The sequence below is a fragment of the Coprococcus phoceensis genome (assembly GCF_900104635.1).
GTDB lineage: Bacteria > Bacillota > Clostridia > Lachnospirales > Lachnospiraceae > Faecalimonas > Faecalimonas phoceensis.
On the sequence record NZ_FNWC01000005.1, the window covers coordinates 1 to 115,343 of the forward strand.

The 115,343-nt window shown below is 39.3% G+C and carries 117 protein-coding genes, 1 rRNA gene and 5 pseudogenes (1 of these 123 running past the window's edge); 74 read left to right on the plus strand and 49 right to left on the minus strand.

From position 1 onward, the window contains the following. Positions 1–108 precede the first annotated feature (108 nt). Together BQ5364_RS00130 and BQ5364_RS00135 are read left to right on the plus strand one after the other, a co-directional pair. Positions 109–3,005: ribosomal RNA gene (locus BQ5364_RS00130) — 23S ribosomal RNA — on the plus strand. A gap of 171 nt (positions 3,006–3,176) precedes the next feature. Next, the gene (locus BQ5364_RS00135; RefSeq protein WP_004613609.1) at positions 3,177–4,358 is read left to right on the plus strand and encodes an MFS transporter; all 1,182 of its coding nucleotides are present in this window, start codon (positions 3,177–3,179) and stop codon (positions 4,356–4,358) included. Positions 4,359–4,376: 18 nt separating this feature from the next. Here the strand turns inward: BQ5364_RS00135 and BQ5364_RS00140 are convergent, their stop codons facing one another. Then, positions 4,377–4,934, minus strand: coding sequence for a CD3072 family TudS-related putative desulfidase (locus BQ5364_RS00140; RefSeq protein ID WP_071143406.1), 558 nt, complete (start codon positions 4,932–4,934; stop codon positions 4,377–4,379). Positions 4,935–5,092: 158 nt separating this feature from the next. Between BQ5364_RS00140 and BQ5364_RS00145 the strand changes: the two genes are divergently transcribed. The 4 genes from BQ5364_RS00145 to BQ5364_RS00160 all read left to right on the plus strand — a co-directional run bounded on the left by BQ5364_RS00145 (position 5,093) and on the right by BQ5364_RS00160 (position 10,384). Then, a complete protein-coding gene (locus BQ5364_RS00145; protein ID WP_022249947.1) occupies positions 5,093–5,668 on the plus strand; it encodes a CD3073 family putative ECF transporter S component in 576 nt (191 codons plus the stop codon). Positions 5,669–5,868: 200 nt separating this feature from the next. After that, positions 5,869–6,297, plus strand: a complete 429-nt coding sequence (locus tag BQ5364_RS00150) for a MarR family winged helix-turn-helix transcriptional regulator (protein ID WP_004613612.1) — start codon at positions 5,869–5,871, stop codon at positions 6,295–6,297. Between the two features lie 18 nt (positions 6,298–6,315). After that, positions 6,316–8,553, plus strand: a complete 2,238-nt coding sequence (locus BQ5364_RS00155) for an ABC transporter ATP-binding protein (RefSeq protein WP_004613613.1) — start codon at positions 6,316–6,318, stop codon at positions 8,551–8,553. Further along, positions 8,546–10,384: an ABC transporter ATP-binding protein gene (locus tag BQ5364_RS00160; RefSeq protein ID WP_004613614.1), complete on the plus strand. Its 1,839-nt coding sequence runs from the start codon at positions 8,546–8,548 to the stop codon at positions 10,382–10,384. The genes BQ5364_RS00155 and BQ5364_RS00160 overlap by 8 nt, the downstream gene beginning before the upstream one ends. A gap of 55 nt (positions 10,385–10,439) precedes the next feature. On the opposite strand, the gene BQ5364_RS00165 is transcribed toward BQ5364_RS00160, so the two are convergent. Then, a complete protein-coding gene (locus tag BQ5364_RS00165) occupies positions 10,440–11,918 on the minus strand; it encodes a DUF1846 domain-containing protein (RefSeq protein ID WP_004613615.1) in 1,479 nt (492 codons plus the stop codon). Positions 11,919–12,111: 193 nt separating this feature from the next. Between BQ5364_RS00165 and ftsH the strand changes: the two genes are divergently transcribed. From ftsH to BQ5364_RS00195, 6 genes are all read left to right on the plus strand, one after another. Next, entirely contained in the window at positions 12,112–14,112 is a 2,001-nt protein-coding gene (ftsH, locus tag BQ5364_RS00170; protein ID WP_022249949.1) for an ATP-dependent zinc metalloprotease FtsH, read from the plus strand. 141 nt (positions 14,113–14,253) lie between these two features. Continuing rightward, a complete protein-coding gene (gene yedE, locus BQ5364_RS00175) occupies positions 14,254–15,348 on the plus strand; it encodes a YedE family putative selenium transporter (RefSeq protein WP_071143407.1) in 1,095 nt (364 codons plus the stop codon). A gap of 33 nt (positions 15,349–15,381) precedes the next feature. After that, a complete protein-coding gene (locus BQ5364_RS00180; protein WP_071143408.1) occupies positions 15,382–15,585 on the plus strand; it encodes a sulfurtransferase TusA family protein in 204 nt (67 codons plus the stop codon). 103 nt (positions 15,586–15,688) lie between these two features. Beyond that, complete coding sequence (gene uvrC, locus BQ5364_RS00185) at positions 15,689–17,527, plus strand: excinuclease ABC subunit UvrC (RefSeq protein ID WP_071143409.1); 1,839 nt, start codon at positions 15,689–15,691, stop codon at positions 17,525–17,527. Positions 17,528–17,574: 47 nt separating this feature from the next. Continuing rightward, positions 17,575–18,498 (plus strand): HPr(Ser) kinase/phosphatase, encoded by a 924-nt coding sequence (hprK, locus tag BQ5364_RS00190; protein WP_071143410.1) that lies wholly within the window; start codon positions 17,575–17,577, stop codon positions 18,496–18,498. Between the two features lie 13 nt (positions 18,499–18,511). Next, entirely contained in the window at positions 18,512–19,444 is a 933-nt protein-coding gene (locus BQ5364_RS00195) for an ROK family glucokinase (RefSeq protein WP_071143411.1), read from the plus strand. 43 nt (positions 19,445–19,487) lie between these two features. Here BQ5364_RS00195 and BQ5364_RS00200 read toward each other — a convergent pair whose 3' ends face one another. Continuing rightward, complete coding sequence (locus BQ5364_RS00200) at positions 19,488–22,013, minus strand: transglycosylase domain-containing protein (protein ID WP_004613623.1); 2,526 nt, start codon at positions 22,011–22,013, stop codon at positions 19,488–19,490. A 167-nt stretch (positions 22,014–22,180) separates the two neighbouring features. Between BQ5364_RS00200 and BQ5364_RS00205 the strand changes: the two genes are divergently transcribed. Beyond that, a complete protein-coding gene (locus BQ5364_RS00205; RefSeq protein ID WP_004613624.1) occupies positions 22,181–22,837 on the plus strand; it encodes a YigZ family protein in 657 nt (218 codons plus the stop codon). A gap of 33 nt (positions 22,838–22,870) precedes the next feature. Here BQ5364_RS00205 and hpf read toward each other — a convergent pair whose 3' ends face one another. Continuing rightward, a complete protein-coding gene (hpf, locus tag BQ5364_RS00210; RefSeq protein WP_004613625.1) occupies positions 22,871–23,407 on the minus strand; it encodes a ribosome hibernation-promoting factor, HPF/YfiA family in 537 nt (178 codons plus the stop codon). 140 nt (positions 23,408–23,547) lie between these two features. Further along, positions 23,548–25,371: a translational GTPase TypA gene (gene typA / locus BQ5364_RS00215; protein ID WP_004613626.1), complete on the minus strand. Its 1,824-nt coding sequence runs from the start codon at positions 25,369–25,371 to the stop codon at positions 23,548–23,550. 254 nt (positions 25,372–25,625) lie between these two features. Between typA and BQ5364_RS00220 the strand changes: the two genes are divergently transcribed. The 11 genes from BQ5364_RS00220 to BQ5364_RS00270 all read left to right on the plus strand — a co-directional run bounded on the left by BQ5364_RS00220 (position 25,626) and on the right by BQ5364_RS00270 (position 37,311). Further along, positions 25,626–26,255 carry a single-stranded DNA-binding protein gene (locus BQ5364_RS00220; protein ID WP_004613627.1) on the plus strand — a complete coding sequence of 210 codons (630 nt, stop codon included), beginning with the start codon at positions 25,626–25,628 and terminating at the stop codon, positions 26,253–26,255. Between the two features lie 84 nt (positions 26,256–26,339). Further along, entirely contained in the window at positions 26,340–27,224 is an 885-nt protein-coding gene (dapA, locus tag BQ5364_RS00225) for a 4-hydroxy-tetrahydrodipicolinate synthase (RefSeq protein ID WP_022249953.1), read from the plus strand. Between the two features lie 120 nt (positions 27,225–27,344). Next, a complete protein-coding gene (dapB, locus tag BQ5364_RS00230) occupies positions 27,345–28,103 on the plus strand; it encodes a 4-hydroxy-tetrahydrodipicolinate reductase (RefSeq protein WP_022249954.1) in 759 nt (252 codons plus the stop codon). 123 nt (positions 28,104–28,226) lie between these two features. Then, a complete protein-coding gene (locus BQ5364_RS00235) occupies positions 28,227–28,544 on the plus strand; it encodes a hypothetical protein (protein ID WP_004613630.1) in 318 nt (105 codons plus the stop codon). An 89-nt stretch (positions 28,545–28,633) separates the two neighbouring features. Then, entirely contained in the window at positions 28,634–29,422 is a 789-nt protein-coding gene (hisA, locus tag BQ5364_RS00240) for a phosphoribosylformimino-5-aminoimidazole carboxamide ribotide isomerase (protein WP_071143412.1), read from the plus strand. Between the two features lie 81 nt (positions 29,423–29,503). Next, entirely contained in the window at positions 29,504–32,068 is a 2,565-nt protein-coding gene (gene secA, locus BQ5364_RS00245) for a preprotein translocase subunit SecA (RefSeq protein WP_071143413.1), read from the plus strand. An 18-nt stretch (positions 32,069–32,086) separates the two neighbouring features. Next, positions 32,087–33,197, plus strand: a protein-coding gene (prfB, locus tag BQ5364_RS00250; RefSeq protein WP_408606878.1) for a peptide chain release factor 2 whose coding sequence is annotated in 2 segments (ribosomal slippage) — positions 32,087–32,149 and positions 32,151–33,197 — 1,110 coding nt in all. Because the reading frame shifts where the segments join, the coding sequence is not laid out codon by codon here. Next, positions 33,197–33,640: an ACT domain-containing protein gene (locus BQ5364_RS00255; protein WP_044987663.1), complete on the plus strand. Its 444-nt coding sequence runs from the start codon at positions 33,197–33,199 to the stop codon at positions 33,638–33,640. The genes prfB and BQ5364_RS00255 overlap by 1 nt, the downstream gene beginning before the upstream one ends. Positions 33,641–33,647: 7 nt before the next feature. Beyond that, positions 33,648–34,862, plus strand: coding sequence for a homoserine dehydrogenase (locus tag BQ5364_RS00260; RefSeq protein ID WP_071143414.1), 1,215 nt, complete (start codon positions 33,648–33,650; stop codon positions 34,860–34,862). A 28-nt stretch (positions 34,863–34,890) separates the two neighbouring features. After that, positions 34,891–36,093 carry a cofactor-independent phosphoglycerate mutase gene (locus BQ5364_RS00265; protein ID WP_071143415.1) on the plus strand — a complete coding sequence of 401 codons (1,203 nt, stop codon included), beginning with the start codon at positions 34,891–34,893 and terminating at the stop codon, positions 36,091–36,093. Between the two features lie 9 nt (positions 36,094–36,102). After that, the gene (locus tag BQ5364_RS00270; protein ID WP_071143416.1) at positions 36,103–37,311 is read left to right on the plus strand and encodes an aspartate kinase; all 1,209 of its coding nucleotides are present in this window, start codon (positions 36,103–36,105) and stop codon (positions 37,309–37,311) included. 36 nt (positions 37,312–37,347) lie between these two features. Here the strand turns inward: BQ5364_RS00270 and BQ5364_RS00275 are convergent, their stop codons facing one another. Then, entirely contained in the window at positions 37,348–37,797 is a 450-nt protein-coding gene (locus tag BQ5364_RS00275; RefSeq protein ID WP_004613639.1) for a CYTH domain-containing protein, read from the minus strand. A gap of 116 nt (positions 37,798–37,913) precedes the next feature. On the opposite strand from BQ5364_RS00275, the gene BQ5364_RS00280 reads away from it, so the two are divergent. The 8 genes from BQ5364_RS00280 to ytvI all read left to right on the plus strand — a co-directional run bounded on the left by BQ5364_RS00280 (position 37,914) and on the right by ytvI (position 46,580). Next, a complete protein-coding gene (locus BQ5364_RS00280) occupies positions 37,914–38,471 on the plus strand; it encodes a DJ-1 family glyoxalase III (RefSeq protein WP_004613640.1) in 558 nt (185 codons plus the stop codon). Positions 38,472–38,479: 8 nt separating this feature from the next. Next, positions 38,480–39,157, plus strand: a complete 678-nt coding sequence (locus tag BQ5364_RS00285; protein WP_004613641.1) for a hypothetical protein — start codon at positions 38,480–38,482, stop codon at positions 39,155–39,157. A 90-nt stretch (positions 39,158–39,247) separates the two neighbouring features. Next, positions 39,248–40,534 (plus strand): trigger factor, encoded by a 1,287-nt coding sequence (tig, locus tag BQ5364_RS00290; protein ID WP_004613642.1) that lies wholly within the window; start codon positions 39,248–39,250, stop codon positions 40,532–40,534. 29 nt (positions 40,535–40,563) lie between these two features. Next, positions 40,564–41,145 (plus strand): ATP-dependent Clp endopeptidase proteolytic subunit ClpP, encoded by a 582-nt coding sequence (gene clpP / locus BQ5364_RS00295; protein ID WP_004613643.1) that lies wholly within the window; start codon positions 40,564–40,566, stop codon positions 41,143–41,145. A gap of 75 nt (positions 41,146–41,220) precedes the next feature. Beyond that, a complete protein-coding gene (clpX, locus tag BQ5364_RS00300; RefSeq protein WP_022249961.1) occupies positions 41,221–42,474 on the plus strand; it encodes an ATP-dependent Clp protease ATP-binding subunit ClpX in 1,254 nt (417 codons plus the stop codon). Between the two features lie 58 nt (positions 42,475–42,532). Next, positions 42,533–44,869, plus strand: a complete 2,337-nt coding sequence (lon, locus tag BQ5364_RS00305; RefSeq protein ID WP_071143417.1) for an endopeptidase La — start codon at positions 42,533–42,535, stop codon at positions 44,867–44,869. After that, entirely contained in the window at positions 44,859–45,461 is a 603-nt protein-coding gene (yihA, locus tag BQ5364_RS00310) for a ribosome biogenesis GTP-binding protein YihA/YsxC (protein WP_022249963.1), read from the plus strand. Before lon ends, yihA begins: the two co-directional genes overlap by 11 nt. Further along, on the plus strand, positions 45,462–46,580 hold the full coding sequence (ytvI, locus tag BQ5364_RS00315) for a sporulation integral membrane protein YtvI (protein ID WP_071143418.1): 1,119 nt from the start codon (positions 45,462–45,464) through the stop codon (positions 46,578–46,580). A gap of 66 nt (positions 46,581–46,646) precedes the next feature. Here ytvI and BQ5364_RS00320 read toward each other — a convergent pair whose 3' ends face one another. Continuing rightward, positions 46,647–48,026 (minus strand): aldehyde dehydrogenase, encoded by a 1,380-nt coding sequence (locus tag BQ5364_RS00320; RefSeq protein WP_071143419.1) that lies wholly within the window; start codon positions 48,024–48,026, stop codon positions 46,647–46,649. 189 nt (positions 48,027–48,215) lie between these two features. Here BQ5364_RS00320 and BQ5364_RS00325 point away from each other — a divergent pair, with 189 nt between their 5' ends. Further along, the gene (locus BQ5364_RS00325) at positions 48,216–49,889 is read left to right on the plus strand and encodes a family 20 glycosylhydrolase (protein WP_071143420.1); all 1,674 of its coding nucleotides are present in this window, start codon (positions 48,216–48,218) and stop codon (positions 49,887–49,889) included. Positions 49,890–49,945: 56 nt separating this feature from the next. Here BQ5364_RS00325 and BQ5364_RS00330 read toward each other — a convergent pair whose 3' ends face one another. Continuing rightward, positions 49,946–50,515: a GNAT family N-acetyltransferase gene (locus BQ5364_RS00330; RefSeq protein ID WP_331462993.1), complete on the minus strand. Its 570-nt coding sequence runs from the start codon at positions 50,513–50,515 to the stop codon at positions 49,946–49,948. A 151-nt stretch (positions 50,516–50,666) separates the two neighbouring features. On the opposite strand from BQ5364_RS00330, the gene BQ5364_RS00335 reads away from it, so the two are divergent. From BQ5364_RS00335 to BQ5364_RS00375, 11 genes and pseudogenes are all read left to right on the plus strand, one after another. Further along, complete coding sequence (locus tag BQ5364_RS00335) at positions 50,667–51,500, plus strand: MerR family transcriptional regulator (RefSeq protein ID WP_071143421.1); 834 nt, start codon at positions 50,667–50,669, stop codon at positions 51,498–51,500. A gap of 120 nt (positions 51,501–51,620) precedes the next feature. Then, on the plus strand, positions 51,621–53,675 hold the full coding sequence (locus BQ5364_RS00340; RefSeq protein WP_071143422.1) for a BglG family transcription antiterminator: 2,055 nt from the start codon (positions 51,621–51,623) through the stop codon (positions 53,673–53,675). A 172-nt stretch (positions 53,676–53,847) separates the two neighbouring features. Continuing rightward, a complete protein-coding gene (locus tag BQ5364_RS00345; RefSeq protein WP_071143423.1) occupies positions 53,848–54,300 on the plus strand; it encodes a PTS sugar transporter subunit IIA in 453 nt (150 codons plus the stop codon). 22 nt (positions 54,301–54,322) lie between these two features. Next, positions 54,323–54,616 carry a PTS sugar transporter subunit IIB gene (locus tag BQ5364_RS00350; RefSeq protein ID WP_071143424.1) on the plus strand — a complete coding sequence of 98 codons (294 nt, stop codon included), beginning with the start codon at positions 54,323–54,325 and terminating at the stop codon, positions 54,614–54,616. An 18-nt stretch (positions 54,617–54,634) separates the two neighbouring features. Continuing rightward, a complete protein-coding gene (locus tag BQ5364_RS00355; RefSeq protein WP_071143425.1) occupies positions 54,635–55,927 on the plus strand; it encodes a PTS ascorbate transporter subunit IIC in 1,293 nt (430 codons plus the stop codon). Positions 55,928–55,950: 23 nt separating this feature from the next. Next, complete coding sequence (locus BQ5364_RS00360) at positions 55,951–56,337, plus strand: tetratricopeptide repeat protein (protein ID WP_071143426.1); 387 nt, start codon at positions 55,951–55,953, stop codon at positions 56,335–56,337. A 32-nt stretch (positions 56,338–56,369) separates the two neighbouring features. After that, on the plus strand, positions 56,370–57,215 hold the full coding sequence (locus tag BQ5364_RS00365) for a class II fructose-bisphosphate aldolase (RefSeq protein WP_071143427.1): 846 nt from the start codon (positions 56,370–56,372) through the stop codon (positions 57,213–57,215). 67 nt (positions 57,216–57,282) lie between these two features. After that, complete coding sequence (locus BQ5364_RS00370) at positions 57,283–57,915, plus strand: AAA family ATPase (RefSeq protein WP_071143428.1); 633 nt, start codon at positions 57,283–57,285, stop codon at positions 57,913–57,915. Positions 57,916–58,056: 141 nt separating this feature from the next. Beyond that, on the plus strand, positions 58,057–58,227 hold the full coding sequence (locus BQ5364_RS17860; protein ID WP_159431659.1) for a hypothetical protein: 171 nt from the start codon (positions 58,057–58,059) through the stop codon (positions 58,225–58,227). Further along, positions 58,227–58,343, plus strand: a pseudogene (locus BQ5364_RS17190) (helix-turn-helix transcriptional regulator); the annotation flags it as partial. The gene BQ5364_RS17860 and the pseudogene BQ5364_RS17190, both read left to right, overlap by 1 nt. A 368-nt stretch (positions 58,344–58,711) precedes the next feature. Then, positions 58,712–59,449, plus strand: coding sequence for a hypothetical protein (locus BQ5364_RS00375; RefSeq protein WP_071143429.1), 738 nt, complete (start codon positions 58,712–58,714; stop codon positions 59,447–59,449). Between the two features lie 257 nt (positions 59,450–59,706). Here the strand turns inward: BQ5364_RS00375 and BQ5364_RS00380 are convergent, their stop codons facing one another. From BQ5364_RS00380 to BQ5364_RS00405, 6 genes are all read right to left on the minus strand, one after another. After that, complete coding sequence (locus tag BQ5364_RS00380) at positions 59,707–60,897, minus strand: site-specific integrase (protein WP_004614912.1); 1,191 nt, start codon at positions 60,895–60,897, stop codon at positions 59,707–59,709. 78 nt (positions 60,898–60,975) lie between these two features. Beyond that, positions 60,976–61,179, minus strand: a complete 204-nt coding sequence (locus BQ5364_RS00385; protein WP_002347229.1) for an excisionase — start codon at positions 61,177–61,179, stop codon at positions 60,976–60,978. A gap of 396 nt (positions 61,180–61,575) precedes the next feature. Beyond that, positions 61,576–61,815 carry a helix-turn-helix domain-containing protein gene (locus tag BQ5364_RS00390; RefSeq protein WP_004614914.1) on the minus strand — a complete coding sequence of 80 codons (240 nt, stop codon included), beginning with the start codon at positions 61,813–61,815 and terminating at the stop codon, positions 61,576–61,578. A 4-nt stretch (positions 61,816–61,819) separates the two neighbouring features. Continuing rightward, complete coding sequence (locus tag BQ5364_RS00395) at positions 61,820–62,251, minus strand: RNA polymerase sigma factor (RefSeq protein ID WP_004614915.1); 432 nt, start codon at positions 62,249–62,251, stop codon at positions 61,820–61,822. A gap of 367 nt (positions 62,252–62,618) precedes the next feature. Next, positions 62,619–62,984: a hypothetical protein gene (locus BQ5364_RS00400; protein ID WP_004614916.1), complete on the minus strand. Its 366-nt coding sequence runs from the start codon at positions 62,982–62,984 to the stop codon at positions 62,619–62,621. A 16-nt stretch (positions 62,985–63,000) separates the two neighbouring features. Next, entirely contained in the window at positions 63,001–63,225 is a 225-nt protein-coding gene (locus BQ5364_RS00405; RefSeq protein WP_004614917.1) for a hypothetical protein, read from the minus strand. 158 nt (positions 63,226–63,383) lie between these two features. On the opposite strand from BQ5364_RS00405, the gene BQ5364_RS00410 reads away from it, so the two are divergent. Beyond that, positions 63,384–63,752, plus strand: coding sequence for a helix-turn-helix domain-containing protein (locus tag BQ5364_RS00410; RefSeq protein WP_002347234.1), 369 nt, complete (start codon positions 63,384–63,386; stop codon positions 63,750–63,752). 37 nt (positions 63,753–63,789) lie between these two features. On the opposite strand, the gene BQ5364_RS18500 is transcribed toward BQ5364_RS00410, so the two are convergent. The 10 genes and pseudogenes from BQ5364_RS18500 to BQ5364_RS00460 all read right to left on the minus strand — a co-directional run bounded on the left by BQ5364_RS18500 (position 63,790) and on the right by BQ5364_RS00460 (position 71,666). Next, positions 63,790–64,026 (minus strand): winged helix-turn-helix domain-containing protein, encoded by a 237-nt coding sequence (locus BQ5364_RS18500; RefSeq protein ID WP_025478642.1) that lies wholly within the window; start codon positions 64,024–64,026, stop codon positions 63,790–63,792. Positions 64,027–64,215: 189 nt separating this feature from the next. Further along, positions 64,216–64,848 (minus strand): ATP-binding cassette domain-containing protein, encoded by a 633-nt coding sequence (locus tag BQ5364_RS00420; protein WP_002347235.1) that lies wholly within the window; start codon positions 64,846–64,848, stop codon positions 64,216–64,218. 13 nt (positions 64,849–64,861) lie between these two features. Further along, positions 64,862–66,172 (minus strand): ABC transporter permease, encoded by a 1,311-nt coding sequence (locus tag BQ5364_RS00425; RefSeq protein ID WP_004614920.1) that lies wholly within the window; start codon positions 66,170–66,172, stop codon positions 64,862–64,864. Between the two features lie 12 nt (positions 66,173–66,184). Then, positions 66,185–67,507: an ABC transporter permease gene (locus tag BQ5364_RS00430; protein ID WP_004614921.1), complete on the minus strand. Its 1,323-nt coding sequence runs from the start codon at positions 67,505–67,507 to the stop codon at positions 66,185–66,187. Between the two features lie 73 nt (positions 67,508–67,580). Next, entirely contained in the window at positions 67,581–68,954 is a 1,374-nt protein-coding gene (locus BQ5364_RS00435) for a sensor histidine kinase (RefSeq protein WP_004614922.1), read from the minus strand. Next, a complete protein-coding gene (locus tag BQ5364_RS00440) occupies positions 68,944–69,615 on the minus strand; it encodes a response regulator transcription factor (protein ID WP_004614923.1) in 672 nt (223 codons plus the stop codon). Before BQ5364_RS00440 ends, BQ5364_RS00435 begins: the two co-directional genes overlap by 11 nt. A 119-nt stretch (positions 69,616–69,734) precedes the next feature. Then, the gene (locus BQ5364_RS00445; protein ID WP_025478644.1) at positions 69,735–69,971 is read right to left on the minus strand and encodes a winged helix-turn-helix domain-containing protein; all 237 of its coding nucleotides are present in this window, start codon (positions 69,969–69,971) and stop codon (positions 69,735–69,737) included. A 246-nt stretch (positions 69,972–70,217) separates the two neighbouring features. Beyond that, positions 70,218–70,409, minus strand: a complete 192-nt coding sequence (locus BQ5364_RS00450) for a PspC domain-containing protein (RefSeq protein WP_004614926.1) — start codon at positions 70,407–70,409, stop codon at positions 70,218–70,220. Positions 70,410–70,497: 88 nt separating this feature from the next. Next, positions 70,498–70,998, minus strand: a pseudogene (locus tag BQ5364_RS00455) (conjugal transfer protein); the annotation flags it as partial. Positions 70,999–71,141: 143 nt separating this feature from the next. After that, positions 71,142–71,666 carry a DUF4865 family protein gene (locus BQ5364_RS00460; RefSeq protein WP_004614928.1) on the minus strand — a complete coding sequence of 175 codons (525 nt, stop codon included), beginning with the start codon at positions 71,664–71,666 and terminating at the stop codon, positions 71,142–71,144. A gap of 122 nt (positions 71,667–71,788) precedes the next feature. Between BQ5364_RS00460 and BQ5364_RS00465 the strand changes: the two genes are divergently transcribed. Beyond that, positions 71,789–72,640, plus strand: coding sequence for a LysR family transcriptional regulator (locus BQ5364_RS00465; RefSeq protein WP_044988335.1), 852 nt, complete (start codon positions 71,789–71,791; stop codon positions 72,638–72,640). A gap of 40 nt (positions 72,641–72,680) precedes the next feature. Here the strand turns inward: BQ5364_RS00465 and BQ5364_RS00470 are convergent, their stop codons facing one another. The 22 genes and pseudogenes from BQ5364_RS00470 to BQ5364_RS00565 all read right to left on the minus strand — a co-directional run bounded on the left by BQ5364_RS00470 (position 72,681) and on the right by BQ5364_RS00565 (position 93,521). Beyond that, positions 72,681–73,583: a conjugal transfer protein gene (locus BQ5364_RS00470; protein WP_004614930.1), complete on the minus strand. Its 903-nt coding sequence runs from the start codon at positions 73,581–73,583 to the stop codon at positions 72,681–72,683. A gap of 16 nt (positions 73,584–73,599) precedes the next feature. Then, entirely contained in the window at positions 73,600–74,607 is a 1,008-nt protein-coding gene (locus BQ5364_RS00475) for a bifunctional lytic transglycosylase/C40 family peptidase (protein ID WP_004614931.1), read from the minus strand. Then, positions 74,604–76,787, minus strand: coding sequence for a CD3337/EF1877 family mobilome membrane protein (locus BQ5364_RS00480; protein WP_044988337.1), 2,184 nt, complete (start codon positions 76,785–76,787; stop codon positions 74,604–74,606). Before BQ5364_RS00480 ends, BQ5364_RS00475 begins: the two co-directional genes overlap by 4 nt. Beyond that, on the minus strand, positions 76,787–79,237 hold the full coding sequence (tcpF, locus tag BQ5364_RS00485) for a conjugal transfer ATPase TcpF (protein WP_071143430.1): 2,451 nt from the start codon (positions 79,235–79,237) through the stop codon (positions 76,787–76,789). The genes BQ5364_RS00480 and tcpF overlap by 1 nt, the downstream gene beginning before the upstream one ends. Continuing rightward, positions 79,215–79,613 (minus strand): conjugal transfer protein, encoded by a 399-nt coding sequence (locus tag BQ5364_RS00490; RefSeq protein ID WP_054344574.1) that lies wholly within the window; start codon positions 79,611–79,613, stop codon positions 79,215–79,217. The genes tcpF and BQ5364_RS00490 overlap by 23 nt, the downstream gene beginning before the upstream one ends. A gap of 107 nt (positions 79,614–79,720) precedes the next feature. Then, positions 79,721–80,224: an antirestriction protein ArdA gene (locus BQ5364_RS00495; protein ID WP_058692486.1), complete on the minus strand. Its 504-nt coding sequence runs from the start codon at positions 80,222–80,224 to the stop codon at positions 79,721–79,723. Between the two features lie 17 nt (positions 80,225–80,241). Further along, complete coding sequence (locus BQ5364_RS00500) at positions 80,242–80,745, minus strand: antirestriction protein ArdA (RefSeq protein WP_004615067.1); 504 nt, start codon at positions 80,743–80,745, stop codon at positions 80,242–80,244. Further along, entirely contained in the window at positions 80,664–80,960 is a 297-nt protein-coding gene (locus BQ5364_RS17200) for a hypothetical protein (protein ID WP_004615069.1), read from the minus strand. Before BQ5364_RS17200 ends, BQ5364_RS00500 begins: the two co-directional genes overlap by 82 nt. Before the next feature lie 112 nt (positions 80,961–81,072). Further along, positions 81,073–81,489: a YjdF family protein gene (locus BQ5364_RS00505; RefSeq protein ID WP_054344575.1), complete on the minus strand. Its 417-nt coding sequence runs from the start codon at positions 81,487–81,489 to the stop codon at positions 81,073–81,075. 212 nt (positions 81,490–81,701) lie between these two features. Next, positions 81,702–81,923, minus strand: a complete 222-nt coding sequence (locus BQ5364_RS00510; protein ID WP_002317729.1) for a hypothetical protein — start codon at positions 81,921–81,923, stop codon at positions 81,702–81,704. After that, positions 81,924–82,058 (minus strand): DUF3789 domain-containing protein, encoded by a 135-nt coding sequence (locus BQ5364_RS00515; protein ID WP_004613607.1) that lies wholly within the window; start codon positions 82,056–82,058, stop codon positions 81,924–81,926. A gap of 11 nt (positions 82,059–82,069) precedes the next feature. Further along, a complete protein-coding gene (mobT, locus tag BQ5364_RS00520) occupies positions 82,070–83,266 on the minus strand; it encodes a MobT family relaxase (RefSeq protein ID WP_054344576.1) in 1,197 nt (398 codons plus the stop codon). Positions 83,267–83,449: 183 nt separating this feature from the next. Next, positions 83,450–84,058: pseudogene (locus BQ5364_RS00525) on the minus strand (ATP-binding protein); the annotation flags it as partial. A gap of 115 nt (positions 84,059–84,173) precedes the next feature. Then, positions 84,174–85,994 carry a group II intron reverse transcriptase/maturase gene (gene ltrA, locus BQ5364_RS00530; RefSeq protein WP_071143431.1) on the minus strand — a complete coding sequence of 607 codons (1,821 nt, stop codon included), beginning with the start codon at positions 85,992–85,994 and terminating at the stop codon, positions 84,174–84,176. 732 nt (positions 85,995–86,726) lie between these two features. Then, a pseudogene (locus tag BQ5364_RS00535) lies at positions 86,727–87,512 on the minus strand (ATP-binding protein); the annotation flags it as partial. A gap of 98 nt (positions 87,513–87,610) precedes the next feature. Continuing rightward, positions 87,611–88,375 carry an MBL fold metallo-hydrolase gene (locus BQ5364_RS00540; protein ID WP_071143432.1) on the minus strand — a complete coding sequence of 255 codons (765 nt, stop codon included), beginning with the start codon at positions 88,373–88,375 and terminating at the stop codon, positions 87,611–87,613. A gap of 101 nt (positions 88,376–88,476) precedes the next feature. Next, on the minus strand, positions 88,477–88,860 hold the full coding sequence (locus BQ5364_RS00545) for a YdcP family protein (RefSeq protein ID WP_071143433.1): 384 nt from the start codon (positions 88,858–88,860) through the stop codon (positions 88,477–88,479). A 15-nt stretch (positions 88,861–88,875) separates the two neighbouring features. Beyond that, entirely contained in the window at positions 88,876–89,202 is a 327-nt protein-coding gene (locus BQ5364_RS00550; protein ID WP_032684675.1) for a YdcP family protein, read from the minus strand. Beyond that, positions 89,150–89,428: a hypothetical protein gene (locus BQ5364_RS17215; protein WP_083382593.1), complete on the minus strand. Its 279-nt coding sequence runs from the start codon at positions 89,426–89,428 to the stop codon at positions 89,150–89,152. Before BQ5364_RS17215 ends, BQ5364_RS00550 begins: the two co-directional genes overlap by 53 nt. A 12-nt stretch (positions 89,429–89,440) precedes the next feature. Beyond that, positions 89,441–92,494, minus strand: coding sequence for an SrtB-anchored collagen-binding adhesin (locus BQ5364_RS00555; protein ID WP_071143434.1), 3,054 nt, complete (start codon positions 92,492–92,494; stop codon positions 89,441–89,443). A gap of 300 nt (positions 92,495–92,794) precedes the next feature. Further along, on the minus strand, positions 92,795–93,010 hold the full coding sequence (locus BQ5364_RS18405; RefSeq protein WP_071143435.1) for a hypothetical protein: 216 nt from the start codon (positions 93,008–93,010) through the stop codon (positions 92,795–92,797). A gap of 67 nt (positions 93,011–93,077) precedes the next feature. After that, a complete protein-coding gene (locus BQ5364_RS00565; RefSeq protein ID WP_071143436.1) occupies positions 93,078–93,521 on the minus strand; it encodes an ATP-binding protein in 444 nt (147 codons plus the stop codon). A 148-nt stretch (positions 93,522–93,669) separates the two neighbouring features. Here BQ5364_RS00565 and BQ5364_RS17610 point away from each other — a divergent pair, with 148 nt between their 5' ends. The 7 genes and pseudogenes from BQ5364_RS17610 to BQ5364_RS00595 all read left to right on the plus strand — a co-directional run bounded on the left by BQ5364_RS17610 (position 93,670) and on the right by BQ5364_RS00595 (position 98,428). Next, the gene (locus BQ5364_RS17610) at positions 93,670–93,870 is read left to right on the plus strand and encodes a hypothetical protein (protein WP_136017779.1); all 201 of its coding nucleotides are present in this window, start codon (positions 93,670–93,672) and stop codon (positions 93,868–93,870) included. A 1-nt stretch (position 93,871) separates the two neighbouring features. Then, positions 93,872–94,030: pseudogene (locus BQ5364_RS00570) on the plus strand (helix-turn-helix domain-containing protein); the annotation flags it as partial. 369 nt (positions 94,031–94,399) lie between these two features. Continuing rightward, entirely contained in the window at positions 94,400–95,134 is a 735-nt protein-coding gene (locus BQ5364_RS00575) for a hypothetical protein (protein ID WP_042741426.1), read from the plus strand. A 35-nt stretch (positions 95,135–95,169) separates the two neighbouring features. Further along, entirely contained in the window at positions 95,170–95,478 is a 309-nt protein-coding gene (locus BQ5364_RS00580) for a hypothetical protein (RefSeq protein ID WP_004614026.1), read from the plus strand. A 487-nt stretch (positions 95,479–95,965) separates the two neighbouring features. Next, positions 95,966–96,430 (plus strand): hypothetical protein, encoded by a 465-nt coding sequence (locus BQ5364_RS00585; RefSeq protein WP_004614025.1) that lies wholly within the window; start codon positions 95,966–95,968, stop codon positions 96,428–96,430. Then, positions 96,430–96,921: a hypothetical protein gene (locus tag BQ5364_RS00590; RefSeq protein WP_004614024.1), complete on the plus strand. Its 492-nt coding sequence runs from the start codon at positions 96,430–96,432 to the stop codon at positions 96,919–96,921. Before BQ5364_RS00585 ends, BQ5364_RS00590 begins: the two co-directional genes overlap by 1 nt. Positions 96,922–97,261: 340 nt before the next feature. Next, positions 97,262–98,428, plus strand: coding sequence for an XRE family transcriptional regulator (locus tag BQ5364_RS00595; RefSeq protein WP_071143438.1), 1,167 nt, complete (start codon positions 97,262–97,264; stop codon positions 98,426–98,428). A gap of 336 nt (positions 98,429–98,764) precedes the next feature. Here the strand turns inward: BQ5364_RS00595 and BQ5364_RS00600 are convergent, their stop codons facing one another. Continuing rightward, the gene (locus tag BQ5364_RS00600) at positions 98,765–99,004 is read right to left on the minus strand and encodes a hypothetical protein (RefSeq protein ID WP_071143439.1); all 240 of its coding nucleotides are present in this window, start codon (positions 99,002–99,004) and stop codon (positions 98,765–98,767) included. 77 nt (positions 99,005–99,081) lie between these two features. Here BQ5364_RS00600 and BQ5364_RS00605 point away from each other — a divergent pair, with 77 nt between their 5' ends. The 8 genes from BQ5364_RS00605 (at position 99,082) to BQ5364_RS00640 (ending at position 104,675) form a co-directional block, all read left to right on the plus strand. Then, positions 99,082–99,309, plus strand: a complete 228-nt coding sequence (locus BQ5364_RS00605) for a tRNA wybutosine-synthesizing protein 3-like protein (protein WP_071143440.1) — start codon at positions 99,082–99,084, stop codon at positions 99,307–99,309. Between the two features lie 111 nt (positions 99,310–99,420). Further along, entirely contained in the window at positions 99,421–101,034 is a 1,614-nt protein-coding gene (locus BQ5364_RS00610) for a recombinase family protein (protein WP_071143441.1), read from the plus strand. 58 nt (positions 101,035–101,092) lie between these two features. Beyond that, entirely contained in the window at positions 101,093–101,470 is a 378-nt protein-coding gene (locus tag BQ5364_RS00615; protein WP_331462994.1) for a hypothetical protein, read from the plus strand. Between the two features lie 93 nt (positions 101,471–101,563). After that, positions 101,564–101,926 (plus strand): VOC family protein, encoded by a 363-nt coding sequence (locus BQ5364_RS00620; protein ID WP_071143442.1) that lies wholly within the window; start codon positions 101,564–101,566, stop codon positions 101,924–101,926. 89 nt (positions 101,927–102,015) lie between these two features. After that, positions 102,016–102,729 (plus strand): MurR/RpiR family transcriptional regulator, encoded by a 714-nt coding sequence (locus tag BQ5364_RS00625; protein WP_004613674.1) that lies wholly within the window; start codon positions 102,016–102,018, stop codon positions 102,727–102,729. Positions 102,730–102,793: 64 nt separating this feature from the next. Further along, positions 102,794–103,387, plus strand: coding sequence for a sugar O-acetyltransferase (locus BQ5364_RS00630; RefSeq protein ID WP_117787815.1), 594 nt, complete (start codon positions 102,794–102,796; stop codon positions 103,385–103,387). Beyond that, positions 103,387–104,073, plus strand: coding sequence for an HAD family hydrolase (locus BQ5364_RS00635; protein WP_004613676.1), 687 nt, complete (start codon positions 103,387–103,389; stop codon positions 104,071–104,073). Before BQ5364_RS00630 ends, BQ5364_RS00635 begins: the two co-directional genes overlap by 1 nt. Positions 104,074–104,453: 380 nt before the next feature. Next, on the plus strand, positions 104,454–104,675 hold the full coding sequence (locus BQ5364_RS00640; protein ID WP_004613677.1) for a hypothetical protein: 222 nt from the start codon (positions 104,454–104,456) through the stop codon (positions 104,673–104,675). Positions 104,676–104,715: 40 nt separating this feature from the next. Here the strand turns inward: BQ5364_RS00640 and BQ5364_RS00645 are convergent, their stop codons facing one another. Together BQ5364_RS00645 and BQ5364_RS00650 are read right to left on the minus strand one after the other, a co-directional pair. After that, the gene (locus BQ5364_RS00645; RefSeq protein ID WP_071143443.1) at positions 104,716–105,369 is read right to left on the minus strand and encodes a hypothetical protein; all 654 of its coding nucleotides are present in this window, start codon (positions 105,367–105,369) and stop codon (positions 104,716–104,718) included. A gap of 322 nt (positions 105,370–105,691) precedes the next feature. After that, positions 105,692–106,375 (minus strand): helix-turn-helix domain-containing protein, encoded by a 684-nt coding sequence (locus tag BQ5364_RS00650; RefSeq protein ID WP_044987674.1) that lies wholly within the window; start codon positions 106,373–106,375, stop codon positions 105,692–105,694. Positions 106,376–106,624: 249 nt separating this feature from the next. On the opposite strand from BQ5364_RS00650, the gene BQ5364_RS00655 reads away from it, so the two are divergent. The 13 genes from BQ5364_RS00655 to purN all read left to right on the plus strand — a co-directional run. Then, positions 106,625–106,954, plus strand: a complete 330-nt coding sequence (locus tag BQ5364_RS00655; protein ID WP_005335695.1) for a hypothetical protein — start codon at positions 106,625–106,627, stop codon at positions 106,952–106,954. 58 nt (positions 106,955–107,012) lie between these two features. After that, positions 107,013–108,122, plus strand: a complete 1,110-nt coding sequence (locus BQ5364_RS00660) for a replication initiation factor domain-containing protein (protein WP_207646101.1) — start codon at positions 107,013–107,015, stop codon at positions 108,120–108,122. A 4-nt stretch (positions 108,123–108,126) separates the two neighbouring features. Beyond that, positions 108,127–108,303: a helix-turn-helix domain-containing protein gene (locus BQ5364_RS18780; protein ID WP_083382600.1), complete on the plus strand. Its 177-nt coding sequence runs from the start codon at positions 108,127–108,129 to the stop codon at positions 108,301–108,303. A 130-nt stretch (positions 108,304–108,433) separates the two neighbouring features. Further along, positions 108,434–108,910 (plus strand): integrase DNA-binding domain-containing protein, encoded by a 477-nt coding sequence (locus BQ5364_RS18960; RefSeq protein WP_235837104.1) that lies wholly within the window; start codon positions 108,434–108,436, stop codon positions 108,908–108,910. Then, a complete protein-coding gene (locus tag BQ5364_RS18965) occupies positions 108,907–109,575 on the plus strand; it encodes a tyrosine-type recombinase/integrase (RefSeq protein WP_235837105.1) in 669 nt (222 codons plus the stop codon). Before BQ5364_RS18960 ends, BQ5364_RS18965 begins: the two co-directional genes overlap by 4 nt. An 88-nt stretch (positions 109,576–109,663) precedes the next feature. Next, on the plus strand, positions 109,664–110,344 hold the full coding sequence (gene pyrE / locus BQ5364_RS00670) for an orotate phosphoribosyltransferase (RefSeq protein ID WP_004613684.1): 681 nt from the start codon (positions 109,664–109,666) through the stop codon (positions 110,342–110,344). Positions 110,345–110,358: 14 nt separating this feature from the next. Continuing rightward, on the plus strand, positions 110,359–110,511 hold the full coding sequence (locus BQ5364_RS18045; RefSeq protein WP_004613685.1) for a hypothetical protein: 153 nt from the start codon (positions 110,359–110,361) through the stop codon (positions 110,509–110,511). 17 nt (positions 110,512–110,528) lie between these two features. Then, positions 110,529–111,005: a VanZ family protein gene (locus BQ5364_RS00675; protein ID WP_022249972.1), complete on the plus strand. Its 477-nt coding sequence runs from the start codon at positions 110,529–110,531 to the stop codon at positions 111,003–111,005. Continuing rightward, entirely contained in the window at positions 110,980–111,339 is a 360-nt protein-coding gene (locus tag BQ5364_RS00680) for a DUF6142 family protein (RefSeq protein WP_004613687.1), read from the plus strand. Before BQ5364_RS00675 ends, BQ5364_RS00680 begins: the two co-directional genes overlap by 26 nt. Continuing rightward, the gene (locus BQ5364_RS00685; protein WP_004613688.1) at positions 111,340–113,406 is read left to right on the plus strand and encodes an aminopeptidase; all 2,067 of its coding nucleotides are present in this window, start codon (positions 111,340–111,342) and stop codon (positions 113,404–113,406) included. Between the two features lie 155 nt (positions 113,407–113,561). After that, on the plus strand, positions 113,562–114,074 hold the full coding sequence (gene purE / locus BQ5364_RS00690) for a 5-(carboxyamino)imidazole ribonucleotide mutase (protein ID WP_004613689.1): 513 nt from the start codon (positions 113,562–113,564) through the stop codon (positions 114,072–114,074). Positions 114,075–114,096: 22 nt separating this feature from the next. Continuing rightward, complete coding sequence (purM, locus tag BQ5364_RS00695) at positions 114,097–115,122, plus strand: phosphoribosylformylglycinamidine cyclo-ligase (protein ID WP_022249973.1); 1,026 nt, start codon at positions 114,097–114,099, stop codon at positions 115,120–115,122. Beyond that, positions 115,116–115,343, plus strand: partial view of a phosphoribosylglycinamide formyltransferase gene (gene purN / locus BQ5364_RS00700; protein WP_004613691.1) — the start only. The gene runs 405 nt beyond the window's last position; only the first 228 of its 633 coding nucleotides appear in the window; its start codon is at positions 115,116–115,118; the stop codon falls past the right edge of the window. The genes purM and purN overlap by 7 nt, the downstream gene beginning before the upstream one ends.

Below are 115,343 nucleotides of genomic sequence, written 5' to 3' on the forward strand. Positions count from 1 at the left end.
TAATAATTAACTCATTCGAACACAACGAATTAAAAAAATGACCTATTACCAACGCACATCACGCTAGGTGTGTGTAGCAGACATCCATTCCCGTGGATGGAAGCAGTTGGTTATGCTAGAAAGAGCGTATGGTGGATGCCTTGGCACTAAGAGCCGATGAAAGACGTGATAAGCTGCGAAAAGCTTCGGGGAGGAGCAAATATCCTACGATCCGGAGATATCTGAATGGGGAAACCCGGCGGAGCAACCCTCTGTCATCTTAACGCGAATCCATAACGTTAAGAAGGGAACCCGGTGAACTGAAACATCTAAGTAGCCGGAGGAAGAGAAAGAAACATCGATTCTGTGAGTAGCGGCGAGCGAAAGCGGAAGAGCCCAAACCGACCTGCGTGCAGGTCGGGGTTCGGACTGCAAAATTGACGAGCGAGTCTAATGGAAAGGTTTTGGGAAAGCCTGCCAGAGAGGGTGAAAGCCCCGTACATGAAAGACGAGTGAGCATGGCAGTATCCAGAGTACCACGAGACACGAGAAACCTTGTGGGAATGAGCGGGGACCACCCCGTAAGGCTAAATACTCCTTAGTGACCGATAGCGCATAGTACTGTGAAGGAAAGGTGAAAAGGACCCCGGGAGGGGAGTGAAAGAGAACCTGAAACCATATGTTTACAAGCTGTGGAAGAGCTTTACATGCTCAACCGCGTACTTTTTGTAGAACGGTCCGGCGAGTTGCGCTGGCTGGCGAGGTTAAGGACTGAAGGTCCGGAGCCGAAGGGAAACCAAGTCTGAATAGGGCGAATATAGTCAGTCGGAGCAGACCCGAAACCGGGTGATCTACCCATGTCCAGGTTGAAGTTGCCGTAAAAGGCAATGGAGGACCGAACGCACATCCGTTGAAAAGGGTGGCGATGAGGTGTGGGTAGGGGAGAAATTCCAATCGAACCCGGAGATAGCTGGTTCTCCTCGAAATAGCTTTAGGGCTAGCCTCATACGAGTCTTGCGGAGGTAGAGCACTGAATTTCCTAGGGGGCGTCAAAGCTTACCGAAGAATATCAAACTCCGAATGCCGCGTAGATGATGTATGGGAGTCAGACTATACGAGATAAGTTGGATAGTCGAAAGGGAAAGAGCCCAGACCACCGGCTAAGGTCCCAAAATGTGTGTTAAGTGGAAAAGGATGTGGGATTTCGAAGACAACCAGGATGTTGGCTTAGAAGCAGCCATACATTAAAAGAGTGCGTAATAGCTCACTGGTCGAGAGGTCCTGCGCCGAAAATGTCCGGGGCTGAAACACACTACCGAAGCCGTGGAATCATCGCAAGATGATTGGTAGAGGAGCATTCTTAAAGAGAAGAAGCTGTACCGGAAGGAGCAGTGGATTTTTAAGAAGAGAGAATGCCGGAATGAGTAGCGAGAGGAAGGTGAGAATCCTTCCGGCCGAATATCTAAGGTTTCCAGAGTAAAGCTGATCTGCTCTGGGTAAGTCGGGGCCTAAGGCGAGGTCGAAAGACGTAGTCGATGGATAACAGGTTGAAATTCCTGTACTATGATATGACAGAACTGTGGGGACACGTGTGGAAAGCGGAAGCCGGGAATGGAAAGACCGGTGCAAGCAAGGTAGGAGACTGGTTGGCAAATCCGCCAGTCAATCTGAAGATGTGATGCGTACTGAAATATAAGTAAGGAAGTCCGTGAGCCATGCGTCAAGAAAAGCCGCTATTGTTCATATCGTACCCGTACCGTAAACCGACACAGGTGGATGAGGAGAGAATCCTAAGGCCGACGGGAGAAGCATTGTTAAGGAACTCGGCAAAATGACTCCGTAACTTCGGGAGAAGGAGTGCCAGTGAGAGCTGGCCGCAGAGAATTGGCCCAAGCAACTGTTTAGCAAAAACACAGGTCTATGCAAAACCGAAAGGTGAAGTATATGGGCTGACGCCTGCCCGGTGCTGGAAGGTTAAGGGGAGAGGTTAGCAGTAATGCGAAGCTTTGAACTTAAGCCCCAGTAAACGGCGGCCGTAACTATAACGGTCCTAAGGTAGCGAAATTCCTTGTCGGGTAAGTTCCGACCCGCACGAAAGGCGTAATGATTTGGGCACTGTCTCGACAATGCACCCGGTGAAATTGAAATACCAGTGAAGATGCTGGTTACCTGCGCCAGGACGGAAAGACCCCATGGAGCTTTACTCCAGCTTGATACTGGGATTCGATATTGCATGTACAGGATAGGTGGGAGACTAGGAAGCGGTGACGCCAGTTGCCGCAGAGTCGCTGTTGGGATACCACCCTTGCAGTATTGGATTTCTAACCAGCAGCCGTGAACCGGCTGGGGGACAATGTCAGGTGGGGAGTTTGACTGGGGCGGTCGCCTCCGAAAGGGTATCGGAGGCGCTCAAAGGTTCCCTCAGAATGGTTGGAAACCATTCGAAGAGTGCAAAGGCAGAAGGGAGCTTGACTGCGACACCGACGGGTGGAGCAGGTACGAAAGTAGGACTTAGTGATCCGGTGGTATAAAGTGGGATTGCCATCGCTCAACGGATAAAAGCTACCCTGGGGATAACAGGCTTATCACTCCCAAGAGTTCACATCGACGGAGTGGTTTGGCACCTCGATGTCGGCTCATCGCATCCTGGGGCTGGAGTAGGTCCCAAGGGTTGGGCTGTTCGCCCATTAAAGCGGTACGCGAGCTGGGTTCAGAACGTCGTGAGACAGTTCGGTCCCTATCCGGCGTGGGCGTAGGATATTTGAGAGGAGCTGACCTTAGTACGAGAGGACCGGGTTGGACTGGCCGCTGGTGAATCTGTTGTTCTACCAAGAGCATGGCAGAGTAGCCAAGCCGGGAAGGGATAAACGCTGAAGGCATCTAAGCGTGAAGCCCCCCTCAAGATGAGATATCCCATAACGTCAAGTTAGTAAGACCCCTTGAAGACGACAAGGTAGATAGGACAGAGGTGGAAGTGCAGTAATGTATGTAGCTGACTGTTACTAATCGGTCGAGGGCATAACCAAAAGGTGATAGGAACAAGAAGGATGAAGAGAAAGCTTATCAAAGTGGATTGTATGTGATTTTGAAGGTATATAAAGTGAAGCATCTGGAGATTATTTCCAGATGTTTTTTAGTTTTATAATAAATTGCCTTCTATGCAATTAAAAATATTTATTTCCGGAGGAGAATAGTTGATGAAAAATCAATATCATAAAACAATCTATGCATGCTTTTTGGGGTATATTGTACAAGCGATTGTCAATAATTTTGTTCCGCTGTTATTTTTAACTTTTGAGGAAACCTATCAAATACCATTGTCCAGGATTACACTCCTTGTGACGATTAATTTTGCAGTACAGCTATTGGTGGATTTACTGGCAATTGGATTCGTGGATCGCATTGGATACCGGGTGTCGATTTTAATAGCACATATTTTTTCAGCAGGTGGAGTATTGCTGTTAACAGTATTGCCGGATAGGTGTTCAGAGCCATTTGTAGGTCTTTTGATTGCAGTGATAATCTACGCGACAGGAGGAGGTCTCTTGGAAGTTTTGGTAAGTCCAATAATAGAGTCGTGCCCAACAGACAATAAGGAGGCAGCAATGAGCCTTTTACATTCATTTTATTGTTGGGGACATGTTGGAGTTGTATTTCTTTCCACTGTCTTTTTTGCTGTTTTTGGAATTGACAACTGGAAAATCATGGCGATAATATGGGCATGTATTCCATTGGCGAATACAATTTTGTTTGCAAAAGTCCCAATTGCACCATTGATAGGAGAAGGAGAGAAGGGACTTACGATAAAAGAGTTATGCTCAAAGAAACTATTTTGGCTATTTCTTTTAATGATGATATGTGCCGGAGCGAGTGAACAAGCTGTTAGTCAATGGGCATCTACATTTGCGGAAAAAGGTTTGGGTGTAAGCAAAACAATCGGAGATCTGGCAGGACCGATGTTCTTTGCAATCTGTATGGGACTTTCCAGAGCATATTATGGAAAATTTGGAGAAAAAATAAATTTGCAGCGTTTTATGATTGGAAGCAGCATGCTATGTGTGGTTTCTTATCTTGGAATCGTATTTTTTACGATACCGGCGTTGGGGCTTATTTCTTGTGGAATTGCCGGATTATCTGTAGGAATTATGTGGCCGGGAACGTTTAGTATGGCATCAGCGTCCATAAAGAGAGGTGGAACAGCGATGTTTGCGCTGATGGCGCTTGCAGGAGATCTTGGATGCGCAGGAGGTCCGACCGTCGTAGGAATGGTTTCCGGTCATTTTGCAGATAATTTGCAGATGGGAACTTTGGCGGCAATTGTATTTCCGGTGATATTATGTGTGGGATTAGCATATACAAAGAAAGTACGAAATGTGTGATTGTGGAGGGATATGTAATTATCTCTCCACAATTTTTGAATTTGGTGGAAATAAAAATGTTTCAATAGAGAAAAAAGGAACGTTTAAGCAGCGCTCTTCTAACAGCTTTTGAAACACTTCCATGAAAATGCCAGAGTGTTTTACTTTTCTGAGCGTCTGGATAGATTCAGTTAAATCAGGAATGCCAGTTAATTCTCCACCCCAATCGCCGTCGTAGGTCGAATGAACACCGCAGCTCGGACTTCCGTCGATTCCAACGATTCCTAAGAGTTCAAAACGTTCTGGGGAAGAAAGATATTCTTCAATCTGCATGAGAACTGGTTCCAGCATACGTTCTGTCTCTTTACGGAAAAAAGGAGTGTCGAACTGAGAGACAGCATGCCCCCAGCGATTACTGCCATATAAGAGAAATTCAGGGCATGGGAGTTGGATGAGTTCAATGTCACTGTCTAATATTTGTTTTAAGAAGGCTCTTTTGGAAATTCGTTCAGATTGTTGAGCTTCTAAATTTTGATGTTTTAATTTTGCCGCATCGTTCAAAAAACAATGGCTGACAAATAAAATTTTTTGTCTCATAAAATAAATCCTCCGCTTTATATTATAGATATTGTATCATTTTTTTTAAGAAAAGGTTATAGAAAAATATAATATACATATAAAAATATTCAATTTTTCAAAAAGTTGATGTGTTGATAAAATAGTCTTAGATGTATTTAAAGGAGGAGAAAAGAGAGATGAACAAAGAAATTTCAGGGACAACAAGACTTGTGTTGTGTGGTCTCGCAATTGCACTGAATATAGTGCTTGGAATCGTGACGGCAGCGTTGAAATTCCCATTTTATCTGGATGTGATGGGGACGATATTCATTGCAATTTATTTTGGACCGTGGTATGGAGCAGTTGTTGGAGCGTTGACTAATATTTTGACAAGCCTTTTTAGCGGTTCGTTTACCGGAATGCCATTTATGTTAGTGAGTATTGTGGTAGCGTTGATTGTCGGCTTTGTATTCCGTAAAGTGAAATTTAATTTTGTAACGGCGTTGGTTGTTGGAATCATTACAGGAATTGCAGCGCCGGTTGTGGGGACACCGATTGGGATTGCAGTTTATGGAGGACTGACAGGTACGATATCTGATGTGGCGGTAATGTTCTTAAAACAGAGTGGAGCAGGTATTTTTGCGGCATCATTTATACCGAAGTTATTCAATAATTTACTTGATAAAATCGGTTCTATTTTGATTGTATATTTGGTAGTGTTATCATTGCCGGGAAATTTGAAACCAAAATGTTTCGGTAAAAATAAGAGATAGTTTATAAAAGAAGAATAAATGCGCATTATCAGCAGGAGTGAGAAGTAGTCACTCCTGCTTTTGTTAATTAGATATTTAATTAAATTTTGACAAAAAATATAAAAAAAATGTTAAATAGAAGGATTTTCATTGACATTTTTAGTGAATACTAATAATATAACGGTTAGACATCTAACTAATTTGGAAAGGAGAAGAAAGGGATGGAGAATAATACACAGTTGCTGGTGAACCAAGTACTGCATCTGTATATTCAAAGAAGTATGCACTTACTGCGGGACTTGAAAATACATCCTGGGCAATGCGGCATGTTGTGGGGATTAAGCCAAAATGACGGACTTTCACAAAAGGAACTTGCATCTAAAATGGGGATTACGCCACCGTCTATTACGGTGATGATCCGAAAGATGGAAGCGGAAGATCTGATTGAAAAGCATCAGGATGAGAAGGATCAAAGAATTACCCGTATTTATATTACAGAAAAGGGAAGAAAAATCGCAGAGAATATGGATGATGCTTTGCATCAGCTTGAGAAAGAGGCATTTGCAAATATGAGCGAGCAGGAGATTATGCTGCTTCACAGATTGCTATTGCAAATGAAAGAGAACCTTATAAAAGGCGAGAAAGACTAGAAAGGGGAAGACAAAACGATGGGAAAATTATTTAAATTTTTGAAGCCACGTGTAGGTGCGGTGCTTGCAATTGTTGCAGTGCTGATCATTCAGGCATATTGTGATCTGTCGCTGCCGGGATACACTTCTGATATTGTAAATGTTGGAATCCAACAGGGAGGAATTGATTCGGCAATTCCGGAACAGATTGCAAAAGACGACATGGAAAAGTTATTGCTGTTTGTGTCTAAGGATGATCAGAAAATTGTGATGGATGCCTATACGTTAGATTCTAAGACATATAAAAAAGATGCTTATGTTCTTAAAGACGATATGTTGAAAGATGAAGATAAGGAAGAAAAATTAATTGATATCCTTGGAAAACCAATGCTGTTGGTATCTGGATTTGATTCAGATTCTGAGACGAGCAAACAGATGAAACAGGCAATATTTGCGAATGTGCCTCAGGAGATGCTTACGGAGGATACAACGATATACGATGTACTTTCTATGATGCCAGAGGAACAGAGGCTGCAGATGACGAAGCAGTTAGATGAAAAGATGGAAGAGATGCCGGAGACGATGGTGGAACAGGCAGCCACAATATACATCAAGTCTGCGTATGAAAATCTGGGAATTGATATGGATAAAGTGCAGACAGATTATATGTTTGCAACTGGTGCAAAGATGATCGCACTTGCGTTTTTAGGAATGGCGGCAAGTGTGCTTGTAGGTCTTATGGCATCAAAGGTGGCGGCCGCTACCGGACGAGATTTGAGAAGTGGTGTGTTTAAGAAGGTAGTTGGGTTCTCCAATGGGGAGTTTGATAAATTCTCAACTGCGTCTTTGATCACTAGAAGCACGAATGATATTCAACAGATTCAGATGCTGACGGTAATGATGCTGAGATTGGTGATCTATGCACCGATTCTTGGACTGGGTGGTGTGTTTAAAGTATTCCACACAAATGTATCGATGTCATGGATCATCGCACTTGCAGTAGCTCTGATCTTATGTGTTGTGATTGTATTGTTTGTTGTGGCAATGCCGAAATTCAAGATGTTGCAGAATCTGGTCGACAAATTAAATCTGGTAACAAGAGAAATATTGACAGGACTTTCTGTTATCCGTGCATTTAGCACAGAAAAACATGAAGAAGAACGATTTGATAAGGCGAACAAAGATTTGACAAGAACGAATCTATTTGTAAACAGAGCGATGACATTTATGATGCCAACTATGATGCTCATTATGAATGGAATTTCAGTGCTGATCGTGTGGAGTGGAGCACATGGAATTAATGACGGACAGATGCAGGTAGGAGATATGATGGCATTTATCCAGTACACAATGCAGATTATCATGGCATTCCTAATGATTTGTATGATTTCAATCATGCTCCCAAGAGCAGCTGTTTCCGCAACACGTGTGGATGAGATCCTTACAAGCGAGACTTTGATTCATGATCCAAAAGAACCAAAACAGCTTCCAGAAGATGGAAAAGGTGTTGTGAAATTTGATCATGTGTCATTCCGATATCCGGGGGCAGAAGAAGATGTGCTGCACGATATTAATTTTGTGGCACAACCGGGAGAGACTACAGCATTCATCGGAAGTACCGGAAGTGGAAAATCAACGTTGGTAAATCTGATTCCGAGATTTTATGATGTGACAGAAGGAAGTATCACAATCGATGGAGAGGATATCAGAAACATTACACAGCATGAATTGCGTGATCGTCTTGGATACGTGCCGCAAAAAGGTGTGCTGTTCTCCGGAACGATTGAATCCAATATTTTATATGGGAATCCGGATGGTTCTGAAACTGAGATGAAAGAGGCTGCAGCAATTGCACAGGCAAGTGATTTCATCGAAGAAAAGAACAAAAAATATGAAAGCAGAATCGCACAGGGTGGTGCAAATGTATCAGGTGGACAGAAACAGCGTCTGTCAATCGCGCGTGCCATTGCAAAACAGCCGGATGTGTTTATTTTCGATGACAGCTTTTCAGCATTGGATTATAAGACAGATGTGGCACTTCGAAAGGCTCTGAAGGAGCATACAACAGACAGTGTCGTCCTGATTGTAGCACAGCGAATCAGTACAATTTTGCATGCAGAGCAGATTATTGTATTAGATGAAGGAAAAGTAGTAGGAAGAGGAACGCATGAAGAACTTCTGAAAACTTGTGAAGTATATCAGCAGATCGCAATGTCTCAGCTATCAGAAGAAGAACTTGCAGGAAAACTCGGAAAGGAGGAGAAGAGTCATGAGTAAAAGGCAGGGAGGCCCTATGGGCGGAGGTCCACACGGAGGAATGGGAGCCGGAGAAAAGGCAAAAGATTTCAAAGGAACAATCAAGAAATTGATGAAATATCTTTCCGAATATAAAATTGGATTGATTTTTGTTCTCCTTTTTGCAATCGGAAGTACGATTTTTAATATCGCGGGACCGAAAATTTTGGGAAAAGCGACAACAGAGATTTTTACAGGACTTGTGGGAAAAGTATCCGGAAGCTCCGGAATTGATTTTGAAAAAATCGCACATATTTTGATTTTCCTGATGTGCCTGTATGTAACAAGTGCAATATTTTCATTCATTCAGGGATATATTATGACGGGTGTGTCACAGAAGCTGACGTATCGCCTTCGAAAAGAGATTTCAGAGAAAATCAATCGTATGCCGATGAACTATTTTGATACAAGGACACATGGAGAAGTATTGTCACGTGTGACAAACGATATTGATACACTAAGCCAGAGTTTGAACCAAAGTGCAACTCAGATCATTACTTCTTTTACAACAATTATCGGTGTTTTGATCATGATGCTGAGCATCAGTCCTCTGATGACCCTTGTGGCACTTTTGATCCTTCCGATTTCGCTTGGATTGATTTCGACAATCGTAAAGCGATCACAGAGACACTTTAAAAACCAGCAGGAATATCTGGGACATGTGAATGGTCAGGTAGAAGAAGTTTATGGCGGGCATAATATTGTAAAGGCATTTAATAAGGAAGCAGATGTCATCAAAGAGTTTGATGAGACAAATGAGATCCTGTATCAGTCAGCATGGAAATCACAGTTTTTCTCAGGAATGATGATGCCGATCATGCAGTTTGTGGGAAATCTTGGATATGTTGCAGTTGCAATCTTAGGAGGATACCTTGCAATTAAGAAAACGATTGAAGTCGGAGATATCCAGTCTTTTATCCAGTATGTAAGAAACTTTACACAACCAATTACGCAGGTAGCTCAGGTTGCCAATATGCTGCAGTCGACAGCAGCCGCTTCGGAAAGAGTGTTTGAATTCCTGGAAGAAGAGGAGGAAGATCAATTTGCGCAAAATCCAGTGTCAGTAGAGGGACTGGAAGGAAATGTGGAGTTTGATCATGTTCATTTCGGATATAATGCGGATAAGATTATTATCAATGATTTTTCAGCGAAGGTAAAACAGGGACAGAAAATTGCGATTGTTGGACCGACCGGAGCAGGAAAGACGACGATGATCAAATTGCTGATGCGTTTCTATGACGTAAACAGCGGTGCGATTCTGATTGACGGACATAACCTGAAAGATTTCAATCGAGGTGAACTTCGTCAGATGTTTGGAATGGTTCTTCAGGACACATGGTTATTCCATGGAAGTATCAAGGAAAATATCCGGTATGGAAAATTGGATGCGACAGACGAGGAAGTTATTGAGGCAGCAAAAGCGGCTCATGTACATCGATTTGTGCAGACTCTTCCGAACGGCTATGATATGGAACTGAATGAGGAGGCAAGCAATGTTTCTCAGGGACAGAAGCAGCTTTTGACGATTGCGAGAGCGATTCTTGCAGATCCGAAGATTTTGATTTTGGATGAGGCGACAAGTTCGGTAGATACGCGAACTGAAGTGCGGATTCAAAAAGCAATGGATAACCTCATGCGAGGAAGAACAAGTTTTATCATTGCGCACAGATTGTCTACGATTCGTGATGCGGATCTGATTCTTGTGATGAAAGACGGTGATATTATCGAGCAGGGAAATCACGAGGAATTGCTGAAACAAAATGGATTTTATGCAGAACTTTATAATTCACAGTTTGAAAAAACGAGTGCATAAATAAAAAAGAAGACGAGGGAAATGGAAGATTTCTCTCGTCTTACTTTTTATAAAATTAGTGATAAATTCGTTTGTTTTCATACTTTGCTTCTGAAGTGAGTTGAACGTTCAAACGTTTAAATTGCTTGATGTCCACAGAAGAAAGCATTACAGAAGTGTGAGCCTGACATCCACTTAACTTAGGAATCTGTTCCAAAGCAAGTTTTGCGTTGTCATCTGTAGCAGCACAGATAGAAAGCGCAATCAGAATTTCATCTGTGTGAAGTCTTGGATTGATACTTCCAAGGTATTCTGTCTTTAACTTTTGAATCGGTTCAATTACACTTGGTGAAATCAAGTGTAATTCGTCATTCAATCCGGCAAGATTTTTTAGGGCATTCAAAAGCAGTGCTGAGGATGCACCGAGAAGACAGGAAGTCTTTCCAGTGATAATCTGTCCGTTTGGAAGTTCCATAGCAGCAGCAGGACCATTCGTTTCTTCGGCACGTTTGAGCGCGGCATCCACCACTTTTCTGTCTTCCACTGTGATATGAGCCTGTTTCATCAGAAGTTCAATCTTGAATGCTTCTTCCTCCTGTGCAGTTCCTTCCGCCAATCCATTTAATGCAGCGTAATAACGGCGGATAATCTCCTGATTGGAAGCTTCGCGGCAAGCGTCATCATCACAGATGCAATTTCCAGCCATGTTAACGCCCATATCTGTTGGAGACTTATAAGGATTTTCTCCGTAAATTCGTTCGAAAATAGCATCTAGAACTGGGAAAATCTCAACGTCACGATTATAGTTGACTGTTGTGACTCCGTAGGCATCCAAGTGGAACGGGTCGATCATGTTCACATCATTTAAGTCAGCTGTTGCAGCCTCATAAGCAAGGTTCACAGGATGCTTTAGCGGAATATTCCAAATTGGGAACGTCTCAAATTTTGCATATCCGGCGCGGATCCCTCTCTTATGTTCGTGATACAACTGTGAAAGGCAAGTTGCCATCTTACCGCTTCCAGGACCAGGTGCAGTGATGATGACAAGTGGTCTGGATGTCTCAATATAATCATTCTTTCCATAACCTTCATCACTTACGATCAACGGAATATTAGATGGATATCCTTCGATGGAGTAGTGTGTATACACTTTGATTCCAAGTTTTTCCAAACGAGCTTTGAATAAATTTGCACTTCCCTGACCGGAATATTGTGTGATTACGACACTTCCGACAAACAATCCTTTTTCTTTAAAAGAGTCCATCAGTCTCAAGACATCTGAATCGTATGTGATTCCAAGGTCTCCGCGGACTTTATTCTTTTCAATGTCTCCGGCACTGATTACAATTACGATCTCCGCCTGATCTGACAGCTGCATCAATAATCGGAGTTTGCTGTCGGGAGCAAATCCAGGTAATACGCGGGCAGCATGATAATCGTCAAATAATTTTCCGCCAAACTCCAAATAAAGTTTGTTATCAAAGTGATTAATCCGTTCTCGAATATGTTCCGACTGCATTTTTAAATACTTTTCGTTATCAAATCCAATTTTCATAAGTAATCCATCCCTCTATTAAAAGTTTTTCCTACATTGTTCAATGGCATAATAAATGCACTAGGATAGTATACTACAAAATAGATTATTTTACAAAAGTTTTAGAAAAGTATTTGCGTATTTCATAATGTTTTTATTGATTTATAGAAAAGCAGTACTTATAATAAAGAAGATAGAGATTAGGAGGATAAAGATGGATAATAACCAGAACAATAATAAAAATCCTAAGAACAATAAACAGAATTGGAGTATTATTATCATTACGACTCTGGTAACTGTATTTTTGGTATTAGGACTATACTCATTTATGCAGAAGACGACATCGAAGGAGATTAGTTACAGTGAGTTCCTGAAGATGCTAGATGACAAGAAAATTGAAGAAGTTGTATTTGATACGAATCAGCTGATCATCACACCGAAGACAGAAAAGAAAAATGGTCTGCCGCAGGTAAAGGTGACATATTACACCGGTTACACCGGAAGTATGGAGGACAGTAAGCTGGTTGACCGTTTAGAAAAGGCGGATGTGAGATTCGGTGAAAAAATTCCGGACTCTACAAGTGCCGTTTTACTGAACATATTTGTGACATTGATCCTTCCGTTTGTATTGATTTTTGTCGTTTTGAATTATCTCATGAAGAAGATGGCAAAAGGCGGCGGAATGATGGGAGTTGGAAAGAGCAATGCCAAGATGTATGTGGAGAAGCAGACAGGGGTTACATTTAAAGATGTTGCCGGGCAGGATGAAGCGAAAGAATCTCTTCAGGAAGTTGTGGATTTCCTGCATAATCCGGGAAAATATACAGGAATTGGAGCCAAGCTTCCAAAAGGTGCACTATTAGTAGGACCTCCGGGAACAGGTAAGACATTGCTTGCAAAAGCGGTAGCGGGAGAAGCAAAAGTACCATTTTTCTCATTGTCTGGTTCGGCATTTGTAGAGATGTACGTCGGGGTCGGTGCATCGAGAGTGCGAGATTTGTTCAAGCAGGCACAGTCGATGGCTCCATGTATCATTTTTATTGATGAGATTGATGCAATAGGAAAAAGCCGTGATAACAGTATGGGAAGCAATGACGAGCGTGAACAGACGCTGAATCAGCTGTTAGCTGAGATGGATGGATTTGATACGGATAAGGGATTGCTTTTGCTGGCAGCAACAAACAGACCAGAGATTTTGGATCCGGCACTTTTGAGACCGGGACGTTTTGACAGAAGAATTATTGTGGATAAGCCGGATTTAAAGGGGCGTATTGATGTATTAAAAGTACATGCAAAAGATGTAAAGATGGATGAGACAGTAGATTTGGAGGCAATTGCGCTAGCAACTTCAGGAGCAGTTGGTTCAGATTTAGCAAATATGATCAATGAGGCTGCCATCAATGCAGTCAAGAATGGCCGAAATGTTGTATCGCAGGCAGATTTATTTGAAGCGGTGGAAGTAGTTCTTGTCGGTAAGGAGAAAAAGGATCGCATTATGAATGCAGAAGAAAGAAGAATCGTCTCTTACCACGAGGTAGGACATGCGCTTGTGAGTGCTCTGCAAAAAGATTCTGAGCCAGTGCAGAAGATTACCATTGTGCCAAGGACAATGGGAGCTCTTGGTTATGTTATGCATACACCGGAAGAAGAAAAGTTCCTGAATACAAAGAAAGAACTGGAAGCGATGATTGTCGGTATGCTTGGAGGTCGTGCGGCAGAAGAGATTGTTTTCGACACAGTGACAACAGGTGCATCGAATGATATTGAACAGGCTACAAAGGTAGCAAGAGCGATGATCACTCAATATGGTATGTCAGAGCGGTTCGGATTGATGGGATTGGAATCTATCCAGAACAGATATCTGGACGGTCGTGCAGTATTGAATTGCGGTGAGGCAACTGCAGCAGAGATCGATCAGGAAGTTATGAAGATGTTAAAAGCAGCTTATGAAGAAGCAAAACGTCTTTTGACGGAGAACAGAGAAGCGCTAGATAAGATTGCTGCATTTTTGATTGAGAAAGAGACAATCACAGGAAAAGAATTCATGAAGATTTTCCATGAAGTACAAGGCATTGAAATGGAAGAGGAAGAGACTTCAAAAGAGGACGTTTTAAAAGAAGAGACGGTACAAGAGGAAAAGAAAGAAGCGATAGCAGTTGTAGAAGAAAGTGAATTTGCAGAAGCAGCACAAGAGCATCATGATAATGAAGAGTAGAAAATGAGGTGGATTTCCACCTCATTTTCTGTTACATATTTATAGAAATTTCCTATGAGGATTATAAGATAAAGCAATTAGACCGTAAATTACCGATATGCTACAATTTTTATATGAGAACAAAGAAAGGGGGATTTGAAAATGAACTTTTCAGATTCAAAGAAAAAATTAGCATTGGCCGGTGCGTTATGCGGTGTGATTGCAGCGGTGCTAGCCTATTTTGGTAATCCGGCAAATATGGCAATCTGTGTTGCCTGTTTTATTCGAGACACAGCAGGTGCATTGAAGATGCATCAGGCAGCGGTTGTACAGTATGCAAGACCTGAGATTATCGGGATTGTGGTAGGTGCATTTGTGATTTCAGCGGCTACAAAAGAATATCGTTCTACAGCAGGATCATCTCCGATGACACGTTTTGTCCTCGGAATTGCTATCATGATTGGGTCATTGGTATTTTTAGGATGTCCGCTTCGAATGGTACTTCGTATGTCGGCAGGGGATTTGAATGCGTATGTGGCATTGATTGGATTTATTCTTGGAATTGCAACTGGGATTGTTGCATTGAAAAAAGGTTTCAGCCTTGGAAGGGCACATGAAACGAACAAGATGAGCGGAGCAGTGCTGCCGGTACTTATGGTGGGAATTTTGATTCTTGCAGTCGGAACAACGCTTCTGGCGTCCAGCACAGAGGGACCGGGAAGTAAACATGCGCCGATTGTAATCGCATTGATTGGCGGATTGTTATTTGGCGCATTTGCCCAAAAGTCAAGAATGTGTTTTGCAGGAAGTATTCGAGATGTCATTCTTATGAAAAATTTTGATCTGTTATCGGTGATTGGTGGCTTATTTGTTGTAATGTTAATTTATAATATCGCAACAGGAAATTTTATTTTAGGTTTTGACACACCTGGAATTATCGCACACTCAGAACATTTATGGAATATTCTGGGAATGTATACGGTGGGTTTTGCAGCAACTTTGGCGGGTGGCTGTCCGCTTCGTCAGCTTGTTCTTGCAGGGCAGGGATCATCTGATGCAGGAATGACTGTAATCGGAATGTTTGTAGGAGCAGCTCTTTGCCACAATCTGGGACTTGCTTCAAGCGGAACAGCAGCAGATGCAGAAGGAGTTATCACAGCTGGAGCAGCAACACCTGCAGGAAAAGTGGCATGTATCATTTGTATTGTCGTATTATTTATCATTGCATTTGTGGGCAATAAAAGAAAAACAGCGTAGATATCTTGGAAAAGAGAAAGAAGGAAATGAAATATGTATGAAGTAGATGCAAGAGGATTGTCTTGTCCGGAGCCGCTGATGCTGACTGCGGAGGCATTAAAGAAACAGAAAGGGCAGATAAAAGTTTTGGTGAGTGAGCCACACCAGAGAACGAATGTAGAGAAATTTGCCAAAGATCATGGGAAAAAGGTAAGTACAAAAGAAGTAGGCTCGGAATTTGAGATTGTGATAGGTTAGTTTAAAAGAAAGCGGGTTTTATTGAGGGTACAGGAAATGTAGCGTTTCCTGTACCCTTAATCTATGCTATAATGGAAAAAACGAAAAAAGATGGAGTAAAAAGATGTTTGACATAGAAGAAGAATTGAAAAAACTTCCGGCAAAACCGGGGGTATATCTGATGCATGATGAAAAAGACCACATTATCTATGTGGGAAAAGCAATCAGTTTGAAGAATCGGGTACGTCAGTATTTTCAGACAAGCAGAAACAAAGGGGCAAAGATTGAGCAGATGGTGACTCATATACGTCGTTTTGAGTATATTGTGACAGATTCGGAATTGGAAGCACTTGTACTGGAATGTAATTTGATCAAAGAGCACCGCCCAAAGTATAATACGATGTTGATGGATGACAAAGGTTACCCCTTTATTAAGGTGACGGTGAACGAACCATTTCCGCGTATTATGATGGCGAGGACGATGAAAAAGGACAAAGCAAAATATTTTGGCCCTTATACAAGTGCGGGTGCAGTGAAAGATACGATTGAGCTGATTCGGAAGCTTTATCATATCAGAAGCTGCAATCGAAATCTTCCCAAAGATATCGGAAAAGACCGACCGTGTCTTAACTATCATATCAAGCAGTGCAAAGCGCCTTGTCAGGGATATATTTCGGAAGAACAGTATCGGGAATCCATCCATGAGGTGATTCGGTTTTTAAATGGGCATTATGATGTGATTTTAAAAGATTTGGAAGAAAAAATGTTGGAAGCTTCTGAGAAGATGGAGTTTGAAAAAGCGATCGAATACCGGGAATTACTTGGAAGTGTAAAGAAGATTGCACAGAAACAAAAGATTACAGATAGCAGTGGGGAAGATCGGGATATTCTTGCAGTGGCAAAAGATGCAGAGGATGCGGTCGTACAAATCTTTTTTATCCGAGGAGGAAGGCTGATTGGGCGAGACCATTTCTTTTTGCGGAATTCTTCGGAAGAATCTAAGGGGCAGATCCTTGAGAGCTTTATCAAACAGTTCTATGCCGGCACACCGTTTATTCCGGCGGAATTGATGATTCAGGAAGAGCTTGAAGAGCGCGAGATATTAGAAGAGTGGCTCTCAAAGAAGCGTGAACACCGTGTGCATATCCGTGTGCCGAAAAAAGGAGAAAAGGAAAAACTGGTAGAGCTTGCGAGAAAGAATGCTGCGTTAGTTTTAAACACGGATAAGGAAAGTCTGAAAAGGGAAGAAGGACGAACAATCGGGGCAGTCAAAGAGATTGAAAAGCTTTTAGATTTGAGTGGTATTGTGCGTATGGAGGCATTTGATATATCGAATACAAATGGATTTGCATCGGTAGGCTCTATGGTTGTATACGAAAAAGGAAAGCCAAAGAGAAATGATTACCGAAAATTTAAAATCAAAGGCGTTCAGGGAGCAGATGACTATGCCAGTATGGAGGAAGTTTTGACAAGGCGTTTTGAGCATGGTCTGAAAGAACGCCAAGATGGGAAAGAGCTTGGAAGTTTTCATGTGTTCCCGGACTTGATCATGATGGATGGGGGAAAAGGTCAGGTAAATGTCGCACTTGCAGTGCTTGACAAATTACATCTGCAGATTCCGGTGTGTGGTATGGTGAAAGATGATAACCACCGTACGAGAGGACTTTACTATAATAATATTGAGATCCCAATTGACCGGAATTCAGAAGGGTTTAAGCTGATCACGAGAATACAGGATGAGGCGCACAGATTTGCGATTGAGTTTCATAGGAAGCTTAGAAGTCAGGGACAGGTGCATTCGATTTTGGATGATATTCCTGGAATCGGGCAGGCAAGGAGAAAAGCGTTGATGAAGCATTTTATGAATCTTGATGCGATCAAGAACGCAAGTGTAGAGGAATTAAAAAATTTACCTTCTATGAATGAAAAGTCTGCAAAGGACGTATACAACTTTTTTCATTAATGTTATACTAGAAAAAGAGTAATAAAAAGTAGGAAAGGAAGAGAAACATGTCAGGAGTAAAAATGAGTGAGATGGTGGAAAAGATGAATTTGAAAAATCTGACACCAGATATTGATATGACAGAAAAATGTCTTACAGTGCCGGATATCAACCGTCCGGCTTTGCAGTTGACGGGATACTTTGATCACTTTGATTCAGAGCGTGTGCAGGTAATCGGATATGTCGAATATACTTATTTGCAGACACTGCCGATAGAACAGAAAAAGAAGATATACAAACAGCTTTTATCTTATAAAATTCCTTGCCTTGTGTTTACAACAGAGATTTTCCCGGATGAGGAGTTGTTAAAGCAGGCAAATGAGACTGATACCCCTGTATTCTCCACAGAGCAGAAGACATCACCGTTTCAGGCTGAGTTGATTCGCTGGCTGAATGTGGAATTGGCGCCTTGTATTTCTATCCACGGTGTTTTAGTGGATGTGTACGGTGTTGGCGTTCTTATTATGGGGGAAAGCGGTATCGGCAAGAGTGAAGCAGCGCTGGAATTAATAAAAAGAGGACATCGTCTTGTTACAGATGACGTAGTCGAGATCAGAAGAGTCAGTGATGATACACTCGTCGGCTCGGCGCCTGATATTACGAAACATTTAATTGAACTTCGTGGTATCGGTATTGTGGATGTGAAGACGCTATTTGGTGTACAAAGTGTAAGGGAGACACAGGCGATCGATCTTGTGATTACACTGGAAGACTGGAACAAAGAAAAAGAATATGACAGACTTGGGCTGGAAGAAGAATACACGGAATTTTTGGGAAATAAAGTTGTGTGCCATTCGATTCCGATTCGTCCGGGACGTAACCTTGCCATTATCGTAGAATCTGCTTCTGTTAACCACAGACAGAAACAGATGGGTTACAATGCAGCACAGGAATTATACAGACGTGTACAGGAAAGTTTGACAAGAAAGTAGGAGAAAAAGAAAGATGAATTATTGTTTTGGAGTAGATATTGGTGGAACAACTATAAAAATGGGAATTTTTAAATTCGATGGAGAGAGTGTGGACAAGTGGGAGATCAAAACGAGAACAGAGAACAAGGGCTCAGCAATTCTCCCTGATGTAGCATATTCTGTTGCAGAGAAATTAAAAGAGCATGCAATTCCGAAAGAAGCTGTTTTAGGAATTGGTGTGGGAGTACCGGCACCGGTATCAGAAGATGGAATTGTCAATGGTACAGCAAACCTTGGATGGGAATATAAAGAGGTAAAACATGAGCTTGAGGAATTGACAGGAATCAAAGTAAAAGTTGGCAATGATGCGAATGTGGCAGCACTCGGTGAGATGTGGAAAGGCGGCGGTCTCGGACAGAAAAATATTGTGATGGTGACACTTGGGACAGGTGTTGGCGGTGGAATTATCATTGACGGTCAGATTTTGACAGGTGCCGGTGGCGCCGGTGGAGAGATTGGACACATCTGCGTGAATTATGAAGAGACAGAGCAATGTGGATGTGGAAATCGTGGATGTCTGGAGCAATATGCATCTGCGACAGGGATTGTGCGTCTTGCAAAGAAAAAATTGGAGGCAGGTGCAGCAGATACAGTATTAAATGCAGAGAATGTGACAGCAAAAGATGTGTTTGACGCGGTGAAAGCAGGAGATCAGGTCGCAATGGAAATTGCAGAAGAATTCGGACGATATCTGGGATATGCGCTGGCAAACATTGCAGCATTGGTAGATCCGGCGGCGATTGTAATCGGAGGCGGTGTATCGAAAGCAGGAGAGATTCTTTTGGACTATGTAGAAAAAGCATATGAGGAAAGAGTGTTCTTTGCAAATAAAAGAGTAAGATTTGCATTGGCACAGCTTGGAAATGATGCAGGTATATTCGGGGCGGCAAAGATGGTATTAAAATAGGAACTATAAAAATAAGACATTGCAGAATGCAATGTCTTATTTTTTAAGGGGTTGGCGGAGTAGGTGGGGTTTCGCTGTCGCTGTTACTGCCACTGTTGCTGCTACTGTCGCCACCGCTTGTATTTCCGCTGCTGTCACTGCTGTTATCAGATGGCGGAGTGGTTGTTCCGCTATTGTTGTCTGTTGTATCGTCAGTTTCACCTGAGGTGTCAGAAGAATTCGCATCTGTATCAGGCTTTTCAACTACGTGTCCAGGACAACTCTGAGTAGGAGCAGTTCCCGGTGCAAAATATTCCGTATAGGCACTGCAGGCTTCACTGCTTGCAAGTTTTCCGGTTTTTGCACAAATCGTCTTTTTCTCAATGGAAGATGGCATCTCGAAATCTTTATACTCATATCCTTCATGAATACGTTCCATAACATTTTTCCAAATCTTCATATGGAAACTTTGGCTAAGACCTTCCATCGGTTTGTTATCATCATAACCCGTCCATACAGAAGCTGTTAAGTATGGAGTGTAGGCAGATAACCAAAGGTCAACGCTGTCTGTTGTAGTACCTGTTTTTCCGGCAACCGGCATGTTAGACATTCTGGCAGCAGTACCAGTACCGTTTGTGATAACACCTTCCATAGCATTTGTGAGTAATGCAGCAGTTGTCTCTTTAATAGCTGTATGTGTCTTTGGTGTTTTTTCAAATAACAGATTTCCGTCATGGTCATAAATCTTTGTGTACAGAACTGGCTCTGTGTAAACACCGCCGTTTGCAATTGCTGCGTAGGCAGCAGTCATCTCGATATTATAAACACCTTTTGAGATACCACCAAGGCAGGCAGCCTGTACGATATCGCTCTTGGAATCTAAAGTAGTCAGGTTAAAGTTTTCAGTCAGATATTTGAATCCAAGTGCAGGTGTGATCTCTGTAAATTTCTTCACCGTACATACGTTAGCTGACTGTTCAATACATTCTCGAATAGTCATATTGCCTTTATAATTGCTTCCCCACCAGTTTTTTACTTCACGACCATTTGAGTAAGAAAATGGAGAATCCTCAATTACAGTTGCAAGTGTATCGCCATGCACATCCAATGCAGGTGCGTATGTGGATAAAATCTTAAAGCAGGAACCAGGCTGTTTATAGGATTGCGTAGCACGGTTCAGGCTTCGGCTCTCGGTCTTTTCTCCACGTCCTCCGACCATTGCTTTGACATGTCCGGTATATTGATCCATAACGACAATAGAAGCCTGTGGCTGAGGGGAAAGTTTTACACGTTTGTCTACGGTATCGCCTTCTGAGGTGATCGCTGCGATGTATTCCTCTACTTTTGCATTCGCCTCTTCCTGCGTCGACTGTGTCAAACAATATTTATCACCGGTTTTCTCATACAGATAATTACGCATCGTATTGTGATCATAATTGTCCTGTGTTCCGTCCGGATGAGTCACAGTGATTGCACAACTGATGCCCCATTCGATATTCGAAGGGTAATTGCTGTCGTCACTGAGTTCTTCCTCACAAATCTTCTGCATCTCAACATTCTGTGTGGTGATGATGCTAAGTCCGCCACTATACACGGCATTGTAGGCCTGTGTTTCTGTATATCCCATCTCGTTCACGAGATCTTCGATAACTTCATCTGCCACAGCATCTATAAAATAGGAGCTGACAGAAGTACTGTCCTCGTATTGGGCATTGGTAGCCTGAATCCGTTCATATACAGGATCGGCAAGCGCCTCATCATACTGTGTCTGATTGATATATCCCTGTTCTTTCATATCATTGAGAACCTTTTCGCGGCGCTCCGCATTCTTGTCAGGGTTAGTGACAGGGTTATATTTTCCAGGGTTCTGTGTGATTGCAGCAATCGTCGCACATTCTGATAAAGTCAGTTCACTGACATCTTTTCCAAAATAACGCTTCGAAGCGGCCTGTACACCGAGGGTATTTTGTCCAAGGTTAATTGTATTCAGATAATTTTCAAGAATTTTACTTTTGGTCATCTGTTTTTCAATTTCCAGAGCCAGATATTGCTCTTGAAGCTTACGTTCTACACGGTCAAAAAACGTATCTTCATTTACGAAATTAGGAAAAACATTGTTCTTTATAAGCTGTTGGGTCAGTGTACTCGCACCTTCCGAAAAATGTCCGGATATAATACCTTTTAATCCGGCTCTTACGATACCTTTCAAATCAATACCGTTATGTTCGTAGAAACGAGAGTCTTCGATTGCAACAAACGCATTCTGCAGATCTTTTGGAATCTCGTCAATTGATTTATAGACACGGTTGGCACCGGCATCTACGAAAGTATCAAGAACGGTTGTCTCATCATCGGCAAGTGCCTGTGTGGTAAACTTAGAAGGTTTTACATCTTCCGGGGTGATATCTGGAGCATCATCAATCATCTTTTTGATGAAAAGTCCGCCGCCGGCGACACATAGTACAATCGCGACAAGACAGGTAAGCAGCATGGCCTTGAAAAGGCGGACACCAGCTCGTTTTTTCTTCATAGCGGCTTTTGAAGTAACATTCTTCTGCCGTTTTGAAGCTTTCTTTTTTCCATAATTCATGAATATTGCCTCCTTTATTCGAAGTTCATTATAGCAAAGATATAGTTTTAAATAAAGCGAAATTTGAAAAGTTCACATTTCGCTAGGAAAAACTTAAGAAAATATTGTGGAAATACCTGCTTTCCTGATATAGTGTTATACAGAAAGAAAAATGAAAAGGTGATGTCATGTTAGAAAAATATAAAACAGTATATCAAGGCGGCGAAGGGGAGACCGTTGAAAAAAAGTCAAGATTCATTGCGACGGTCATTCCGGTAAAGACAGAAGAAGAGGCGATTGCGTTTATCGAAAGCATGAAGAAAAAGTATTGGAATGCAACGCACAATTGCTCTGCCTATGTAATCGGTGAGCAGTTTCAAATCCAAAGATGCAGTGATGATGGAGAGCCAAGTGGTACAGCTGGGAAACCAATGCTAGATGTCCTGCTTGGCGAGGAGATTCATGACACAGCAGTTGTTGTGACAAGGTATTTTGGAGGAACGCTTCTTGGAACAGGTGGACTTGTGAGAGCTTATTCCGGTTCGGTACAGGCGGGACTTTCCGCTAGTAAGATTATTACCAAATTGCACGGGTATAAACTTCGGATACAGACAGATTATACAGGACTTGGAAAAATACAGTATATTTTGGGGCAGAGAGGACTGTCGGTACTTGATTCTGTGTACACTGATCAGGTGGAGCTGACTGCGTTAATTCCGGCGGAGGAACTCAAAACAGTGCGAAATGAGATTACAGAAGGCACGAATGGAAAAGCTGTCATGGAGATAGAAGAGGAGTGCTACTTCGCGGAGATAGATGGGGAAATGAAGACTTTTAAAGATTGAAAAAGAGGTGCGTGAGCACCTCTTTCTTATCTTCTATTGGAATTCCGGTTCAATCAGACCGTATGTGTTGTTCTTACGTTTGTAGACAACGTTCACTTCATCTGTCTCAGCATTGCTGAATACGAAGAAGTTATGTCCAAGAAGTTCCATCTGAACACATGCGTCTTCTGGGAACATAGGCTTGATTCCAAAACGTTTTGTACGAATAATCTTAATCTCATCGTTGTTAGAAGTATCCTGCTCTGCCTCGAAGAATTCTGATTGGAAGTTCCCGCCTTCCTGCTGTCTTGCAATTAATTTGTTCTTATACTTGCGAAGCTGACGTTCAATTACTTCTTCCACTAAGTCAATGGATACATACATATCGTCACTCACTTGTTCGGAACGAATAATGTGACCTTTGACAGGGATAGTTACCTCAATTTTCTGACGCTCTTTTTCAACACTGAGTGTCACGATAATTTCAGTATCAGGAGTGAAATACCTTTCCAGTTTTCCTAATTTTTGCTCGATGGTTGATTTTAAACCAGGTGTTACATCGATATTTTTGCCGCTAATAATATAGTTCATGTCTCCAACCCCTTTGCGATATATTTTATGGTCTTATTATACAACCAAATGATGGGACATGCAATAAAAATAACGAGAAAATTCTAAAAATAATATAAAAAAACTGACAAATAAAGCTAAAATAAGAAAAAACTCGAAAACTATAGTTTTCCTCTTTTTCTCATCTTGGAATCCAGAATTTTTTTACGGATACGAAGTGACTGTGGTGTTACTTCTAACAGCTCGTCGGTATCGATAAAATCAAGCGCTTCTTCCAAACTCAAAATACGTGGAGTTGTAAGCTTGAGCGCATCATCGGCACCGGAAGAGCGGGTGTTTGTTAAATGTTTTGTTTTACATACGTTGAGTTCAATATCTTCAGCTTTTCCGTTCTGTCCGATGACCATTCCGGAATATACCTTTTCTCCGGCCCCGATAAAGAGAGTACCTCGCTCTTGAGCGCTGTACAATCCGTAAGTAACAGATTCGCCAGTTTCAAAAGCAATCAGAGAACCTTGTTTGCGATACTGAATGTCTCCTTTATATGGTGCGTAGCCGTCAAATGCAGTATTTAAAATTCCATTTCCTTTTGTGTCTGTCATGAATTCCCCACGGTATCCGATCAGACCTCTTGCAGGGATTGAAAATTCCAGTCTTGTAGTTGTCCCGTTGGAGGCGCTCATATTCTGGAGTTCTCCTTTTCGCTGACTTAACTTGTCGATGACTGTTCCGGTAAATTCATCCGGTACGTCGATGTATGCAGTCTCGATTGGCTCTAAGAGTTTGCCGTTCTCATCTTTTTTATAGAGAACTTCCGCCTTGCTTACTGCAAATTCATAACCTTCACGTCTCATGTTTTCGATAAGAACGGACAAGTGAAGTTCACCACGTCCGGATACACGGAAACTGTCTGCGTTTTCTGACTCTTCGACACGGAGACTGACATCTGTATTCAATTCACGCAGCAGACGGTCACGCAGGTGGCGGGACGTTACAAATTTTCCTTCCTGTCCGGCAAATGGGCTGTCATTGACGATAAACTGCATTGCAATCGTTGGTTCTGAAATCTTTTGGAATGGGATTGCAACCGGATTTTCAGGAGAACAGAGTGTGTCACCGATAGAAATATCTGAAATTCCTGAAATTGCAACGATCGATCCGATTGTTGCCTCTTTTACTTCTACTTTGTTGAGTCCGTCAAATTCATATAATTTGCTGATTTTTACTTTTTTCTGTTTGTCAGGTTCGTGGGCGTTTACGACAACCATGTCCTGATTTACGGCGATCGTACCGTTGTCTACTTTTCCGATACCAATACGTCCGACATATTCATTGTAGTCGATCGTGCTGATAAGAACCTGTGTATCGGTGTCAGGATCACCTTCCGGAGCAGGGATATAATCTAAAATTGTCTCGAATAATGGAATCATATTTTCCGGTTCATCTGTCAAATCTAAGATGGCATGTCCGGCTTTGGCAGATGCATATACAAATGGGCAGTCCAACTGTTCGTCAGATGCGTCAAGATCCATGAACAATTCTAAAATCTCGTCGATGACCTCTTCCGGTCTTGCCTCCGGACGGTCAATTTTATTGATGCAGACGATGACCGGAAGCTGTAACTCCAACGCTTTTTTCAATACGAATTTTGTCTGAGGCATCGCACCTTCAAATGCATCTACGACAAGGATAACACCGTTTACCATCTTTAAGACACGCTCTACCTCACCGCCGAAATCGGCATGTCCAGGTGTGTCGATGATGTTGATCTTCGTATCTTTATAGTATACGGCTGTATTTTTTGCCAAAATAGTGATTCCACGTTCACGCTCGATATCGTTGGAATCCATGACACGCTCAGCCACTTCCTGATTGGCGCGGAATACACCGCTTTGCTTTAAAAGCTCGTCTACCAGTGTTGTCTTTCCGTGGTCAACGTGAGCGATGATGGCAATATTTCTAATATCTTCTCTTTGTTTCTTCATTGTAAAATACCTTCTTTCTGTTATCAAAAAGCTTTTATATCCATAAAAGCAAAGGTTTTAAAATATAACTCATATAGTTTATCATATTATTAACAGAATACAAGAGTTTAAGTGAGAAATATAGAAAATGTCGAGAAAGGCTGTCGAGAATTGGCGCACGGTTTTTAAGGCAAAAAGTTCTAAAGTGTGTAAAATAGAAATAGACTTAGTAGTGACTAAAAAATACTGCGAAGAGGAAGGGAGAACTACAATTCATGTCAGATAAGATTATTGAAAACAACCAGGTAACGATTATGGGAGAGGTGGCGTCTCAGTTTACATTCAGCCACGAGGTATTCGGGGAAGGCTTTTATATGGTGGAAGTGCTTGTGAAGCGTTTGAGCAATTCAGACGATCGTATTCCGCTGATGATTTCAGAGAGGCTGATTGATGTGCATCAGGATTACACAGGGGAATATATTATGGTAACAGGGCAATTCCGCTCCTATAATCATCATGATGAACAAAAAAACAGACTTGTACTTTCTGTATTTGTAAGAGAGGTAACATTTGTGGAAGAAGAGCTTGATGGGGCAAAGACAAACAGTATCTTTTTAGATGGCTATATCTGCAAAACACCGATTTACAGAAAGACACCGCTTGGAAGAGAGATTGCAGATCTTCTGCTGGCTGTAAACAGACCATATGGGAAATCGGATTACATACCATGCATCTGCTGGGGAAGAAATGCAAGATTTGCATCTGGCTTTGAAGTCGGAGAACATGTGCAGATATTAGGGCGGATTCAGAGCCGGGAATATATAAAAAAACTGACAGAGACAGAGACGCAGAAACGGATTGCATATGAAGTTTCTGTAAGCAAACTGGAATGTGTAGAAGAATGAGTTCACGTGCATTGACATTGCCTGTGAATGGTGCTAAAATCCTGTAAGAGAGAACTGAGAACTCGGTATGTAAGGAGGACTAGAATGGCTATTTTTACAGGGGCAGGAGTGGCGATTATCACACCATTTCATGCGGATGGAAGTATTAATTATGAAAAATTAGAAGAATTGATTGATTATCATTGCAATAACGGGACAGACAGTATTGTGATTTGTGGCACGACAGGTGAGTCTGCGACGATGACAGAAGAAGAACATCTGGACTGTATTAAAAAGACAATTGATTTCACAAAAGGAAGAGTTCCGGTTATCGCGGGAACGGGATCAAACTGTACAAGAACAGCAATTGAATTGTCAAAAGCGGCAGCAGAGTACGGGGCAGATGGATTACTGGTTGTCACCCCATATTATAATAAAGCAACACAGGCCGGATTGATTCAACATTATACAGCGGTTGCGAATGAAGCTAAAGCGCCAATTATCATGTACAGTGTGGCAAGCAGAACAGGCTGCAATATTGAGCCGGCGACAGTTGCGCATCTTGTGAAGAATGTGGATAACATTGTCGGAATCAAGGAAGCTTCGGGGAATATTTCTCAGGTTGCGAAGATTATGAACCTGACAGATGGAAAGGTCGACTTGTATTCAGGAAATGATGATCAGATTGTGCCGATTATGTCCCTTGGCGGAAAAGGTGTGATTTCTGTATTGTCTAATATCGCCCCAAAAGAGACGCACGATATCTGTGCAAAATTCTTTGAAGGTGATGTAAAAGGAAGTATGGAATTACAGTTAAATGCATTGCCTTTGATTGAGCAGTTATTCTGTGAAGTGAATCCAATTCCTGTGAAAAAAGCGATGAACCTGATGGGAATGGAAGTTGGAGGACTTCGTATGCCGTTGACGGAGCTTACAGAGGCACATACGGAAACGTTAAAGAAAGCGATGAAAGATTTTGGGATTTTATAGATCGCTGTGAACAGTGATTTTATGCAAAAGAATGTAGAGGTAGGAGAGTTTGTTTTTGCAAACTCTCTTTTTTTGTGTTATTTTATAATATAAATAACTGTGAACAGGGAGGAAACGAATATGACAAAATTGATTATGCATGGCTGCAATGGAAAAATGGGACAAGTTATCAGTAAGATAGTAAAAGAAGACCCGAATGTCGAGATGGCAGCAGGAATAGATGCCTATACTGGAATTGCGAATGATTATCCCGTATTTGAAAGTATTGAAAAGTGTGATATCAAGGCAGATGCAATCATTGATTTTTCGAACGCGGCAGCAGTGGACGGGCTGCTTGACTACTGTGTGGAAAAACAGGTTCCGGTTGTACTGTGCACTACAGGGTTATCAGAGGAGCAGCTAAAGAAAGTAGAAGAGACAAGCAAGAAAGTTGCGGTTTTAAAATCTGCGAATATGTCATTGGGAGTCAATATGTTATTAAAACTGCTTCAGGATGCGGCAAAAGTGCTTGCACCAGCGGGGTTTGACATTGAGATTGTCGAAAAACATCATAATCAGAAAGTGGATGCGCCGAGCGGAACTGCACTTGCAATGGCGGATTCGATCAATGAAGCACTGGACAATGAATACCGTTATACTTATGACAGAAGCCAGGTGCGTGAAAAACGTGAGAAAAAGGAGATTGGAATTTCAGCAGTGAGAGGCGGCACAATTGTAGGAGAGCATGAGGTGATTTTCGCAGGAGAAGATGAAGTCATTGAATTCAAACATACTGCATATTCGAAAGCGGTGTTCGCAAAAGGTGCAGTGGAGGCAGGAAAGTTCCTGAAAGGAAAAGGAGCCGGTCTTTACGATATGAGCGACGTGATCCAATTTTAAAAATAGTCAAAAAAAGGAAAAAACTCCCAATGAAAAGTGAAGTATATATTTGAGAAAAATGCAGATATTACATGATAAGAAGTAATTCTTAATGGTACTACATGAAAGAAAGGGAGTAAAAAAATGAAAAAATTGAAAAAAGTAATCTTGTGTATGCTGTGCGTTGGAGTACTTTGCTCAACAACAGGCTGTGGAAGCAATACAAAAGATGATGCGGCAAACAATACAACAACCGACAAAAATACGACAACCGATCCGACAAAAGACAACAATGGAGATGGTGTGATCGATGATCTGGGCAATGCCGTGAAAGATGGTGTCGACGATGTAGAAAAAGGTGTTGACAATGTAAGAGATGGTGTCAGGGATATGACGGATGATGCGACAGACCAGACACCGGATAAGACGACTGACAAAAACGTAAATGACGCAACAAAATAATTATTTATGGAAGGGAACGTGAAAAAGCGTTCCTTTTTTTGGCAAAAAATGCTATACTAAACGAAAATTGCAAAAGTGAGGGAAGAAATATGCAATTCAGACCTTGTATTGACATACATAATGGAGCTGTCAGGCAGATTGTCGGAGGGTCACTGAAAGATGAAGGTGATCAGGCAATCACAAATTTTACTTCGGAATATGATGCGCGGTTTTATGCAAATCTCTATCGAAAAGATGGTATTCGAGGAGGACATATTATATTGCTGAATCCAAGTACATCAGAATATTTTGATGCCACAAAAAAGCAGGCGTTGGAGGCACTGCGTGCATATCCGCAAGGAATGCAGATCGGTGGAGGAGTTACCGCAGAGAATGCGAAGGAATATCTGGATGCAGGAGCAAGTCACGTCATTGTCACATCATATGTTTTTCGAGATGGAGAAGTAAAGTGGGAGAATTTGCAAAAACTCAAGGAGACAGTCGGAAAAGAGCGAATCGTGCTTGATTTAAGCTGCAGAAAAAAAGAGGATTTTTACTATATTGTGACAAACCGATGGCAGACATTCACCAATGTGAAGGTGACGATATCATTATTGGACCAGCTTTCAGATTACTGTGATGAATTTCTGATACATGGGGTAGATGTGGAGGGAAAATCATCAGGAGTAGAACTGCCGCTTGTGGAACTGCTTGCAAAGTGGGATGGTATACCGATTACTTATGCAGGCGGAATAGGAAGTCTGGAAGATTTGGAAGCATTTCGGTGTGCGGGAAAAGAGAAGTTAAATTTTACAATTGGAAGTGCACTAGATTTGTTTGGTGGGCAGATTCCATACGAGAACGTAAAAAAATGTGACCATTTGCGAAAGAGTTTGTGAACAGTTTATAAATTTGTTGAACTGCAATGTATATAGTGATAAAATGGAGATTAGAGTAAATTCGTAAATAAGGAGTAAAGTATGAGCTTATTAGAAAAAATTTTTGGGACACACAGTGATCATGAGTTAAAGAGAATCTATCCGATTGTTGACCGCATTGAGGCGATGGACGAGGATATGCAGAAATTGACGGATGAAGAGTTGAGAGATAAAACAAAAGAGTTTAAAGAAAGACTGGCAAACGGGGAGACATTGGATGATATCCTTCCGGAAGCATTTGCGACAGTAAGAGAAGCGGCATCGAGATCACTTCATATGAAACATTACCGTGTGCAGCTGATCGGTGGTATTGTACTGCATCAGGGACGTATTGCGGAGATGAGAACAGGTGAAGGAAAGACTTTGGTATCGACACTTCCGGCGTATCTGAATGCGTTGGCGGGAAAAGGAGTACATATCGTAACAGTCAATGATTATCTTGCAAAGCGTGATGCGGAATGGATGGGACAAGTTCACAGATTTTTAGGACTTACAGTAGGCGTTGTTTTAAATGAGATGGACAACGACGAACGTCGTGAGGCATATAACTGTGACATCACATATGTGACAAACAATGAACTTGGATTCGATTACCTGAGAGATAATATGGTAATCTACAAAGAGCAGTTAGTACAGAGAGGACTTTCCTATGCGGTAATCGATGAGGTCGACTCTGTATTGATCGATGAGGCGAGAACACCACTTATTATTTCCGGTCAGAGTGGAAAGTCTACGAAGTTATACGAGGCTTGCGATATTCTTGCAAGACAGCTTGAACGTGGTGAGGCAAGCGGCGAGTTTTCTAAGATGAATGCGATCATGGGCGAGGACATCGAAGAGACAGGTGATTTTATCGTCAATGAGAAAGAGAAGAATATCAACCTGACAGAAGAAGGTGTGAAGAAGGTAGAAAAATTCTTCCACATCGAGAATCTTGCGGATCCGGAACATTTAGAGATCCAGCACAATATTATTTTGGCGCTTCGTGCACATAATTTGATGTTCAGAGATCAGGATTATGTTGTGGCGGATGATCAGGTTATGATCGTAGATGAATTTACCGGACGTATTATGCCGGGACGCCGTTATTCTGACGGACTTCATCAGGCAATTGAAGCGAAAGAGCATGTAAAAGTAAAACGAGAGAGCAAGACACTTGCGACAATCACATTCCAGAATCTGTTTAACAAATATGAAAAGAAGAGTGGTATGACAGGTACTGCTCTTACAGAAGAAAAAGAATTCCGTGATATTTACGGAATGGACGTAGTGGAGATTCCAACGAATCTTCCGGTTCTTCGTAAAGATTTGGATGATGCTGTATATAAGACAAAAGATGAAAAATTCAAAGCGGTAATCGAGGAAATCGTAAGAGCACATGAGACAGGACAGCCTGTACTTGTAGGTACTATTACAATTGAGACATCAGAACTTCTGAGCAATATGCTGAAGAAAAGAGGAATTCAGCACAATGTCCTTAATGCAAAATTCCATGAGATGGAAGCTGAGATTGTAGCACAGGCAGGTGTGCATGGCGCGGTTACAATCGCGACGAACATGGCAGGTCGTGGTACCGATATCAAGCTGGACGATGAGGCAAAGGCAATCGGAGGATTGAAGATTATTGGTACAGAGCGTCATGAGTCAAGACGTATTGACAATCAGCTCCGTGGTCGTTCCGGTAGACAGGGAGACCCGGGAGAATCCAGATTTTACATTTCTCTGGAAGATGATCTGCTGAGACTGTTCGGATCTGAAAAACTGATGAGCGTATTTAATACATTAGGTGTGGAAGATGGAGAACAGATTGAACATAAGATGTTGTCCAGCGCAATTGAAAAAGCACAGAAGAAGCTGGAAGGAAATAACTTTGGAATCCGTAAAAACCTGTTGGAATACGATCAGGTTATGAATGAACAAAGAGAGATCATCTACGAGGAAAGACGTCGAGTGCTTGATGGGGAGAGCATGAGAGATTCAATCTATCATATGATTACAGAGTATGTGGAGAACACAGTGGATGCGTGTGCATCTCCGGACACAGAATCTGATGAGTGGGATTTAGATGCATTGAACCGTGATCTGTATGCATCATTGCTTTTAAAACCAGTAGCGTTTGAAGAAGTAAAAGAGATGTCTCAGAAAGAATTGAAACAGATGTTAAAAGAACATGCAGTGAAAGGATATGAGGCAAAAGAGGCTGAGTTCCCAGAACCAGAACAGCTGCGTGAGATTGAACGTGTTGTCCTTTTGAAGGTAATCGACGCAAAATGGATGGATCACATTGATGATATGGATCAGCTTCGTCAGGGAATCGGTCTTCAGGCATATGGACAGAGAGATCCGCTTGTAGAGTACAAGATGGTTGGATATGATATGTTTGGAGCGATGACATCTGCAATTGCAGCAGATACAGTTCGTATGTTGTTCCATGTTCAGCTTGAACAGAAGGTGGAAAGAGAACAGGTTGCAAAAGTAACCGGCACAAACAAAGATGATACGGCAGCGCATGAACCGAAGAAACGTCAGGAAAAGAAAGTTTATCCAAATGATCCTTGCCCATGTGGAAGCGGTAAAAAATACAAACAGTGCTGTGGAAGAAAATAAAGAATAAGAGGTGAGAACGTGGTCGAATTAGATCAGTTTAAAAGTATATTAAACTCATATGAAGAACCATTGAAGGAAATGAGGGATTCACTTTGACCTGTCTGGAAAAGAAAAACAGGTAGAAGAGTTAGAACGAAAGATAGAAGAACCGGGATTTTGGGAGAATACGGAAAATTCTCAGGTGGTCATGAAAGAACTGAAGAGTCTGAAAGATTTTTTGGAGAAAGTATCACAGCTTACAACAAGTTATGAGGATATCGGTGTTTTGATTGAGATGGCATATGATGAGAATGATGAAAGTCTTGTGCCGGAGATTGAAAGTGAACTGACTGCATTTCAACAAGGATATGAGGAGATTCGTATTCAGACCTTGCTTTCCGGGGAATATGATAAAGACAATGCAATTGTGACACTGCATGCAGGAGCAGGCGGAACAGAGTCCTGTGACTGGGCGAATATGTTATACCGTATGTATACAAGATGGGCGGAGCGAAAAGGATTTTCCGTGGAAGTGCTGGACTTTTTGGACGGAGATGTAGCCGGCTTAAAGGCAGTTACTTTTCAGGTGAATGGAGAGAATGCCTACGGGTATCTCAAGTCGGAAAAAGGGGTACACCGTCTTGTGCGCATTTCGCCGTTTAATGCGGCTGGAAAACGACAGACATCGTTTGCATCTTGTGATGTTGTTCCGGATATTGAGGACGATATTGACATTGAACTCAATGACGATGATCTGAAAATTGATACATACAGGGCAAGTGGTGCGGGAGGTCAGCATGTCAACAAGACATCTTCGGCAATCCGTATTACACATATTCCTACTGGAATTGTAGTGCAGTGCCAGAATGAGCGCTCGCAGCATAATAATAAAGAGAAGGCAATGCAGATGCTGAAGGCAAAGCTGTATCTGCTGAAAGAACAGGAACAGGCAGAAAAGGTGTCAGACATTCGTGGAGAGATAAAAGAAATTGGATTTGGCAATCAGATCCGCTCTTATGTCATGCAGCCATATACATTGGTGAAAGATCATCGGACGAATGTAGAAAGCGGAAATGTGTCGAGTGTGCTGGACGGAAACATTGATCTGTTTATGAACGCATACTTAAAAGCACAGAGCATGGAGGAGTAATCATGGATAAGACAAAATACTTTGTAGTCAAGAAAAAAGCGTTGCCGGAAGTCCTTATCAAAGTGGTGGAAGCAAAGAGACTGCTGGCGTCTGAGAGAGGATTGACGATACAGGAAGCAACAGATCAGATTGGAATTAGCAGGAGTTCTTTTTATAAATACAAAGACGATATTTTCCCGTTTCATGAAAATGAAAAAGGGCAGACGATTACCTTGGTGGTGCAGATGGATGACACACCGGGGCTTCTTGCTGAAATTTTGAGAGATGTCGCAGAATACGGTGCGAATATACTGACTATACATCAGAGTATTCCACTGAACGGAGTGGCGACTTTGACTTTGAGTGTAGAGATTTTATCTACAACCGGAAATATATCCGATATGGTTGCGGAGATAGAGGAAAATCAAGGTGTTCACTATTTGAAAATTGTAGGCAGGGAGTAAGTACGATATGACAAAAATAGCAGTATTAGGATATGGAACAGTTGGATCCGGAGTTGTGGAAGTAATTCAGACAAACCGGGATTTAATCAATCAAAAAACAGGGGATTCTTTAGAAATTAAATATATTTTGGATTTGAAAGAATTTCCGGGAAGTCCTATAGAAAAATTGATTGTACATGATTTTGAAGAGATTGTAAATGATGAAGAGATCAAAGTCGTGGTAGAAGTGATGGGCGGAGTTGAACCGGCATATACCTTTGTAAAGAGAAGTCTTTTGGCGGGGAAAAATGTGGCGACCTCCAACAAAGCGCTTGTGGCAAAGCATGGTGCAGAGCTGCTTGCTATTGCAAAAGAAAAGAATTTGAATTTCTTATTTGAGGCGAGTGTTGGCGGCGGTATTCCGATTATCCGTCCTTTGAATACGTCGCTTTCGGCGGATGATATTGAGGAGATTACCGGAATTTTGAACGGTACGACCAACTATATGCTTAGTAAGATGTATCACGAAGATGCAGATTATGATGCAGTGTTGAAAGAAGCTCAGATGATGGGATATGCAGAGCGTGACCCGAGCGCAGACGTGGATGGTCACGATGCATGCAGAAAGATTGCAATTTTATCTTCTTTGATTTGTGGGAAACAAGTGGAGTTTGAGGACATTTATACGGAGGGAATCACCGATATTACTTTGCAGGATATGCAGTATGCAAAGGCGATGGGAATGAAGATCAAGCTGCTTGCAACCTGCAGAAAGAACGGCGAAAGATTAGGAGCAGTCGTGGCACCTTGTCTTTTAGGGAAAAAACATCCGCTCTACAATGTAGAAGATGTATTTAATGCGATTTTTATAAAAGGAAATATGCTTGGAGATGCAATGTTCTATGGAAGCGGAGCAGGAAAACTCCCGACGGCAAGCGCAGTTGTGGCTGATGTTATTGAAGCGGCAAAATATCCGAGACAGAGTATGATGACAGTCTGGTCAGAGGAAAAAATGGTTTTAGAAGACAAAAGTGAGCGAGAAAATCGTTTCTTTGTACGCATAAAGGGGACAGAGGCGTTAAAAGAAGAATTGGAACAGACTTTTGGCGAGATTACAGTTATAAAGCCTGAAGGCGTGGAAGGTGAATTTGGTTTCGTGACATCAGTTATGAAAGAGGGCGATTTTGAAAGAGGTGCAGAAAAATATCCTCAGATTCAAAAAATGCTCCGGGTGAAAGAATAAAGTCAAAAGGGTAAGGAGGCGCAGTGGAATGAAATATATCATAGTCTTAGGAGATGGGATGGCGGATGAACCGATTGAAAAATTGTCGGGGAAGACACCGCTTGAAGCAGCAGATAAACCGACGATGGACAGACTTGCAAAAAAAGGTGAGGTAGGACTTGCCTATATGGTTCCGGAAGGAATGAGTCCGGGAAGTGATACAGCAAATCTGTCAGTACTTGGATATGATCCAAAGATTTATTATACAGGCCGCTCGCCGCTCGAGGCGCTCAGCATCGGGGTGGATATGAAAAAGACAGATGTGTCATTTCGGTGTAATCTGGTAACGCTTTCGGAAGAAGAAAGCTGTTATGAAGAAAAGAGAATGGTGGATCACAGCTCCAGCGAGATCAGTACTGAGGACGCGGCAGTTTTGATGGAAGCACTGAAGGAAGGGCTGAAAAGAGAAGGATATGAGTTCTATGTGGGAACGAGTTACCGTCACTTGCTTGTGTGGAAGGAAGGAAAAGTGATAGAGCTGACCCCGCCGCATGACATTTTGACGAAGAAAATCGGAGAGTATCTGCCGGAAAATGAAGTGTTCTGTGATATGATGAAGAAAAGTTATGAGATATTGTCTGCACATCCTCTGAATCAGAAAAGAAAAGAGCAGGGGCTCAATCCGGCGAATTCTGCATGGTTCTGGGGAGCAGGCACAAGGCCGAATCTGATGTCTTTTGAAGAAAAGACAGGAAAGAAAGGTGTTATGATCTCGGCGGTGGACCTGCTGAAAGGGCTTGCAGTTGGGTCTGAGATGGATAAGATTTTGGTGGAAGGAGCCAATGGAGGACTTCATACGAACTATGAAGGAAAGGCAAATGCAGCTGCGGATGCACTTTTGAATCATGGATATGATTTTGCTTATGTGCATGTGGAGGCACCGGATGAGATGGGACATCAAGGATTGTTGAATGAGAAAATAGAATCAATCGAGTATCTTGATAAGCGGGTGACACGGCTTATTGTAGAAGCCTTAGAAAAAGCGGGCGAAGATTATCGAATATTGGTTCTTCCGGATCATCCAACACCGATCCGAGTTCGGACACATACAAAAGATCCGGTTCCATATCTGCTTTATGACAGCAGAAAAGAATTGGGAAGTCAGGAAGAATATAGCGAAAAGACCGCAAAAGAAAGCGGAATTGTCTGGAAAGAAGGCTATCGTCTGATTGACTGCCTGTTAGAGATATAGGAGGTAACCATGTTAATTGTAAAGAAATTCGGCGGAACATCCGTCGCAAATAAAGAGAGAATTTACAATGTTGCAAGACGCTGCATTGAAGATTATAAAAAAGGACACAGTGTTGTAGTTGTTCTTTCGGCAATGGGAGATACGACAGATGATTTGCTTGCACTTGCAAATGATATCAATCCAAAGGCAAACAAGAGAGAACTGGATATGCTTTTGACAACAGGAGAGCAAGTGTCAGTTTCGCTCATGGCAATGGCTATGCATGCGATGGATGTGCCGGCAGTGTCATTGAATGCATTTCAGGTGGGGATGAACTGTACCTCCAGATACGGAAATGCCAGATTTAAGAGAATTGACACAGACCGTATCAATCATGAACTGGATTCCAGAAAGATCGTAATTGTGACAGGCTTTCAGGGAATTACGAAATACGATGATTACGCCACACTTGGACGAGGTGGTTCTGATACGACAGCGGTAGCACTTGCGGCAGTATTGCACGCAGATTTGTGCGAGATTTATACAGATGTAGATGGTGTCTATACGGCAGATCCTAGAATTGTTCCGAATGCAAGAAAACTCCCAGAGATCACATATGATGAGATGCTGGAACTTGCAACGGCAGGTGCAAAAGTTCTGCACAATCGTTCCGTGGAGATGGCGAAAAAATACAGTGTTCCGATGGTTGTGCGTTCAAGTTTGAATGAATCAGAAGGAACGATTGTCAAGGAGGTAGTAAAAATGGAGAAAATGTTAATTACCGGTGTGGCTGCGGATAAGAATACAGCCAGAATTTCAGTGATTGGAGTGGAAGACAGACCGGGTATTGCGTTTAAAATATTCAACAAACTTGCGAAAAATAATATTAATGTAGATATTATCCTTCAGTCCGTAGGACGTGACGGAACAAAGGATATTTCATTTACAGTTTCGCAGGATGACCTGAAAGATGCACTTACTATACTGGAAGAGAACAAAGAACCTTTGACGATTAAGAATATTACACACAATGAAGGTGTGGCAAAAGTTTCAATCGTGGGTGCTGGAATGATGACAAATCCGGGAGTTGCATCCAAATTGTTTGAGGCATTGTTTAATTACGGAATCAATATTAATATGATTTCCACATCTGAGATTCGAATCACAGTGTTGGTAGAGGAGTCAGAGATTGACAAAGCGGTGCGTGCGATTCACGAGAAATTTGATCTTGCAGAATAAAATATGTAAAGCAAAGGGCGGAAGAATTTCCGTCCTTTATTTGTGCTGAAGTTGACTTAAAAAACTGTTGTGGTAAAGAGGTGAGAAAGTGACATCTTCGATGAACCAGTCCGGTGGGGTGAATGCATTCGCTTCCTGCTCGGTAGGAAATTCTACCTCGGCGAGAACAAGCGGTGCAAGATCGCCCTCAAAAATGTCTAATTCAATGGTGTATATGCCATAGGGGATGCAGTAGCGCTTTTTGGTGATCAGTCTGCCGTCGATTTTAGTGCGCAGATGTTCATAGGATTCCTTTGTGAGTGGAAGATTGTGTTCTTCACGAACCATAAGTCCTTTAGATTTGTAGGTTAACTCATACTTGTCATCGTCTTTTCGCACACGCACGACAGGAGATGTGGATAAATATCCCTGTTCGAGCTGACGATGGGGATATTGTTCGAGATGCTCCGGCAGGGAGCTGATTAAATATTTGCGTTCAATTTCCATAATAGATACCTCCAGATGCTTTTATAGTAATACAGGTCAAGGGAAATGTAAACGGATTTGCTTTTTTTTCATAAGTTTGTTAAAATGCAAGTGAAATTTGGAAAAGGAGGGAAACTATGGAAAAAAAGGTTTGCGTATTTTTGGCAGATGGGTTTGAAGAGATTGAAGGACTGACTGTTGTGGATCTGCTAAGAAGAGCAGGAATTTTTGTGACAACAGTATCGATTACAGGTAAATTGCAGATTCGCGGTTCACATGATATTTGTGTTCAGGCAGATAAATTATTTGAAGAAATGGATTATGAGGAGCAGGACATGGTTGTGCTGCCGGGCGGAATGCCTGGAACGATTCATTTGGAAGAACACGAAGGCGTGAAAAATGTATTGGAAAAATACTATGAAGAGAAAAAATATATTGCGGCAATCTGTGCGGCGCCGAGTATTTTCGGAAAGATGGGCTTTTTAAAAGAAAGAAAGGCGACTTCTTATCCGAGCAAAGAGGCGGAGCTTTTCGGAGCAGAGGTAGTGAAAGATTCTGTTGTTGTGTCTGATTTTATCATTACAAGCAGAGGTCTGGGGACAGCGATTGATTTTTCACTTGCGCTGATCGGGCTTCTTTTGAACAAGGAAAAGGCGGAGGAGATCAAAGACTCTGTCATCTATCAATGTAAATAGGAGGAACTATGAAATCAAAAAAAGGGACAGTAGCTGCGATTGCAGTGATCATTGTACTGGTAGGAATTGTATGCATAGGACTGCTCAGAGATTTTGATGCACAGGGATATGTCCGCGCGATTCTGAACCAGAGGTTTTTGGGAGATGTCACCGAGGCGGAAGAGATTCTGGAGGATACGTCAAAGAAGGAATTGCTGAAACAGTATGATGAAGGCATTGAAAGTTTTGTTTCGGATTACATCACAAATGGTGTGGAGATAGATTCGGAACTTGAGAAGAAGTTTGTAGATCTGTGCAAAGAGATTTTCGGCGCTATGAAATATCAGGTAAATGAAGCGGAGAAGATCAGCCGCAAGGAATATGATGTCAGTGTGGAATTTCAGCCGTCGGATGTATTTTTACAGTTTATCACATCAATTCAGACAGAGTCGGAAAATCTGAAACAAAAGGCGGAGAACGGGGAATATCAGGGGACAAAAGAAGAGATTAATGCCCAGATGCAAAGCGAATTTCTGAACCGTTCTTATGAACTTTTAGAAACTGCATATCAAAATATGCAGTACGGTGAGACAGAGACAATTGTGTTTAAAGTCAAAAGCAATGACAAAAATGTGTTTTCAATGAAGGAGGATGAGATTTCCTCATTTATTACGAAAATACTGCGTTTAGATGAAATTCAAGGCTAGTAATTTAGAAAGTATTGTGATATAATCTTGGAATGAGCGTTAGTGTAGATAAGTCTGGGGACTTCTCACATATATAAGGAGGAAATAGTAATGAGTTTACAAGTAGAAAACATGGAAAAAAATATGGCGAAACTTACAATCGAAGTTTCCGCTGAAGAATTAGAAAAAGCAATTCAGGGTGCGTACTTAAAACAGAGAAATAAAATCAGCGTGCCTGGATTCCGTAAAGGGAAAGTACCACGTCAGATGATCGAAAAAATGTACGGTGTAGGAATCTTTTATGAAGATGCAGCGAATGCGTTAATTCCAACAGCATACGGAAAAGCATATGACGAATGTGAATTAGATATCGTTTCACAGCCAAAAGTAGAAGTAGTACAGTTAGAAAAAGGAAAACCATTTATCTTCACAGCAGAAGTTGCTGTAAAACCAGAAGTAACTTTAGGAGAATACAAAGGACTTTCTGTAGATAAAGTTTCTAACAGAGTAACAGCAAAAGAGATCGACGCGAAATTAGAAGAAGAACAGAAGAAGAATGCAAGAACAGTTGTAGTGGAAGACCGTGCAGTACAGGACGGAGATGAAGTAGTATTAGACTTCGAAGGATTTGTTGACGGTGTTGCATTTGAAGGTGGAAAAGGTGAGAACTATCCATTGACAATCGGTTCAGGATCTTTCATTCCGGGATTTGAAGAACAATTAATCGGCGCTGAAGCAGAAAAAGAAGTAGAAGTGAATGTGACATTCCCAGAAGAATATCATTCAGAAGATTTAGCAGGAAAAGCTGCAGTGTTCAAATGTACAGTACATGAGATCAAAGCAAAAGAACTTCCTGAATTAGATGATGAATTTGCAGCAGAAGTATCTGAATTTGATACATTAGATGCTTACAAAGCAGATATCAAAGCAAAAATCAAAGAACAGAAGATTGCAGACGGTAATAGAAAGAAAGAAGACCAGGCAGTAGAAAAAGCTGTTGCAAACGCAACAATGGAGATTCCAGAGGCAATGATCGATACACAGGTAAATCAGATGGCTCAGGATTTCGCACAGAGAATTCAGCAGCAGGGACTTTCTATGGAACAGTACTTCCAGTTCACAGGAATGACAGCTGAGAGCATGATGGAAGAATTAAGACCACAGGCTGTAAAACGTATTGAGACAAGACTTGTACTTGAAGCAATTGCAAAAGCTGAAAATATCGAGATTACAGATGAAAGAATCGATGAAGAATTAGCGAAGATGGCAGAAGCTTACAAGATGGAAGTAGAAAAATTAAAAGAATTCATGGGAGAAAATGAAAAAGAACAGATGAAGATGGATTTAGCTGTTCAAGATGCTGTGACATTCTTAGTAGATAATGCTGTAGAAGAATAAAAACATTATATTTTTAAGGAGGCATATACATGAGCGTAATACCTTATGTCATTGAGCAGACAAGCCGCGGCGAGCGTTCATATGACATTTATTCAAGATTACTGAAGGAAAGAATTATCTTTTTGGGGGAAGAGGTAACTGATGCATCAGCAAGTGTAATTATTGCCCAGCTGCTATTTTTAGAAGGTGAAGATCCGGAGAAAGATATTCATCTTTATATCAACAGCCCAGGCGGTTCCGTATCAGCAGGTTTGGCTATTTATGATACAATGCAGTATATCAAATGTGACGTATCCACAATTTGTATTGGTATGGCTGCAAGTATGGGATCATTCTTATTGTCAGGCGGAAAGAAAGGGAAAAGATATGCCCTTCCGAATGCAGAGATTATGATTCACCAGCCATTAGGCGGAGCACAGGGACAAGCGACAGAGATTCAGATTGCAGCAGAACATATTTTAAAGACAAGACAGAAGTTGAACACGATTTTGGCAGAAAATACAGGACAGAGTCTTGAGAAGATTCAGGCAGACACAGAACGTGATAACTTTATGTCAGCACAAGAAGCAAAAGAATACGGACTGGTAGACGAAGTGATTGCCAGCCATTAATGTAACTGGAAAAGGGGATGCTTAATTTGGGCACCCCCTTTCCATCGTATGAAAGTGGAGAGACGAGGTGAGAGTATGGCAGGAAAGATAGGAGAAGAAATTGTAAGATGTTCATTTTGCAATAAGACGCAGGCGCAGGTACGCAAAATGATTGCAGGACCTAATGGAGCCTACATTTGTGATGAGTGTGTGGACGTATGTGCCGAAATTATTGAAGAAGAACTTGCATATGAGAATCCATCTGATTTTCAGGATATCAATCTTTTAAAACCAGAGGAGATCAAAGCCTTTTTAGATGAGTATGTAATCGGACAGGACGAGGCAAAAAAAGTGTTGTCAGTGGCAGTGTACAATCACTATAAACGAATTATGGCGGAAAAGGATCTTGGAGTTGAGTTACAGAAAAGTAATATTTTGATGCTTGGACCGACAGGCTGTGGAAAGACGTTGCTTGCTCAGACACTGGCTAAGATTTTAAATGTGCCATTCGCGATCGCAGATGCAACAGCACTCACAGAGGCAGGATATGTAGGAGAAGATGTGGAGAATATTCTTCTGAAGATTATTCAGGCGGCAGACGGAGATATTGAACGTGCAGAGCACGGTATCATATATCTTGATGAGATTGACAAAATTACAAGAAAGTCAGAGAATCCGTCTATTACAAGAGATGTATCAGGAGAAGGAGTTCAGCAGGCACTTCTTAAAATTATAGAAGGAACAGTGGCATCGGTACCGCCACAAGGTGGAAGAAAGCATCCGCATCAGGAATTGATACAGATTGATACGACAAATATTTTGTTTATCTGTGGTGGAGCGTTTGAAGGTCTGGATAAGATTATTGAGACGCGTATGGATCGAAAATCAATGGGATTTAATGCAGAAGTGGGAAATCACCATGAAGATAATGTGGACAGACTTTTAAGTCAGGTACTGCCGCAGGATTTGGTGAAATTTGGTCTGATTCCAGAACTGGTTGGACGTGTTCCGGTCAACGTCACATTAGAGATGCTTGACAGAGATGCGTTGATTCGTATTTTAACAGAGCCAAAGAGTGCTATTGTGAAACAATATCAGAAATTACTGGAACTTGATGGCGTCGAATTGGAGTTTGATAAAGAAGCATTGGAAAAGATTGCAGACACGTCATTGGCGAGAAAGACAGGAGCGAGAGGATTACGTGCGATTATGGAGAATGTCATGATGGACACAATGTATCATGTACCGTCAAATGATCGCATAAAAACTTGCCGAATTACAAAAGAAGCCGTAGAAGGGACAGGAGAGCCGGTTTACAATTCTGAGGCTCTCACGTCAGAAAGTGCATAATGTAAATTGGGGACGGGGGTAATGTGACATTACCCCCGTCCCTGAATAAGGAGGAAATATGGAAAAACAGATACGGAATATACCTATGGTTGCCTTAAGGGGAATGACAATCATGCCGGAGATGGTGGTACATTTTGATGTGAGCCGTGCCTATTCCATCCAGGCAATCCAGCAGGTTATGCAAGGCGAAGAACAACAGGTATTTCTTGTTGCGCAAAGAGAGCTGAATATAGAAGATCCAGACTTAAAGGATGTATTTGAGATTGGGACGATCGCGACAATCAAGCAGGTCATTAAATTGTCGAAGAATATGCTTAGAGTGTTAGTGACTGGGGAAGAGCGGGCAAGACTTATTTCTTTGGAGAAGGAAGAAGGGTATTTGAATGCTCAGGTGGAAGTCATTGAAGAGCCGCAGGCTGAGGAGGAAGTCGTAGATAATCCAAGAGCGAAGAATATTCAGGAATTATTTTTAGAATATGCGATGAAAAATGGGAAAATTCCGAAAGATGTCATTACACAGGTTGCGGATGAAAAGACATTTTTAGGATTAGTGAATCAGATTGCTGCGAATGTCCCGCTTGATTATTTGAATTTGCAGGATATTTTGGAAGAGACAGATTTGAACAGACGCTACGAAGTGTTGGCATTTAAGATTGCCAATGAGATGGAAGTGATGCATCTCAAAGAAGAGATTCAGGGAAAAGTCAAAGAACGTATTGACAGACATCAGAAAGAATTTATATTGAGAGAGCAGTTGAAAGTGATTCGGGAAGAGCTTGGAGAGGACAATATGCTTTCGGATGCGGAGGAGTTTGAGACTGCTACAAAAAAATTAAAGGCCTCCAAGGAAATTAAGGAGAAGCTGATGAAAGAAATTCATCGTTTTAAAAGTGCGATGAACAGTTCGGCAGAAAATGGGGTTATCCGCACTTACATTGAGACGATGTTGGAGATGCCGTGGGACAAGATGGGAAAAGATAATACCGATATTGCATATGCAAAACAGGTATTGGAGGACGAACACTATGGACTGGAAGCCGTGAAAGAAAGGATTTTGGAATTTCTCGCTGTCCGTTCTCTGACAAAGAAAGGAGAAAGTCCGATTCTTTGTCTTGTTGGTCCGCCGGGAACAGGAAAGACCTCAATTGCACGTTCGCTTTCCGAAGCATTAAAAAAACCGTATACACGGATTTCACTTGGCGGTGTGAGGGATGAAGCAGAGATTAGAGGACACCGGAAAACATATGTGGGAGCAATGCCGGGAAGAATTGCAAATGCACTTAAGATGTCTGGTGTAAAAAATCCGTTGATTTTACTTGACGAGATCGACAAAGTGAGCAATGATTATAAGGGAGATACTTTTTCTGCGCTGTTGGAAGTGCTGGACAGTGAGCAGAATGTAAAATTTAGAGATCATTATCTGGAAGTACCGATTGATCTGTCTGAGGTATTGTTTGTGACGACAGCAAATTCTCTTCAGACAATTCCAAGACCATTATTAGACCGTATGGAAGTCATTGAGATCAGCAGTTACACGGAAAATGAGAAGATGCATATTGCAACGCAGCATCTGCTTCCAAAGCAGCTCCAAAAACATGGATTGACACCGGAGCAGTTAAAAATCAGCAAAGGTGCTATTTGGAAAATTGCGAGAAACTATACAAAAGAAGCAGGAGTCAGACAGCTGGAGCGTAAAATTGGAGATATCTGCAGAAAATCAGCACGAGAGATTTTGGAGACAGGAAAAAGTAGTATTCGTGTAACAGAACGAAATTTGGAGAAATATCTGGGAAAAGAGAAATATTCTTATCAGATGATAAATGAGACAGACGAGATAGGGATTGTAAGAGGTCTTGCATGGACAAGTGTCGGTGGAGATACGCTTCAGACAGAGGTCAATATTATGCCGGGAGAGGGCGAGATTCTATTGACCGGACAACTTGGAGATGTGATGAAAGAGTCTGCACGGACAGGGATCAGCTATATCCGTTCTGTGGGAGAAAAATATAAGATTCCGGAAGATTTCTTTAAAAAGCACGATATCCATATTCATATTCCTGAAGGTGCTGTTCCAAAAGACGGTCCGTCTGCAGGTATCACAATGGCGACGGCTATGATTTCCGCAATCACAAACACGAAGGTCAGAGCGGATGTGGCGATGACCGGAGAGATTACACTGCGTGGAAGAGTGCTTCCAATCGGAGGATTAAAAGAAAAGCTTTTGGCAGCAAAAAGTGCAGGAGTAAAGACTGTATTGGTACCAGAAAAAAATATGCGCGATGTGGAAGAGATTTCATCCGAGATTACAAGAGGACTGGAAATTATTCCGGTAAGCTATATGGATGAAGTTTTGAAAACTGCATTAATATATGAGGAAAACGAAAATGAAAATTAAGAGTATTGATTTGGAAATTGTATGTGGAATTACGAGTAAGCTTCCGGAGACAGACAAAGTAGAGATTGCATTTGCCGGAAAATCAAATGTAGGGAAATCTTCATTGATCAATGCGTTGATGAATCGAAAGTCTTTTGCGCGTACATCAGCGACGCCGGGAAAAACTCAGACTATCAATTTCTATAATATTAATGATATAATGTATTTAGTAGATTTGCCTGGATATGGATATGCAAAAGTTTCTGAGAAAGAAAAAATACAGTGGGGAAAACTGATTGAACGCTATTTGCACAGCTCGAAACAGTTGAAAGCAGTATTTTTGCTGATCGATATCCGACATGATCCATCTGCAAATGATAAGATGATGTATGAGTGGATTGTGTCGCAGGGGTACAATCCGATCATCATTGCGACAAAACTGGACAAACTAAAAAGAAGTCAAGTCGCAAAACATGTAAAGATGATCAAGCAGGGACTTGACCTTGTTCCAGGAACACAGATCATACCATTCTCGTCTGTGTCAAAACAGGGAAGAGAAGAAATTTGGGAATTGGTGGAAAAGAATTTTCTGAATGAAACCGAGGTGGGATAAATGGAAGATACGCGTCCATATTGGAAAGTAATCGTAAGTCTGGCTTTCAGCCTGATAGGAACCATTTTATTTATCGTCATAGGAATAAAATTGTTGTGGTTTTTTATGCCATTTGTCATCGGGTGGTTTATTGCATTTATTGCGAACCCGCTTGTGTGTTGGCTGGAAAAGCGGTTAAAGATTGTAAAAAAGCTAGGGTCGGCAATTATTATCATTGCAGTTTTGGCAGGAGTAGTCAGTGCACTGTACTTTGGAATCAGTAAGCTTGCAGATGAGGTGGGAAGTCTCATTACAAGTTTCCCACAGATGTACAGTGAATTGGAAAAAGGAATGAAAGATATCGGGGAGAGTTTTCAAGGTGTTTTTCGCCTGTTGCCAGAAGGAATACAGACTGGGTGGAATGCAGTGGTTGCGAATTTAGACAATACGATGGGAAACTTGATAGGAAAGATCAGTGAGCCGACGGTGGAAGCGGCGGGAAATCTGGCAAAGAGCATTCCGTCAATTTTAGTATCAACCATTGTGACTATCGTGGCAGCATACTTTTTTATTGCAGAGCGTGACGAGGTGATTGTGTGGTTCAAAAAGATCACTCCAAAGCCGATTCAGCAGAGGATGACTTTGGTTATCGACAATTTAAAATATGCAGTGGGAGGCTATTTTAAAGCACAGTTTAAGATTATGATCGTAGTGGGCGTGATTCTGTTTATTGGATTTGAGATTATGCAAGTCAATTATTCGGCACTTTTAGCGATTTTGATTGCATTTCTTGATTTTCTTCCGGTGTTTGGAACAGGAACGGCAATTTGGCCTTGGGCAGTGTACAAAGTGTTAAGCGGTGATTATAAGATGACAATCATGCTGCTTGTACTGTATGGAGTAACTCAGCTTGTAAGGCAGCTGATTCAGCCGAAGCTTGTAGGGGATGGACTTGGGATGCAGCCTTTGGTAGCGCTTGTGTTACTTTTTGTAGGATATAAAGTGGGCAGTCTGCTTGGCATGATTTTTGCAGTCCCGGTCGGGATGATTGTGATTAATATGTATAAAGCAGGGGCATTTGATTATATATTAGATGATGTGAAGATATTGATCAAAGGAGTTATGAGTTTAAGAGAGTAAGAAAATATTGCAGATAAGAAAAAAGGCTGACTTAGAGAATCATTGACTCTAAGTGCAGCTGTTTTCTTATTTTAAGAAAAAGCGAAGCAAAGTTTCATTGGTTTTCTTGTAGGGTTGATAGCGCATCGGAAGATCCAGCCAAGTCCTCTTATCTACAATGCTTTTATAGTGGGAGAACGTGTCAAAACCGTCCTTTCCGTGATAAGCGCCCATGCCACTTTCTCCGAATCCGCCGAATCCCATTTCACTTGTGGCAAGGTGAATGACAACATCATTGATGCATCCGCCACCAAAACTGCACCGCGCAGTGACTTTTTTGGCAATCTTTTGGTCAGATGTAAATAGATAAAGTGCAAGCGGATGCGGCATGGAATTGATTTTTGCGATTGCATGGTCAAGAGAATCGTAAGTCACAATTGGGAGAACTGGTCCGAAAATCTCTTCCTGCATGACAGCATCTTTGAATGTGACACGGTCAAGTAATGTCGGCTCAATTTGTAACGTATCAGAATCGAATTTTCCGCCCCACACTGTTTTTTCCGTATCTATGAGGGTCAAAATACGTGAAAAATGCTTTGCGTTGATGATTTTCCCGTAATCTGCATTGGCAAGCGGTGTGCTTCCAAATTGTCTGACAATCTGTTTCTTTAATTCTTGAATGAGCGAGTCTTTGATCTCCTTGTCGCAATAAATGTAATCCGGTGCGACGCATGTCTGCCCGCAATTTAAAAATTTCCCAAATATGATACGTTTGGCTGCTAGTTTCAGATTGGCAGTCTTTTCTACGATACAAGGACTTTTCCCGCCTAGTTCCAATGTGACTGGTGTCAGATGAGTGGCTGCCTGCCGCATCACTTCCTTTCCGACAGACTGGCTTCCTGTAAAGAAGATGTAGTCAAAACGTTCATTTAGGAGACACGTATTTTCTGTGCGACCGCCGGTCACGACCGAGACATACTCCGGTGCAAAACATTCATGTATCATCTTCTGTATAAGCGCGCTTGTGTAAGGAGAGTAGGCACTTGGCTTAATAACGGCTGTGTTTCCTGCGGCAATTGCGTCAACCAGAGGGTCAATCGTCAAAAGGAATGGGTAATTCCAGGGACTCATGATCAGACATACGCCATAAGGCGAAGGTTTTCGATAGCTTTTCGAATGAAACTGAGCGAGTGGTGTGTGGACGCGTTTTTCTTTTGCAAAAGAGCGTGTGTGTTTCAGCATGTAGCTGATCTCACTCAGTACAAGTCCGGTCTCGCACATGTAGGTTTCAAAGGCGCTTTTCCCAAGATCTTTTTTGAGAGCTTTGTTGATATCTGCCTCATGGCGAGTGATGCAGTCTCGCAGACGGCGAAGTGAATCTAATCTATAAGAGACATCGAGTGTTGCTCCTGTATGAAAAAATGCATGCTGCCGGTCAATAATTTGTTTGATTTCATTTTGTGTCATTTAAGGTTCCTCCTGCTTGTTTTATGATACCTCTAAATATAGAAGAAGGCAAGGAAGGAATGTCAGAAAAAAATATTGAATTGTACAAAAAAAGTATTAAAATGTACAAATGAATAAAAAAAGCTTTTAAAATTATAGTCGATTTGTTATAATGAAGCGCACTAAAAAAACACATAGAGGAGAAAAAGTATGAAATTATGGAAAAAACTTTGTATCACATTTTTAGTGGCGCTGATGGCATTCTTCAGTGTAAATGTTGGAAATGTAGATGCGAAAGAAACAGTAACTACGAAAAAAAGTGTGTTATCAATTGATGCAGGAAGAAAGTATTTCTCAGAAGATCAATTGAAACAAATCATTGACAAAGCGTACAAAAACGGATATACATCTGTGCAGATTCTGTTAGGAAATGATGGTTTACGTTTTGTGCTCGATGATATGAGCATGCAGGTGAATGGAAAAAGTTATGCAAGTGAAGATGTAAAAAAAGCAATCACAGCAGGAAACAATTCTTATTATGCAGATCCAAATGGCGATGTATTGACAGAAGATGAGATGGATCGCATTGTGGCTTATGCAAAAGAAAGAGGTTTGGACATTATTCCGGGAATTAACAGCCCTGGACATATGGACTCCATTTTAGTTGCGATGGAACAGTTAGGATTAGAGAATGTACGTTACACGAAAGATGGAAGAGAATCAGAACGTACAGTAAACATTGAAAATCCAGAAGCAATTGAATTTACACAAGTTTTGGTAAAGAAATATATCGATTACTTTAGTGCATCAGGAGTTTGTGAAATCTTCAATTTTGGGGCAGATGAATATGCAAATGATGTATTTGGAGTTCCGGGATGGGGCGAATTACAAAAGTTAAATATCTATGATAAATTTATCGATTACACGAATGATATGGCTGCGCTGATCAAAGAGGCAAATATGCTTCCAATGTGCTTCAACGATGGCATTTACTACAACAGCGATGACAAATTTGGAACATTTGACAAAGATATCATTATCTCTTACTGGACAGCAGGATGGTGGGGATTTGATGTAGCAAAACCAAGCTATTTCGCAGAAAAAGGACACAAGATTCTAAATACAAATGATGCATGGTACTGGGTGTTAGGAAACATCACTTCTGAGGATGGAATTTATGCTTATGAAAATACACTGAAAAATATCGAGGCAAAACCATATAATGAATTAGCAGGTGGCAGCACAGTGGACACGATTGGAAGTATGCAGGCTATTTGGTGTGATAATCCGTCAAAAGAGCATGATATGGATCGTGTATTAACATTAATGGATGCTTTTTCTGAGAAACACAGAGATATTTTAGTGAGACCTGCAGATTACTCAAAAGTAGATGCAGCGCTTGCAAAAGTACCGGCTGATTTGTCTATCTACACAGAAGAGACAGTGAAGGCAGTCAATGATGCAACAGCAGCAGTTGTAAGAAACTTGAAAGAGACAGAACAGGCAACTGTAGATGGTTATGCAGCGGCAATCGAAAACGCAGTTGCTAAATTAGAGCTTAGAAAAGCAGACTATACAAAAGTAGACGAAGCAATTCAGAAAGCTGAAAAATTGAATGCAAAAGATTATAAGAATTTTGATGCTGTGACAAAAGCAGTGAACGCAGTTGTACGTGATTTAGATATCACAAAGCAGGCTCAGGTAGATGCTTACGCAAAAGCGATTGAAGATGCGATTGCACAGTTAGAAAAGAAAACAGTTACAGAAAACATTTCGAAATCAACTGCACCACAGACAGGAGATGTAGCATCACCATTTACTTGGATGACATTGTGCGTGATCGCAGGCGGTTGTGTTGTGACAATGAAAAAAAGAAGAGCATAGAGAAAAAAGTCTATCTGCTCATAGTTGAAATGTTCGAATAGCCTTGTTTGACGAGGCTATTCGGACATTTTTTTCTGTGTTGAAGAATCATAAATAAAGAAATTTATTATTTTTTGCTGTCCTTTGATATGAAATGTGTGTTCCTTTTCCAAACGGCGTATCATTCCCTGGTGCTCATAAAATCCATAGTTACAGGTTGTATCTGTAAATAAATAAAATTCTTTTAACCCGGTTTTCTCCATATGCTCAAGAGATGATTGAAAAAGCATTTTTCCGATTCCTTTTCCACGGCACGAAGAACTTACGGCAAATAATGCAAGCTCTGCTGGATAGGATTTGTTGCTTTCACTCAATAATTGCTTATCTATCTCATTTACTTTTTCAAAAATTTTTGATACGTTCCGGCCCTCTTTGGAACGATACAATGACAATATAGACTTTACTTGTAATAATCTATTTGAAAATGAACATTTGTGGTTTTGGATATCGTTTATCAAAATAATGCCTGCAACTTTCCCGTCAAGTACGGCTACTCTTGAAAACGTATAATTTGTCAGACAACTGCTTAAAAATGCTCTTGCTAATTTAACCGCTGTTTTCTGACTGCTAAATTCATCATAATGCAAGTTTCTCTGATAATAGTTTCTACGGTCTTAAAGTCTTGTTTTTGATATTCTCTTAATTCTATTTGCATTGATATTCTCCTTGTTTTTATGTTTTATATTTTGTATGATAAAGTATACAGTTACTGTAATGTCAATGAGGAGATAAAACAAAATGAAGAAAGAAATGAAAAGGCTAACAACAGCACAATTTGCAAAATTGCATGAAGTGAATAAACGAACACTTCATTACTATGATGATATAGGTCTTTTTTGTCCTCTTACAAAAGAAGAAAATGGGTATCGATATTATGATATTTCACAGAGCATAGATTTTGAGTATATCCGTATGCTAAAGGAACTGAATATGAGTATTAAAGAAATTGAAATGTATCGAAAACAACCTACACCTGACAACTTTTTAAAAATTGCAGACACAAAGGAGCAAGAACTAGATAAGGAAATTCAAAAGCTGAAGAATATTAAAAGGATATTACAAGCAAAGAAAGAGCAGATCGTTTTTTGTGAAAGTTTACGAGAACAAGAAATTAGAGTTGAAGAATGTAAATCAGAAAGGATTTTAACGTTTCCTTATGACTTTTCCGAGGATGATATATCTCAGATTTTTAGCCCGTTAAAATCCACATGGGGAATTGAACAGATTCGTATGGGAATAGGTAGCTTTATATCACTTGATAATGTATATAACATGAATTTTACCAAATATGACGGAATTTATACGATTGCTTTAAACAATAAATCTGTTTCAAATAGTTTTATAAAGCCCAAGGGAAGGTATTTATGTGGTTATCAAAAAGGTACATGGGATAAATTACCGGAAATGTATCAAAAAATGCTTGATTATTCTAAAAAGCATGATTTAGAACTCACAGGATATGCTTATGAAGTCGGACTTAATGATTTTGTAATTTCCAATCCAAACGATTATGTTACAAAGATTATGATTAAGATTGAGGAAAACGCTTGTTTTTTGGATACAGAACCCTGATTATTGCAATTTAATTTGCAAACAAATGGAGAGCAACTGCATTAAAGAGAATGTTATAATAAGATCAGATGATAAAGCAAATGGTATATCTAGAATATCTCATTTGAAAGGAGAAAGAATATGAACAGTACTTATCTTAATGCAAAGTGTAAGGGGATTCTACGCAAACTTTTAAATAATAATTCTTATTTATCACTACAACAACTTGCAGAAGAATTGAATATTTCTCAGAGAAGTATTTATTACGATGTATGTCGGATTAATGAGTGGCTGTCTGAAAATGATATTCCGGAGCTGCGAGTCGTACGAGGAAAAGGACTTCTTTTGAGTGAACAGATCAGAATTCAAATTGCCGAATGTATGGAGGAAAAAAATACAGAGGAGGCATATGTTTATTCGCCGATGGAGCGAGTGCAGATTATTATCTGCAGCATCATATATTCTAAGGAACCAGTGCATGTAGATGTTTTGGCAGATTATTGTAAAGTGAGCCGTAATTCTGTATTTAATGATCTTCGAGTGGTTGTGAAACAGCTTCAGAACTATGATCTTGAGTTAGAATATAGATCAAAAAAAGGATATATTATTGTAGGAAATGAAGTGAAAGTAAGAGCTGTTTTTCTGTTGAATTATCAGGAATTGAAAAAAACGTTTACTAGAGACGGGATGAAATTTATTGATTGGGAAAAAGTGGATGCTTATGAGGAGACTTTGAAAAAAGTAGAACAGGATTTAGGGGTTGAATATGTATCTGATAATAGAGAATCTTTGGTAGTGTTGCTGCCAATTATGGAACAGGGGAAACAGAGAATCTATTTTGATGATCTTAAAATTGAAGAAATTAAGCAGAGAAAAGAGTATTATTTGATTGAAAAATATTTTTCACAGTTAAATGAGAATGAAAAAATATACCTGTGTATTCATCTTTTGGGAGGGCGGATTGCTACCGTGTCCGAAGATATTTTTGAAAATACAAATAATGAGATGGTATATGAGATTACAAAAGCACTAGTTACAGAATTTGAGAAGACGGCATGTGTGATATTTGATAATAAAGAAGATTTAGAAAGGGAATTGTTTGTACATATTAATTCCTCGCTATATCGATATCAGTATGGAATACAGAGTCTGGATATGCTAAATAGAGATATTATTCGGGAATATCCAGACTTGTTTGAAATTACGAAAATTGTTAGTAAATATCTGGAAAACCAGATTGGTCTTCCAATTCCGGATACAGAAGTGGCTTACCTGGCACTTCATTTCGGAGCACATCTTCCGATATCAAATAATAAAAGCGATAAAATTCGAGTGCTGATTGTTTGTGCAAATGGAATATCAACAGGAAATATGTTAAAAAGAGAGATTATGAAAATGTTCCCGGAAGCAGAAGTGGTGGGAGTGGAAGCTTCATCAAAGATTAAAAATGTGCAGGCAGTGTGCGAGTTGATTGTTACTACGGTAGCTTTTAAAAGTGTTGTTCCAGTTGTACAGGTTCATCCTATTCTGACAGGGAGAGATAAAGAGGTTCTGGCAAGACATTTGAAAAAGGAAGAATTTATGGGAAAAATCAAGGTGGATGACCTTATGAAGATTATTGAGCCATACATTAAAGGAAAAGTGTATGATGAAATTCGAAAGAGTATAGAAGAATATTTGTTTAATTGTAAAAAGGGGATGGAAACAGAAATTAGAGAAAATTATCAAGATTTGAAGAGCGTGGTGGACGACTTGCGAGTGGATATTCACGACGGAAAATATATGTGGACACAGGCATTATGGGAAACAGCAGATTATTTGATACAGAATAAAAGTATTGAATCTGCGTATATAAATAGTATCATTTCTCAGATTCGGTATTATGGTTCTTATATGTTTATTATGCCGAGAGTAATTTTAGCACATTCAAAACCGGAGATGGGAGTGAATCAACTGGACTGTTCTATTCACTTTTTTAGGGAACCTGTGCGATTTTCAGATAAAGATTTGGCAAATGTTGTAATTGTATTGGCTGCAATTGATCAGGAAAGTCACCTGAAATTATTACGAGATATTATTACAATTTTTGGAGAGGACAGTGTTGTAGATGAATTTTTAACTTGCAGCACGAAAACGGAGATACTAGATAAATTTCAAGAAGTTCTAAGAGCTGCAAAAAAGATACAAATAGAATAAATATCAAAAATAGATCGACTGTATGAGTACGATCTATTTTTTTGCAAAAAGAATTGCAAAAAATTGTACACCTATATATCTAGATGCAAAATAATTTGCAATTTATTGGACTTCTATCTGATAAATTGACTTGATATAATACAAACAACAAAACAAGAAAGGGGAGACACAAATGATATCAGAGATGTTGAAATTAGAGAATATCCAGATTATTGAAAGTGCCAAGGATTGGAAAGAAGCAATTCACCTGAGTCTTGAACCACTAGTTAATGGAGGGTATGTTACTGAAAACTATGAAGCAGCAATTATCAAATGTACAGAAGAGTACGGACCATATTATGTATTGGCAGATGATATTGCGTTGATTCATGGAAGGCCAGAAGACGGAGTGCTGGAAAAACAGTTATCCATTACAGTTGTGCGACAACCGATACAGTTTATGAATGATGGTCAAAATGTTCGTGTACTAATTGCACTAGGGGCTAGTGATGCTAATTCTCATATTGATGTAATGAAAGTTTTATCCTTGTTACTGATGGATGAAAGCAAGATTAAAGAACTTGCGGAAGCAACGAGTGAGCAACAAATATATGAAATGTTGACAAAAGCAGAAAGTAATTTGTAGAGAATGAACGGAGGAAAAGAAAATGCTTAAAATATTTGCAGTATGTGGAAATGGGTTAGGAAGTAGTTTTGCATGCCAGATGGCAACAGAAGGAGTTTTAAAAGAACTAGGTGTAGAGGCTAAGATGGATCACATTGATATCTCCAGTGTAGCGGGACAGAATGCGGATTTGATTATTTCAGGAAAAAATTTTGAAAAACAATTTGAGCGTATTACTTTAAAATGTCCGGCAATTTTTCTTGAGAGATTGGTAGATAAAAATGAAATCAGAGAAAAACTTATTCCGGTGTTAAAAGAAATAAATGCTATTGAATAGTAGGAGGGAGGAAAAAATATGGCAATATTAAATTTCATTATTGAAAATATCTTGACACAGGCTGCGATTATTATCGGATTAATCGCTTTGTTAGGACTTGCATTGCAGAAAAAACCGGTTGGAACAGTTATTTCAGGAGCCATGAAAACAATTCTTGGATTTTTGATTCTGTCGGCAGGATCCAGTGTCATGCAGGAGTCACTGTCATACTTCGGTGATGTGTTTAACAAAGGATTTGGCTTAAACGGTCTTAAGAGTGTAGTTGCATCTATTGAAGCAATCAATGGACAGGCGATGGGAAATCTTGAGCTTGGTGGAGAAATCGCTATTTCATTAGCAGGAATTTTTATTGTAAATATTATTCTTGCAAGATTTACTCCTTTTAAATACATTTTCCTTACTGGACAAGCACTGCTTTGGGAATCAACGATTTGTGTTGTATTTGCTTGGGCATTGGGACTAAAAGGAATTCCTCTGATTTTGGTATCTAGTGTTGTAGGTGGTGCATTTGCAACTTTGATGCCGGCAATGGCGCAGCCGATTCTTAGAAAAATAACTGGCGGTGATGATATTGCACTTGGGCATTTCTGCACATTTGGATATATATTTGCAGCTCTGGTATCTAAATTGGTCGGTGACAAGTCGAAATCTTGCGAAGAATTAAAACTTCCAAAAAGTGTAGAATTTCTTCAGGATACATACTTATCTGTTATGGTTGTAATGATACCTTTCTATTTAATTGTTGCAGCTATTGCAGGACCTAAAGCAAGTGCAGAGTTTTGTGGAGATACGAACTATATGGTATTTGCATTTTTACAGGCAATGCAGTTCGTTGTAGGGTTATATATTTTACTTTCAGGTGTTCGACTCTTATTGGCAGAAATTGTTCCAGCATTTCAGGGAATTTCTCAGAAATTGGTTCCAAATGCAAAACCAGCATTAGATTGTCCTGTATTGTTTCCATATGCACCAAACTCAGTCATCATGGGATTCGTATTTACTACTATTGGTTCAATGATAGGTATGTTGATAACAAGTATTCCGGCACTTGGACTTCCTATGGTAATTCCAGGAGTTATGAGTAACTTTTTTGCTGGTGGAACAGCTGGTATTTTTGCAAATCAAACGGGAGGACGCAGAGGCGTTATCATCGGATGTATCGCCCACGGTATTTTCATTATTATTCTTCCGGCACTGCTTTGTCCAATGCTTGCAGAAATCGGTTTCCAGAATATCACATGTACAGATGTGGATACAGTAGTGACCGGATTTGTATTTATGGTTGTTAAAGCGATTGCAGGAATCTTCTAAATCTATAGAAAAGAGGGATTGAGATGTTTTTGTTTGGAAAGAAGAAGGAAAAGAAAGAAAAAAACATTGAAGTAAATATTAAAGTTAACAAAGATGAGTTGATTGCGGAAGCAAGTGAAAAGATACAAGAACTTGAAGAATTATCTGGGGAGCAGAGAGTTCCCTTGTTAAATCAAATAGGAGCTTTGTATTATCAAGCGGAAGAGTTAGAAAGCGCGATCAAATACTATGAAGAAAGCCTGTCTATAAAAAAGGAAATGGGGAAAAGTTACACTGATTTAATGTCGCTTTACAATAAGAAACGCCAGCAGGCAGCAGAAAATAAAAATGATGAGCAGATGAACTACTATATGCAAAAAGTTCAAGAAATGATGCAAATGTCAAAAGATATGCTTCGTGGGAAAATGTAAATATAAAGATTAAACAGAAAGAAGGAAGAAAGATGTATAAGAATTTAATTGAAATGTTTAAAGAAAATGAAGGAAAAGGAGCAATAGGGTCATTTAACTTGCACTGTTTTGAGATGGTTCCGGCAATGATTAAAGCGGCAGAAAAGCTAAATGTTCCAGTTATTCTTCAAACTTCTTTGGGGACAGCTGAATATATTGGATTTGAACCATTGATTGCAGCGGTAAAAGCTATAGCTGAAACTTCCAGCATTAATGTTGCATTACATATGGATCACTGTAAAGATATTGATGCATTAAAACGTGCAATTGATTACGGATATTCTTCAGTTATGTATGATGGTTCAGCTCTTCCGTTGGAAGAAAATATTGCAAACACGAAAATCGTTGTCGAGTACGCACATGGAAAAGGAGTATCTGTAGAAGGAGAAGTCGGTTCTATTGGCGGAGCGGAAGACGGAGTAGTTGTTGACAAAGATGCTGCAATGTACACAAAGCCAGAAGATGCATTACGCTTTGCCTCTGAAACAGGAGTAGACGCGTTGGCAGTTTCTATTGGAACGACACATGGACAGTATAAATCAAAAGCAAAGATTAACTATGAATTGTTAGAAGAATTGAAAGCAAAACTTGGGGATACCGGTTTGGTACTTCATGGGGGAACAGGAGTATCTGACGAAGACATGAGGAGACTTGCAAGAGAAGGGATGAAAAAGATCAATGTAGGAACAGAATTAAATAAATCTTATATTGAGGTGGTAAGCAAGACATTTACTGCAGAAGGGGTAACACCATTGACCTCGCTGAGAACCCTTCTTGGACCTGCAAATGATCGAATTGCGGAAATTGTAACTGAAAAAGCAACTCTATTTAGACTATAGACAAGAAGAAACAGGCTTATGAAAAATATTATTTTTCATAAGCCAAAAACAATATGGGAGAATTATTATGCAAAAATGTATGATATTACTTGCAGGTTATCCGGCAACAGGAAAAAGCTATATGTGTCGCAAAATACAGGAACGATACCCTGGGTTTATTAGTGTTAATCAGGATGAGATAAAAGAACAGAAGTGGGATGAATATGGCTTTGATAATTTGGAAGAAAAAAGCAGACTTGAGCAGAGGGCATGGGAAGAATATTATGCCTCCTTAGAACAAAATATGGAAGAGGAAAATCTTTTGATTTCAGATTATCCATTTAGCGATAAACAAAAAACTAGATTGGAAGAATTGTCAACCCGATATGGATATAGTGTGATTACAATTCGTGCTATAGGAAATATCGATCAGTTGTACGAAGTGTCGCGTATGAGAGATTTGGATCAAAGCAGACATCTTGGTCATATGGTCAGTAAGTATCACAAGGGGGATTCGATGGAAGATCGTTCTAAGGCAGATTGTCTGGTGTCGTATGAAGTATTTAAAGACAGATGTTTGCATAAAGGATATGACACCTTTCAATTAGGAGAGCTGATTCAAGTCGACGCCTCAGATTATAATCAGATTGATTACCAAGCCATTCTCAATCGAATTGGTGAGATTTTTTTAGCACCTCAATCGAAATTACATCAAGATTAAATCAAATCTAAACCGTCCTTCTTTATGATGTAAATAACATCAGAGAAAGGGCGGTGTTTTTATTCACATAGGTAATCGAGACTATATTTAACTCGCAGGAAGGAGGAACAGTAACCAGGAGAGTTATGATTTTATTGTTAAATGATGAAGATTGACGAAAACTTGATTTTTCGTGTACAATTGCTTATAAAGAAAATAATAAATTTGCAATTGTTACTTGCTGGTAACTTAAATGTTAATATGCGTTGCTTGCAGCAACGTGGAATTCCTCATACAATATTTTTAGAAAATAAAAAAGGAGGACATTTATAATGTTAAATGAAAACATTAAAGCAATCAGAAAATCAAAAGGACTTTCACAACAAGAACTTGCTATTAAATTGAATGTGGTACGGCAAACAATATCGAAATGGGAGCAAGGAGTTTCCCAAACAAAAGGATATTAAGGAATAACCTGTGTTTACCTGCTTGCGAATAAAAGAATAATGCTATTAAGTTAGCGATACTACATAAATGTGTTGGTATCTCTTTTTCATTGGCTTAAAACAACAGGCTATTTTATTTCTGCTTGATTACTCTAAACTTATTGGGATATGATTTGTCAAGGGCTTGTTGCGTAAGCAATGCTTAGCACCCTTTACAAATTATGGACGGTAAAGTAGCTTTTCAAAAGCAGAAAAAAGTAGTCTTAAGATTTTGAAATATTGTAGCAGGTAGTGGAAAATGGTATAATGTGAATACAGAGAAACATATAAATTTGTATTTAACAATCAATAAATTGAGAGGGCTTAATCTTATGACTAAACAAAAGAAGGTAATTTGGATAATATTGGGAATAATTATTTTTGTGTTTAGTGTTTTTCTAGGGCTTGGATATTTAGGTCAAATAACAGGTGGAAATAGTTTAATACAAAGAACAGAAATGAACGATAAATATGTTCCGGCAGAAATAACAAAATATTATCCAATAGAAGATTTAAACTCAAAAGAAAGTTTACTTTCTGATGAAAATTATGCAAACTCAATACAGGATGCTCTGTTAAGTGCCTCTATTGAGTTTGAACAAGGCGAAGAATATAAAGCACATATTGATAAGATTATAAAGGAGTTTGAAAACGAAAACTATAAAAGTGTTTTGTATATATCAGAAAAAAACGATATAGAGTCAAGTTTGACATTTTCAAAATTCAAAATTAAGGAAATAGATGGTAAAAAGAGATATGCTTATATTACAAGTGTACATGAGGTTATAAAGAAAGACCGCCCGTATGACAAAGATACGATGTCGTTACTAAAATCACAGTTAGCATTAAGTGATAGCTTACAAGATTTAAATATCAGTCCAGACAATAGTCGCTTTTTATATGGATTTGTACATGATGAAGATATTTACAATGCAAAAATAGAAAATAAAAAACCCGATGAAATTATTTATTTTGAACTTTGTGAAAAGCCTTTCTATTTTTGGTATTATGAAAATTTTCAAAGCGATAAATCTGGAAAATCTTTAAGTATAGAAATTGAAAGAGAATAAATAATAGAACAATTCTAGGCTGTAGAAGTGACTGGCTATTAGATGTCAATAGTTTTTTAAAATTTTTTTGACTTTTTTAATAAAAAACTTACTAAATTTCTGATTATCTTTTCATAAGTTGGTAAATGCCGATATATCCCGTATTTTAGGGCTTTATCGGTATTTTCTTTTCGGAAGATACCTTGCATAAGCTGGCATTTACCAGCATGAAAATGCAACCAAAAGTAGTAAATGAGTAGTAAATATACGTTCCAATATTAACAACCCAGCCTTTCCAATTCCGCTTTAGCAGATTGGAATGTACCGTGTGCGTAATAGCCCAGCGTCATGGTTATGTTAGCGTGTCCCATGAGATATTGCAGAGTATTTGGGTTCATTCCCTTATTTGCCATATTCGTACAGTAAGTATGTCTTAATGAATGAGGTGTGATGTTGGGTAATTTATCCTTGTGATACTTGTTATACTTCTTAATCAGCCCTCGCAACATACCTACATAGTTTCCTGCAACTTTAGGCAATCCCTCACGGTTCAAGAATAGGAAATTGCTGTAACCACCTACAATCAATGGTTGAGCCTTTCCTCTGTTCTTCAATATCCTTTGGAGTGCTTGATACGCTCTTTCCGTCAATGGAAGTTCTCGTTTTCCGTTTTTTGTCTTTGGTGTTTCAATATAGTAGCCGATTTCTGTATCTTTCAATAACTGGTGGTCTATATTGAGTATTCTGTTCTGCATATCAATCTGTGTCGTCAGTCCGCAAAATTCAGAAATACGAAGTCCCGTTTCCAGCAGAAGCACAACCTCATCATAATACTTACTGTAAATCTTGTCCGTTTCCATAAAGGCAAGCAGGCGTTCTTCCTGCTCTGATGTAAGGATAACTTTCTGCTCCGTATCATCTTCCAGAACATCACTTAGCTTAAACTCAAACGGGTTTTTTCTAATACAGTCGTCTTGTATCGCCATGTAAAATGACGCTTTCAAGGAACGCTTATAGTTATCAATCGTTTTATAGGCATATCCTTTTTCACTCATTCTGATAGCCCATTCTTTAGCGTCCGACTGCTTAACAGTATCAATCGCCCTCATACCCAACGGGTCATTTTTCAGAGCGTTCATAAGATACTGTCGTCCTTTTTCAGTAGCCCTCTTGATGTTCTTTCTTTGGCTGTTCTTCTTGTCAAAGAGCTGGCAGACTGTCATTTTACCGCCGACTGTGTCGATACCGTCATTAAGGTCTTTTTTTATCTGTGCTTCTTTTTCCCTCAACGATATATCATCACGCTTTCCAGCAGGTGTCTTGTCTGTCGGTACAAGTTTCCAAGAATAGATAAACTGTGGCTTTCCGTATATATCGGTATATTTATAAACGTATCTTCCGTCTTTTCGCTGGCTCTCTCCATTACGCAAATTGCGATTTTTACTGTCTTTCCGTTTCACATTAGACATAGTGTAAAGCTCCTTTCCGTCATGGAATGAGCCGTGATACGCTATACCTTATTATACCATATCTACAGCTCAATGACATTAGATTTCGTCCAATGTATCTATGATTTTTTCAAATTGTTTTCGCTTAATCTGAATACGATTACCGTTCACGATAACCCAGCCAGCGTCAAGATTTTCTTCGGCTAATTTACGTAATTTCTTTTCGCCAATGCGGAAGTATTTTGACGCTTCCTCTATTGTCAGCGTATATTTTTCCCAGATAGGCACATCAGTATTGTTCATATTATGCACCCCCTTTACTGTGTGTCATTTTTTTACAAGCAGGCAGACGGCTTCGGAAAGCTCCATTGGTATCTCAACCATTCCCATTCCTGTGGGCAGAACCGCACCATGCGGACGTATCATTATCCTGCAATACAGGTCGTGGCGGAACGGCTTTTCCAAAGGTCGCTCTCGGACACTGCGTGGGTCGCTCGCTTCCTGTTGGAAAGGTCATGGCGTACAGTTTCCGTGGCTCGCTGTATTGCAAACGTATCTGTCTGCTTTATTCAGTTTTCAAAGAGCAGTAGGCTTGTCAGCCTGTGAAACCTATCAGCTTTTGATAGGTTTTCATAGATTGACAAATTTCAATACTAGGACAGGAAAGAGGGAAAATGTCAAATCATGTCCTTGATGTGTTTATTTTATTTCCACTTCAAAATTTGGTATCATCAGCATAATCGCTTCACGAATAAGTCCCTTTAATTCCATGTCAATGGCAAAGTAAACATTTCCATAACTGTCAAACAAGGGACGCATACTGGCTTTTGAAATATACGGGTCATAAAACTGTAACAGCTTTTCAATAGCCTTTTCGTTGCTGTCAACGGCAGAAGCAATCAGATGATAGGGTGGACATTTCTTTACTGATTTTTCCATTTCCTCATTCCTCCGTTTCGCTCTTTTGCAAAAGTTCACGCATTTTATTCAAGGCGTTCTGCCTGTTCTTAAATGCACCAGCTCTTGAAATCTTTTGAAGTTCTGCTATTTCCGTATCGCTCATATCAAGAAAATAGAACATCAGAAGATTATTGCGTTTCTTTTCTGGAAGTCTTTTCAATGCCTTGCATAGCTCATCTCCAGATACACGGGCTTCCATGCCATATACATCAAATACGGTTACGTCCATTTCATAGTCATCTTGTATAGCAAAGGAATTTACCTTGATTTCTGGAAGCTCACAGAATGATTTTTCATGGTCTGAGAGAAACTTCATGTGCCTGTCATAATCTTTGACGGTCGTGTCAATAACTCTTTTTACCAGAGTATCAAACTGCAAGCGGATTGCATTTTCAAATGTGGTCGGCTTCATCATTACACCTCCTCCCTGTCTGCTGTGAAAGATTGTTCTATCCCTCTTTCCGCACCAACACTCGATTGAGAGGTGTGATTTGCTAACCAATTTTTGAAAAAATTCAAAAAATTTTTTTGAGCATGAAAAAAGCCCGCACAAAATAACGGTTCTGTACGAGCTGAAAATACGGTATGTATGGTTGTTAAGGCAGTTTGACTAGATAAACTTTTTATAGATTATGTCTTGTGTTTCCATTATGATTTTGCTCCTTTTGTGACAGAGTTTATACTTTCCCTATATAACTATCTTATCAACCAAAACTGTCCAAATTCTGTCTAAATTATCACTTTTCGGCAAGAATTGAAAAAAGCCATTGAAATTCAACGGCTTAATATTCCTGCTTATTCTCTTTGATAAGTGTACGATAGTATTCCTGCCTGTCCTCTGGTATCTGGGAGCAAAAATCCTCAATCCATTTGTCATATTTCTCATAGATTTCTTCATCATCATAATATTCTGGATATTCTAAATAGATTTCTCTTTCCCGTTCCTCATGTTCTTCAAGTTCCACAGCTAAATCCATGTGCAGACTACAAATAAGCTGTGTATAGGGTATGAAGCCCAGTGCCATAGTGATATGTGTGATACGTTCAAAATCCTCTTTCTTCATTTCTTCTTTTCCCGTCAGCACATCTCTGTCATAAGCAGAACAGATAGATAGGAAGATGTTCTGTTCTTCTTCTGATTTCCTCATAGCCAGTTCTCCATTTCTACGGTCTAAAATTGTTTGTAGCGATACATAAAAATTCTTCTGGGGTAGGTGTCTTGTTTCCGAAAAGTCTGTGAAATTCTGCCTGTGCGTCTGGGTCTGGATTGTTTCTGGCTTCTTCAATAGCAATTTCCAGTTCCTCTCGAACCTCGGAAACAGAAATACCTCTTAGTCGTGCCACTTGCTTTAGGATTTTTTTGCTGTCCCGTTTGGTATATCTTACCATGTATTACACCACCTCTTTTCTTGTAAACTATCATACAACATAAATAAAATGAATAAAACTATAACTTATACAATAGTTGCCTTTATTAGTCTATTATAAAGCATTTCTACAAAGGTTACAATGTATAAGAATAGTTTTATGAAAGGAGTGTGCCAGCTATGGAGCTTGATTATAAGGCAATCGGGAAAAGAATAAAAATCGCTCGTATCAAGAAAAATCTTACCCAAGAAGCCATTGCTGACAAAATCGGTATCACTCCGCAACACGTCAGCAATATTGAAACTGGAAATGCTTCGGTCAGTCTAACAACCCTAGTAGCGATTGCAAACACATTAACTGTTTCTGTAAATGATTTATTATGCGATACGGTCTTGATTTCAAAAGCCGTATTTGAAAAAGAAGCAAAAGAATTGTTTGAGGATTGCAATGAGTATGAAATCCGTGTACTGGTTGATGTATTGAAAGCAACAAAGCAGTCTTTACGGACAGTTAAATTATTTGAAGATAAGATAGAAGATAACAGATAAAAACCGTACCTGTCAGATCACACAAGTGTGAAAACAGTTACGGTTTTTCTTCACTGAATTTATAGCCCACACCCCAGACAGTGATAATGTATATCGGATTGTCTGGGTCGGGTTCTATCTTTTTTCGCAATTTACGAATGAACGAGGGAAGATTACTAGTATCTTTTGGCATATCTTCAAATCCCCATACATTCTCGTAAAGCTGTTCTTTGGTAAATACCTGTCCTTTATGTAAATAAAGGAAGTATAATAAATCAAATTCTTTTGAAGTCAAGGAAACAGCAATACCATTTTTGTCTATAACAGTTCTCTTAAATAAGCTGAATTGCAGTTCCTTTGATTTATTTTCTGAAATGGCAGAAGTAGATAACTGCTCAGCAATCCATTCAATAGCCTGCTGAACTATTTTTTCTTCATTGTCTGAAATTTCAATTAGTATAATTTTCCCATGCTAATCGCTCCTTTACTTGTCAATTTTTAACTCTCCACGTTTTAGACGAAATATGACATCAGCTCTTTTTGCAATCTCATTTGAATGAGTAACAATTACAGCACATTTGTTCATCTGATGTACGTTTTCTTCCAATATATCCATAATTGCCATTGCTGTATCTTCGTCAAGATTTCCTGTCGGCTCATCAGCAAGAATGACAGGTGCTTCTGTTGCCAATGCACGAGCAATCGCTACACGCTGTTGCTGTCCGCCAGAAAGTTGTAGCACATTTCTTTTTGCTTCTTCTTTTGTCAGCCCCATTTTTTCTAAAATTGGAATTGGGGGCAACTTACTTGTCAATTCTACATTTTCTTTCGGTGTCAGATAATCAATTAAATTATAAGACTGAAAGATAAAAGATACATGATTACGTCTGTGATAAGCAAGTCCTTTTTCAGTAATATCTTCTCCATTAAAAAATATTTTTCCTTTTGTTGGACTGTCCAATCCGCCAAGCAATGAGAGAAGTGTTGTTTTTCCACAGCCAGATGAACCAAGGATTGCATAAATCTTTCCAAGTTCTAATTCCGCGTTCAGACCCTTAAACACCGTTTTCTTTTGATTGTAACTATAAGATAAGTCTATAAATGATAGTATGCTCATAATAAAATTCCTCCTATTCCATTTTTGTTAAAATATCTTTTGGTCGTAAACGAATGATTGTATAAGAAGCAATTATGACCGCAAGACATATCAATATGAAACCAATTCCAAATACTTTAATCATATCTGATGTAGCAATCTGAATATTCAGATTAGAGATATTTTCTCCCGCTTTACTGATAATGAATGAACCAATCTGATTGGCAAGTCCAAAAGATAATGCCGTTGACGCAAAGATGGATAATATTCCAATCAATATATTTTCTACTAGGAACTGTGCGATAATCTCCACTTTACTTCGACCAACTGCAAGTAAAATAGCAATTTCCTTATTACGACTTCTTGTCCATAAAACAAGGAACAATACAATAATAAGCATACCGATGACTGTTATTGTCAATACCGCTGTATCAACCATACTTCCAAAAGAGGAAAGTGGAGTAGATACCATATCAAAATCCTCTGTATTAACATCAAAAGTAAAGGTTTTTCCTTTCACTTCTGGAAGATCCTTGATGGTTTCCATAAGTTCTTTGGCTTCCTCTGGAGAATGTGTATAAATATCAAGATTGTCATATCCTTCTAATTTTTCATTTCCTCTGCTATAAAACTTTTTAAGTCCTTCCATATCAATATAGCCACAGTTCGCAGGAATACCATCTGGTGTGATAGCCTGCTTTGTTGTTCCCTCTGTACCGCTATAAATTCCTACAATGGTAAAGGTACATTCAGTTTTTCCCGTTTCAAACTCTTGAAAAGTAATTTTATCTCCTACAGATAGATTATTTCTATCTGCCAGTTCTTTAGAAATTAAAGCAGTACAGGAATCATTGGGGTTAATATGCCGTCCTTCTTCTAGTTTGTATGAACCATTTAGAAATTTTACATCTAATGAAGAATCCAATATTGCAGTATAAGGAATTGACAACCCTGGTGCATTGACCATGCCTGGGATTGGTTCAAAATTTTCAGGAAGTCCCCAATACGCATCTTCTATTTTAGCATTATAACTTACGACATTTGGAAGTTCTGCAATAGAGTTAATTATTTTTTCTGTAATTCTATCACCATTATAGGTATAGCCAGAAGCACCATTTCCCAAATCCTCGGCTGGACCAAAATTATTTTGATTATTCATATCAATTTCCATACGAACGGAAGCACCTACTGTTTCCTTTATCTGCTTTGTTCCTTGCTGGACTGCTTTTTCGCTGGAAAGTGCAATTAAAATAGTTGTAGATAGCAGAGTAAATGTCAAAAATAGCAATAGACTTCGTAACTTCTGTCTGGCACTATATTTTATAGCTCGTTTGAAAAAATTCATTGTAATATCCTCCTAGCTCATTTTTGTTAAAATCTCTTTTGGCTTCAATGACAAGATGGCTCCACTGCATACAAGAACCGTCACAAAAGTGCCTAGACTTTCTAAAACAAACAATATAGCAAAGTGCAGAAAATCTGGTTGCAAGTAATTCTTATGAACAGTTGCCTGTGTTATCGAATCAAATAGGAATGAATTAAATGTATCCGCAAGTGGAAGAAAGATAATAGTTGAAAGCAAAAATCCAAGCGACAGTAAAATCATTGCTTCCAATAGAAATTGCCCGATAATCTGCTGTTTTGTTTTTCCTATCGCAAGAAGAATACCAGCTTCCTGTATTCTTCCACGAATCCTCAATGTCAGTATCAGCATGAGTACCACAAGTCCTAATATCGAAGTAATTATAGTCAATGCTATAACGACTTTTTGCATACTTTGTAGCTGTTCTGCAATTTTGGAATACTTGAAGTCGTTCGTATTGATGATATGATTTTTCCAGTCAATCGAAGCAATATCTTTAATTTCTGTTACCATTTTATCAAGGCGTAGTGGGTCAGCAATGAAAAAAGAAATTTCTCCCTCATAGATACCTTGTGTCTGCTCTTTCAGATTTATAAGCAGTTGACTATCTGAGAAAAGAAGATTTTCTACCTTTTTTGCTGTTGGATTTAAGGCATTATCGGAATTGTTTTTTATTTGATAAATGCCTTTTATCTCCACCGTTTCATAAGCACTTTTTTCTTTTATTAGGTCTGTATAAACACCTTTATCTGAACCTAATTTTGCATGGGTAAGGGTAATCTTATCTCCGACAGAAAGATGATTCTGCTTTGCAAGAGCTTCACTAATAAGTATTTTATCCTTATCTTCTGGTTTGATATGCTCGCCTACGCTCAGTTCGTATTCCTCATCTAAAAAATTTTGACATAAACTGGAATCTCGAACCGCTTTTACAGTTCCCATATTGCTTTCTTCATTGTGTCCTGCTCCTGCCAAGAATGTAAGTTTTTCTCCTTTTACATAGCCCGAATGTTCCGTATTATAACATTTCAGTTCTTTCCCAACTGCTGAAATAACACGCTGAATAGACTGTTCATCAATCGTAGGAGTTCCTTTGCTGGAAACCTGTCCATTATCCATGTCAAATTGTTCATACGGTCTAATAGAGAAAGATGCACCAATATTGGAACGTAAATCTTTAGAAATTTGCTGTATTCCTAGATATACTGAACTTCCAGCCAGTAAAGAGAATGAAATCAATAGAAATACAATAGCAAGCAATAGATTTTTTCCTTTTTTGCGGGTCAGATATAGAAAAGCCCGCTTTTCTAAGTTCATAATAAACAAACACCGTCCTTTCTTTACTTTTACAGTATAAGAAAGAACGGTTTAAATTCGATTTAGATTTGATTTAGTTTTGATTTAGATTTTGCGAATTTAATGTGATTTCAAAACAAACGCTGTCATTTATATTTTCAATCTTAAAAGATAAATTATGCTGTTCCAAAATAATTTTTACAAGATATAGCCCAAGTCCACTTCCACCAGTCAATCTGTTATGTGATTTTTCCACACGATAGAAAGGCGTAAACAGCTTGTCCAAATCTTCCTTTGGAATATTAACACCACTGTTTATAACACAAAGAGATTGAGGAGATAAGTCTATTTTCATTTCAGCTCTGTTGGGAGAATGTCTTATTGCATTATTGATAATATTGTGGACTGCCTTTTCCAAAAGTGGTTCATTCCCCATAAGTATAATATCTGCTGAAATATTATTATTAACGTGGATATTTTTTTCTGTCGCAAGTGGAGCAAGATGTTCACATACACGTTTAAGAATATCTGTAAGAGAGATAAACTCCATATGATTGATTGCATTCATTTCCAGTTTGGATATAGAAAGTATCTCCTTTACTAACTGTTCCATGTTCTCTATTTCTTTTAATGTTTCTGGAAGTACCTCATGTGTATCTTTGTATCTTCCAATCCCCATAATCATACTTTCCACTTGCCCTTTGATAATAGTGATAGGAGTTTTCAATTCATGGGAAGCAGTTGCAAAGAAATACTGACGTTGTTTATTCAATTCATCTATATGCTCCATGTCCTGTTTTAAATGTTGGTTTGCTGTTTCTAATTCCATCATTGTATTTGATAAATTGTGTGACATGGAGTTAAGACTGTTCGCCAAAACACCAATTTCATCAGTGCGGTTGATTCTACATTCCCATGTCATATCCAAATTTGCCATTCGTCGGGAAATTTCGCTGATTTCTGTAATAGGTCTAACAATAATACGACTGCATATCCACGCAACCAAAAGAGAAACTGAAAAAATAAGAGCAAGAAGAAACGGCAATAATTTCAATAAGGCACTTATCAATTCTTGATTGGAAGAAGTAAGAGAAACAATCGTAAAAAGGTACGATTGAGGTCTATCAGCAAACATCATTTCCTGTGATAATGATGATATTTTATCTGTGCTTGTTTTCACTTTATTCGTATCGCCATATTGATAAATTCTTCCGTTTTCTTCAAAAGAAACAATCATTTGATTCTTTTTACAAAAATCTTCAATGACGTTTTCTGCGTCCTCAAATTTAGTATTTACAAGAGTTTCAGAAAGGTTTCCGATTTCTGATTCGATATGTGTAGATAAAATCATTTCGTAACTTCTAGGCAGAAAAAACAGTATGCTTCCATAAATAATCAGACAGCATAAAACCAAAGCACTAAAAATCCATAAAAAAACTTTTATGTTAAGACTATCTTTAATCTTCACTTTCAAATTTATATCCCACCCCTCGTACCGTTTGAATACAGTCAATATCCAGCTTGCGTCGAAGATTCATGACGTGGATATTGACAGCCTTTTCATCTCCTGTAAAATCATATCCCCATACTTGATTGATGAGGTTATCTCTGGTCAACACTTGATTTCTATGTTTCATAAATACTTCCAATATATCAAATTCCAACTGTGTAAGATTTATTTCTTTCCCATTTACTTCAACGGTATGTCTATTTGTATCCAGCTTGATACCATGAGAAATAAAAATGTTGTGATTTTCTACTTTTTCTTTAGTGCGTCGAAGTACAGCTTCTATTCTCATTAAAACCAGTTTTAAAGAAAATGGTTTTGTAATATAGTCGTCAGCCTGTAATTCAAATGCTTTAACCTGTGCTTCTTCTTCGTCCATAGCTGTGAGCATGATAATTGGAATATCTGAATTTTTGCGTATTATCTCACATACCGCATACCCGTCGATTTTCGGCATCATAATATCCAGCAGTATCAGTGAGAAATACTGTTTTTCAAATTGTGAAAGACCCTCCAAGCCGTCATTTGCTAAAGTAACTCTATATCCAGCTTCTGTCAGTAATTCATATAGAACAGACTGAATGGCTTTTTCATCTTCGATTATCAATATATTATCAATCATATAAGCACCACCTAATAGTTATTATTCAATGTTCATTTTATCATACAATTATTTAGATTTGATTTAGATTTGTTAAATAAATAGAAAACCGTAGCTGTCAGATCACACAATGAAAACAGTTACGGTTTTTCTTCGTTGAATTTATAACCTACGCCCCAGACAGTGATAATGTATATCGGATTGTCTGGGTCGGGTTCTATCTTTTTTCGCAATTTACGAATGAACGAGGGAAGATTACTAGTATCTTTTGGCATATCTTCAAATCCCCATACATTCTCGTAAAGCTGTTCTTTGGTAAATACCTGTCCTTTATGTAAATAAAGGAAGTATAATAAATCAAATTCTTTTGAAGTCAAGGAAACAGCAATACCATTTTTGTCTATAACAGTTCTCTTAAATAAGCTGAATTGCAGTTCCTTTGATTTATTTTCTGAAATGGTAGAAGTAGATAACTGCTCAGCAATCCATTCAATAGCCTGCTGAACTATTTTTTCTTCATTGTCTGAAATTTCAATTAGTATAATTTTCCCATGCTAATCGCTCCTTGTAAAATAATGTGAAATTTAAATTTTAATGAAACACTCTTAATATATATTGCAAATTTAACGTATTTTAACCTCCTTAGGTATAACAATCATAAGAATGATATATGCAATAATGATTTTTGGAAAAACAAAAACCGTTACAGTAAATAGTAATCTTACTATTTTAGCGTCTACATTAAAACACTTTGCTAAACCACCACAAACCCCAAAAAAGATTTTCCCTTTTCTTATTCTATATAGTTTATTCATTAGCCTTTTTCCTTTGTCTATGGTTTAAATTTTTTAATAAGATAGCTGAGATACAACCGCATAAGATCAATATTCCCAAACTACAAATATAATTCTGAATAGTTGTTTCGTAATACCCAGAAATACCAAATATTGCTGTGATATCAGCGTCCACGCTTGCGTCTGCTTCTGCTGTCTTTGGTTCATAGTCTGATTTTTGGATTGCTGGTGCAAGGGTAGGGTTCTGAATGATTACCATATCCCCGTCAGAGTCTACATGGACTTTTACGGTATAGGTTGCCTTGACCGCTGTTGTCTGTTCTCCCTCTTTTATCTGCTGATCTACTTCGTAGGTAGCAGAAAAAGTGTCCGTTCCCGACTGTTCGATATTCCATACAATCACATCTGTAACTGTGGAACTAGTCGGTATATCGGTTCTAATGGTATCCACATTCAAGTCCTGCAATTCTTTTGTCAGATAAACGCTGATTGCCTGTGTCCTTGCTTTGATAGCTTCTTTGCTGTTGTTCCATGTGTAATAGGACTTCTCAAAGTTCTTCACGAAATTTTCAATCCCGTTGGTATCGTTTAATCGTAACTGTATAGTTTGTCAGCCTTGTGTATTCATGCCTTTTAGAAGTAATGTTTAAATTTAATCCCAACCTACCACATAGCTTTTTAGTAGATATAGCCCCATAGCCAGTTGCATTTGTTTTTTTGCATATTTAAGTATTCAATATTTCAAAACATATTTTATTGTGACAAATGCAAAATTGAATAAATTTTTCCAATAGTTTTTTTAATAGGTCTATCTTTATAGAAATAGTATTCCACATATTTCCATTTATCTGGATTGTATATTAACACTTTACTTGTACAGTCATCTTTCTCCAATGAAAAATTTATAGCTTTCATTTGTTTCATTGGTGTAATTTCATGTTCAATTTCAAGAGCAAACTTTGACAGATTAAAGTCTTTTCCTAAACAACATGTTATTGGAATACCTATATTTATTTTTTGCCAACCGAATGAACTTAAAATATTATCATAGTAACCATCAAAAATGAATTTGTTCATGCCATCATTATTCTGCCATATATATAGTGGAGAATACTCATTACAACTCTTTGAAGAATCTCTTTTTTCAGATATGAGATATGCTTTAAATATTAAATCTTGAAAGCCATCCGTTCTATGTCCATTATCAGCTACTCGCTGTCTAATCACATTCATGTCGTAGTTATCTGGTAGTGAAATCTTATATTGCATAGCAATCATTATTTTTTCCTCCTATCTATCCTGCTTCAAATTTCAATTTAATTATACATATTAGTTCGTTATGTGTATAATAGTTGTAAATGATGATATATATCATTTTAAATAATACTGGAGGTGCTATTATGGAAAGTCTGGAACTTAGAATATTTAGAGAAGTTGCTTATACAAAATCAATATCGAAAACTGCGGAAAATATGGGGTATGTTCAATCTAATATAACTGCACATATCAAAAAACTGGAAGGTGAATTAAACACGACACTATTCATTCGCCATAGCAAAGGCGTAACCCTCACAAAAGATGGAGAAAAATTACTGTATCAAGCAGAAAAGATAATCTCTTTACTCGATAAGACCTTACAATCTTTTCAGAACAATCCTAAAACTTTAAAAATTGGCACAACGCAGACAATAGCTGGTTATTTATTGCCCAAATGTATCATTGAATATCAAAAACAGTTTCCAAATGTGTCATTGTCAGTTTCCACACTAAATCAAGACGACTTAGACCATAGCCTATATAATGGACTATTAGATTGTATAATCACTAACAGTACCCACAATATTACACAAGGTAAGCAGGTTTTGGAATTTCAAGAAAATTTAATGCTGGCAACTCCATGCTCCTGCAATTCCATAAATGATATCTTTGCATATCCAATTATCATAAATAATATCAAGTCCTGCCCCTACAGAGAAGCCCTTTTGGATTGGTGGAACTTACATCAATCGAAATCACCAATGATAATTGAATTAGATACTGTAGAAGCAATTCTTAATACCGTTACTATGGGCGGTGGAATATCATTATTACCAAAATATATTTTAGCAGATAAACAAAATATCAATAGCTTCTATATTGAAGATTTGCAATATACATCAATTCACATGTGGATTGCTATGAATAAGCTTACATCAGAATATTTTACTTTAAAGGACATTCTAAAAAAACAATTTAAAATAGATAACAACTAAGGCAGATAACCACGGCATGGTGTACCTGCCTTTTACTATGTTATCCTACAATCTTCCAGTTATTATCTTTATGTAGCACTAGCTCAAACTGCGATACCTGCGTTGCCTTTGTCTGATTATCAAGGAATTTTACTGCTACCTTGACTTTTACATTGTCCCCGTCCTTTGTAAAGATAGGGGTTACCAATTCAGAATAAAGGTAGTCCCTGCCGATAGGTTCAAGCACATTTCCCGATACATAATAGGCAAGCTCTTTTTCTGTGGCTGTCGGGTACAGCTTAAAGAATGTTTCCAGAAATGCGGTAGCGTCGTTGACGGTATCAGCGTCTACACTTGCGTCTGCTTCTGGTGTCTTTGGCTCATAGTCTGATTTTTTGATTGCTGGTGCAAGGGTAGGGTTCTGAATGATTACCATATCCCCGTCAGCGTCTACATGGACTTTTACGGTATAGGTTGCCTTGACCGCTGTTGTCTGTTCTCCCTCTTTTATCTGCTGATCTACTTCGTAGGTAGCAGAAAAAGTGTCCGTTCCCGACTGTTCGATATTCCATACAATCACATCTGTTACCGTGGAACTAGTCGGTATGTCGGTTCTAATGGTATCCACATTCAAGTCCTGTAATTCCTCTGTCAGATAACCGCTGATTGCCTGCGTCCTTGCTTCAATCGCTTCTTTGCTGTTATTCCATGTGTAGTAGGACTTTGCAAAGTTCTTCACGAAATTTTCAATCCCGCTGGTGTCCTGCAAACGAAGTTCAATGATTTCTTTTTCATGGGTCGTGTGCTGGTCGATAGCGGTAAAGTTCTTATATACTCCAAAGCTCACGCTTGCGATAAGCACCACCCACAACGCAATCACGGTTTTCTGATGTGTGCCTACCTTGACAGTACGCACCTTTTTTTCTTTGATAGTTTCTGTCTGTTTCTTATTCTTCTTAAACATATTTTTCAAGTCCTTTCTATTGTTTTACTCGTCCTACACCGATTAAGTGCTGTTGCCAGTAACTACTACTTAGGTCTGTATATCCTATCGGGTCGCCTGCATGGTACATCTGGTTATTCCCTACATAAATTGCAACGTGCGTTACATAAGTACCAGCGTTATAGGTGGAATGGAAAAACACCAAATCGCCTGCTTTTGCCTGCGAGAGTGGAAGATGTTGGGTTGCGTCATACTGTGCTTGTGCCGTTCTCGGTAAGGAGATACCAGCTTTTCCATAGCACCATTGCGTAAGTCCCGAACAGTCAAAGGAAGTGTTTGGATTGCTACCGCCATATACATACTTCCAGCCTTGATATTTCAACGCTTCATTCATTACCTTTTGTGCCAGTTCTCCCGATACCTGCGGAACAGTCAAATACTGATTGACTAATTCGACATAGAACATATTTCCATAGCCATACCGCCAGCCCCCGTTCTTCGCAACGGCTATCGGGTTGGTGTAGGTTATTTTCTTTCCACCCGATTTCTCACGAGCGAAGCTCTCTGCAAGATTAAAAGTGTGTTTCTTTCCTTTTCCTGCCACATATCCCACATAGCCACCGCCATAGTTATAGGACTGTATCGCTACATTCAAATCGTCGATACCTTGATTTTTGCAGGAAGAAAGCAGGGACGCAAAATACTTACACCCCTGCTTGATTGAACTTTCTGTATCTAAAGAGTTAGGTGGTAAACCAAGACTTTCCGAACTCTGCATAACATCTTCTGCCGTACCGCCACTTTCTACTTGAATGATAGCAAGCAGTACATTGACATACTCGGAGATACCGTTTTCTCTGGCGTATTTTTCCACCATAGGCTGATGTTTCAAAACTTCTGCGGATAGGTTCATACCCGTAATGCCAGAAGAAAAGTTGCTGTTCTCGTCGTCGCTGTCCGCACTAATCAAGACACCAAAGAAAAGAACTACGGAAAAGAGGATAGGAAACAGACTGCCAATGATAGCGATATGTTTCAGTTTCATTTTTTCTTCTGTCCTTTCTTCGTTACAAGGTTACGGTTCTTCTCTGTGGTCTGCGTTTGCTGAACCTTTGTCCTGCGGTCTTTGGTGTAATTCTGGCGTGTTTCCTGCGATACTACTTTTTCTACATTCTGCCTATGTACTGGCTGTGCCGACTGGGTCGCTTTTCTATCAGAAGCACCAGAAGATAGCGGACGCTCTTTGATAACAGTTGTCTTGACTGGCTCACTTGCTTTTGAAGTGGTCGCTGTGGCAGGTCGTTTGACTTCCTTCGTTTTTTCCGCACTCGGTTTTGGAATGATTGAAGTTGTGGCTGGTCGCTCATGGGGACGGGTAGCTCCCGTTGTCGCTGATCCGTCCGTCTTTCGTGCCTGCCTTGCTTCTTGTGCCTTTTGAAGCTCCATACGTTTGTCAGCGATATTTTTCTTACGCTGTTCCTGCTTTTCCAATCGTCCCGTCTGTCTGGACTGCTGTTCCTGCACCATGCCACGCTTGAAGTCGGACACGCTGGACTTTGCCTTTTCCTTTGCGGAATACACCGCATAAGCAGTCTGTGTCGGCATATCCTTGATATTCTCTTTGACAGCGTTTGCCTTATCTTTCACTTTATTTTTCGTATCTAAGACAGCACCCACCTTTGAGCCTGCCTTACTTCCCATAGAAGTATTGTTACGCTGTGGCTGTGTGTTGGTACGGTTTCGCTTATTTTCTGTATTAGAAGATAAAAGAGAACCTGCCATAGCCCCCGTTCCAGCTCCAACCATACTTCCATGACTAACAGCCCTTGCCATGCGTCGCTCCATACGCCTAGCCCGATGTCGCATAAACAGATACGGTCTGCGGAATATGCGTCGTCCCATGCTTTGACTGTCGCCAGCATTAAGTGAGAACATACTCATTAAGTCGCCCAGCTTCATGTAGATACCAGCGAAACATACTATCTGCAAGAACGCCACCATGAAGAACGGATAGTCCGTGGATATGTTATAAAACATACTGGAAATGCTGAACGCCACCGTTACAATGAGCGTTATGCCTGCCCGTGTCATTATGGTATTAAATACCCTCACGATTGCCTGCTTTGCCATGCTTTCATAGCTCGGTATCATAGAAAGTAGAAAGCTGATAGGCAGAAACATTGCAAAGATAATAAAAAGTATCTGGCTGAACAACATCATGCCCGTAAGCAAGAATACAAATATTGTGATACCTAAGTTAAAAAACAGTAGGAAGAACACCATACCCAAACGGTTTACCACCTGCGGTATTGTCAGATTGTTGTTGTCGTTGTCCTCTATTTCTGTTTTCACGACTTCTTCTCTGGTCTTTCCGTCCTCGTCCTCTGGACTAGCCGATACAAGAGCTTCCACACGGTCTGTCCCGATTTCTTCTGCGTTGCTGTTGCCGAATTGTAAGAGTAGCCACGGCTGTTCTACTTGAATAGAAAATAAACTGTCCCGTATCAAGTCCACGCTGTCCTTGCCCTCGCTGTCAGAGTTGGGGAGCATGATTTTTGTTCCCAAGTCCAAAGAAGCGGTACTGATGTCACTGGAAAATTCATTTATCTTCTTGATGTAGTCGGGAGCATAGGCAATAAACGAAGCGGACAGAATGAACACCACTACAAAGTTGATAACGGCGTGAAGTGCCTTGCTGGTTTCCCGTTTTATCAGTCCCGTATAGGCAACATACATTCCCACCACTAAGATAATGAGAAGCAGGAAACCAACATAGAAGCCCGTAGAAGAAAAGCCATTCTCGGTAACGCCTGCAAGGGTCTGTATGCTTTTTCCGATACTGTCTGCCATATCATTGATGAAGTCCAGCTTATAGGCTTCCTGCACCACATAGCCCGTAGCATTGCTTAAATATAAACTGATAGTCCAGACAAAATTAGTAATGCAGTAAAGTCCGTACTGCACCGATTTTCCGATACCGTCCAGCCAGTTCCACGGAAGCCACGACCAGCTATTATCCACATAAAAATCAAGCTGGTAGTTGGAAAGGGGATATTTTGAATATAGATTTTCTGCGTTTATGGTATCGTCCACAAGCCCCGTCGCATGAGCCACCGTCCCCAAAAGTGAAAGCAGGATAAGGGAGAGTGCCACCACGAACAGAGCCATTTTGAGAAAGTGGAAAATCTTCTTTTTTGTGAACGCACCTTTTATCCTTTCTTTCATCACTCCACCTCATTTCTCTGTACGGGCGGTCTGGTATCAAAAGCGTGTAACAGTTCTTCAAAGACTGGGTGTATCTGTACCACACCGACACGCCCGTATAAGTCCTGCAATAAGCATTGTCCGTTCTCTAAATTACGCAAGCGTTTCTGGTTGTTCTCGTCGTCCTTGTCGATACCGAAAAACTCTAAGGTCTGCTTTATCTCGTTAATGTCCGTAGAACGAAAGGCAAATTTCAAGCCGATATTGTTTTTCAGACTTTCCTTTGATACGTCGCCAGAAGATTGTGTAACGAAATAAACGCCTGCCTGCATAGCTCGTCCAGCACGAACCAGCTTATTTGATAAAGTTTCGCCTTGTGCCACGTTTAAGAACGCCCACGCTTCGTCCAAATCGACAATCTTGAAAATGCTTCTGTCCGAATGGATAAAATCAAGGGCAAAGGTACTAATCACAATCAGCATAGACACCGACAATAATTCAATGGTCGTGTATTCCTCAAAGGTCGTGTCCTTATCTGGCAAGACAAGGTCGGCTACTTGAATGATATTGAGCTGGTTATCCAGACTGATAGCATTTTCTACCGTACCGTCCGAAAACAGCAGGTGTGCAAAATCATAGTCCGTGAAGCTGTCAATATGGTCTGCAATATTTCTTGATATGGGTGTATCTTCACGGCGTAGCTCGTCTATCACATGGAGCAAACCCCGACTGTCGCTCTGGGTAACGGAACGCACCGCTTTTCGTAACACGGGGAATTTTTCGCCGTCCCTAGAGGAAATACCCGTTAAAAATGTCAAGATGTCGATAGCCAGACTTTCAGCGTCTTTTACATTCTTCATAATCACAAATGGGTCAAGAAGTCCTGCATTGTCCTTGTCGCTGGTAAGGTTTACGATATTGATTTCATGGGCGATTTCTGGAAGTGTTTCTTTCCAGTTGCCACGCTCACTTTTAGGGTCTAAGATAACCGCTTGTCCCCCAAAGAGAACAGAGTAGTACACCAGAAGATTGTTGCAGAACGACTTCCCACCGCCAAGCGAACCGACAAAAGCAGAAGCAAGGGCGTTGGTAACTGTACCTTTTACACCTTGACTGGCAAGGGACGGTTGCAGGTACACATTTCTTCCCGTATCAACGGAATATCCCATATAGATACCCGTAGTTTCCCCTAACTGCTGGGTAGCACCAAAGCCAAGTCCTGCCAAGAAGTCTGATTTTACATACTGCACATAATCATTGATATATCGCTTGCTGGCAGGAAGAAATTCAGAATGAAGCCCCAGCATATCCCCAGCAGGACGCACCAGCTTTACATTGAGGTCGTCGTAAAAGTCCTTGACTTCATCACAACGGCGTTTCAGCTCGTCAAGATCGGGTGCAGACACCCGTATCACGTAGCTTAACTTATACATACTTTCTTTGCCCTGGTCTAAGTCTGTTTCCAGTTCGTCCACGCTGTCTAATGCGTCCACCACATTTGAGCTGGTTTCACTTCCTGCTTGATAAGCGTGATTGTCAAGGTCTTTCAATTCCTTTTTCTTATTTCTTACTGTGGTAAGAGCCTTCCTGTTCTCCACGATTTCTACATTCATAGAAGTATCAACGGGGAATGTGAATTGCTGTTGCTGGAAATAAAAGATTTCACTTGACGGAAAATCAAGCTCGCCTACAATCGCATTGACGGTAAAATAAGACACATAGCTTTCCTTGTCCCCATGTTCCAATCGTAAATACCGCTGGCTTTCCTCAATCACACACCTTGTCGGACGGATAAGGTCGTAGTATTTTATCAGAGTTTCTTTGTTCAATTTCTTCTTTGGTAGCTGATACTCATAATCTTCATAGGCAATACCGTCCCTGCCGTAAAGATGTTCCATAAGATACCCAAAATCATTGATTTCCAAGCGACGCACCTTAAAGCGACGGGAGATTTTATTTTCCAGAAGTTTTTCCATTTTCATGTAACGGTTGATTTCATCATTCGGCATGGAAACAAAATCATTCATCAGCGTGTGGTTCACTTCATGGAGAAATTCCGTAAACGTCAGCCACGCCGATTTTTTGATGTTCTTCAGATTGAGCTGTTCTTCCGTAACCATGAGCTTAAAGCCAAGAAAAAAGCGGTAGTCCACTTGATTGTCCCCAATCATAGATACTAACGCTTCGGTCTGTTCGTCTATCTTCTGATAGGCAACTTCCTTTAATTTTCCGGTTACCAGCTTCTTTGACTGTTCCTGCATACTGCGGATTGAGCTTTCTGTGGCAATCTGCAACGCATGAATTTTACCCTCACGGGACTGGGCGATAAGCTGTCGAAAACTGTCATGCACGATAAATTTCTGCTCTGCGGATAGGAAAGAATAATTGTATGGTATCAGCTCATAGTAGGCGAACACCTCATTGTCCTTGTTCCAGACAAGGTTGTTGTCAATATATTTTATCGGGAACATAGTTCACACTCCTTACTGCCGTGATTGTTTCGTTCAATATCTGCTTATGCAGTTTTACGGCTTTTCCTCCATAAGTGATTTTAGGTCGCAGGGCATAGGTTATCTGTGATTTCAAAAAGCTGTACGGCTTCTTTCCGTCAAAGGTTTTCTGCGACATAAACCAAGTGAGAGCAACGGGAATACCGAAGTATTTGAGAAATGCTCCCTCAATCATGGAAAGTGGGGGAATATCCCCAAACAGAATGATGAGAAATTCCGTAATCACAAACCATGTAATCTGTGTAAAGGTAACGGGAAAGGGTAAGTTAAAGTCATTGATTGCATATAAGACTTTTTCCACGTTCCAGATACCCGTATAAGATTTAATCTTTTTCAAGTTCTTTCAGCTCCTTTCAAAATAGAAAAGGACAGCCATGTTTCCGACTGTCCCTTAAAAGAGAAACGCTGTCAGTAGCAACAATGCTTGTCACTGATCTTCCAGCGTTAATATGGTATTTCGCACATACCTCGGCTTGTTTCAATGAAGCAACCGCCCATATCCAAATCTCGCCCGTAGGCTTCATAGTCAATGTAGTTCTGCAAGCTGGGTGGAATATCCCCAAGTGCCTGTAATTCGTCTATGTAGTAGTAGGCAACGTCTGTCATGGTTTCACAATCGGGATAATAATAAATATCGTCCTTATGTTCCACGACTTCTTCCAGCGTTCCGTAGTGGCTGATAAATTCGTTCAGACACTCTACGATATAGTCGGGAAGTTCCTCTATCATTTCATACATCTCATTGAGTTCTTCAATGGAAACATATTCCCCTATGTCGATAGGGAAGTTGTCGGTATCATGGATAGCGTATTCCTCATACTGTTCATTCAAGCCGATTTTTTCTGTTACATCTTCCTCGTCAATGGGGAAAGTGAACCAAGCACCCACTAAATAGCCCTCGTTGTATTTGCCAAGGTTCGCAATATAAACCGCCATATCATCAATCATAAGCACCACCTCTTTTCCTACTCTGGAAGTTCAAAGACACTGTGTTCCGTTACAAGATAGCATCTGTTTTCCAGCAAGTGAGAAGCGTAGGCTTCAAAGTCGAAATAGTATTCTTGACAGTCCTCGGACAAATGCTTGAATGTGGGGTCATTCATCAGCTTTTGCTTTGCAACATCAATCATGCTTTTACAATCGTGATAAACCGTAATCACGTTCCTGCAAATATAAAGTGCTTCTAAGTTCTCAAACACGGTAAGAAGTGCTACATATTCTTCTTGCATATCGGCTGATAGCTGGCGGTACATAAAATCTAATTCATTAATCTGATACACGCTTGTTTGTTCGTGGACTTCATCAGCATAAGGCAACACCTTTTCGATAATGCGGTAATCTTGACTTTCTGCACCGACACCTAGCTTTTCTTCAAACTCGGCAACATCTATCGGCAGGTCAAACCAGTACGACGTTGTTTCTTCGCCAGTTGTTCTTCCCGTTTCCACCAGCACCCTTGTTTCCTGCATTGTTCTTCACGTCCTTTCTGTTGTTTCATCACATCTTTTAAGGTCTGGTACGACATACCAAACACATACTTTGAAAAATCTTCCAACTGCTTTTCATCATAGTCGGCAGGGTTCAGCAGTTTCATTTCATGCCACACTTTCCGCTTGTAAGAGGGCAGGTCGGAAAGATATTCACAGCCGATTTTTGCCTGCATATCCTTAAAAATATCGTTCATTTCATCACTCCAATCTGAAATTTAGGTAAGAAAAAAGCAGTCAATCCTAAGACTAACTGCTTTGTGTAGATATGAACTTATAAAATTTTAGTTTATGATATAGCAACATCATTTAATGTCCTCTGTGTTTTGCTTTTTTCTTTTGTTGCTTCAACTTAAACTTTTGTTCTGCTTCCATTTGCTTTTTATGTTTGGAATTAGATTTATATTCTTCTTTTTTTAATTCATGTTGTAATTTTAAAGCTTGTTGCGATTTTGTCCCAATTCCATTGTTCTGTAATTGTTTCTTTACATCTCTAAGAACTCTTTTAGGATTTTTCTTATCCTTTTTTACAATCGTTTCAACTGCTGGACTAAATTGTAAATCATAATAATGTTTCAACACAAATTCTTGAATATCATAATCTTTTGGCTCTGCACCAAATGTTACCTTTGCTACGGAAAGTTTGCCATCACAAATTCGTTCAAAAATTCCAATCCAAAAAGGTTCTGCAAAATACACAGTCAATTTACATTTTATTGTCTTCATATCAATCCCTCCTTGTTTATTTCTAAACAAAGAACGGACAACCCGGAGGGGCAGGTTACTTACCCTATAAACATAGGACGGCTGGGCTACCTACCAGCTCTCGCATAATAAAATGCTTTGCGTTTTTATCTTTGTCATTTTAGATAATCGTTTTTGATTGATTATCTCTCTTAAAAATTATACCATTTCCATATCAGCACTACAATAAAATTTTATGCACCGATAATCTTGTTGAATAGCTCTAACAGTACATCTTTCACACCGCCAGCGTTGAATACCAATCCGACAGCAACAAGGGCAACTACCAAGAAGCCGATAAGTTTTGAAAACTCACGCTTGAACCCTAAGTAGATACCGATAACCACAATCGCCATAAGCACTAAGCTCTGTGCGTTGCTTAAAAACCATTGATACAAATTTTGCCCGAAATTCATTTAATTGTCCTCGCTTTCTTTTAATTGTTTCATTTTATAGTCAGCTTCTTTGCCAACACTCAAAATACACATCAAGACTACGCCGATACCCATTCCCATAGATACCAGCAGGAAGTCTTTTACTAATTCCCACATTTTTATCACTCCTAACTTTCCACCAAATCTTTTGTAGGGGTCGTCTGCTGTTTGATTATCATTTCATGTTTTTCACTCAAGGTTGCCTGCTTTTCGATTGTTTCCATGTAGTCTGTACCGTTTCCCTTATCAATCTTTTTCAGCATTTTCAAGGTCGGTGCTACCTGCCGTTGTACCCAACGCAATGTGCGGTCTAAGGTATAAGGCTCTGGCTTTGTCGTCAGTTTCAGACTTTGCCGATTATCGCCGATAAACCACGCCCAGCGGTCATTGAGTTTCCAGTCATTTTTTCGCTTGTCGGGTTGTTCATCAACAAACCGCACATACTGGTTGATGATAGAAAAGGCGGTCTGTTCTGCGTCATAATAGGTCAGCAAATCCCGTACTGCATAATAGGCACGTTCATTACGAAGCCGTATCTCAAAACGATTGATAATGTCGGCTTCCTCCAGCGGTGTCCCTAACTTAACGTACTGCTCATAGTCCTTTTCATAGATACAGAAATACACATCTGATTTCAGCGAACCAAGATAAAGGGTACGTCCCATATATTCTCTGTCGTCCTCTCTGTGCTTGATAAGCTCGCCCGACTGGTAAAACTTATAACTTCTGGACTTTCCGATATATTCCCGTTTCCTGCATTTTTCCGCAAGCTCTGGAATATCCAAAATGCCCGTATGGTCGTTGATAGCAAGGTCGATACGCTTCATCACGCCACCGTCTACTAATGCGTCCATAAGGAAGTCATACCAGCTTCTTTGCTGTGCCAGCAGGTAACTTTCAAACTGCCTGCAACCACGCCCCTTTAACTCTAAAAGGACACCTTTTTCTTCGTCAGCCGACGTATAGATAAAGATGTCCCCTAATGAATAATGCTCCGTATAACTGTAATGTCCGTAATCTTCATGGAGCATATAATTGATATTCAGTTTTAATATATCTTTGATGATATGCTGTATATCCAGCGTGGGAAAACGAATTTTCACATAATCAAACAGCATGGTAAGCGGTGCTTCTGGATTGAACCTTGCCAGTTCCTTATGCAGAGTATTCATAAGTTCCTTTGACGGTTTCATTTTTCCGCTTTCTATCTTGTTGAGATATTCCCTTGTAATGCCAGAAGCCACCGCCAGCCTGCCTTGTGAGATACCGTAAGCAATCCGTTTCTCCCGTAATTCTTTTATCCCTTGTTCTTCATTCAGAACCATACCCCCAATCTGTAAAATGTGAAGTTTTTTCAGACGACTTCACAGCTGATTTTTGCTAGGAAACCATGCCAGAAGCCTTATGTTTCCTATGTTTTTCGTCTATTGTCTATTTGCAAACGTACCCCTCTGTTAGATACCGAGGGGTTTTACCTGCTGGCGTGGCTAACGCCACACCAGCAACGGCTAGTCCGTGCCGTCGCCTTTCGCTTCGCACGTCGCCGTCCCGTCCTGCCTTGCTTGTGCAAGAGTACCGATTGTCTGCAAAAAATCATGTTCTTTTGGGACTAAAGGCGTGTAAAATTCACTTATGACGCTTGTTCCCACATCACAATAGCCACGCCCCTTGATACGTTTCTGGAAAAACTGCTTTTTCACATCTGAACCAAAAAGCATACCGTAACCTAATTCGCTGATACGCCCAAGTCCCACACGGAAATTGAAGTTATCTCTGATACCGTCCGAGAAATACTTTGCGTCTGGACGCTGGCAGGCAACGATAAGAAAATATCCTGCCTGCCGTCCTAGCATGACGATTTTCTTTAACTGGCTAAGTAAGCTCACACTTTCCTTTGTCCCCAGCATTTCAAAAAACGCCACATATTCATCAAAGATAAGAAAACAGGGTGGCAGTCCCAGATAGGCGTAGTTTTTGCCCGTCTTATAGTTCGGGTGTCGCTTCATTTCCTCACTTCGCTGTACCATGCCCTCATAAAAGGCATTGACGCAGTCTATCATTTCTTCTTTGGTATGGTAGACGTTTGGCATGACCGTTCCTAAGTCTGCAAGGTCAGATAGCGATAGGTAACTCTTTGATGTTATCTCCAAGTTTTCCCCCGCTTCACACCGTACATGAAACTTTCGCTTCATACGGCGTTCCATCATATTCAAATAGATTCATAAGTTCTGGTTATTTTATTGCTTGGTATCCATAGTTCGCTCGTATTTTGTTCAGCTTTTTCTTTTGTTGACTGCTCAAGCCATAGTTCATCAACCACATTTTCGCCTGTTGTACTGATTCAGTCAGTATCGCTTTTGATATTGGTATTTCAACAAATACAAGATTTTGGTATTTATCTCTATCTGTTTCGGTAATATTCTTGTAGATACAAACCATATCAGTCGGGCTATGCCTTCGATTAGTGATATAGCAATTGCCTTGTTGGGCTATAAATACCGAAATTCGATTATCATTAAATTCAACACTCTTTGTGGTGTCTTTATACTCTAAAAGAATCCGTATCTCTCCTTTCGTTACCAATGCTATTTCCTCATGTATTTTGCTTCTTCCGTGTTCTGTAAAGTTGCATATATCCTGTGAGAAATTCAGCGGATTTTTGTGTTTTACTCCGTTGATTGGCAATAGAGGAGTATCGGCAATCATAATAATTTTTGTTTGTGGTCGTATTCCAGTTGTTTTCATCTGGAAATCTTGACTTGTAGTTTCAAAAGGTATTAGCTTTGCAATCTTTTTAAAACGAACTCTGGTGGTCGGTAAGAGAGCGTAACTTACTTCTGTTAAATTGTTGTATATATTCGTAGCCACACAATAATAATTCTGCATTCCCATAACCGCCAGATTATAACGTGCAATCTGGAAAGTAGTTGTGTGCCTGACTATATCCTTGACTTTTAACTTTAGATTTGTTTTTGCTTTCTTTAGTGCTTTTTGGTTCATATCTGTTTTGGCAACATATCCATGTTTTGTCTTCCCTTTTGGAATCACTTTAATTTTGAATCCCAGAAAATCAGATGAATTTTTCTTCAGATTTACTACCTTTGATTTTTCTGGACTGATTTCTAATTTCAGCCTTTTGTTTAGAAAATCTACGGTACTGTGATAGAATCGCTGTGCTTCTTCATAGGTCGAACACATAATTTTAAAATCGTCAGCATAACGCACAATAAAGCCACTTTTTAACCTCGTATGTTTCTTTGCATATTGAAACCAACCGTTTTTATTACGGTGGTTTGGCTGGAAAGTTTCCCATTGACTGCTTACCCACCAATCCAATTCATTAAGGACTATGAGCGAGAGCAGGGGACTTAACAGACCGCCTTGCGGAGTTCCTTTTTCTGGAACACCCTCGCCGTCAATTTCAGCTTTCAGCATTTTACTAATAATGCAAATCAGTCTTTTATCTCGAATGCCAAGTGTCCAAATCTGTTTTAACAATTTCCCGTGGTTGACATTATCAAAGAATCCTTTAATATCTACATCAACGCAGTAATGATACTTTGATATGTTTATCAAACTGGTTACTCTGCCAAGTGCATGGTGGGCACTTCGATTCGCACGGAATCCATAGGAATGATTATGGAACTTAGGTTCGCATATCGGTTCTAGGACTTGTAAGATACATTGTTGTACAAGTCTGTCCCAGATACAGGGGATTCCGAGAGGTCGCCTTTTATCGCTTCCAGATTTAGGAATAAAAACCCGTCTGACTGATTTTGGTTGGTAATTATCCAGGCTGCTTCGGACTTTCATAATAATATCTTCATCACACAAATGTTTAATATCATCAATCGTTAGCCCATCTGTACCAGCGGTTTTGCTTCCGCTGTTTGTTTTTAAATTTCGGTATGCCAAGCAGATATTTTGTTCTGAACCAACAATTTCCAGTAACTTATAAAAGTTATTACCATTTTTGCTCTGTGCGTATAACTCATCATAAATATGTTGCATATCATAATATTCGTTATAGCGGAGCTTGTCTTTCTTTAGCATGGTCTGTACCCTCCTTAATTACAGGAGCAAGTACATCTCTTAGTCTTACTCGAACCCATACCATTCTTAGTAATTCTATTCTTCAATGACTAGTGGCTATCCCTCCACCGTTTGTTATCACGGTTTCATAGGTACTGTGCCACTACTTTCACTGGCATAAACACACCTTATATTATTGCTAATCTCACAACAACCTTATGATGTGAACACTTCATAGACAGTAAAATCTCCATGTTGCCAGCTTTCAACGTTCCAAACACACTATCTGTACATATATATCCGTAGGTTTCTTCTCTAAGCCTGCTACTTTGATAATGCCTGTAACATTATATGGGTTTTCATAAAAACGAGTCTTACTCACCCACAGTAGCGACACTATTTGTGTCACTGGACATTTCTATCCAGTCCCGATATAGACCTGTACATTCAAAGATTCGTCAGTAGACCGCTCATCTACATACTAACCATAGATATTTTATAGACTTCCGGCATATAGGATACGACCCCCACCTCTGGGTATCTTTCGACAGCGCTATCTGTTACGGTATCTCTCTGCCGACTTCACCGAGCTTCTGACAGACCTATGTTTATTCATAATCCTGCCAGTCGGAGTATTAAAGTAGCCTTTCAGGGCGTTACCCCATCATTCGACTATTCGTGTGTTCAGTTCTCCAACACAATTTTAATTGATTGTGCAGTGTCTACTTTTTTCAAGTAGAAACGTCTCGCACCGTTCTTCGGGTCTAAGATGTAAAGGACAGCGTTTGTATGCAGTAAGGCTTCAATGAGCGTTAGCAAAAAATAGGTTTTACCACCACCAGTCCCACCAGCAATCAGAGCGTGAGGGAGTGCGTCATATTCCCAGACAAGATTTTTCATCAGTCTAAGACAGCCGTTCTCTGCACGTACTTCATCAATGGCAATGCGGTTCGCTATCATATCATAAAGCAAGGTATATTCGATATAGCCGTCATGTAAGGTCTTGTCGGTCAGCTCGCAATACAAGCCACTTTCCAATTTATCCTCTAACCGTAAAAGCTGGTCTTGATATTTTCCCAACGTGATTTCACAGCGGATATGAAGCAGTCCCTTTTCCATTTGATAATAAATCTTTGGAAACCAGACAATTTTTTCCCTTGATCTGCTTTGCAGGTCAGTAAAAAAACCGCTGTCTTGTACGGTATCGGCTTCATACCACTTATTTTCCAGTATCATTCTTGCCAGCTTTTGACGGTGCAGTAGCTTCTTGAAACTGTCGTAACAGAAGCGGTAATACCCAAAAGCGACCAATGCACAAACACCAGTCGCTATCAGTATGGTTATGAAGTTGTAAGGGGAAAGCGTCAAGCCGTTTTCTAACAAGCTGAAATGCTCCCAGTCGGTACGCATGAGCTGTTTGCTATTCAGTAGCAGGAGAACTGCCACGAACACAAACAGAAGCGTCTCTATGGAAAAATGATAAACAAGGTGCTTGTCGCTGGCTCTGATACGGTGTCCTTTGTTCCAAATCATACGCATAAATCAATCACTCCTTTCTGGGTATGAAAAAAACAGTCAATCCTAAGACTAACTGCTTTGTGTGTAGGGATATAAAATTGTAAAACTAAGATTGCATTTCAGATATGGATTTGAAACCCCTCATAGCTGAATATACCATTCCCTTGTTTCAATTTCCCTTCATTTGACAAGTTGTGAAAAGCTGTCTCTATCTTGTCAATTATAGTAACTGGAATAGATAAATGATGATGCCCTGGCAAAATTCGACTTATCTTTAAAGATTGAATTTTTCTAACAGACTTCCAAAATTCTTGTGGGTTTGTTGATGGATAAAAAGCATCAAGGCAACCGCTATATATCAAATCGCCGGAATACAGATATTTTCTATCCGCTTCATAGAAACAACAATGTCCGGGAGAATGACCGGGCGTGTGAATAACTACCAACTTTCTGTTCCCTAAGTCAATACAATCTTCATCATGTAAAATCATTTGCGGAACCCCTTGAAAAATCTGATATTTCTCTACCTTAAAATCCGAGGGGAAATCACATGGATTGCACATAATATTGTTTTTTACCACTTGCAAAGGTATAGGGAATTTGACCGATAGCCATTCTTTTTCTGCTTCATGAACTGCAATAGACCGAAAATATTTATGTCCACCGATATGATCCCAATGAACATGAGTAGTGATTACTGTAATGGGCAGTTTCGTCAATCCATCAATAACCTCTCTGATGTTGGAAACACCTAAACCTGTATCAATCAGAATGGCTCTTTTTGTCCCACACAATAGATAACAATGTGTTTCTTCCCAGTGTTTGTATTCGCTGATGACGAATGTATCTTGGTCTATTTGTTCGACGGTAAACCAACTGTCCATATACTATTCTCACTCCCTAAAAATTTTAATTTGTCGCTTTCTTCATACCCATATTATAACAGTTCCGTATATCCTCTACAACGAAAATCTATTCAGCAAGTCTATTTTTTCGGTTGTCCCTGCGGTGTATGGTTCTGTGTATTGCCTGCGTTCTGGTTGCTTTTATTCTTCAATACAATATCCTCTGCCTTTACATACCAGTCCACATCTGCACCCGTATAGGTTTTTCTTGATACCGTATCGGCTACGGGATTGACAAGCTCCACAACTGCATTGTACGGAAATTCCCTTAACGGCACTTCTGGCGATACGGACACGGGGATAATTCCACCATGCAGACTGCACTTCAAATCATAAATACGCTTTTTAAGCTGGGTACTCGGTGTCCCGTCCTCATTCTGCAAGAACACATCACGCACCGCTGTAAACTTTAATTCTCCAAATGTTTTCTCTCTGTCAATAACAAACCCGTTTGATAATCTCATAAATTCTTCACTCCTTTACTTTTCTTCAACTGCTACAATATCATCAGCAACTAGCACATAATCGGTATGTCCCATATCCCCGATTGCGTAACCTCTGCCGTATAACTTCGGATTGACAAGTTTTACTTTCTGCTCATACTTGAAATGCTTTTCGCCAGCCTGCACGGGAATTTCTACCACAACATTTTCCCCTCTCTGCACATCTGAATAAAGGTTGTAGCTTCTTCTTGCGAAAAATCTGCGGTTATCTTTATCTCTGTCAAAAACATGGTCGCTTTCGCCTGCAAATTCAAGAGTTCCAAAAGACTGTGCCATATCTGGCACGACATATTTCATTTCCATATTGTTTTACCTCGTTTCTTTCTATTTTTGATAAGTTTGTTGATTGTGATTTCTTATTCTGGCGGTTTGGGAAGTACCAGCAAGCCCCCAGATAGTAAAGGGTAAAATAAATGCTTACGCACCCTTGACTATCCGTGTTCTTGCAGGTTGTTGGCAGACAAGCCAGAATAAGCGGAAGTCTGCCATTTGACAGCTTCGGCGGAGAACGTGATTTTTCTTTCCTCATACCGTTACCGCCTTATGATTTCTTCATTTTACGGCGTTTGTAAAGATATGTTCCAGCCAGTCCACCAGCAGATGTAAGCAACATCACAAGAAACGCCATGACATTTGTGGTGTCGCCCGTTTTGGGACTGTCGTTCGGTCTGCTAGGCTTTTCTGGTGTCTGTGGTGTTTCGGGTTTCTCTGGTTCTTCTGGTTCTTCTGGCTTTTCCTTAAAGGTAATCGTCTGTCCCTCGTCCTCAATGTCCTTATGCTCCGTAACTTTCTTCGGCTCGTCTGGATTGCTGAAATCGTACAATTCTTCAAAAGTTACAAGCTGTTTGCCGTCAAAAGAAGTAGCGTCAAAGGTAAAGGCAACTTCCGCTTTCATAGTTTCGCTGTCAGCGGTAAAGGTGTAATCACTTTCCACACGTTTCCCATTGATAAGAAGTTCTGCATTTTCTTCTTTCAACATCTGCCAGCCTACAAGTTTGTACTGTGTACCGACTTCCAAGCCCTCTAAGGTTACGGTATCAATGATTGTAACGTCTTTTCCAGCTTCAATCTCTTTGTTGCCGTCTTTGTCGGTAGCAGTCGTATGTATCTTGATGATACGTTCTGTAATCAATACAGTTTGTCCGTCGTCCTCAATGTCTTTGTGTTCCGCAACTTTCACGGGTTCGTCTGGATTGCTTAAATCGTATAATTCCTCGAATGTTACCAGATTTTTACCGCCAAGCTCGGACGCATTGAATGTATAAGAAATTTCCACTTTCATTTCTTCATCATCAGCGATAAAAGTATAGTCATTTTCCACACGTTTTCCGTCAATGATAAGCTCTGCATTTTCTTCCTTTAACATCTGCCAGCCTTTGAGCTGATATTTTGTACCTTTTGTAAGCCCGTCTAATTTGACAGTATCGACGATTGTTACCTCTTTTCCTGCAAGGATAGTCTTTTCGCTGTCTTTGCTGGTCGCTGTGGTATGGATAGAGATTTCTTTTTCGTATTCATCAGTCAAAGTCCCTAAATCAATCACAAGGTTATTTCTTGATACCACGATTTCAAAAGGTGGGATAAGTTCAAAGCCTTTGTTACTATCGCAACGCATTTCTTCAATGATGTAAGTATCATAAGGCAATGCACCTTTGCTGTCGTCTGCTTCAGAAGTTCCAAACCACACACCGTCCTCGCTGGTCTTGCCTGCGTTAGTATTGTGCTTATGAGAAGTCCATTCAGCAGAAGTGGAGAATTGCCCGTTATCATCAGTAACTACAACATGACTTTCTCCCGTCGTCTTGCTTGTGATCCTAAAGGGAACATCAGCAAGACGCTTGTGTGTGCCTGCACCGATTTTCACTCCCTCAATATCCCCACGCTTAATCTGATTGTAGATAGAGTGGGCTTCGTCGGTTAAGTCCACGATTTTTCCATTCTCTGTGATTGCAAAGTCAATCGGTTTTGCACCGTCAGTTAAGTAACCGTCGGGAGCTTCACTTTCAACGATACGGAATTTTCCATAAGGTAAAAGGTCAGCAGAAGTAGAAGCGACACCCTCAAGGTCTGTATGGATTGTTTTTACCACTTCATTTTTCTTGTAGAACTTGCCCTCAACCAATACCGCATTATCATTTAGGGAAATAATGTCAAAGGCAGTATCTTTCAAAGTGGCACTTCCTTGTGGTTTGGTATCGCCCGTTTCTAAATCTCGTTTCTGAATTTTCACACCGCCACGGATAACCTTGTCTGATACGGAAAACTGGTTACTTCCAGATAGTACGGCAAGGTCGCCGTCCTCGGTAATCTGTGTTACATATAAGCCCTTAATCTGTTCGGACTTATCGCCAGCCTGCATATATGCTCCCTCTAACAAGTAGCCGTTTGGAGCTTTTGTTTCTTCTACGGTTAGCGTCCCAAGTGGAAGAACCGCTTTGCTGTCCTGCATATAGAAGCTGTCGCCAGATACCTTGTATGCGTCCGCTAATTTTGTAATGTAGTGGGCTGTCCCGTCGCTGTCTGTTTCAGCGATTGTCTTTGTAACCCATGTACGAGTAGCTTCGGCAGGAAGATTGTCTTTATTATAGAAGCCAGCATAATACTTCCATGTAAATTCCGCGCCTGCTAGAGAAGCGTTCCCTTGCGGATTGTTTTTCTGTGTTTCCATGTCAATCTTGAAAAGTTCAATCAAAGTGTCCGTTACTTTTGGCGTATCAGATACTTTCAAAGTCGCTGTCTTTCCAGCTTCAACCTTTAAGGAATATACAGTTTTATCTACCTTATATCCTGCTGGTGCGGATAATTCCTTGATATAGATTGTGCCTGCTTTTACCTCTACAACATCTGTATTTCCGTTTTTATCAGTCGTAAGGGTGGCAAGCTGTTTTGTGCAGTCCTTATCAGCAAAGACACCGTATGTTGCACCAGCAATAGAGTAATTTTCGTTACCGTCTGTAATGCCGGTATTACTGGAAGTCTTTTGAAGTGTAGCATTTCCGACATTCAACTTCGCCCAGAATTGCCCTAATTCCTGCCCCTCGCCAGAGTAGATATAACCGCCACATTCATAGCGTCCTTTATTCTCTTTGACAAAGGCTTTCGCACCAGAGAAAACTTCGTCCTGCGTTGCCTTTGGAATTTCATCATAAGAAGCTCGCACGTTATCACATTGCCAGCCAAGATGTACGCTCAATCTCTGCCAGACAACAAGCTGTCTTAAAAGGTAGGCGTGATTGTTGCTTATTCCGCTGTGGCTGTCTGTGTACTGTTTTACATATTCGATAGATAAGGCAACGTCGCTTATCTGGTCGGCACTCATACGGGTGCTTACGTCAGCTCTGGTTTTGTAGCCGTTTCTAAAATCTGTGTTAATGTCGATACAGTAAGCGTCCTCGCCCTCAACGGTCAAATGCCCCTCGTTAAAAGTAGAACCAATCGAACCGTCATTCATTACTTTTTCAACGATACCGACACGCTCCTTTGACTCCGTCCAGTATTGCTTGCTTTCTGCATGGACGGGTGTCGTCGGTAAAGCAGTAACGACAGTTGCAAGAGCTAAGAAGCCCGTACACAATCGTTTTAACATCTTTTTCATAAATCTAATGCTCCTTTCATTTTGGGTAATAAAATAGCCGTCCAATAAGAACGGCTGAAAATAGAAAAGGAACGTCATTTTAGGCGTTCCATAGTCTATAAAATATTCAATTTTTTTCTTGTTTCAATACTGATGTGCTGTACCATATCTTTGCATATCTAGGAAAACTGGCGTATCAAGGCTCATTCAATGGTAGTAAATAAGTAGTAAATTGATGTATTTGTTCCCTTGAAAATGCTGATAGATACTGTGTTTTAGCGGATAATCAGATTTTTATTGTGTTTTTATATGGAAACATATCTATTTTTTGGTCTGATTGGAGAAAAAGTGGATGGCCGGAAAATTGCGGTAGGGTTTAGGCTGTGGATTAGATGTTAGCTTTTCCGGATTTGGTTCATTGTAAATCAGTCGATACAGCGGATGTTTGATAGTTTTTTCCTTGCCACTGGTACCGGTGTATTGATATACATGGACTGGCAGACCAGCAATAGATTCAGAAAGAATCCCATAGGTCATCACTTCCTTTTAAAAATGGGTATAAGAAAAGCACCTCTGAAGAGATGCTTTCTTAAAAATTTCTTTTTTATTCTGAAATCAACCAATCAATCAAGTTGATGGGTTTAATACCATCATAGGAAGAATCCATTCCGGTATTTAAGGATAGAATTATTTTTTCGTAGTTATCGCTGATTTTCTGGAGTGGTGGTAATTCTCGCTTGCGAACATCTTTGCTGGTCATGGTCTCTGTGACCTGAACATAAAGTTTGTCATCTACTTTTGTTGCGATAAAATCCACTTCGGAATTATCCACTTTACCAATAGAGACATCATAGCCTCTACGTAGCAGTTCAAAGTAAACAACATTTTCTATTGCATGTCCGCTATCACGATCCCTGAATCCAAGCAGATAGTTTCTAAGTCCGATATCAACAATATAATACTTTCCAAGAGTACGTAAGAATTCCTTTCCTTTAATATTAAATCTCTTGATGTCATAGAAGAAGTATGCTTCCAGTAGCGCATTCACATAGGCCTGAACAGTGTGAGCGCTTGGAGTTCATAGTGTTCGCCGGTTTTATCAAATGCTTGCCTGCGTGTGCCACCTAACGCACTTTTGGTTTCTCTTATTTCAAAATCATGGAATGTTATAATCTTATTCAAGTTTATGCACTGAAATGCAGAAACTATTAAAATTTGACAATTTTTGCATTTTACAAGAAGAGAATGCCTCTATCATCGTAGACAGAAGCACCGGTATTATTTCCACAGCGGATAGCACGGTCGAGCTTATGATGGGGAGATTATTTGATGAATTATGTGCTAATATTCTGCAATTCTACTGCTGGTCGATTGATTTATGCACACTCTCATTATAATATGTGTGCAGGAGGTGGATATATGTATCAGATTAGTAATGAAAAATTTGGTTTATTTGTAACCGAATTAAGAAAGGAAAAGAATTTAACTCAAAAGGATTTGGCTGAAAAATTATATGTATCAGATAAAACAGTTAGCAAATGGGAACGTGGAGTTTCCCAAACAAAAGGATATTAAGAAATAACCTGTGTTTTCCTGCTTGCGAATAAAAGAATAGTGTGATTAAGTTAGAAATACTGCATAAATGTGCTGGTATCTCTTTTTCGTTGCCTTGAAACAGCAGACTATTTCATTTCTGCTTGATTACTCTAAACTTATCAGGCTGTGGTTTGTCAAGGGCTTGTTGCGTAAGCAATGCTTTGGCACCCTTTACAAATTATGGACGGTAAAGTAGCTTTTCAAAAGCAGAAAAAAGTAGTCTTAAGATTTTGAAATATTGTAGCGGGTAGTGGAAAATGGTATAATGTGAATACAGAGAAACATATAAATTTGTATTTAACAATCAATAAATTGAGAGGGCTTAATCTTATGACTAAACAAAAGAAGGTAATTTGGATAATATTGGGAATAATTATTTTTGTGTTTAGTGTTTTTCTAGGGCTTGGATATTTAGGTCAAATAACAGGTGGAAATAGTTTAATACAAAGAACAGAAATGAACGATAAATATGTTCCGGAAGAAATAACAAAATATTATCCAATAGAAGATTTAAACTCAAAAGAAAGTTTACTTTCTGATAAAAATTATGCAAACTCAATACAGGATGCTCTGTTAAGTGCCTCTATTGAGTTTGAACAAGGCGAAGAATATAAAACACATATTGATAAGATTATAAAGGAGTTTGAAAACGAAAACTATAAAAGTGTTTTGTATATATCAGAAAAAAACGATATAGAGTCAAGTTTGACATTTTCAAAATTCAAAATTAAGGAAGTAGATGGTAAAAAGAGATATGCTCATATTACAAGTGTACATGAGGTTATAAAGAAAGACCGCCCGTATGACAAAGATACGATGTCGTTACTAAAATCACAGTTAGCATTAAGTGATAGATTGCAAGACTTAAATATCAGTCCAGACAATAGTCGCTTTTTATATGGATTTGTACATGATGAAGATATTTACAATACAAAAATAGAAAATAAAAAACCCGATGAAATTATTTATTTTGAACTTTGTGAAAAGCCTTTCTATTTTTGGTATTATGAAAATTTTCAAAGTGATAAATCTGGAAAATCTTTAAGTATAGAAATTGAAAGATAATAATAGAACAATTCCAGGTTGTAGAGGTGATTAGAATGAAGAAACTATATTGCATGAACTGTGGTACTGAAATAAAAGGAGGAATACCTAACGAATGTTCTTGTGGAGCTGAATTTGATTTAGCAGATACAAAAAACATAAAAAGAATAATTACAAGCATTATATTCTTTGTAATATTAATGTCTCCACTGCTTATTCTTATTCACTTTGGCAGACAATATTTACAAGCGTCAATTATTTTATATGCTTTGCTCCTGATTCTAGGTATTTTTTGGTGTCGTATCGTACAAACTATTTTAGTTCGTCTTGGGTTAGTAACTATGACGAACATTGAAATTAAATAACAACAATAACATCTTCACAACTCTACTGAGCAGGAAATCTGAAAAGGTCTCCTGCTTTTTTATACCAAAAAGATTAAAAATCCTATTATCCGCATAAACGCAGGAACTTTAAGCAATATGAATGAAAATACAAAAGAAATTTACCACTAATTTACTACGATTGAAAGAACCTTGATACGACAAAGAAAATAGCATAAAGAAAAGCAAAATGGCATTTCATACAAAATATGAGATGTTTTTTTGTTGCTGTAACACAGCACAATTTGTTCTTTTTTCTGCTTGACTATCTTTCATTTTTTAGAGCATGAATTGTCAAGAGCTTGTTGCGTAAGCAATGCTTGCACTCTTGATAAGGCATGGGATAAAAAATATTTTGACAGATAGCAGAAAAGTAATGACATGTGAGTTCTATAAATGATATAATAAATTATCAGATAAAAAATCAATCGGTTAACAATTTGCAAAGAAATTTCTAGGAGAAAAGAGTATGGGGAGAATAATTATGGTTTTATATATGGAAGCTTTATTGTTATCTGTTCTTACAATATGGTTTTTATATCACATAATAAAAAAGAAAAAAATCTTTCGTTGGGAAAATGCTCCATTGGACATGAGAGATTTTGTAAAGAGAAATGAAAAAAGGATGAATATGATTTCAAATGGTATTATAGGTATCATTTTGATTCCTGCGTTTTTGCGGGTAGTTCTTCCTGCTGTACAGGATTTTCCAAACATAAATTCTGGCAATTATCTTGAAGTAGAGGGAACAGTAACATCTTGGAATTATAGTGATGAAGATAAAAACAAAACAAGAGCTATTGGAATTATGGATAATAAAACTAAAAAAGAAATATTTGTAACTGTTTATAGTAAAGGAATACAAAAGGGGGAATATCTGAGAGTTAGATATTTACCTAATAGTAGATATGGAGAGATTAAGGAGAATAAGTGATGAAAATAATAGGATTATTTTTTATGACATTAGTATTTGGAATAATATCTATGATAACAAGCAAAAAGTATAAATTGCAAGGGGATTTAAAAGAATTATGCTTTCCACCTGTATTTTCTAAAATTTTATATGGGTGTTTCATTATTTCTATGATATGTTCAGTGGTTATTATATATTTATGGCAAGATACTGGTATTACTATTTTGTTTTTGGTTATGGGGATTATTAGTGCTTTTACTGCATGGGCAATCAGTAAATATAAAATAATTATAGAAGAACAGGAATTGATTGTTATTTACCCTATGAAGAAAAGAAAGATTTCAATTACAAAAATAGAATATATTGAAATCAGTACAAGCGGTAGTATAAAAATCATAGTGCAGAACGAGAAAAAAATAAATTTAGATGCAATGCTAATAGGGACTGAGTCTTTTATAGAATACATGAAGAAAAATGGAGTACCTATACAAGAAAATAAAGGAAATGATTAAACAGACGGAGTGATCCAGACACGGTGGCAGGAAAATCTCTCAGATTTTTCTGCCATGTCTTGCAAGTGGCTGGTTCACTTCGTCTGTGAGCGAGCCTGTGGCGAGCGAAGATTAAGCCCCCGTTATCTAACAGGGGGGTACTATTACAAAAGACAAGAGCAAAAACAAATACAAAACTGCTGATATGCAACGATTTATAAGGTTATAAGAACTTATTTCACTTCACACCCTATTTTTTCTACCCGACAGGTCTAAAACAGCATATCAATAGAAAATAAATATAAGATACAAGGTGTATGCTCCTATGAGTATATGCCTTTTTTGATTGGAGGAATAAAGCATGAATGATATAAAATTTATTGAAACATTAAAGCAAAAGAGAAATGCCTGTGATTACTCGCAATCACGACTGGCACAGGAACTACAAATCAGCAGGCAGAACTTAAATGAAATTGAAAACGGAAAAACAAAAGCCAGTAAAGAAATGAAACATATACTTTTGCATTATCTTGATTATTGTAATTGTACTCAGCCTTTCACTTTAACGATTGACTACCTGCGTGTTCGTTTTCCCACCACAGACGCATTGGAAATTATAAAAAATGTACTGGCAATGAAGAGCGAATATTTTATCCATGAAGATTACGGAATGTATGGCTATGAAGAACAGTATGTCTATGGGGATATTAGTGTAAATGCTTCTAAAGATAGTTCTATGGGTGTTTTATTGGAATTAAGAGGTATGGGGTGTCGGAACTTGGAATATGTTTTACAGGCAAGAGGGATAGACTGGTATTACTTTTTAAGATGTTGTATAGATTATCAAGGTGTTTTTAAACGCATAGATTTAGCGGTCAATGATATGGGCGGACTGCTGGATATAGAAATTCTAAGGGAACGCTATTATGCCAACAAGGTATGGAAACGTTCAAGAACCCATGAAGCAGTAGACAGCGGGAAATTATCGGGTACACATGGAGATACTGCAAAAACCTTTTATATCGGTTCAAAGAATAGTTCCATCTACTTTTGCCTGTATGAAAAAGAAAAGGAACAAAAAAGCAAAGGTATAAAAACAAACATTAAGAACCGCTTTGAAATTCGTTTAAAAAATGGAAAAGCAGAACAAACGATAGAACAACTTGTTTTTACAAGAAATCCCGAACAGACCATAGCAAGCCTTATCCTCACACAGATAGATTTTCCCGATTATATTTTATGGGATATATTTTTAGATAATGTAACGACCTCACTTCCGTTTATTATGACGCCTGTTGCTGTCAATATGGAGAAAACAAAACGCTGGTTAGAAAGACAGGTCATGCCCTCTTTATTGATGATAAAAGAGATTGAAAAGAAAACAGGAGCAAATTATCTGGAAGAAATCGACAGACATACAAGACTAACAGAAAAGCAGGAATTAAAAATTAAACAAATGACAACAGACATAGCAGATATGATTGAGAAAGATACCGCTGTTCCACAAGGGAATGACGGTATTTTTTAATTTCTTCAAAAAATCTGCAACAAAACGGTTACTTGCGTACAGATATGGTGCAAGGAAAGGAAATCTGACTTTTTTTGAAAACAGGTCATTAAATCGGTGGTTGCTGTCCCTATATGATGTGAAAGAAGAAACGATTTTCAATTTCAACTTAACAATCCGTAGTTTCCATTCCCTATATGGAGCAAAGAAAATCTTTCATTCCATAGTTGGTAGTAATAGTGTTGCATGGGTAGTTAGGGTGTGAAAAGAAAATCAGATTTTTTCATCACCAACTTAGCAGAATGACACTTTCTTTCCCTATATGGTGCAGGAAAAGAGAAAAGTTTTGAAGATTGGTTACGCTTCTGCTCTTTTCCAACGCGGTATATAGGAAAGACGATTTTCTTCTTTCATGTTCTTTGACAACTGAATAAAGCAGTTCAATACGTTTGACAGACAGCGAGCCGTTGAAACAGATACGCCATGACCTTTCCCCTGCAAAAGCGAGCGACAACTTATTTGTGTTCCTGTAAAAGATTTGTTCTCTTTTATCGCCATGACCTGTCCTGTCTGATAATGATACTCCCGTACAGCCACAGCTTGAGCGTTCAGAGCGTCGCACGCAATGGGTACGGCTACATAAGAACTATGCAGAGGTGGAACTCCTGTGGGCTATGACAAAAGCCGTTGAATTGCTTAGAAAAGATTTTTACAGAAAGGGGGTATGTGTTATTGCTGATATTGTAAAAACAAGGCAGGAAAAGACAAATAATAAGCGTGGCATTGACAACAGAGGAAAAACAAAGATTGTTATAAAAGAGCATTTTTCCGAAAAGGGAAAGACAATGGGAGAACTTCTGACAGATGTTATGCTGGAAAAAGCAAAGCAGACAATCGCATAAAATCGGTGCAGTTGTAAGAAATAGATTGAATGACAAAAAGTACCCGTGTTATACTTTACTTGCAAGCAGGTATTGTAAACACGGGTTAGTTATAAAGGAGGATAACTGACAATGAAACAACAGATTTACAATACTGCACTTTATCTTAGGTTAAGCCGAGATGATGAATTACAGGGCGAAAGTTCCAGCATTACCACACAAAGAAGTATGTTGCGTCTATATGCAAAAGAACATCATTTGAATGTGATTGATGAATATATTGATGACGGCTGGTCGGGAACAAATTTTGAAAGACCGAGTTTCCAGAGAATGATTGAAGATATAGAGGCAGGAAAAATCAACTGTGTTGTAACGAAAGACCTTTCCCGACTTGGCAGAAATTATATTATGACAGGACAATATACAGAATTGTATTTTCCCAGCCATAATGTCCGTTACATAGCGATTGACGACGGTGTAGACAGCGAAAAAGGCGAAAGTGAGATTGCACCATTTAAGAATATCATCAATGAATGGGTGGCAAGAGATACAAGCCGTAAAGTGAAATCTGCATTTAAGACAAAATTTGCAGAGGGTGCGTATTATGGGGCTTATGCTCCGTTAGGATATAAGAAACACCCCGACATCAAAGGAAAACTGCTGGTTGATGAGGAAACAAAATGGATTGTTGAAAAAATCTTCTCCCTAGCCTATCAAGGTTACGGTAGTGCCAAAATCACAAAGGTACTGCGAGAAGAAAAAGTTCCGACAGCGTCTTGGCTGAATTTCACAAGGTACGGTACTTTTGCACACATCTTTGAGGGAAAGCCCGAAAGCAAGCGTTATGAGTGGACGATTGCTCATGTCAAGGCAATCTTAAAAAGTGAAGTCTATATCGGAAACAGCGTTCATAATCGACAATCAACAGTTTCATTCAAGAGCAAGAAAAAAGTGCGTAAGCCCGAAAGTGAATGGTTTCGAGTAGAAAATACCCATGAACCGATTATTGACAAGGAAGTGTTCTATCGTGTGCAGGAACAGATAAAATCAAGGCGTAGACAGACAAAGGAAAAAGCAACGCCGATATTTGCAGGGCTTGTCAAGTGTGCGGATTGTGGCTGGTCTATGCGGTTTGCGACAAATAGGGCAAATAAAACGCCATACAGTTATTATGCTTGCAGTTACTACGGGCAGTTTGGCAAAGGTACTTGTTCTATGCACTATATCCGTTATGATGTGTTGTATCAAGCCGTATTGGAACGATTGCAGTATTGGGCTAAGGCAGTACAGCAGGACGAAGAAAAGGTGTTGAATAAGATACAAAAGGCTGGCAATGCAGAGCGAATACGGGAAAAGAAGAAAAAGGCAAGTGCCTTGAAGAAAGCCGAGAACCGACAAAATGAGATTGACCGCTTGTTTGCGAAAATGTACGAAGATAGAGCCTGTGAGAAGATAACGGAACGAAACTTCATCATGCTGTCGGGGAAATATCAGAAAGAACAGATAGAACTGGAACAGCAGATAACCAACCTAAGAGAAGAATTAAGTAAAATGGAACAGGATATGATAGGTGCTGAAAGGTGGATTGAGTTAATCAAGGAGTATTCCGTACCAAAGGAACTGACAGCACCGTTATTAAATGCAATGATAGAAAAAATCCTTATTCACGAAGCAACAACGAATGAGGAGAACGAAAGAATACAGGAAATAGAGATATATTACCGATTTATTGGAAAAGTAGACTGATAAAGAGGGTTCATATCTTTAACTAAGGGAAACTGGAATGTCGGTTCCTGACTCTGATATGCTGATTTCCATATCAGAGGTTCTAGAAACCCCTGTTAGTATTTTACTTGGAGAAACTGTTGTTGAAACTAAGATCAGTGATTTAGAAGTAATTTCAGAAAAATTGGAGATTATAAATTTACAACTCGCACAAAAGAAGATTGCAAGACGAAAAATTATTCAAGGATTACTTATTATATTGTGTGCAGTTATCGTAATAATTTCAGCGGTCTTAATTGAATTAAACAGCCCCTATCTAAATTGGAATTATAATGACCCGGAAACAGCTGTTTTGGGAGTTGGTTTTCATACATTTGAATGGTTGTTTTTCAGGTTAGCGCCGATAGTCTTTGGTGGAGCAGTTGCTGGAATTTTCCTGACACGGAAGAAGGCGTAAAACTCCGTTTAAAGGAGAAGTCAAGAAGTATAACAAAACGCATGTATTAAGACATACTTTTTATAAAAATATGGAGATAAAGGAGAACAGGGAATGAAATTAAAGAATATTTTGATTGTTGTAAAAGATATTGAAAAGTCAAAACGCTTTTATCATGATTTGTTTGGGCTTGATATGGTACTTGACAATGACGGTAACATGATTCTGACGGAAGGTCTTGTGTTACAGGATGAAAAAATATGGAAAAAATTTCTTGGAAAAGATATTATCCCGAAAAACAATTCTTGTGAGTTATATTTTGAGGAACAAAATATGGAAGCGTTTATTGAAAAACTGGAAACATTATATCCTTCGATTCAATATGTTAATCATCTCATGGTGCACAGCTGGGGACAGAAAGTAATTCGTTTTTATGATTTGGATGGCAATTTGATTGAGGTTGGAACGCCGATGTAGCGCGTTCTGTACCGTCAGTCTGGGGAATATGCTACAATTAGACTCACACAGAAGGCTTAAATATATAAAGGAAGAGAGGGAATCGTATTATGTTTTCATATGAGGAGATACAAAAATACAACGAAACAGATATTTGTATTTATAAGTATATTGTTTCCAATATTGATAAGGTTCAATATATGACTATTCGGGAACTGGCAAAAGCAATACATATCTCTACTTCAACGATATTACGTTTTTGTAATAAAAATAATTTTGAGGGATACTCTGATTTTAAAGAAGCCTTGAAAAAGGAAATTGTCTTACAAAATACATATCCTCCAATGGAAGAATTGCAGGAACTTTCTGATTTTTTTGCCAGAGCAAATTCGAGTGCGTTTGAAAAGAAATTGTTGTTTGCAGTCGATGCTATTCGAAATGCAGATTTGACAATTTTTGTGGGTATGGGATCATCCGGCACACTCGCAAAATATGGAGCAAGATATTTTGCAAATATGGGACATTTTGCAGTAGGATTAGAAGATACGCTTTATCCGATTACAACATTTCAATGGAAAAATACAGTTGTAATTGCTCTTTCTGAAAGTGGCGAAACAGATCGGTTGATTGAAGCTATTCACCAGTTCAAGCAAAAGCAATGCACGATATTAAGTATTACGAATTCGTCTGCATCAACGTTGGCAAAAATGTCTGATTGGAATTTTTCGTATCATTTGAGCACCAAACGTATCAATGGGGGATATAACGGAACTACACAGATTCCGGTTATTTTCATCGTTGAAGCTTTGGCAAAGAGAATATAAGAAACAGGCTGTTACTTGCTTTGTAACAGCTTTTTTTCTATTCTGAAGTCAGGAGGTGATACGATTGACTGAATTAGAAAAATGTATGGCAGGGGAGTGCTATAATTGTCATGACAAAATTTTTCTGGATTTTAAAAGTCGTGCAACAAAATTATTGAAAAAATATAATGCACTTGAATATGAACAGAAAGAAGAAAAAGAAAATATTTTAAAGGAGCTATTTGGAGAAATCGGTACAAAGGTATCAGTTGCATTACCGTTTCTCTGCGATTATGGGCGGAATATTCATGTGGGAAATAATGTATCTGTCAATATGAACTGTACTTTTGTAGACTGCAATAAAATTACCATTGGTGATAATGTGCTGATTGCATCAAATGTGCAGCTTTATACAGCAACACATCCTGTCGAGTTGGCAGAAAGATATGTTGCAAACTTAGAAACAGAACAATTAATCCGGTGTACCTATGCATTACCTATAAAAATTGGGAATGGTTGCTGGCTAGGTGGTGGCGTTATTGTTCTTCCGGGGGTAACGATAGGCGATGGCTCTGTTATAGGTGCTGGAAGTGTTGTTACAAAGGATATACCGGAAAATTCGCTGGCAGTAGGTAATCCGTGCAGGGTAATTCGTAAGATTAACGGAGAAAGTATATAATGTTTAAGATCGTTGCTTTTGATATGGATGGAACAATAGCAGACACAATTCCAATGTGTATACAAGCGTTTCAAAACAGTATATCGCCGTATGTAGACCATGAACTTGGCGAAAAGGAAATTATGAAAACATTCGGTCTTAATGAAATAGGTATGGTCAAATCTGTTGTTACCCAAGATTGGGAATCTGCAATAAAGGACTTTTACGACCAATACGAGCAGCTGCATGATAAAGTTACAGAAATGTTTCCGGATATGTTAAGACTATTAATGTTTTTGAAAAAGCAAAAAATTGTAGTAGCGTTGATTACAGGGAAGGGTGAAAAATGTTGTGCAATTACGTTGAGAAAATTAGGAATATCAAACATATTTGATGAAATACTATGCGGTTCAGAAAGAGCTGCGAATAAAAAGGAAAATATGGAATATCTTCTGTGCAAATATTCTATATCTAAAGATGAATTTTGTTACATAGGTGACACTGTTGAAGATATAAAGGTTTGCAGAGAACTAGGAGTGATGTGTATTTCTGCGGCATGGAAGAGACATGCAAGTACAATTAGCTTAGAAAAAGAGAATCCTGATTACGTTTTTCGTTATGTTCAGGAGTTATATGAGTATTTTCAATTAGAAAAAGTTCCTCAATTGAAATCGCCCCCAATTTGTGGTAAGATTGAGAGGATTTAAAAGGTATTTTTTGGAGGTTGAAAAGATGGAAAGTTATAAGAAAGAATTTATAGATTTTCTGACAATGCTTTTCCATAAGTTGATGTAACTTCTTAAACCCTTGTATTTACTGATGTTTTGCAAGATTTTGAAAATAGTAAAGTGATGTAATATATCATAAAATGGTGTAGTTTGATACAAAAATGGTGTACTAAATGGTGTAGTAAATCGGAAAGAATTATTAAATTGAATGATAAAAAAATGTGAGACTATTGTTTGTAGAAATGCAAAAGTATGTATTTGGGTAAATATGTTAATTTTTATTGCTGCGATTACTGAAAAGTGATATACTTAATTCATAAATTCAATGTTTGAAATTTTAAAGATAGGAGGATATTGAAATGAAAAAATTTGCTTTAGGGATAATTTTATCTACTATTGGATTTATATATTCATTTGCCTGCTTTGTATATACTATTTTAAATCCATGTATTGTAAATGGTCAAAGTGGTTTAATCGTATCTTTTAGGGAAAATGATGTACTACTTCCCTTTTTAATTTCTATACTTATCCTTATTATAGGAGTATTGATTTGTGGATATGAAGCATATAGGAAAAAATAAAAGGTTGGGACTGCTTTTCCCAACCTTTATTTATATATTATTAAATTTTTTTGTCAATGCTATATTCTGCATAACGTAAAGGATTTTTAAATGAACCGCTGATTGAAGGACCTCTTCCCATATCTGTGATATAGTAGCCTTTATATGTACCTTTGTCAGCATAGAACTTTACTCTATACTCTCGACTATTATATGCACTATTTTCTGGTGGTCCTGAGAAAGATTTAGTTTTAGTATATGTTTTGGTAATAGTACCATTCAATTTTAAAGCGTTTTTTGCTTCTTTATGTGTTACAGATGCCGCAAGTGATTGAGTCCAAGTTTCGCTTAATGTGACTTTAGAACCTTTGGCAACAGATATAACAAAACTATCTTTATCCACATAATTCGATTGAGTTGTATTTTTTTGTGTGATTTCAACGCCCATAACTAATCGAGGTTGAATCGTTGGTTCTGCTTCAACATAATTTGAAATTATAATTCTTGTATTAGGATTTTCACGTACAATTTCGGAAATATCTTCTTCTGGCATATTATATGCATTAGACTCAATAATAACTTCTGTATTGTTTTCCTTAGAATAGTATGTTCGTTCATAAGGTTGTGCTGATTCAGAAGCATATACTTGTACTGGAAGAATTGTTGCTACTAATAAACAAGATAACATACCCATTAATTTTTTCTTAATCTTCATAGAAACGCTCCTTTCTGAATGTAATACAAATTTTAACAAAGAATTCTTAATATTTTACACATATACCATGGGAATCAATCCTCCTTGCTTTTAGATTTTTGGTTGTTATATCGTGTTTTTTACCAATAATCAATTATATTTGGGCGATTTTGATAAGAATATTATTATATGATGAAGTTAGTTGTACAATTATAGTGAGGTCAAGGATCAAGGCGAAGCCGATACGCCGTAGGGCAGTCCTTGACGGAACGGACACAGCCAACAGCACCATGATACAGCAGAGGACTTGAAAGGTCAGAAACCTTGCAAGTCCTCTTGTCTGTTACTGGGGGTTATGCTTTAAGTAAAGTGCTTCTTTTACCAGTTCTTTTTCAAATGCCTTTATGTGACCGCTCTGTATTCCATTGTCGATATAAAAGCAATCGTCAGCTTGTGAGTAGGACAGCGTGGAAACTTTCGGTTCATAAGTCTTTGTATCAATTCCATAATAATAGACGGTGGCAGTTGAAAGTTCCACGCTGATACTGTCAAAATCTCTTGTGAAAACGCTGTGCTTGTCTGCATGGAAAAAATCAGACGGACATTCGTAGAACTCGGAACTATCTTCTCTTAAAAATAATGGCAGTATGTGTACTTCATTTCCGCTTCGGTTGACAAGGACATAAAAGCGTGGAATGAGGGCGGAATACTGTGTTTTCATTGCGATATACATATCATCTAAATCATCAAGAAGATACTCGGAGCAGGAGTTGTTGTAAAAGACATATTGCAGAGCAGTATCATCTTTTTGAGCATTTTCCATAGGTACATTTTCCCCGTAAAGCCAACGCAAATCTACATCTAAAGAGTCGGCAATCAGTTCTAGTTTATCGGCTTTCGGATTGTACTGTCCCGAAAGATAGGAACTGAACGCTCCTTTGCTGATACCAGTATCTTTGACTATATCTACTTGTTTTTTATTTTTTGCTTTCATGGCAAATTTAATCCGTTCTGCGATTGTATTCATCTGAAAACCCTCTCTTTCCATATCCTGTTATAACTTTTCATATCTTATCGTCTAAGGACACTATACCACAAGTTCAGAAAAAAGAAAATAAAAAGTTTATAAAAAACTAAACTTCCTATTGCAAAACAAATATGTCTGTGCTAATATACAATTAAGTTCAGAAATAACTGAACCACAAACGACGTCGTAATAAGAAATTGAAAATATGAGAAACTGACCTATCGGTTCAACGGGGAGAAAGGAACGTGTATGCAGATTACATTGACAAAAGAACAGGTAAAAGAAGCATTTGGAGAACTTCGTTTCATGGGTGCGGATAACTGTTACCGCTATGATAAAGACAGTAAGAAGAAAACAGAGGAAGTGGAAGCCTTAAAACTTCATCTTGGAAGCATGAAGCTTGGGAACAGCGTGGATATTCGCTTGGAAGCAACGGAACTTCCGAAGATTGAGCCTTATGCGGTGGTGGAACTGGAAGAACCAGTATATGCCCCTTATGTGCAGAGAGGAAACTTTCCTGTATTAGTGGAGAAGATTACCTGTAAGGGTATCCGCCCTGTTGCAAACAAAAATATGTAGGCGGTCAAAGTTCCTGTCCTCGTTCTGACGTACCAAACGGCAGGTTGAGGGCAGGGCAATGGCAACGCCATTGCAGATAGGAGGTATGGTAAATTTGGAAGAAAGAAGCGGAAGTTTTCTTCCAGAACTCCCCTACACTAACAGGGGAGTAATACGACAGAAAGAAGAATTAAGTGCTTTGATAGACTGGTGTCAGATAACCATTAAGGAAGTTCCGTTAGAAGCAGTTATAGAAGATGTGCTGAGAATACCTTTGGAACTTATGACGGTAACAGGCTATGAAAAAGGGATTGCAGGGCATGAGGTTGTGGCAATCTTCGATAATATCAAGGTGCTAAAGCCGACAGGAAATGCACAGTATCAAGGCTTTCAGATTTTGATGAGTGGGAAAGGCTGTCGCAACTATGAGAATTTTTTACAACTCAATGAGGAAACATGGTTTGATTTCTTAAACAGAGTTTGTCAGTATCATATCAATGTTCCTCGGATTGATTTGGCGATAGATGATAGAAAACCGTATTTGAGTATTCCCGATTTGATTGTACGGACAAAAGAGGGATTGCTTTCCACAAAACTAAGGGAGATAGATTTTCACGACTCGGGAGAACTGAAAGAAGAAGTGTTTCAGAGTAAAGGTGGTAGTCTTTATCTCGGCAGTTCAGCCAGCAATTTGAGATTGGTATTTTATGAAAAAGGATATGAACAGAATAAAAAATATGGAACAGAATTAGACGAAAATTGGAATAGATATGAGTTGAGATTTCGGCAGGAAATGGCAGTTAGCGTAGTACAGGAATTATTGAGATATAGAGATGTGGCAGGACTGGCAATGGAAGTATTGAACAGCAAAATACGATTTTTAGAAAAGCCGACAGATAGCATGACAACACGAAAAAGACTTTATCCAACCTATCAAGCGTGGGCGGAACTGATGAAAGATATAGGCAAGGTAAAACTTACCATGCAACCACAGAAGAAAAGTCTGCAAAAGGTATGGGAGTGGTTGGAAAAGTATGTTGCCCCGTCTTTGAAACTGTTTGCAGAGGTTGGGAAGATAGAGAAAAGAGATTATATCGGTAATCTTGTAAAAAATGGAGAAATGAATATCACACAGAAACAGTTGTATGATGATTACATAAAAGCAAGAAGATTAGAGGAAAGGGGGTAATCGTATCGAGAAAGCATTATTAAACGTAAAGGAACTTTCAGAATATCTAGGGATTGGTGATACGAAAGCAAGGGAGCTTTTACATAATCCATATAATAATTTTACGGTTAGGATTGGAAATCGTCTGTATGCTCACAAAGCAAGATTAGATAAATGGCTGAATAATCAAGTTGTAGAGTAAGAAAAGGACTATTTGACAGTTTTTCGTACATTTTTAAGGAAGTTCCTCGATTGAAATAACAGGAAATATATGATAAAATTGAGAAGATTTAATAGTTCTTTTCCCGATTTTGCTAGGAAAGGAGGCAGTGATGGGTAAATCACTTAACGGGAAAGAATTAGGGAATGGTATATCTCAAAGAAAAGACGGATTATATCAAGCCCGATTTATCAATCGTTTCGGTAAAAGACAGACAATTTATGCAAAAACTTTAAATGAGGTAAGACATAAGTTGCGAACCGAACAGTATAATGATGAAAAAGCAATCAATGTTGTTGATAAGAATATGACATTAGATGAATGGTTCGATATATGGCTAAGCACTTGCAAGAAAAATTGCAGAAGTTCTACAAAGGGTTCTTATATTACCCACTATAAGCGTATTCAAGAAGAATTAGGGTGGCGAAAATTAACGTCGTTGAACCTAATTGTTATGCAAGAAGCGTTTAATAAATTGAAAACAGATAATGCAAGGAAAAATTCTAAAAAGATACTGGTAGATATGCTGAATAGGGCAGTTGATACAGATTTGCTTGTAAAGAATGTCGCAAAACAGATAATACTGTGATTGCCAAAGAAGAGAAAAAAGAAAGGCGTGTTCTGACAATAAGGGAAACAGAGCTTTTCTTGGAACAGGCAAAAGGAACATTTTATGAAAATTTGTTTATTTTAGCATTAGAAACAGGATTGCGAGTGGGAGAGTTATCAGCTTTACAATGGGAAGATATAGATTTTAAGAAAAAAGTTATCCATGTAAAGCATACATTGTGTTATTTCAGTAAAAATGGAAAATATGTATTTGAAATGCACGACACCAAAACAAATAACGGAAAAAGAACCATTCCATTGACTGCAAAAGCAATCAATAGTCTAAAATGTCAAAAACTGCAAAAACAGGAAATCATTCTAAAAGGCAAAACTGCAAAGGAAGAATTTCAAAATCTTGTTTTTGTTACAAAGAATAATCAGCCGACACAACAGTTTTTAATCAATCAATGTATGCAGTTGGTTATTCAGAACATGAACAAAGCAGGTATAGATTTTTCCCCCTTTACATTGCACACACTTCGGCATACTTTTGCTACAAGAGCAATCGAATGTGGAATGAACCCAAAAACATTGCAGAAACTTTTGGGGCATGGCACATTACAAATGACAATGGACTTGTACTGTCATGTAACAGAAGATACGCTATTCTTGGAAATGGAAAAGTTCGAGAAAAGGTGTAGTTGAGTGTGAAATGGTGTAAAAATGGTGTAGTAGGGGATAAAAATAGAAAATGAGGGCGTAAAAAGCCCATAAATACGGAGGTTTAAGAGATATGGAAAGTTATAAGAAAGAATTTATAGATTTTATGGTAGAGAGCAAAGTGTTGAAGTTCGGAGAGTTTACTTTAAAGAGTGGAAGAAAGTCTCCGTTTTTTATGAATGCGGGTGGATATGTAACAGGTTCTCAGCTGAAAAGACTCGGAGAGTACTATGCAAAAGCAATCCATGATAAATATGGAGATGATTTTGACGTGCTGTTCGGACCTGCTTACAAAGGAATTCCGCTTAGTGTTGTGACTGCAATTGCATACAGTGAGTTATACGGAAAAGAAATTCGCTATTGCTCAGACAGAAAAGAAGAGAAAGATCACGGCGCTGATAAAGGAAGTTTTCTTGGCAGCAGTTTAAAAGACGGTGACAGAGTTGTGATGATCGAGGATGTGACAACATCTGGAAAATCTATGGAAGAGACTGTGCCGAAAGTAAAAGGTGCCGCTGATGTGAAAATTGTTGGATTGATGGTGTCTTTAGACCGCATGGAAGTAGGAAAAGGCGGCGTAAAATGTGCATTGGAGGAAGTAAAAGATCTGTATGGATTTGAGACAAATGCGATTGTGACAATGGCAGAAGTAGTTAAATATCTGTATAACAAAGAAATCAATGGAGAAGTTATTATTGACGATACATTAAAAGCGGCAATTGACGCATATTATGAACAGTACGGAGCGAAATAAGGAGGCGAGATTGCATGGTAGAAAAAGCATATCGATCAATGAAAACAGTAGGTGCCGGAAATATCGCACTAGGGATTATCATGGCTGTTGTAGGTGTGACAGCAGGAATTTTAACGATTATCGGAGGCGCCCGTCTACTGCGGAATAAGCAGGAATTGACATTTTAACCGGAAAGGGAATTGTTTTGGACGCAAGAAAGAAAAGACGATTACGTATATTAGGGAAAATTTTATTTGTATTATACATTTTATTTGTGTTCTATTTTTTGATCTTTTCTGACTGGTATGGACGCACTGGTGAAATGCAGGAGTACCATTATAATTTGGTTTTGTTCAAGGAGATCAAGCGGTTTTGGAATTACAGAGGACAGCTTGGAGCGTTTGCAACATTTACAAATTTATTTGGAAATATTGTCATTTTCCTGCCATTTGGATTTTTTATGCCGATGGCGAGCAAATACAGAAGTTTTTGGGCAACTGCAGTGAACAGTCTGGCTTTGAGTCTTCTGGTCGAGACATTTCAACTGCTTACGAAAGTGGGATGTTTCGATGTGGATGATCTGGTGTTAAACACGTTGGGGGGAATATTAGGCTATATCACATTCATGATATGCAATACGATAAGGAGAAGATACAATGCGAAAAGAAAAGGGAAAAAATAAGGCAAAAGAAAGAAAAAAAAGAGCCAATCGCAAATATGGACAGGCAAAGCTGAAACACTCTAAAAAAGGGATACAGTCCTGTGTGATCGCGGGAATTGTATTGGTGGCATTGGCTGCAATGATTGTGATTGCATACATTAGTGCAGGGACTGCGGCGCCTTACATCGGAGGACTGGCACTTGTCACTCTTATTCTTACAGTGACTGGGTGCGTGCTTGCAGTGAGAGGGCTGAAAGAACGAGAGAAAAACTATCTTACATGTAAGATAGGAATTGGTTGCAACATATTCTTTATCATTGCATTTATTGCTATTTTTTGCAGGGGGCTATTTTAAATGAAAGAAATCAATGAACAGATTATAGAGCGGTATATGCTTTCAATAGAAAGAATCCGCAGAATCACAGAAGAAGAGACGACAGAAGTTTTATATAGAGACTATTTTCGGAAAGTATCCGAATTTATTTTGAAGATCAATGAGATTCGGGAACGTATGCAGGACAAGCCATTTGAACAGTGTACGCTCGACGAATTAAAAAGAGAGAATGAAAGTATCTATGCAGATGTTGTGGGAGACCAGTACGATACAAGTTATGCGAATCCGGCATATGCGGTTTCTTTGTTTGGAGAAGAAATCGGACAGCTTTTGAGTTTTTTATACACAGAGCTTCGCGGGGAGATCGCTTATGTGTATGAGCAGCAGGTGGAATATCTTGCAATCTGCAACGAATTATTTATAGAGATATATAATTGTTTTGAGGGGACATTGACACCGGATTACAAGGAACTCAAAGAGATTGTTTACTGGTATGCGAGTGATTACTGTGATGTATTTGTCGCTGACAGAATCGAAGAACAGTTGAATCCGGAATGTTCGTTTGCCGCAGATATCGTGACAAAAAGTAATTTAAACGATTTGCGTTATCTGTATCAGTATGGCGAATATGTGTCTGAGAATGAGTGGAAGACAGCGGAACATTTGAATACACTTCCACAGAAGACAATTGATCAGATGGCGGATGTATACACGGAAGGATATCGAATTGGATTCGTTAATGCGGGGATTGATCTGTCGAAAAAATCGGTTGTAAATATTCGTTATACACTTGGATTTGAGCGGGTAATCAAAAAAGCAATTGAAAATTTTGAAAAGATGGGACTAAGACCGACAATCTATCGGGCAGCAGTCAGTGTATTGACAAAGCGACAGCACTATAAAGTAGGATATTACGGAGCAATTGCAAATAAGCAGTATGAGTATGATCACAGACAGGATCAGGGGCTGTTTTTGGATAAGAAGTTCATGGAGAGAAAGCTCGATGTCATGAAAAATGCCTACGAGAAGTACAGAGAGCTTGCAGGAGAACATGCGGGACCGGCTGTTATGGAGATATTCGGTGAAGAACCGTTTGCGCCGGTGCAAAAGCCGGAGTCAGTTGTGCTCACAGAAAAGCAGGAAAAATTATCGGTGCTGTTTGACAGCAAATCCGGACAGCTTACGAATCAGTATATCAAAGGGGATGAGCGCAGTTTTACGATTGTCGCTTATCCGGTACCGGAGATTGGAGCACAGTATAAAGAGATTTTTGATGAAGTCATTCGCATCAACACGTTAGATGCGAACGTCTATAAAAACGTACAACAGGCTTTGATTGATGCGCTGGATAAAGGTGAGTATGTGCATATTCTTGGGAAAGATAAAAATGAGACTGACTTAAAAGTACAGCTTTATCGTTTGTCAGACCCGGCGAAAGAGACTATTTTCGAAAACTGCGTGGCGGATGTCAATATTCCGGTCGGAGAAGTATTTACTTCGCCGGTACTGGAGGGGACAAACGGAGTGCTGAATGTAAGTAAAGTATATCTCAATGAATTGCAGTACCGTGATCTGAAGATTACATTTGAAAATGGAAAGATTACAGAGTATACATGCAGCAATTTCGAGGACGAGGAGCAATCGAAAAAGTATATCAAAAGCAATATTCTTCATAACCATGATACGCTGCCTCTTGGAGAATTTGCCATCGGAACGAATACAACTGCGTATGTTGTGGCAAAGAAATATCAGATTGAGGACAAGATGCCGATTCTGATCGCAGAAAAGATGGGACCGCATTTTGCTGTGGGAGATACATGCTATAGCTGGAGCGAGGAGAATAAATTGTATAATCCGGATGGAAAGGAAATTGTTGCGAAAGATAATTCGGTTTCAATACTTCGGAAAGAAGATGTGTCAAAAGCGTATTTCCAATGTCATACTGATATCACAATTCCGTATGAAGAGTTAGAAGAGATTGCGGTTGTGACCGAAAAAGGAGAGCGCATTATGTTACTGAAAGACGGCCATTTTGTGCTGTCTGGAACAGAGATTCTGAACGAGCCACTGAAGGAAGCTGGCGTGTAGAAAAGATGATAGAACCATATTTGTGATAAGCATTTATAATTATTCTTAACAAGTGGAGATGTTGACATCCTTGAAATGTATTAGTAAAATAACTTATAAATAGTGGAATATTTATTTTGATTACTTATAAATGAGACGAAGGAAGGAGAACAATTATGCCAAAGGTAGGAATTGTAATGGGTAGCGATTCTGACATGAAAGTAATGAGCAAAGCAGCTGACATGTTAGAAAAATTTGGAGTGGAATATGAGATGACAATTATCTCAGCACACCGTGAGCCGGATGTTTTTTATGACTATGCGAAATCAGCAGAAGAGAAAGATTTTAAAGTCATCATTGCGGGAGCAGGGATGGCGGCGCATCTTCCGGGAATGTGTGCGGCGATTTTCCCGATGCCGGTAATTGGAATCCCAATGTCAGGCAAGAATTTGGAAGGGGTAGATGCACTGTATTCAATTGTTCAGATGCCGCCTGGAATTCCGGTAGCAACTGTGGCAATCGATGGAGGTGCCAACGCAGCGATTTTAGCAGCAAAGATTCTTGCAACATCTGATCCTGAGCTGTTGGAGAGATTGAAAGCCTACACAAAAGAAATGAAAGAAACGGTACAGGCAAAAGCAGCAAAATTAGACGAGCTTGGACACAAAGAATATTTGAAACAAATGTAGAACACATATTGGAGGAAGTAAGATGGATTATAAGAACGCAGGCGTAGATATTGAAGCTGGTTACAAATCAGTAGAATTGATGAAAAAACATATTCAGCAGACAATGAGACCGGAAGTGCTGACAAATATCGGAGGATTTTCAGGAGCTTTTTCTATGGAGAAATTCAAAGATATGGAAAAACCAACTCTTGTATCCGGAACTGATGGTGTCGGAACAAAGTTAAAACTTGCTTTTATTTTAGATAAACATGATACAATTGGTATCGACTGTGTGGCAATGTGTGTGAATGATATTGCCTGTGCAGGAGGAGAACCATTATTTTTCTTAGACTATATTGCCTGCGGAAAAAATGAACCGGAGAAAATCGCTACAATCGTAAGCGGTGTCGCAGAAGGATGTAAACAGTCAGGCGCAGCGTTGATCGGTGGAGAGACTGCAGAAATGCCAGGTTTCTATCCAGTAGATGAATACGATCTTGCAGGATTTGCAGTTGGTGTGGTAGATGAAAAAGATCTGATCACAGGAAAAGAATTAAAAGACGGAGATGTGCTGATCGGTATGGCATCTTCAGGTGTTCACAGCAATGGATTTTCTCTGGTAAGAAAAGTGTTCGACATGAAAGAAGAGGCATTGAAGAGAGAATATGATTCACTTGGATGCTCGCTGGGCGAGGCATTGCTTGCTCCAACAAAAATTTATGTGAAAGCACTTCGCACAATCAAAGAATCTGGTGTGAAGATCAAAGCCTGCAGTCATATCACAGGTGGTGGTTTCTATGAAAACATTCCACGTATGCTCTGTGATGGGATGCACGCGGTTGTAAAAAAAGACAGCTATCCGATTCCGCCAATCTTTAAAATGTTAGCAGTGGATGGCGATATTGAAGAGACTATGATGTACAACACATTCAACATGGGACTTGGAATGATTCTTGCAGTTGATAAAGAAAATGTAGATAAGACATTAGAGGCAATCAAAGCAGCCGGCGAGGACGGATATGTAGTTGGTCATATTGAAGCCGGAGATAAAGGAGTTACTTTATGCTAAAAGTAGTTGTGCTGGTTTCCGGAGGCGGAACGAATCTGCAGGCGATTTTGGATGCGGTAGACAGCGGTGCGATCACGAACACAGAGATTGTGGGCGTGATCAGCAACAATAAGAATGCATATGCTTTACAGAGAGCAGAAGAAAAGGGAATTCCGAATGTCTGTGTCTCTCCGAAAGCGTTTGCGTCGAGAGCAGAGTTTAATCAGGCATTGTTAGATACC

Bases quoted from the DNA above. Each gene is read 5' to 3' on its own strand.
- BQ5364_RS00135 (WP_004613609.1), top strand. From the start codon at position 3,177: ATGAAAAATCAATATCATAAAACAATCTATGCATGCTTTTTGGGGTAT.
- BQ5364_RS00140 (WP_071143406.1), bottom strand. From the start codon at position 4,934: ATGAGACAAAAAATTTTATTTGTCAGCCATTGTTTTTTGAACGATGCG.
- BQ5364_RS00145 (WP_022249947.1), top strand. From the start codon at position 5,093: ATGAACAAAGAAATTTCAGGGACAACAAGACTTGTGTTGTGTGGTCTC.
- BQ5364_RS00150 (WP_004613612.1), top strand. From the start codon at position 5,869: ATGGAGAATAATACACAGTTGCTGGTGAACCAAGTACTGCATCTGTAT.
- BQ5364_RS00155 (WP_004613613.1), top strand. From the start codon at position 6,316: ATGGGAAAATTATTTAAATTTTTGAAGCCACGTGTAGGTGCGGTGCTT.
- BQ5364_RS00160 (WP_004613614.1), top strand. From the start codon at position 8,546: ATGAGTAAAAGGCAGGGAGGCCCTATGGGCGGAGGTCCACACGGAGGA.
- BQ5364_RS00165 (WP_004613615.1), bottom strand. From the start codon at position 11,918: ATGAAAATTGGATTTGATAACGAAAAGTATTTAAAAATGCAGTCGGAA.
- ftsH (WP_022249949.1), top strand. From the start codon at position 12,112: ATGGATAATAACCAGAACAATAATAAAAATCCTAAGAACAATAAACAG.
- yedE (WP_071143407.1), top strand. From the start codon at position 14,254: ATGAACTTTTCAGATTCAAAGAAAAAATTAGCATTGGCCGGTGCGTTA.
- BQ5364_RS00180 (WP_071143408.1), top strand. From the start codon at position 15,382: ATGTATGAAGTAGATGCAAGAGGATTGTCTTGTCCGGAGCCGCTGATG.
- uvrC (WP_071143409.1), top strand. From the start codon at position 15,689: ATGTTTGACATAGAAGAAGAATTGAAAAAACTTCCGGCAAAACCGGGG.
- hprK (WP_071143410.1), top strand. From the start codon at position 17,575: ATGTCAGGAGTAAAAATGAGTGAGATGGTGGAAAAGATGAATTTGAAA.
- BQ5364_RS00195 (WP_071143411.1), top strand. From the start codon at position 18,512: ATGAATTATTGTTTTGGAGTAGATATTGGTGGAACAACTATAAAAATG.
- BQ5364_RS00200 (WP_004613623.1), bottom strand. From the start codon at position 22,013: ATGAATTATGGAAAAAAGAAAGCTTCAAAACGGCAGAAGAATGTTACT.
- BQ5364_RS00205 (WP_004613624.1), top strand. From the start codon at position 22,181: ATGTTAGAAAAATATAAAACAGTATATCAAGGCGGCGAAGGGGAGACC.
- hpf (WP_004613625.1), bottom strand. From the start codon at position 23,407: ATGAACTATATTATTAGCGGCAAAAATATCGATGTAACACCTGGTTTA.
- typA (WP_004613626.1), bottom strand. From the start codon at position 25,371: ATGAAGAAACAAAGAGAAGATATTAGAAATATTGCCATCATCGCTCAC.
- BQ5364_RS00220 (WP_004613627.1), top strand. From the start codon at position 25,626: ATGTCAGATAAGATTATTGAAAACAACCAGGTAACGATTATGGGAGAG.
- dapA (WP_022249953.1), top strand. From the start codon at position 26,340: ATGGCTATTTTTACAGGGGCAGGAGTGGCGATTATCACACCATTTCAT.
- dapB (WP_022249954.1), top strand. From the start codon at position 27,345: ATGACAAAATTGATTATGCATGGCTGCAATGGAAAAATGGGACAAGTT.
- BQ5364_RS00235 (WP_004613630.1), top strand. From the start codon at position 28,227: ATGAAAAAATTGAAAAAAGTAATCTTGTGTATGCTGTGCGTTGGAGTA.
- hisA (WP_071143412.1), top strand. From the start codon at position 28,634: ATGCAATTCAGACCTTGTATTGACATACATAATGGAGCTGTCAGGCAG.
- secA (WP_071143413.1), top strand. From the start codon at position 29,504: ATGAGCTTATTAGAAAAAATTTTTGGGACACACAGTGATCATGAGTTA.
- BQ5364_RS00260 (WP_071143414.1), top strand. From the start codon at position 33,648: ATGACAAAAATAGCAGTATTAGGATATGGAACAGTTGGATCCGGAGTT.
- BQ5364_RS00265 (WP_071143415.1), top strand. From the start codon at position 34,891: ATGAAATATATCATAGTCTTAGGAGATGGGATGGCGGATGAACCGATT.
- BQ5364_RS00270 (WP_071143416.1), top strand. From the start codon at position 36,103: ATGTTAATTGTAAAGAAATTCGGCGGAACATCCGTCGCAAATAAAGAG.
- BQ5364_RS00275 (WP_004613639.1), bottom strand. From the start codon at position 37,797: ATGGAAATTGAACGCAAATATTTAATCAGCTCCCTGCCGGAGCATCTC.
- BQ5364_RS00280 (WP_004613640.1), top strand. From the start codon at position 37,914: ATGGAAAAAAAGGTTTGCGTATTTTTGGCAGATGGGTTTGAAGAGATT.
- BQ5364_RS00285 (WP_004613641.1), top strand. From the start codon at position 38,480: ATGAAATCAAAAAAAGGGACAGTAGCTGCGATTGCAGTGATCATTGTA.
- tig (WP_004613642.1), top strand. From the start codon at position 39,248: ATGAGTTTACAAGTAGAAAACATGGAAAAAAATATGGCGAAACTTACA.
- clpP (WP_004613643.1), top strand. From the start codon at position 40,564: ATGAGCGTAATACCTTATGTCATTGAGCAGACAAGCCGCGGCGAGCGT.
- clpX (WP_022249961.1), top strand. From the start codon at position 41,221: ATGGCAGGAAAGATAGGAGAAGAAATTGTAAGATGTTCATTTTGCAAT.
- lon (WP_071143417.1), top strand. From the start codon at position 42,533: ATGGAAAAACAGATACGGAATATACCTATGGTTGCCTTAAGGGGAATG.
- yihA (WP_022249963.1), top strand. From the start codon at position 44,859: ATGAAAATTAAGAGTATTGATTTGGAAATTGTATGTGGAATTACGAGT.
- ytvI (WP_071143418.1), top strand. From the start codon at position 45,462: ATGGAAGATACGCGTCCATATTGGAAAGTAATCGTAAGTCTGGCTTTC.
- BQ5364_RS00320 (WP_071143419.1), bottom strand. From the start codon at position 48,026: ATGACACAAAATGAAATCAAACAAATTATTGACCGGCAGCATGCATTT.
- BQ5364_RS00325 (WP_071143420.1), top strand. From the start codon at position 48,216: ATGAAATTATGGAAAAAACTTTGTATCACATTTTTAGTGGCGCTGATG.
- BQ5364_RS00335 (WP_071143421.1), top strand. From the start codon at position 50,667: ATGAAGAAAGAAATGAAAAGGCTAACAACAGCACAATTTGCAAAATTG.
- BQ5364_RS00340 (WP_071143422.1), top strand. From the start codon at position 51,621: ATGAACAGTACTTATCTTAATGCAAAGTGTAAGGGGATTCTACGCAAA.
- BQ5364_RS00345 (WP_071143423.1), top strand. From the start codon at position 53,848: ATGATATCAGAGATGTTGAAATTAGAGAATATCCAGATTATTGAAAGT.
- BQ5364_RS00350 (WP_071143424.1), top strand. From the start codon at position 54,323: ATGCTTAAAATATTTGCAGTATGTGGAAATGGGTTAGGAAGTAGTTTT.
- BQ5364_RS00355 (WP_071143425.1), top strand. From the start codon at position 54,635: ATGGCAATATTAAATTTCATTATTGAAAATATCTTGACACAGGCTGCG.
- BQ5364_RS00360 (WP_071143426.1), top strand. From the start codon at position 55,951: ATGTTTTTGTTTGGAAAGAAGAAGGAAAAGAAAGAAAAAAACATTGAA.
- BQ5364_RS00365 (WP_071143427.1), top strand. From the start codon at position 56,370: ATGTATAAGAATTTAATTGAAATGTTTAAAGAAAATGAAGGAAAAGGA.
- BQ5364_RS00370 (WP_071143428.1), top strand. From the start codon at position 57,283: ATGCAAAAATGTATGATATTACTTGCAGGTTATCCGGCAACAGGAAAA.
- BQ5364_RS17860 (WP_159431659.1), top strand. From the start codon at position 58,057: ATGATGAAGATTGACGAAAACTTGATTTTTCGTGTACAATTGCTTATA.
- BQ5364_RS00375 (WP_071143429.1), top strand. From the start codon at position 58,712: ATGACTAAACAAAAGAAGGTAATTTGGATAATATTGGGAATAATTATT.
- BQ5364_RS00380 (WP_004614912.1), bottom strand. From the start codon at position 60,897: ATGTCTAATGTGAAACGGAAAGACAGTAAAAATCGCAATTTGCGTAAT.
- BQ5364_RS00385 (WP_002347229.1), bottom strand. From the start codon at position 61,179: ATGAACAATACTGATGTGCCTATCTGGGAAAAATATACGCTGACAATA.
- BQ5364_RS00390 (WP_004614914.1), bottom strand. From the start codon at position 61,815: ATGGAAAAATCAGTAAAGAAATGTCCACCCTATCATCTGATTGCTTCT.
- BQ5364_RS00395 (WP_004614915.1), bottom strand. From the start codon at position 62,251: ATGATGAAGCCGACCACATTTGAAAATGCAATCCGCTTGCAGTTTGAT.
- BQ5364_RS00400 (WP_004614916.1), bottom strand. From the start codon at position 62,984: ATGAGGAAATCAGAAGAAGAACAGAACATCTTCCTATCTATCTGTTCT.
- BQ5364_RS00405 (WP_004614917.1), bottom strand. From the start codon at position 63,225: ATGGTAAGATATACCAAACGGGACAGCAAAAAAATCCTAAAGCAAGTG.
- BQ5364_RS00410 (WP_002347234.1), top strand. From the start codon at position 63,384: ATGGAGCTTGATTATAAGGCAATCGGGAAAAGAATAAAAATCGCTCGT.
- BQ5364_RS00420 (WP_002347235.1), bottom strand. From the start codon at position 64,848: ATGAGCATACTATCATTTATAGACTTATCTTATAGTTACAATCAAAAG.
- BQ5364_RS00425 (WP_004614920.1), bottom strand. From the start codon at position 66,172: ATGAATTTTTTCAAACGAGCTATAAAATATAGTGCCAGACAGAAGTTA.
- BQ5364_RS00430 (WP_004614921.1), bottom strand. From the start codon at position 67,507: ATGAACTTAGAAAAGCGGGCTTTTCTATATCTGACCCGCAAAAAAGGA.
- BQ5364_RS00440 (WP_004614923.1), bottom strand. From the start codon at position 69,615: ATGATTGATAATATATTGATAATCGAAGATGAAAAAGCCATTCAGTCT.
- BQ5364_RS00450 (WP_004614926.1), bottom strand. From the start codon at position 70,409: ATGAATAAACTATATAGAATAAGAAAAGGGAAAATCTTTTTTGGGGTT.
- BQ5364_RS00460 (WP_004614928.1), bottom strand. From the start codon at position 71,666: ATGATTGCTATGCAATATAAGATTTCACTACCAGATAACTACGACATG.
- BQ5364_RS00465 (WP_044988335.1), top strand. From the start codon at position 71,789: ATGGAAAGTCTGGAACTTAGAATATTTAGAGAAGTTGCTTATACAAAA.
- BQ5364_RS00470 (WP_004614930.1), bottom strand. From the start codon at position 73,583: ATGTTTAAGAAGAATAAGAAACAGACAGAAACTATCAAAGAAAAAAAG.
- BQ5364_RS00475 (WP_004614931.1), bottom strand. From the start codon at position 74,607: ATGAAACTGAAACATATCGCTATCATTGGCAGTCTGTTTCCTATCCTC.
- BQ5364_RS00480 (WP_044988337.1), bottom strand. From the start codon at position 76,787: ATGAAAGAAAGGATAAAAGGTGCGTTCACAAAAAAGAAGATTTTCCAC.
- tcpF (WP_071143430.1), bottom strand. From the start codon at position 79,237: ATGTTCCCGATAAAATATATTGACAACAACCTTGTCTGGAACAAGGAC.
- BQ5364_RS00495 (WP_058692486.1), bottom strand. From the start codon at position 80,224: ATGATTGATGATATGGCGGTTTATATTGCGAACCTTGGCAAATACAAC.
- BQ5364_RS00500 (WP_004615067.1), bottom strand. From the start codon at position 80,745: ATGCAGGAAACAAGGGTGCTGGTGGAAACGGGAAGAACAACTGGCGAA.
- BQ5364_RS17200 (WP_004615069.1), bottom strand. From the start codon at position 80,960: ATGAACGATATTTTTAAGGATATGCAGGCAAAAATCGGCTGTGAATAT.
- BQ5364_RS00505 (WP_054344575.1), bottom strand. From the start codon at position 81,489: ATGAAGACAATAAAATGTAAATTGACTGTGTATTTTGCAGAACCTTTT.
- BQ5364_RS00510 (WP_002317729.1), bottom strand. From the start codon at position 81,923: ATGAATTTCGGGCAAAATTTGTATCAATGGTTTTTAAGCAACGCACAG.
- BQ5364_RS00515 (WP_004613607.1), bottom strand. From the start codon at position 82,058: ATGTGGGAATTAGTAAAAGACTTCCTGCTGGTATCTATGGGAATGGGT.
- mobT (WP_054344576.1), bottom strand. From the start codon at position 83,266: ATGGTTCTGAATGAAGAACAAGGGATAAAAGAATTACGGGAGAAACGG.
- ltrA (WP_071143431.1), bottom strand. From the start codon at position 85,994: ATGCTAAAGAAAGACAAGCTCCGCTATAACGAATATTATGATATGCAA.
- BQ5364_RS00540 (WP_071143432.1), bottom strand. From the start codon at position 88,375: ATGGACAGTTGGTTTACCGTCGAACAAATAGACCAAGATACATTCGTC.
- BQ5364_RS00545 (WP_071143433.1), bottom strand. From the start codon at position 88,860: ATGAGATTATCAAACGGGTTTGTTATTGACAGAGAGAAAACATTTGGA.
- BQ5364_RS00550 (WP_032684675.1), bottom strand. From the start codon at position 89,202: ATGGAAATGAAATATGTCGTGCCAGATATGGCACAGTCTTTTGGAACT.
- BQ5364_RS17215 (WP_083382593.1), bottom strand. From the start codon at position 89,428: ATGAGGAAAGAAAAATCACGTTCTCCGCCGAAGCTGTCAAATGGCAGA.
- BQ5364_RS00555 (WP_071143434.1), bottom strand. From the start codon at position 92,494: ATGAAAAAGATGTTAAAACGATTGTGTACGGGCTTCTTAGCTCTTGCA.
- BQ5364_RS18405 (WP_071143435.1), bottom strand. From the start codon at position 93,010: ATGACCTATGGGATTCTTTCTGAATCTATTGCTGGTCTGCCAGTCCAT.
- BQ5364_RS17610 (WP_136017779.1), top strand. From the start codon at position 93,670: ATGCAGAAACTATTAAAATTTGACAATTTTTGCATTTTACAAGAAGAG.
- BQ5364_RS00575 (WP_042741426.1), top strand. From the start codon at position 94,400: ATGACTAAACAAAAGAAGGTAATTTGGATAATATTGGGAATAATTATT.
- BQ5364_RS00580 (WP_004614026.1), top strand. From the start codon at position 95,170: ATGAAGAAACTATATTGCATGAACTGTGGTACTGAAATAAAAGGAGGA.
- BQ5364_RS00585 (WP_004614025.1), top strand. From the start codon at position 95,966: ATGGGGAGAATAATTATGGTTTTATATATGGAAGCTTTATTGTTATCT.
- BQ5364_RS00590 (WP_004614024.1), top strand. From the start codon at position 96,430: ATGAAAATAATAGGATTATTTTTTATGACATTAGTATTTGGAATAATA.
- BQ5364_RS00595 (WP_071143438.1), top strand. From the start codon at position 97,262: ATGAATGATATAAAATTTATTGAAACATTAAAGCAAAAGAGAAATGCC.
- BQ5364_RS00605 (WP_071143440.1), top strand. From the start codon at position 99,082: ATGACAAAAGCCGTTGAATTGCTTAGAAAAGATTTTTACAGAAAGGGG.
- BQ5364_RS00610 (WP_071143441.1), top strand. From the start codon at position 99,421: ATGAAACAACAGATTTACAATACTGCACTTTATCTTAGGTTAAGCCGA.
- BQ5364_RS00615 (WP_331462994.1), top strand. From the start codon at position 101,093: ATGCTGATTTCCATATCAGAGGTTCTAGAAACCCCTGTTAGTATTTTA.
- BQ5364_RS00620 (WP_071143442.1), top strand. From the start codon at position 101,564: ATGAAATTAAAGAATATTTTGATTGTTGTAAAAGATATTGAAAAGTCA.
- BQ5364_RS00625 (WP_004613674.1), top strand. From the start codon at position 102,016: ATGTTTTCATATGAGGAGATACAAAAATACAACGAAACAGATATTTGT.
- BQ5364_RS00635 (WP_004613676.1), top strand. From the start codon at position 103,387: ATGTTTAAGATCGTTGCTTTTGATATGGATGGAACAATAGCAGACACA.
- BQ5364_RS00640 (WP_004613677.1), top strand. From the start codon at position 104,454: ATGAAAAAATTTGCTTTAGGGATAATTTTATCTACTATTGGATTTATA.
- BQ5364_RS00645 (WP_071143443.1), bottom strand. From the start codon at position 105,369: ATGAAGATTAAGAAAAAATTAATGGGTATGTTATCTTGTTTATTAGTA.
- BQ5364_RS00650 (WP_044987674.1), bottom strand. From the start codon at position 106,375: ATGAATACAATCGCAGAACGGATTAAATTTGCCATGAAAGCAAAAAAT.
- BQ5364_RS00655 (WP_005335695.1), top strand. From the start codon at position 106,625: ATGCAGATTACATTGACAAAAGAACAGGTAAAAGAAGCATTTGGAGAA.
- BQ5364_RS00660 (WP_207646101.1), top strand. From the start codon at position 107,013: ATGGCAACGCCATTGCAGATAGGAGGTATGGTAAATTTGGAAGAAAGA.
- BQ5364_RS18960 (WP_235837104.1), top strand. From the start codon at position 108,434: ATGGGTAAATCACTTAACGGGAAAGAATTAGGGAATGGTATATCTCAA.
- pyrE (WP_004613684.1), top strand. From the start codon at position 109,664: ATGGAAAGTTATAAGAAAGAATTTATAGATTTTATGGTAGAGAGCAAA.
- BQ5364_RS18045 (WP_004613685.1), top strand. From the start codon at position 110,359: ATGGTAGAAAAAGCATATCGATCAATGAAAACAGTAGGTGCCGGAAAT.
- BQ5364_RS00680 (WP_004613687.1), top strand. From the start codon at position 110,980: ATGCGAAAAGAAAAGGGAAAAAATAAGGCAAAAGAAAGAAAAAAAAGA.
- BQ5364_RS00685 (WP_004613688.1), top strand. From the start codon at position 111,340: ATGAAAGAAATCAATGAACAGATTATAGAGCGGTATATGCTTTCAATA.
- purE (WP_004613689.1), top strand. From the start codon at position 113,562: ATGCCAAAGGTAGGAATTGTAATGGGTAGCGATTCTGACATGAAAGTA.
- purM (WP_022249973.1), top strand. From the start codon at position 114,097: ATGGATTATAAGAACGCAGGCGTAGATATTGAAGCTGGTTACAAATCA.